The sequence below is a fragment of the Acinetobacter sp. YH01007 genome, from assembly GCF_013420425.1.
In the GTDB taxonomy this organism is placed as follows: Bacteria; Pseudomonadota; Gammaproteobacteria; order Pseudomonadales; family Moraxellaceae; genus Acinetobacter; species Acinetobacter towneri.
This window is the reverse complement of sequence record NZ_VOYC01000008.1, coordinates 1-115,343: the sequence shown is the minus strand read 5'-3', so window position 1 is coordinate 115,343 and position 115,343 is coordinate 1. Positions and strand designations below refer to the sequence as shown.

Annotated in this window: 114 protein-coding genes, 1 other RNA gene and 1 pseudogene; 82 read left to right on the top strand and 34 right to left on the bottom strand. The window is 40.5% G+C overall.

The window, feature by feature from the left end:
- Positions 1 to 108: 108 nt before the first annotated feature.
- Together FTT74_RS06380 and tehB are read right to left on the bottom strand one after the other, a co-directional pair.
- A complete protein-coding gene (locus FTT74_RS06380; RefSeq protein ID WP_131261641.1) occupies positions 109 to 1,356 on the bottom strand; it encodes an integrase family protein in 1,248 nt (415 codons plus the stop codon).
- 322 nt (positions 1,357 to 1,678) lie between these two features.
- Complete coding sequence (gene tehB, locus FTT74_RS06375; RefSeq protein ID WP_179988710.1) at positions 1,679 to 2,545, bottom strand: SAM-dependent methyltransferase TehB; 867 nt, start codon at positions 2,543 to 2,545, stop codon at positions 1,679 to 1,681.
- A 279-nt stretch (positions 2,546 to 2,824) separates the two neighbouring features.
- On the opposite strand from tehB, the gene FTT74_RS06370 reads away from it, so the two are divergent.
- The 6 genes from FTT74_RS06370 to FTT74_RS06345 all read left to right on the top strand — a co-directional run bounded on the left by FTT74_RS06370 (position 2,825) and on the right by FTT74_RS06345 (position 7,241).
- The gene (locus FTT74_RS06370) at positions 2,825 to 3,451 is read left to right on the top strand and encodes a 2'-5' RNA ligase family protein (RefSeq protein WP_096901204.1); all 627 of its coding nucleotides are present in this window, start codon (positions 2,825 to 2,827) and stop codon (positions 3,449 to 3,451) included.
- On the top strand, positions 3,448 to 3,969 hold the full coding sequence (gene cobU / locus FTT74_RS06365) for a bifunctional adenosylcobinamide kinase/adenosylcobinamide-phosphate guanylyltransferase (protein WP_096901203.1): 522 nt from the start codon (positions 3,448 to 3,450) through the stop codon (positions 3,967 to 3,969). Before FTT74_RS06370 ends, cobU begins: the two co-directional genes overlap by 4 nt.
- Positions 3,966 to 5,024 carry a nicotinate-nucleotide--dimethylbenzimidazole phosphoribosyltransferase gene (gene cobT, locus FTT74_RS06360; protein ID WP_004976913.1) on the top strand — a complete coding sequence of 353 codons (1,059 nt, stop codon included), beginning with the start codon at positions 3,966 to 3,968 and terminating at the stop codon, positions 5,022 to 5,024. The genes cobU and cobT overlap by 4 nt, the downstream gene beginning before the upstream one ends.
- Complete coding sequence (locus FTT74_RS06355) at positions 5,021 to 5,626, top strand: histidine phosphatase family protein (RefSeq protein WP_179988711.1); 606 nt, start codon at positions 5,021 to 5,023, stop codon at positions 5,624 to 5,626. The genes cobT and FTT74_RS06355 overlap by 4 nt, the downstream gene beginning before the upstream one ends.
- The gene (locus FTT74_RS06350; protein ID WP_004976907.1) at positions 5,623 to 6,366 is read left to right on the top strand and encodes an adenosylcobinamide-GDP ribazoletransferase; all 744 of its coding nucleotides are present in this window, start codon (positions 5,623 to 5,625) and stop codon (positions 6,364 to 6,366) included. The genes FTT74_RS06355 and FTT74_RS06350 overlap by 4 nt, the downstream gene beginning before the upstream one ends.
- Before the next feature lie 665 nt (positions 6,367 to 7,031).
- Positions 7,032 to 7,241, top strand: coding sequence for a hypothetical protein (locus FTT74_RS06345; protein WP_004976903.1), 210 nt, complete (start codon positions 7,032 to 7,034; stop codon positions 7,239 to 7,241).
- 85 nt (positions 7,242 to 7,326) lie between these two features.
- Here FTT74_RS06345 and bioB read toward each other — a convergent pair whose 3' ends face one another.
- Together bioB and queG are read right to left on the bottom strand one after the other, a co-directional pair.
- A complete protein-coding gene (gene bioB, locus FTT74_RS06340) occupies positions 7,327 to 8,319 on the bottom strand; it encodes a biotin synthase BioB (protein WP_104851863.1) in 993 nt (330 codons plus the stop codon).
- A gap of 289 nt (positions 8,320 to 8,608) precedes the next feature.
- Positions 8,609 to 9,709 carry a tRNA epoxyqueuosine(34) reductase QueG gene (gene queG, locus FTT74_RS06335; protein ID WP_218947072.1) on the bottom strand — a complete coding sequence of 367 codons (1,101 nt, stop codon included), beginning with the start codon at positions 9,707 to 9,709 and terminating at the stop codon, positions 8,609 to 8,611.
- A 21-nt stretch (positions 9,710 to 9,730) separates the two neighbouring features.
- On the opposite strand from queG, the gene FTT74_RS06330 reads away from it, so the two are divergent.
- The gene (locus FTT74_RS06330) at positions 9,731 to 11,251 is read left to right on the top strand and encodes an NAD(P)H-hydrate dehydratase (RefSeq protein WP_179988712.1); all 1,521 of its coding nucleotides are present in this window, start codon (positions 9,731 to 9,733) and stop codon (positions 11,249 to 11,251) included.
- Between the two features lie 24 nt (positions 11,252 to 11,275).
- Here the strand turns inward: FTT74_RS06330 and ruvC are convergent, their stop codons facing one another.
- The gene (gene ruvC, locus FTT74_RS06325; RefSeq protein WP_004976895.1) at positions 11,276 to 11,821 is read right to left on the bottom strand and encodes a crossover junction endodeoxyribonuclease RuvC; all 546 of its coding nucleotides are present in this window, start codon (positions 11,819 to 11,821) and stop codon (positions 11,276 to 11,278) included.
- Positions 11,822 to 12,021: 200 nt separating this feature from the next.
- Here ruvC and FTT74_RS06320 point away from each other — a divergent pair, with 200 nt between their 5' ends.
- The 3 genes from FTT74_RS06320 (at position 12,022) to FTT74_RS06310 (ending at position 13,944) form a co-directional block, all read left to right on the top strand.
- Entirely contained in the window at positions 12,022 to 12,405 is a 384-nt protein-coding gene (locus FTT74_RS06320) for a YkvA family protein (RefSeq protein WP_178318391.1), read from the top strand.
- Between the two features lie 168 nt (positions 12,406 to 12,573).
- A complete protein-coding gene (locus tag FTT74_RS06315; protein WP_179988713.1) occupies positions 12,574 to 13,149 on the top strand; it encodes an FxsA family protein in 576 nt (191 codons plus the stop codon).
- Positions 13,150 to 13,308: 159 nt separating this feature from the next.
- On the top strand, positions 13,309 to 13,944 hold the full coding sequence (locus tag FTT74_RS06310; RefSeq protein WP_004976890.1) for a LysE family transporter: 636 nt from the start codon (positions 13,309 to 13,311) through the stop codon (positions 13,942 to 13,944).
- Between the two features lie 20 nt (positions 13,945 to 13,964).
- Here the strand turns inward: FTT74_RS06310 and FTT74_RS06305 are convergent, their stop codons facing one another.
- A complete protein-coding gene (locus FTT74_RS06305; protein WP_179988714.1) occupies positions 13,965 to 14,174 on the bottom strand; it encodes a hypothetical protein in 210 nt (69 codons plus the stop codon).
- A 315-nt stretch (positions 14,175 to 14,489) separates the two neighbouring features.
- On the opposite strand from FTT74_RS06305, the gene FTT74_RS06300 reads away from it, so the two are divergent.
- Positions 14,490 to 14,720: a hypothetical protein gene (locus tag FTT74_RS06300; protein ID WP_372238839.1), complete on the top strand. Its 231-nt coding sequence runs from the start codon at positions 14,490 to 14,492 to the stop codon at positions 14,718 to 14,720.
- A 151-nt stretch (positions 14,721 to 14,871) separates the two neighbouring features.
- On the opposite strand, the gene FTT74_RS06295 is transcribed toward FTT74_RS06300, so the two are convergent.
- A complete protein-coding gene (locus tag FTT74_RS06295) occupies positions 14,872 to 15,183 on the bottom strand; it encodes a monooxygenase (protein WP_004976884.1) in 312 nt (103 codons plus the stop codon).
- Between the two features lie 158 nt (positions 15,184 to 15,341).
- Entirely contained in the window at positions 15,342 to 16,508 is a 1,167-nt protein-coding gene (gene metK, locus FTT74_RS06290) for a methionine adenosyltransferase (RefSeq protein ID WP_004976883.1), read from the bottom strand.
- A gap of 749 nt (positions 16,509 to 17,257) precedes the next feature.
- Here metK and tkt point away from each other — a divergent pair.
- From tkt to FTT74_RS06270, 4 genes are all read left to right on the top strand, one after another.
- The gene (gene tkt / locus FTT74_RS06285) at positions 17,258 to 19,246 is read left to right on the top strand and encodes a transketolase (protein WP_179988715.1); all 1,989 of its coding nucleotides are present in this window, start codon (positions 17,258 to 17,260) and stop codon (positions 19,244 to 19,246) included.
- 152 nt (positions 19,247 to 19,398) lie between these two features.
- Positions 19,399 to 19,614 carry a hypothetical protein gene (locus FTT74_RS06280; protein WP_004976879.1) on the top strand — a complete coding sequence of 72 codons (216 nt, stop codon included), beginning with the start codon at positions 19,399 to 19,401 and terminating at the stop codon, positions 19,612 to 19,614.
- A gap of 178 nt (positions 19,615 to 19,792) precedes the next feature.
- On the top strand, positions 19,793 to 20,278 hold the full coding sequence (locus FTT74_RS06275) for a GNAT family N-acetyltransferase (protein ID WP_218947074.1): 486 nt from the start codon (positions 19,793 to 19,795) through the stop codon (positions 20,276 to 20,278).
- Between the two features lie 136 nt (positions 20,279 to 20,414).
- Positions 20,415 to 20,999 (top strand): YceI family protein, encoded by a 585-nt coding sequence (locus FTT74_RS06270; RefSeq protein ID WP_004976875.1) that lies wholly within the window; start codon positions 20,415 to 20,417, stop codon positions 20,997 to 20,999.
- Positions 21,000 to 21,226: 227 nt separating this feature from the next.
- Here FTT74_RS06270 and FTT74_RS06265 read toward each other — a convergent pair whose 3' ends face one another.
- A complete protein-coding gene (locus FTT74_RS06265; protein ID WP_019837400.1) occupies positions 21,227 to 22,738 on the bottom strand; it encodes an aldehyde dehydrogenase family protein in 1,512 nt (503 codons plus the stop codon).
- A 244-nt stretch (positions 22,739 to 22,982) separates the two neighbouring features.
- Between FTT74_RS06265 and FTT74_RS06260 the strand changes: the two genes are divergently transcribed.
- Entirely contained in the window at positions 22,983 to 24,164 is a 1,182-nt protein-coding gene (locus FTT74_RS06260) for a hypothetical protein (protein ID WP_004976871.1), read from the top strand.
- A gap of 64 nt (positions 24,165 to 24,228) precedes the next feature.
- On the opposite strand, the gene FTT74_RS06255 is transcribed toward FTT74_RS06260, so the two are convergent.
- The gene (locus FTT74_RS06255; protein ID WP_154320810.1) at positions 24,229 to 25,224 is read right to left on the bottom strand and encodes an alpha/beta hydrolase; all 996 of its coding nucleotides are present in this window, start codon (positions 25,222 to 25,224) and stop codon (positions 24,229 to 24,231) included.
- 247 nt (positions 25,225 to 25,471) lie between these two features.
- The gene (locus FTT74_RS06250; RefSeq protein WP_179988716.1) at positions 25,472 to 26,644 is read right to left on the bottom strand and encodes an iron-containing alcohol dehydrogenase; all 1,173 of its coding nucleotides are present in this window, start codon (positions 26,642 to 26,644) and stop codon (positions 25,472 to 25,474) included.
- A gap of 456 nt (positions 26,645 to 27,100) precedes the next feature.
- Between FTT74_RS06250 and FTT74_RS06245 the strand changes: the two genes are divergently transcribed.
- The 5 genes from FTT74_RS06245 to FTT74_RS06225 all read left to right on the top strand — a co-directional run bounded on the left by FTT74_RS06245 (position 27,101) and on the right by FTT74_RS06225 (position 34,540).
- A complete protein-coding gene (locus FTT74_RS06245; protein ID WP_179988717.1) occupies positions 27,101 to 29,104 on the top strand; it encodes a hypothetical protein in 2,004 nt (667 codons plus the stop codon).
- Between the two features lie 89 nt (positions 29,105 to 29,193).
- Complete coding sequence (locus FTT74_RS06240; RefSeq protein WP_179988718.1) at positions 29,194 to 30,906, top strand: AAA family ATPase; 1,713 nt, start codon at positions 29,194 to 29,196, stop codon at positions 30,904 to 30,906.
- 140 nt (positions 30,907 to 31,046) lie between these two features.
- The gene (locus tag FTT74_RS06235) at positions 31,047 to 32,030 is read left to right on the top strand and encodes an ion transporter (protein WP_096901190.1); all 984 of its coding nucleotides are present in this window, start codon (positions 31,047 to 31,049) and stop codon (positions 32,028 to 32,030) included.
- A gap of 283 nt (positions 32,031 to 32,313) precedes the next feature.
- Entirely contained in the window at positions 32,314 to 33,234 is a 921-nt protein-coding gene (locus FTT74_RS06230; RefSeq protein ID WP_131261626.1) for a LysR family transcriptional regulator, read from the top strand.
- A gap of 130 nt (positions 33,235 to 33,364) precedes the next feature.
- A complete protein-coding gene (locus FTT74_RS06225) occupies positions 33,365 to 34,540 on the top strand; it encodes a CynX/NimT family MFS transporter (RefSeq protein WP_179988719.1) in 1,176 nt (391 codons plus the stop codon).
- Between the two features lie 85 nt (positions 34,541 to 34,625).
- Here FTT74_RS06225 and FTT74_RS06220 read toward each other — a convergent pair whose 3' ends face one another.
- Positions 34,626 to 35,081, bottom strand: a complete 456-nt coding sequence (locus tag FTT74_RS06220) for a DUF441 domain-containing protein (protein ID WP_004976854.1) — start codon at positions 35,079 to 35,081, stop codon at positions 34,626 to 34,628.
- A 159-nt stretch (positions 35,082 to 35,240) separates the two neighbouring features.
- Between FTT74_RS06220 and FTT74_RS06215 the strand changes: the two genes are divergently transcribed.
- On the top strand, positions 35,241 to 35,963 hold the full coding sequence (locus FTT74_RS06215; RefSeq protein ID WP_167845958.1) for a pseudouridine synthase: 723 nt from the start codon (positions 35,241 to 35,243) through the stop codon (positions 35,961 to 35,963).
- A 101-nt stretch (positions 35,964 to 36,064) separates the two neighbouring features.
- Here FTT74_RS06215 and FTT74_RS06210 read toward each other — a convergent pair whose 3' ends face one another.
- The 3 genes from FTT74_RS06210 to FTT74_RS06200 form a co-directional block, all read right to left on the bottom strand.
- Positions 36,065 to 36,508: a GNAT family N-acetyltransferase gene (locus FTT74_RS06210; protein ID WP_004976850.1), complete on the bottom strand. Its 444-nt coding sequence runs from the start codon at positions 36,506 to 36,508 to the stop codon at positions 36,065 to 36,067.
- A 93-nt stretch (positions 36,509 to 36,601) separates the two neighbouring features.
- Positions 36,602 to 36,958, bottom strand: a complete 357-nt coding sequence (locus FTT74_RS06205; RefSeq protein WP_004976848.1) for a type II toxin-antitoxin system RelB/DinJ family antitoxin — start codon at positions 36,956 to 36,958, stop codon at positions 36,602 to 36,604.
- A 110-nt stretch (positions 36,959 to 37,068) separates the two neighbouring features.
- The gene (locus FTT74_RS06200) at positions 37,069 to 37,983 is read right to left on the bottom strand and encodes a pseudouridine synthase (protein WP_154320807.1); all 915 of its coding nucleotides are present in this window, start codon (positions 37,981 to 37,983) and stop codon (positions 37,069 to 37,071) included.
- A gap of 216 nt (positions 37,984 to 38,199) precedes the next feature.
- Here FTT74_RS06200 and tsaE point away from each other — a divergent pair, with 216 nt between their 5' ends.
- From tsaE to hfq, 4 genes are all read left to right on the top strand, one after another.
- A complete protein-coding gene (tsaE, locus tag FTT74_RS06195) occupies positions 38,200 to 38,676 on the top strand; it encodes a tRNA (adenosine(37)-N6)-threonylcarbamoyltransferase complex ATPase subunit type 1 TsaE (protein WP_179988740.1) in 477 nt (158 codons plus the stop codon).
- Positions 38,669 to 40,651: a DNA mismatch repair endonuclease MutL gene (gene mutL, locus FTT74_RS06190; protein WP_004976842.1), complete on the top strand. Its 1,983-nt coding sequence runs from the start codon at positions 38,669 to 38,671 to the stop codon at positions 40,649 to 40,651. The genes tsaE and mutL overlap by 8 nt, the downstream gene beginning before the upstream one ends.
- Positions 40,652 to 40,657: 6 nt before the next feature.
- A complete protein-coding gene (miaA, locus tag FTT74_RS06185) occupies positions 40,658 to 41,602 on the top strand; it encodes a tRNA (adenosine(37)-N6)-dimethylallyltransferase MiaA (protein WP_179988720.1) in 945 nt (314 codons plus the stop codon).
- Between the two features lie 92 nt (positions 41,603 to 41,694).
- Positions 41,695 to 42,189 (top strand): RNA chaperone Hfq, encoded by a 495-nt coding sequence (hfq, locus tag FTT74_RS06180; RefSeq protein WP_179988721.1) that lies wholly within the window; start codon positions 41,695 to 41,697, stop codon positions 42,187 to 42,189.
- A gap of 294 nt (positions 42,190 to 42,483) precedes the next feature.
- Here the strand turns inward: hfq and FTT74_RS06175 are convergent, their stop codons facing one another.
- Together FTT74_RS06175 and FTT74_RS06170 are read right to left on the bottom strand one after the other, a co-directional pair.
- Positions 42,484 to 44,094: a PT dipeptide repeat lipoprotein gene (locus FTT74_RS06175; protein ID WP_179988722.1), complete on the bottom strand. Its 1,611-nt coding sequence runs from the start codon at positions 44,092 to 44,094 to the stop codon at positions 42,484 to 42,486.
- A gap of 88 nt (positions 44,095 to 44,182) precedes the next feature.
- Positions 44,183 to 44,578, bottom strand: coding sequence for a hypothetical protein (locus FTT74_RS06170; RefSeq protein ID WP_131261492.1), 396 nt, complete (start codon positions 44,576 to 44,578; stop codon positions 44,183 to 44,185).
- 257 nt (positions 44,579 to 44,835) lie between these two features.
- Between FTT74_RS06170 and FTT74_RS06165 the strand changes: the two genes are divergently transcribed.
- Both FTT74_RS06165 and FTT74_RS06160 read left to right on the top strand, forming a co-directional pair.
- Positions 44,836 to 45,648, top strand: a complete 813-nt coding sequence (locus FTT74_RS06165; RefSeq protein ID WP_178867737.1) for a DUF6502 family protein — start codon at positions 44,836 to 44,838, stop codon at positions 45,646 to 45,648.
- Positions 45,626 to 46,279 carry a hypothetical protein gene (locus tag FTT74_RS06160; protein ID WP_131261490.1) on the top strand — a complete coding sequence of 218 codons (654 nt, stop codon included), beginning with the start codon at positions 45,626 to 45,628 and terminating at the stop codon, positions 46,277 to 46,279. The genes FTT74_RS06165 and FTT74_RS06160 overlap by 23 nt, the downstream gene beginning before the upstream one ends.
- A 113-nt stretch (positions 46,280 to 46,392) precedes the next feature.
- Here the strand turns inward: FTT74_RS06160 and FTT74_RS06155 are convergent, their stop codons facing one another.
- Positions 46,393 to 47,694, bottom strand: coding sequence for a peptidylprolyl isomerase (locus FTT74_RS06155; RefSeq protein ID WP_179988723.1), 1,302 nt, complete (start codon positions 47,692 to 47,694; stop codon positions 46,393 to 46,395).
- Positions 47,694 to 50,141, bottom strand: a complete 2,448-nt coding sequence (locus FTT74_RS06150) for an LPS-assembly protein LptD (protein WP_167845961.1) — start codon at positions 50,139 to 50,141, stop codon at positions 47,694 to 47,696. Before FTT74_RS06150 ends, FTT74_RS06155 begins: the two co-directional genes overlap by 1 nt.
- A gap of 120 nt (positions 50,142 to 50,261) precedes the next feature.
- Here FTT74_RS06150 and FTT74_RS06145 point away from each other — a divergent pair, with 120 nt between their 5' ends.
- From FTT74_RS06145 to pyrF, 28 genes are all read left to right on the top strand, one after another.
- Complete coding sequence (locus FTT74_RS06145; protein ID WP_131261487.1) at positions 50,262 to 51,275, top strand: aminoglycoside phosphotransferase family protein; 1,014 nt, start codon at positions 50,262 to 50,264, stop codon at positions 51,273 to 51,275.
- Complete coding sequence (gene murU / locus FTT74_RS06140) at positions 51,276 to 51,965, top strand: N-acetylmuramate alpha-1-phosphate uridylyltransferase MurU (RefSeq protein ID WP_131261486.1); 690 nt, start codon at positions 51,276 to 51,278, stop codon at positions 51,963 to 51,965.
- A gap of 84 nt (positions 51,966 to 52,049) precedes the next feature.
- Positions 52,050 to 52,682, top strand: a complete 633-nt coding sequence (gene rsmG, locus FTT74_RS06135) for a 16S rRNA (guanine(527)-N(7))-methyltransferase RsmG (RefSeq protein ID WP_131261485.1) — start codon at positions 52,050 to 52,052, stop codon at positions 52,680 to 52,682.
- A 22-nt stretch (positions 52,683 to 52,704) separates the two neighbouring features.
- Positions 52,705 to 53,487 (top strand): ParA family protein, encoded by a 783-nt coding sequence (locus FTT74_RS06130; RefSeq protein WP_096901175.1) that lies wholly within the window; start codon positions 52,705 to 52,707, stop codon positions 53,485 to 53,487.
- Positions 53,484 to 54,371: a ParB/RepB/Spo0J family partition protein gene (locus tag FTT74_RS06125; RefSeq protein ID WP_179988724.1), complete on the top strand. Its 888-nt coding sequence runs from the start codon at positions 53,484 to 53,486 to the stop codon at positions 54,369 to 54,371. Before FTT74_RS06130 ends, FTT74_RS06125 begins: the two co-directional genes overlap by 4 nt.
- A 31-nt stretch (positions 54,372 to 54,402) precedes the next feature.
- Positions 54,403 to 55,050, top strand: a complete 648-nt coding sequence (locus tag FTT74_RS06120) for a MotA/TolQ/ExbB proton channel family protein (RefSeq protein ID WP_004976814.1) — start codon at positions 54,403 to 54,405, stop codon at positions 55,048 to 55,050.
- Between the two features lie 9 nt (positions 55,051 to 55,059).
- Entirely contained in the window at positions 55,060 to 55,482 is a 423-nt protein-coding gene (locus tag FTT74_RS06115; protein WP_004976812.1) for a biopolymer transporter ExbD, read from the top strand.
- On the top strand, positions 55,482 to 57,209 hold the full coding sequence (msbA, locus tag FTT74_RS06110) for a lipid A export permease/ATP-binding protein MsbA (RefSeq protein WP_179988725.1): 1,728 nt from the start codon (positions 55,482 to 55,484) through the stop codon (positions 57,207 to 57,209). The genes FTT74_RS06115 and msbA overlap by 1 nt, the downstream gene beginning before the upstream one ends.
- 3 nt (positions 57,210 to 57,212) lie before the next feature.
- On the top strand, positions 57,213 to 58,226 hold the full coding sequence (lpxK, locus tag FTT74_RS06105; RefSeq protein WP_131261483.1) for a tetraacyldisaccharide 4'-kinase: 1,014 nt from the start codon (positions 57,213 to 57,215) through the stop codon (positions 58,224 to 58,226).
- A gap of 11 nt (positions 58,227 to 58,237) precedes the next feature.
- Positions 58,238 to 58,999, top strand: coding sequence for a 3-deoxy-manno-octulosonate cytidylyltransferase (gene kdsB / locus FTT74_RS06100; RefSeq protein ID WP_004976805.1), 762 nt, complete (start codon positions 58,238 to 58,240; stop codon positions 58,997 to 58,999).
- Between the two features lie 14 nt (positions 59,000 to 59,013).
- Positions 59,014 to 60,003 carry a DNA polymerase III subunit delta' C-terminal domain-containing protein gene (locus tag FTT74_RS06095; protein ID WP_131261482.1) on the top strand — a complete coding sequence of 330 codons (990 nt, stop codon included), beginning with the start codon at positions 59,014 to 59,016 and terminating at the stop codon, positions 60,001 to 60,003.
- 10 nt (positions 60,004 to 60,013) lie between these two features.
- Positions 60,014 to 60,355: a PilZ domain-containing protein gene (locus FTT74_RS06090; RefSeq protein ID WP_026438361.1), complete on the top strand. Its 342-nt coding sequence runs from the start codon at positions 60,014 to 60,016 to the stop codon at positions 60,353 to 60,355.
- Positions 60,356 to 60,379: 24 nt separating this feature from the next.
- Entirely contained in the window at positions 60,380 to 61,153 is a 774-nt protein-coding gene (locus FTT74_RS06085) for a TatD family hydrolase (RefSeq protein WP_004976800.1), read from the top strand.
- Between the two features lie 93 nt (positions 61,154 to 61,246).
- The gene (locus tag FTT74_RS06080) at positions 61,247 to 61,861 is read left to right on the top strand and encodes a TetR/AcrR family transcriptional regulator (RefSeq protein ID WP_096901168.1); all 615 of its coding nucleotides are present in this window, start codon (positions 61,247 to 61,249) and stop codon (positions 61,859 to 61,861) included.
- Between the two features lie 6 nt (positions 61,862 to 61,867).
- Complete coding sequence (locus tag FTT74_RS06075) at positions 61,868 to 62,419, top strand: prepilin-type N-terminal cleavage/methylation domain-containing protein (protein WP_131261481.1); 552 nt, start codon at positions 61,868 to 61,870, stop codon at positions 62,417 to 62,419.
- Positions 62,409 to 62,789, top strand: a complete 381-nt coding sequence (gene gspI / locus FTT74_RS06070; RefSeq protein ID WP_179988726.1) for a type II secretion system minor pseudopilin GspI — start codon at positions 62,409 to 62,411, stop codon at positions 62,787 to 62,789. The genes FTT74_RS06075 and gspI overlap by 11 nt, the downstream gene beginning before the upstream one ends.
- Complete coding sequence (gene gspJ / locus FTT74_RS06065; protein WP_131261480.1) at positions 62,786 to 63,409, top strand: type II secretion system minor pseudopilin GspJ; 624 nt, start codon at positions 62,786 to 62,788, stop codon at positions 63,407 to 63,409. The genes gspI and gspJ overlap by 4 nt, the downstream gene beginning before the upstream one ends.
- A gap of 13 nt (positions 63,410 to 63,422) precedes the next feature.
- Complete coding sequence (gspK, locus tag FTT74_RS06060) at positions 63,423 to 64,406, top strand: type II secretion system minor pseudopilin GspK (RefSeq protein WP_171501107.1); 984 nt, start codon at positions 63,423 to 63,425, stop codon at positions 64,404 to 64,406.
- A 182-nt stretch (positions 64,407 to 64,588) separates the two neighbouring features.
- Positions 64,589 to 65,185, top strand: coding sequence for a 6-carboxytetrahydropterin synthase (locus FTT74_RS06055; RefSeq protein ID WP_104851897.1), 597 nt, complete (start codon positions 64,589 to 64,591; stop codon positions 65,183 to 65,185).
- Between the two features lie 37 nt (positions 65,186 to 65,222).
- The gene (gene ung, locus FTT74_RS06050) at positions 65,223 to 65,936 is read left to right on the top strand and encodes a uracil-DNA glycosylase (protein ID WP_004976786.1); all 714 of its coding nucleotides are present in this window, start codon (positions 65,223 to 65,225) and stop codon (positions 65,934 to 65,936) included.
- The gene (locus FTT74_RS06045; RefSeq protein WP_004976784.1) at positions 65,933 to 67,054 is read left to right on the top strand and encodes an enoyl-CoA hydratase/isomerase family protein; all 1,122 of its coding nucleotides are present in this window, start codon (positions 65,933 to 65,935) and stop codon (positions 67,052 to 67,054) included. The genes ung and FTT74_RS06045 overlap by 4 nt, the downstream gene beginning before the upstream one ends.
- 27 nt (positions 67,055 to 67,081) lie before the next feature.
- Positions 67,082 to 67,573: a tRNA adenosine(34) deaminase TadA gene (gene tadA / locus FTT74_RS06040; RefSeq protein ID WP_004976782.1), complete on the top strand. Its 492-nt coding sequence runs from the start codon at positions 67,082 to 67,084 to the stop codon at positions 67,571 to 67,573.
- 101 nt (positions 67,574 to 67,674) lie between these two features.
- Complete coding sequence (locus tag FTT74_RS06035) at positions 67,675 to 68,106, top strand: SRPBCC family protein (RefSeq protein ID WP_019836521.1); 432 nt, start codon at positions 67,675 to 67,677, stop codon at positions 68,104 to 68,106.
- A 16-nt stretch (positions 68,107 to 68,122) separates the two neighbouring features.
- The gene (gene cmk / locus FTT74_RS06030) at positions 68,123 to 68,815 is read left to right on the top strand and encodes a (d)CMP kinase (protein ID WP_154320795.1); all 693 of its coding nucleotides are present in this window, start codon (positions 68,123 to 68,125) and stop codon (positions 68,813 to 68,815) included.
- A gap of 119 nt (positions 68,816 to 68,934) precedes the next feature.
- Positions 68,935 to 70,611 (top strand): 30S ribosomal protein S1, encoded by a 1,677-nt coding sequence (rpsA, locus tag FTT74_RS06025; RefSeq protein WP_004976774.1) that lies wholly within the window; start codon positions 68,935 to 68,937, stop codon positions 70,609 to 70,611.
- A 159-nt stretch (positions 70,612 to 70,770) separates the two neighbouring features.
- Positions 70,771 to 71,076, top strand: coding sequence for an integration host factor subunit beta (locus tag FTT74_RS06020; protein WP_004976773.1), 306 nt, complete (start codon positions 70,771 to 70,773; stop codon positions 71,074 to 71,076).
- A gap of 17 nt (positions 71,077 to 71,093) precedes the next feature.
- Complete coding sequence (locus tag FTT74_RS06015; RefSeq protein WP_004976771.1) at positions 71,094 to 71,459, top strand: lipopolysaccharide assembly protein LapA domain-containing protein; 366 nt, start codon at positions 71,094 to 71,096, stop codon at positions 71,457 to 71,459.
- A gap of 182 nt (positions 71,460 to 71,641) precedes the next feature.
- The gene (gene pyrF, locus FTT74_RS06010; protein ID WP_019836519.1) at positions 71,642 to 72,322 is read left to right on the top strand and encodes an orotidine-5'-phosphate decarboxylase; all 681 of its coding nucleotides are present in this window, start codon (positions 71,642 to 71,644) and stop codon (positions 72,320 to 72,322) included.
- Between the two features lie 121 nt (positions 72,323 to 72,443).
- On the opposite strand, the gene FTT74_RS06005 is transcribed toward pyrF, so the two are convergent.
- Both FTT74_RS06005 and FTT74_RS06000 read right to left on the bottom strand, forming a co-directional pair.
- Positions 72,444 to 73,349: a lysine exporter LysO family protein gene (locus tag FTT74_RS06005; protein ID WP_004976767.1), complete on the bottom strand. Its 906-nt coding sequence runs from the start codon at positions 73,347 to 73,349 to the stop codon at positions 72,444 to 72,446.
- A 67-nt stretch (positions 73,350 to 73,416) separates the two neighbouring features.
- Positions 73,417 to 74,895: an NAD(P)/FAD-dependent oxidoreductase gene (locus FTT74_RS06000; protein ID WP_154320792.1), complete on the bottom strand. Its 1,479-nt coding sequence runs from the start codon at positions 74,893 to 74,895 to the stop codon at positions 73,417 to 73,419.
- 154 nt (positions 74,896 to 75,049) lie between these two features.
- Here FTT74_RS06000 and FTT74_RS05995 point away from each other — a divergent pair, with 154 nt between their 5' ends.
- The 5 genes from FTT74_RS05995 to FTT74_RS05975 all read left to right on the top strand — a co-directional run bounded on the left by FTT74_RS05995 (position 75,050) and on the right by FTT74_RS05975 (position 82,260).
- Positions 75,050 to 76,057: an AraC family transcriptional regulator gene (locus FTT74_RS05995; protein ID WP_171501106.1), complete on the top strand. Its 1,008-nt coding sequence runs from the start codon at positions 75,050 to 75,052 to the stop codon at positions 76,055 to 76,057.
- An 89-nt stretch (positions 76,058 to 76,146) separates the two neighbouring features.
- Positions 76,147 to 77,301 carry a cell division protein ZapE gene (gene zapE / locus FTT74_RS05990; RefSeq protein WP_179988727.1) on the top strand — a complete coding sequence of 385 codons (1,155 nt, stop codon included), beginning with the start codon at positions 76,147 to 76,149 and terminating at the stop codon, positions 77,299 to 77,301.
- Between the two features lie 358 nt (positions 77,302 to 77,659).
- On the top strand, positions 77,660 to 79,825 hold the full coding sequence (locus FTT74_RS05985) for a malate synthase G (protein WP_004976757.1): 2,166 nt from the start codon (positions 77,660 to 77,662) through the stop codon (positions 79,823 to 79,825).
- Between the two features lie 199 nt (positions 79,826 to 80,024).
- Complete coding sequence (locus FTT74_RS05980) at positions 80,025 to 81,467, top strand: aldehyde dehydrogenase family protein (RefSeq protein ID WP_179988728.1); 1,443 nt, start codon at positions 80,025 to 80,027, stop codon at positions 81,465 to 81,467.
- Positions 81,468 to 81,582: 115 nt separating this feature from the next.
- Positions 81,583 to 82,260 (top strand): SOS response-associated peptidase family protein, encoded by a 678-nt coding sequence (locus FTT74_RS05975; protein ID WP_096901413.1) that lies wholly within the window; start codon positions 81,583 to 81,585, stop codon positions 82,258 to 82,260.
- Positions 82,261 to 82,314: 54 nt separating this feature from the next.
- Here FTT74_RS05975 and FTT74_RS05970 read toward each other — a convergent pair whose 3' ends face one another.
- Positions 82,315 to 82,779, bottom strand: a complete 465-nt coding sequence (locus FTT74_RS05970; protein ID WP_004976754.1) for a MarR family winged helix-turn-helix transcriptional regulator — start codon at positions 82,777 to 82,779, stop codon at positions 82,315 to 82,317.
- Positions 82,780 to 83,556: 777 nt separating this feature from the next.
- Here FTT74_RS05970 and FTT74_RS05965 point away from each other — a divergent pair.
- Positions 83,557 to 85,080 (top strand): TerC family protein, encoded by a 1,524-nt coding sequence (locus FTT74_RS05965; protein ID WP_004976753.1) that lies wholly within the window; start codon positions 83,557 to 83,559, stop codon positions 85,078 to 85,080.
- A gap of 267 nt (positions 85,081 to 85,347) precedes the next feature.
- On the opposite strand, the gene FTT74_RS05960 is transcribed toward FTT74_RS05965, so the two are convergent.
- The gene (locus tag FTT74_RS05960; RefSeq protein ID WP_096901415.1) at positions 85,348 to 86,208 is read right to left on the bottom strand and encodes an alpha/beta fold hydrolase; all 861 of its coding nucleotides are present in this window, start codon (positions 86,206 to 86,208) and stop codon (positions 85,348 to 85,350) included.
- Positions 86,209 to 86,348: 140 nt separating this feature from the next.
- Between FTT74_RS05960 and FTT74_RS05955 the strand changes: the two genes are divergently transcribed.
- The gene (locus FTT74_RS05955) at positions 86,349 to 86,801 is read left to right on the top strand and encodes a hypothetical protein (RefSeq protein WP_004976749.1); all 453 of its coding nucleotides are present in this window, start codon (positions 86,349 to 86,351) and stop codon (positions 86,799 to 86,801) included.
- A 173-nt stretch (positions 86,802 to 86,974) separates the two neighbouring features.
- On the opposite strand, the gene FTT74_RS05950 is transcribed toward FTT74_RS05955, so the two are convergent.
- A complete protein-coding gene (locus FTT74_RS05950) occupies positions 86,975 to 87,211 on the bottom strand; it encodes a hypothetical protein (protein ID WP_004976747.1) in 237 nt (78 codons plus the stop codon).
- A gap of 572 nt (positions 87,212 to 87,783) precedes the next feature.
- Positions 87,784 to 89,076 (bottom strand): branched-chain amino acid transport system II carrier protein, encoded by a 1,293-nt coding sequence (gene brnQ / locus FTT74_RS05945; RefSeq protein WP_154320787.1) that lies wholly within the window; start codon positions 89,074 to 89,076, stop codon positions 87,784 to 87,786.
- A 366-nt stretch (positions 89,077 to 89,442) separates the two neighbouring features.
- On the opposite strand from brnQ, the gene FTT74_RS05940 reads away from it, so the two are divergent.
- The 3 genes from FTT74_RS05940 (at position 89,443) to map (ending at position 92,184) form a co-directional block, all read left to right on the top strand.
- Complete coding sequence (locus FTT74_RS05940; protein ID WP_168391406.1) at positions 89,443 to 90,057, top strand: IS607 family transposase; 615 nt, start codon at positions 89,443 to 89,445, stop codon at positions 90,055 to 90,057.
- Positions 90,054 to 91,211: an RNA-guided endonuclease TnpB family protein gene (locus FTT74_RS05935; protein WP_179988729.1), complete on the top strand. Its 1,158-nt coding sequence runs from the start codon at positions 90,054 to 90,056 to the stop codon at positions 91,209 to 91,211. Before FTT74_RS05940 ends, FTT74_RS05935 begins: the two co-directional genes overlap by 4 nt.
- A 178-nt stretch (positions 91,212 to 91,389) precedes the next feature.
- Entirely contained in the window at positions 91,390 to 92,184 is a 795-nt protein-coding gene (map, locus tag FTT74_RS05930; RefSeq protein WP_004976729.1) for a type I methionyl aminopeptidase, read from the top strand.
- 223 nt (positions 92,185 to 92,407) lie between these two features.
- Here the strand turns inward: map and FTT74_RS05925 are convergent, their stop codons facing one another.
- A complete protein-coding gene (locus FTT74_RS05925) occupies positions 92,408 to 93,307 on the bottom strand; it encodes a LysR substrate-binding domain-containing protein (RefSeq protein ID WP_004976726.1) in 900 nt (299 codons plus the stop codon).
- 74 nt (positions 93,308 to 93,381) lie between these two features.
- Complete coding sequence (locus tag FTT74_RS05920) at positions 93,382 to 93,810, bottom strand: guanosine-3',5'-bis(diphosphate) 3'-pyrophosphohydrolase (protein WP_179988730.1); 429 nt, start codon at positions 93,808 to 93,810, stop codon at positions 93,382 to 93,384.
- Positions 93,811 to 93,930: 120 nt separating this feature from the next.
- Here FTT74_RS05920 and FTT74_RS05915 point away from each other — a divergent pair, with 120 nt between their 5' ends.
- Complete coding sequence (locus tag FTT74_RS05915; protein ID WP_167845971.1) at positions 93,931 to 94,260, top strand: hypothetical protein; 330 nt, start codon at positions 93,931 to 93,933, stop codon at positions 94,258 to 94,260.
- A gap of 94 nt (positions 94,261 to 94,354) precedes the next feature.
- Here FTT74_RS05915 and glnG read toward each other — a convergent pair whose 3' ends face one another.
- Positions 94,355 to 95,833, bottom strand: a complete 1,479-nt coding sequence (glnG, locus tag FTT74_RS05910) for a nitrogen regulation protein NR(I) (RefSeq protein WP_096901419.1) — start codon at positions 95,831 to 95,833, stop codon at positions 94,355 to 94,357.
- Positions 95,820 to 96,929, bottom strand: coding sequence for a nitrogen regulation protein NR(II) (gene glnL / locus FTT74_RS05905; protein WP_179988731.1), 1,110 nt, complete (start codon positions 96,927 to 96,929; stop codon positions 95,820 to 95,822). Before glnL ends, glnG begins: the two co-directional genes overlap by 14 nt.
- Positions 96,930 to 97,279: 350 nt before the next feature.
- On the opposite strand from glnL, the gene rimO reads away from it, so the two are divergent.
- From rimO to lpxA, 12 genes are all read left to right on the top strand, one after another.
- Positions 97,280 to 98,623 (top strand): 30S ribosomal protein S12 methylthiotransferase RimO, encoded by a 1,344-nt coding sequence (gene rimO, locus FTT74_RS05900; RefSeq protein ID WP_179988732.1) that lies wholly within the window; start codon positions 97,280 to 97,282, stop codon positions 98,621 to 98,623.
- A gap of 84 nt (positions 98,624 to 98,707) precedes the next feature.
- The gene (gene pyrH / locus FTT74_RS05895; protein WP_004976712.1) at positions 98,708 to 99,436 is read left to right on the top strand and encodes a UMP kinase; all 729 of its coding nucleotides are present in this window, start codon (positions 98,708 to 98,710) and stop codon (positions 99,434 to 99,436) included.
- 88 nt (positions 99,437 to 99,524) lie between these two features.
- Positions 99,525 to 100,079 (top strand): ribosome recycling factor, encoded by a 555-nt coding sequence (gene frr / locus FTT74_RS05890; protein WP_004976711.1) that lies wholly within the window; start codon positions 99,525 to 99,527, stop codon positions 100,077 to 100,079.
- A 3-nt stretch (positions 100,080 to 100,082) separates the two neighbouring features.
- Positions 100,083 to 100,835 carry a polyprenyl diphosphate synthase gene (gene uppS, locus FTT74_RS05885; RefSeq protein ID WP_004976709.1) on the top strand — a complete coding sequence of 251 codons (753 nt, stop codon included), beginning with the start codon at positions 100,083 to 100,085 and terminating at the stop codon, positions 100,833 to 100,835.
- A gap of 3 nt (positions 100,836 to 100,838) precedes the next feature.
- A complete protein-coding gene (locus FTT74_RS05880) occupies positions 100,839 to 101,663 on the top strand; it encodes a CDP-archaeol synthase (protein WP_136143951.1) in 825 nt (274 codons plus the stop codon).
- The gene (ispC, locus tag FTT74_RS05875; RefSeq protein ID WP_179988733.1) at positions 101,664 to 102,860 is read left to right on the top strand and encodes a 1-deoxy-D-xylulose-5-phosphate reductoisomerase; all 1,197 of its coding nucleotides are present in this window, start codon (positions 101,664 to 101,666) and stop codon (positions 102,858 to 102,860) included. It begins immediately after the preceding gene.
- Positions 102,861 to 102,863: 3 nt separating this feature from the next.
- Entirely contained in the window at positions 102,864 to 104,219 is a 1,356-nt protein-coding gene (gene rseP, locus FTT74_RS05870) for an RIP metalloprotease RseP (protein ID WP_179988734.1), read from the top strand.
- Between the two features lie 42 nt (positions 104,220 to 104,261).
- Positions 104,262 to 106,802, top strand: coding sequence for an outer membrane protein assembly factor BamA (gene bamA, locus FTT74_RS05865; protein WP_179988735.1), 2,541 nt, complete (start codon positions 104,262 to 104,264; stop codon positions 106,800 to 106,802).
- Positions 106,803 to 106,843: 41 nt separating this feature from the next.
- On the top strand, positions 106,844 to 107,344 hold the full coding sequence (locus FTT74_RS05860; RefSeq protein ID WP_154320776.1) for an OmpH family outer membrane protein: 501 nt from the start codon (positions 106,844 to 106,846) through the stop codon (positions 107,342 to 107,344).
- 3 nt (positions 107,345 to 107,347) lie between these two features.
- Positions 107,348 to 108,418: a UDP-3-O-(3-hydroxymyristoyl)glucosamine N-acyltransferase gene (lpxD, locus tag FTT74_RS05855; protein ID WP_179988736.1), complete on the top strand. Its 1,071-nt coding sequence runs from the start codon at positions 107,348 to 107,350 to the stop codon at positions 108,416 to 108,418.
- A 2-nt stretch (positions 108,419 to 108,420) separates the two neighbouring features.
- Entirely contained in the window at positions 108,421 to 108,909 is a 489-nt protein-coding gene (fabZ, locus tag FTT74_RS05850; protein WP_004976697.1) for a 3-hydroxyacyl-ACP dehydratase FabZ, read from the top strand.
- Positions 108,906 to 109,694 (top strand): acyl-ACP--UDP-N-acetylglucosamine O-acyltransferase, encoded by a 789-nt coding sequence (gene lpxA / locus FTT74_RS05845; RefSeq protein WP_004976696.1) that lies wholly within the window; start codon positions 108,906 to 108,908, stop codon positions 109,692 to 109,694. The genes fabZ and lpxA overlap by 4 nt, the downstream gene beginning before the upstream one ends.
- 71 nt (positions 109,695 to 109,765) lie before the next feature.
- Here lpxA and FTT74_RS05840 read toward each other — a convergent pair whose 3' ends face one another.
- Positions 109,766 to 110,611 (bottom strand): YbgF trimerization domain-containing protein, encoded by an 846-nt coding sequence (locus FTT74_RS05840; RefSeq protein ID WP_179988741.1) that lies wholly within the window; start codon positions 110,609 to 110,611, stop codon positions 109,766 to 109,768.
- Between the two features lie 348 nt (positions 110,612 to 110,959).
- Here FTT74_RS05840 and ffs point away from each other — a divergent pair.
- Positions 110,960 to 111,056, top strand: an RNA gene (ffs, locus tag FTT74_RS05835) — signal recognition particle sRNA small type.
- Between the two features lie 66 nt (positions 111,057 to 111,122).
- Here the strand turns inward: ffs and FTT74_RS05830 are convergent.
- The 4 genes from FTT74_RS05830 to FTT74_RS05815 form a co-directional block, all read right to left on the bottom strand.
- Entirely contained in the window at positions 111,123 to 111,806 is a 684-nt protein-coding gene (locus FTT74_RS05830; RefSeq protein ID WP_179988737.1) for a regulatory protein RecX, read from the bottom strand.
- 81 nt (positions 111,807 to 111,887) lie between these two features.
- Complete coding sequence (gene recA / locus FTT74_RS05825; protein ID WP_004976691.1) at positions 111,888 to 112,934, bottom strand: recombinase RecA; 1,047 nt, start codon at positions 112,932 to 112,934, stop codon at positions 111,888 to 111,890.
- Between the two features lie 144 nt (positions 112,935 to 113,078).
- Positions 113,079 to 113,519, bottom strand: a complete 441-nt coding sequence (locus FTT74_RS05820; RefSeq protein ID WP_004976690.1) for an RNA-binding S4 domain-containing protein — start codon at positions 113,517 to 113,519, stop codon at positions 113,079 to 113,081.
- The gene (locus FTT74_RS05815; protein WP_096901429.1) at positions 113,512 to 114,186 is read right to left on the bottom strand and encodes an HAD-IA family hydrolase; all 675 of its coding nucleotides are present in this window, start codon (positions 114,184 to 114,186) and stop codon (positions 113,512 to 113,514) included. Before FTT74_RS05815 ends, FTT74_RS05820 begins: the two co-directional genes overlap by 8 nt.
- 285 nt (positions 114,187 to 114,471) lie before the next feature.
- On the opposite strand from FTT74_RS05815, the gene FTT74_RS05810 reads away from it, so the two are divergent.
- Positions 114,472 to 114,717, top strand: a complete 246-nt coding sequence (locus tag FTT74_RS05810; RefSeq protein WP_004976684.1) for a hypothetical protein — start codon at positions 114,472 to 114,474, stop codon at positions 114,715 to 114,717.
- Between the two features lie 559 nt (positions 114,718 to 115,276).
- Positions 115,277 to 115,343: pseudogene (locus FTT74_RS13995) on the top strand (helix-turn-helix domain-containing protein); the annotation flags it as partial.

The following is a 115,343-nucleotide window of genomic DNA, read 5'->3' as shown; positions in this document are numbered from 1 at the left end:
TGAAGAGCGTGTAACCAAGTATTTTTAAAACTGTATTTACACAGAATTATTTACACCCTTTACCAGTCAATTTCTTAACTGACTGGCATTAGTCCGTATCGAGGTATTTCAATTAATGCCATTTCGCACTTGTTGCAAAATCCAATCCTCATATTCTTGTAGTGTTTCTTGTAGCATATCCATAGGTCGTACGATGTAGTGCCTTTCAACTAATGCACTTGGTTTATGACCTGATATCTGTGCTAAAGATCCTTCATTGATTTTTGCCCAAATAGCTAACGTTTTATATGATCTCCTCAATCCATGGGGAGTAAGTTCAATATTTAGTTTTTTACATATTTTCTCTAAGCTATCGTAAGGATTAACAATATGGCCACATTCAGCGCCCTTACTGCTAAATATGAATTTAGAATCAGAATTTTTCTTTAGTTCTAATAATAAGCTTTCAACATATGCAGTTAGAGGAATTAGGCGACCTTCATCTTCAATTTTATCCCTGACTTTTGCTGTTTTCCAACGAAAATCGACATCTGTCCATTTTAATGAAAGCAGCTCATTCTTTCTGCAACCAGTGATTAAACTACATATCAAAAAAATCGCTATTTTTCTGCTAGTTAACTTATTTACCTCTTCAAACCATGGTTTTAGATGCTGTTTCATCAAACAATCATTCTTGGCTTTTGGGGAAGGGACTTTATCTTTAACTTTTTTTGAGTTGTATGATTTTGGAGGCACTAAGTTTTCATAATCCTCGTGTTCATCACACCAATTCAGGAAAGCTCGTGTAAGTCTGTATGCTTTAGCTGATGTTGTTGGACGGAAGTCATTGTGATCAAGCCAATCGCATAATACATCTGCAGTTAATTCAGAAAGTTTGTACTCAAACAGTTGAAAAATGGGTTGACTGGTATAAACACTATTTTTTTCAGGATCGTAACCACCTCTAGATAATTCGATGTGGTCCTGATAACTTCTTGGTCGCCAATTAGGTTGTCTTGCTTTTAAATATTCAAACCATACATCTTTAAATTTAATAGTTTTGCGTTTTTCTTGTTTTAGCAGTTCTTTATTATCAGCTAAAGCTTTCTTACGCTCGATTAATGGGTCAATCCCTTTGTGGCACATAATCGCCAATTCTTGTGCATATTTACGAGCTTCATCTAATTTCCATACATCAACGTCACCAATTTTGATACGACGGTTTTGAAGACCAATACGGCCTTGGAAAATGTAGCTTTTATTATTTTTAGGTGTAACTTTGACGCCGAATCCTGGTGTTTTCTCATCCCAAAAAAAAGTTGGTTTATTTTTGTCTGAGCAATCAATTTTATCAATAGCAGGTTTTGTTAACTTCATTCTAGTAAGCATCTGGTAAGCAAGTAGTAAGCAAAATCAATATATATTAATCAACAAAAAGAGTTAATAATAAATTATTAAAATTACATAAATATATGATAGTATTGACATTATATTTTTAATTTGTTGATTTTAAATTACTATGTTAACGGACTCATAATCCGTTGGTCGACAGTTCAAGTCTGTCTGGGCCCACCATATAAAACAACCACATAGGTGTACTAATCCTAAGTGGTTTTTTATTTTAAGCTTTATGTACGCAATTGAAATGTAGTCTGTGAGCAGCTCAAAAGCTTATTCATTTAAGATTCCACGTGCACATCTACTTTTTCCTCGCCAACAACGTCGCAAAACGCTGTTTAATGCGATTGCCATCTGCATCTGTGCGGTGCAACTCACCGACATTTTCATTGTATTTCACAATATCCCAATCAGCATAATATGCACTTAACTCACCCGCTTTAAAACTAAAAGGGAAGTCTTGTTGCACGGGGTAATCTTCAGTATCCATCGCGCAAACAATTAAGTTAAAGCCTTGTGGTTTGGTCGCTTGCTGCATGTGCTGAATAAGCGTAGGAATGGTTTCAGGCGCCAAAAACATCATCACCACTGTACAGTTAATGAAGTCATATTCCTCCGTAATTGTGGCATCCTGATTTAAATCCCGCACAGTAGTTTGAATAGATGAAATCTGTTCTGTAGCAATAATTTCATTTAATTTTTGGATACTACTCGGATTCACATCCCAAGCATCCACCTGAAAACCGTTTTGGCTCAAATACAGCGCATTTCGGCCTGTACCACAGCCAACATCCAAAGCTTTACCCACGGTTAACTGTGGAAGTGCCATTAAAATTTCAGAATGTGTTGGGCTTAATTTATATTTTTTAACAAAATAATCTTGAGGCAAACAATAAAAACTAAGCTGGCACTCAATATCATCACTGGCAGATACAATTTTATGCCACGCTTGCGGTTCAATAAATGGTGGTTGATTTTCCACGGAAAAAATATGCTCAGATTGTACTTCACCAGATTCATGCAGCATCGAAAAATGCAATTTGCCTTTTAAAATAGTCAACTTCGCCCATGTGCCGACTTGGGTATTGTGTTGTTTTTTAAACCCTTGTGGAATTGAGTCATGATTCCAAATAGGAAGTTGTTTATAACAGATCAATTCTTGTTGCATCATAAACTCCAGTTATACCGATTCTGATGGGGTAAAGCTTCACAGTAATGTAGTGTCTTGTGTAGATTAGAAAATATCATCTTCATTTCAGCATAACATTGCAGACCTGTTTCAGCCATCTTCTGAATTTTATCCATCTCATTAAAATCAAAATTATTTAAATGATGTAGATGGTTAAAATACCAAACTGAAAAATATTCACCTCAAATTGCATGATTTTCATGTCTATTCAGTTGTGAATGTTTTACCATAAGCTGTTTTAATTCATTGAATTATCCCGTGTTTATTCAAGCCAATCAGTACGTTATTCCAACACAGCAGCATGATTATCCTGAATGGCATCGTGGGCGTGAGCGTTATGTGCTTTGGTATTTAGCTGTTCAACATCCAGCTTTAGAATGTTATTTACAACAATTAAAACAGCAATTTTCAGATGTATTATTTCGCCCAAACACTCGCCAGTTTCATATCACCTTATATATTTGTGGGTTTTATGCAGCAAAAAAGCATTGGGAAGATGACTTTCTCGAGTCACAATTTCAACAACAAGTTCAAGCCTTACAGCAGTTGCAACTAGAGCCTTTTCAACTGAAAGTGGGCGGCATCAATAGTTTTGATAGTGCTTTATTTGTAGAAGTGCAAGATCAATCACAGCAACTGGCGCGTATACGTCAGGCACTTAGCGTAGGCGGGGCTGAAATCGCAGCTTTACAGTATCATCCACATATTACTTTGGGTTTATATCAAACAGCGTGTTCAACCAATTTGATTTTGCAGCGTATTCAAAATCTCCCCGTGCAATATTTCGATTTAGATATCCATCATTTAAATTTTGGTTATTATCAGGCACACACTTTACAAGGTCAGCTATTTAGCACGCATCAATTTCCTTTGGAGCACATGTGATTCAACTTATTTTGGGCGGTGCGCGTTCGGGTAAAAGCCGTATGGCTGAGCAAACCGCGCAGCAACTTGGCAAATCCGTCATTTATGTAGCAACTGCACAAGCGGGCGATGCAGAAATGCAGGCGCGGATTCAGCATCATCAACAACAGCGTCCGCAGACTTGGCAATTGTGCGAAGAGCCTTTGTATTTGGCGGAGCAGTTAAAGATGCTGGATCATCCGAATGCTGTGATTTTAGTAGATTGTCTGACCTTGTGGATGAGTAATTTGTTGATGCAATCTGCAGAAAGCTTTGCCGAACAACAAATTTCAGCATTGCTCGAAGTTTTACCTCAGTTGCAAGCCGATATTATTTTAGTGAGCAATGAAACAGGTTTGGGCGTTGTACCGATGGGCGAAATAACCCGAAAATTTGTCGATGAAACAGGGCGATTACATCAGCAATTGGGACAAATTGCAGACAAAGTGCAGTTCTGTGTCGCAGGTTTTCCAATGCTTTTAAAAGGAGAGAAGAAATGACTTGGTGGTTTGCAGCGTGTCAAAAGCCAAATGAACAGATGAAACAACAGGCAATTGCACGACAACTTCAATTGACCAAACCAACAGGTTCATTGGCAGCATTGGAAAATATTGCGATTCAACTGGCGGCTTTGCAAGGAACAACGCAGCCGAATATTGAACGTCCGTGGATATGTATTTTCGCAGGCGATCATGGCGTGATGGAAGAAAATATTTCCGCCTATCCCCAAGCCGTGACTCGGCAAATGCTACAAAATTTTGCCACAGGTGGGGCATGTATCAGCGTCATCGCCCGACAATATCAGGCGCATTTACAAGTGGTGGATTGCGGCTCGGTCGGGGAAGCGTATGAATATGCAGGAGTAGAGCGGCATTGTATTCGTGCAGGCACAGCGAATTTTGCTAAAACCCGCGCCATGACTGAACAAGCGTGTGCAGATGCGATGGCACTTGGACGTCAAAGTGTGGAAGATGCCATCGCACAGCAGGCCTCGATTTATGTCGCAGGTGAAATGGGTATTGGAAATACCTGTTCGGCATCAGCCTTGTCTTGCTTTTTATTACAAGAACCTGCTGAAGCCTTGACTGGCATAGGCACAGGAATTGACACTGCACAATTGCAACATAAAAAACAGGTGATTGATGCTGCTTTAGCTCTACATCAGAACTATGTGCAAGATGATGCTTTTAAAGCCTTATGTGCAGTTGGTGGATTGGAGGTCGCTGCAATGGTGGGCGCGTATATTCGCTGTGCGCAGTTGGGCTTGCCGATGGTGGTGGATGGTTTTATCAGCAGTGCTGCTGCATTAGTTGCAGTGCGTTTAAATCCTCAAGTCCGAGAATGGATGTTGTTTGGGCATCAATCGGCTGAATATGGACATCGTCGCTTATTAGAAGCATTAGGTGCACAAGCCTTGCTGCATCTAAATTTACGCTTAGGTGAGGGCAGCGGTGCGGGCGCGGCATTGGGCATTATCCAACTGGCCTGTGCCTTGCATAATCAAATGGCGACTTTTGCCGAAGCTGCGGTTATTGGTGAGAAAGTATCTTTATGATCATGCTAGACCTATTAAGACATGGCGAAACAGAATTGGGTCATACTTTGCGTGGCTCAACCGATGATGCTTTGACTTTAAAAGGTTGGCAAGACATGCAGCAGACTTTAAACACGGCAATAGCTACAGGACAGCGATGGGATGTTGTGGCAAGTTCACCTTTACAGCGTTGTCTGCAGGTTGCTCAGACCTTTGCGCAAGCACAGCAATTGCCACTGTATATTGATGCACAATTTCAGGAAATGCATTTTGGTGCATGGGAAGCTATTTCCACTCAAACCTTATATGAACAATACCCTGAAGATTTAGCTAAATTTTGGATGACACCGACCCAATTTAGTCCGCCACAAGCAGAATCTTTGCTAAATTTTCAGCAGCGCGTTTTGCAAGGTCTGTCCGATCTCAACCAATATTTACAACAACTCGAGCAACAACCTAAACGTGTGTTATTGGTCACGCATGGCGGGGTAATTAAATTGCTCAAAGTATTGGCGCAGAAACAACCTTTAGACGATATTTTAAAAATGTCTGCAGCGTTGGGGCAATTGAGTTCATTCCAGTTACATCCCAATGGCAACATTTGCATGCAGGGGCAAACATGACACCTTTTTGGATTGCCTTGCAATTCCTGAGCACTTTTCCTGTTTCTTTAAAACAGATGCCAACTGCAGCGCAAAATGCACAATCACTGCTGTTTTATCCGCTCGTTGGCTTACTAATTGGAGCTGCGCTGTGGGGGATGGCGCATTTATTGCAATTCTTGCCTTTGGTTCTGAGTAGCAGCTTAATTTTAGTGCTCTGGATTTGGCTGACAGGTGGTTTACATTTAGATGGACTGGCTGATACTGCCGATGCATGGGTCGGCGGTTTTGGTGATCCTGAACGTAGCTTAAACATCATGAAAGACCCAAGCAGCGGCCCGATTGGAGTATTGAGCTTACTGATCTGCTGTTTATTAAAATGGTCTGCGTTGTATGTATTGCTCGAACAACAGTATTTGGCATTTTTGCTGTTTGTACCCGTATTGGGACGATTAAGCGCTTTGGTTTTATTTTTAAGCACGCCTTATTTACGTGCCAATGGTTTAGGCACTGCTATTCAGGCACATTTGCCTAAAACAGGCACAAAAATTGTGATCGCATTGACCTTGCTTGCAGGAGTGCTTTGGGGATGGGTGGGTTTGGTGACCGTTCTGACTTTTATCCTTAGCACCTTGTATTTGCGATATAAATTTATGCAGCGTTTAGGTGGAATTACGGGCGATACCGTTGGTGCGAGTATTGAAATAACAGAAAGCATGATGTTATTGGCTATTGCGATTCTTTGGTTTTTAATAAATTAGCTTTTGAGCAGTTTTTCTTGTTTCAAGTGCGCTGAAAATTGAAATAATATAAGCGAATGAATTTACAGCTATTTATGCACTCAATTTCAGCAAGTATGCAGATGAATTTGTCATTTGTCGGAAAGTTCCTAAATTAGATTTGCTATTTTTTTTAAATATGATAATAGTAGTTTATGTCAATCAGCCTTGATGGCATTTGTATCTCAGGATGAGATCACAAACGTGATGTATAAAAATCAAAAGGAATGTCATTTATGATCAAACTGTTAAAGCAAATTTTCTGTATCCATATTTATGAATATGACGCAATGGAAGAAATCGGGGCGCATTTAGAGTGTCGTAAGTGTGGGGATTCTAAGACACAATAATGTTAAGTATTGAATCTGTATTAAAACCAAGTGAGTCTTTATGACTCACTTTTTTATTTTAGGCTAATAGCCTGAATATTTTGCTTAGTCTTGACTGCATGTATAGATTAGACTGCACTTATCCATCTTCAAAACTACATATATCATTCCCACCTCTTTTGGTGGGGAGACTTCTCATGCTGTACGAAGTTTGATTTATACAAGTGCACAATTAAATTTTCTATCCTCCGCACACTTTATCCCACAAGGTATTCCGCTTAAAATTCTGTATCTAGAAATATTGAACTGACCGTATTTATGGCTAAAAACTTTCAAGAAAAAACGTATATTGTAGATGACAATCTAGCAGATACTTTGACGTGGTTGCTGCATCATCAGGACTGTTATGATCGGTTTTATTATGATGCGATTCAGCAACAACTGACGGTAGAACATGCCAACGGGGTAGATATTATTAAAACAGGGCAGTATTTAAATGCCAGTTACGGAATTTTAATCACCTCTTAAAAGCATTGCCGCATAAACTTATTTTGCTGCATAAAAAACAAAGTCCCTTTGCGGGACTTTGTACATTTGGATGGATGCTAAAACTTTAAGCCATTGCCATCGCATCTACCGACAATTCAGAAACCGTTGGTTTAGCACGTTCAGGCACTAAGCCTAACTTTTGGAACAATTGTTTGTCTTTGCCTTCGCCTGCGTTTGGTGTAGTTAAAAGTTTTTCACCTGAGAATAACGAGTTCGCACCTGCCATAAATGCCAATGCCTGATCTGAATCAGACAACGATTCACGCCCTGCAGACAAACGAATATAGCTGTTTGGCATGATAATACGTGCAACTGCAATAGTACGAATCCATTCAATCACATCTAGCTTTTCGACTTCAGCCAGTGGTGTACCTTCAATCGGAACTAACATATTGATTGGCACAGATTCAGGGTGTAACGGTAAAGTCGCCAATTCATGTAACAAACCAATACGGTCTTGGGTATCTTCACCTAAACCGACAATACCGCCACTACACACTTTCATACCTGTTTGACGCACAATATCCAAAGTATTTAAGCGGTCATCAAAGCTACGAGTACTAATGACATTCGGATAATATTCACGCGATGTGTCTAGGTTGTGGTTGTAATAATCCAAACCTGCATCTTTTAAGCGTTCTGCCTGCGATTGGTTTAACATCCCTAAAGTCATGCAAGTTTCTAAGCCTAGAGCTTTGACTTCACGCACCATTTCCAGAACATAGGGCATATCGCGTTCATGCGGATTACGCCAAGCAGCGCCCATACAAAAACGTGAAGAGCCTGAGGCTAATGCTTCTTTGGCTTCCTGAATGACTTTATCAACTGCAATACGTTTTTCAGCTTCAAGCTGTGAATCATAATGCGCAGACTGCGAGCAATATTTGCAATCTTCAGGGCATTTGCCTGTTTTAATAGACAATAAGGTACTGACTTGTACGGTATTGGCAGCAAAATGTTGGCGATGCACACGTTGTGCTTCAAAGACTAAATCCAGAAAAGGCTGTTCATATAACTGCTGAATTTCTTCTCGAGTCCAATCATTGCGTACTGACATAAGTAAAAGTCCATCATCCCTATTATTCATAGTCTGTATCATACACAAATAGTTGGAATCAGAAAGGCATAATCTCCCAATTTCATGGCTAATATTCGACAGTATGGAAACAAAAATATGCAGTCGATTTGGTTGCAAACTTAAGCAATTTTTCTGATATTTCGCTGCAAAATTAAATTTTATGGATTATTATTTTTGCGATGAATTGGTTGCTAAAATTTAGTTATTTGCATAAATTGGCAAGAAAATTGCACTTAAAATATCGTACCATTTGGGTGGTAGTTTTTGTTTAAATTTTAGGCTGTTTAAGCAATTGTTCCTGAATGGCCCAATCCATATGGATTTGCACAATCTCATCATGCTGTGCTCGCGTTTGCTGCAAAGTTTGCAAAATCTGTGCTGAAAATGGGGCATTTCCAAGCCCGATTGCAATATTACGCATAAAACTTTGATAGCCTGTACGACGCAATGGACTACCTTCAGTTTTGGCTAAAAACGTGCTTTCATCCCATTGGCATAAATCTAGCAAGCTGACTTGATCTAAGGCATGTCGAGGGTGAAAATCCTCCACCGTAGTGACTTGTGCAAAGCTATTCCACGGGCAAATCAGTTGGCAATCATCACAACCAAACACCCGATTACCAATACCACGACGTAATTCTTCAGGAATGATACCCTGATATTCAATGGTCAAATAAGCAATACATTTACGCGCATCCAACATATAAGGTTCAACAATGGCCTGCGTTGGACAAATGTCGATGCAGGCTGTGCAAGAACCGCAATGCGAGGTTGCAGGCGGATCAAAAGGCAAATCTAGTGAAGTAAACAACTCGCCCAATACAAAAAAAGATCCAGATTTTTTATGAATCAGTAAGGTATGTTTACCTGTCCAACCCATACCAGCACTTTCTGCCAGTGACTTTTCAAAAATCGGGGCTGAGTCCGCAAAGGGGCGTGATTCAAAATTCCCCACTTTTTCACGAATACGGGTGGCAAGAGTTTTTAGGCGTCCGCGCATGACTTTGTGATAATCGCGCCCACGTGCATAACGGGCAATAATTGCAGAATTAGGTGCATCGGGAATATGTCGTGGACGTGGTGTTTCCACCAAATAATTCATGCGCACACAAATAATGCTTTTTGTATTCGGCACTAACAGGGTGGGATTGGCGCGCTTGTCTAAATTTTCTTCTAGAAACTTCATATCGCCATGATAGCCACGTTTTAAATATTCCTGAAAACGTGCTGATTCTGCTTGAGCATCTGGTTTGGCAATGACACAATCAGCAAAACCAAGCGCCAAAGCTTGAGCTTTAATCCACACTTTCAAGGCGGCTGGATCGTCTTGATGCAGAGAAATATGTGCTGAAGTAGTGGATGTTGCCATAACAAAATAGAAGGGAAGAAAATGCCGCAGCAAGTTTACCATAGCCCTGTTTATCATAGCCAAAGTATTCAAGCGTGGGAGCAGCGCTGGTTTTCCCGTCAAAATAGTTCTTACGGTTTAATGCAGCAAGTGGCGTGGACACTGCATTTACAAATTCGCAAAATTTTTGCAAAACAGCCATCTACAATACAAAAAATTGCCGTGTGTTGTGGACAAGGCAATAACGCAGGTGATGGCTATTTAACTGCAAAATATTTAAAACAAGCAGGTTTTCAAGTCGATATTTATGCCGAAACACGCGGTTCATCGGCAGATTTACATCAGGCTTTTTTAGAAGCTCAGGCAGAACAAGTCAATATAATTCAAGGTTTTGAATTTCAACAAAGTTATGACTGCTATATTGATGCATTATTTGGTATTGGTTTAGATCGTCCTTTAAATGATGAGTGGCAGTCGATTATTCACGCAATGAATCAACAAGCGGGTTTAAAAATTGCGGTTGATATTCCAAGCGGTTTAAATGCCAACACGGGGCAGCCATTGCCATGTGCAATTAAAGCCGATTACACCTTTACAGCTTTGGGTTTGAAAGCAGGCTTATTTACAGGGCAGGCACAGGAATATACTGGACTGGTCGATGTGCTGGATTTGATTCCAGCCGATGCAGAACTCAAAGTTTTGGCACAACTCACACCCCATACGATTCAATTACCCGCACGGCAGGCTTTTGGACACAAAGGCAGTTATGGGCATGTGTTGATTGTGGGCGGACATGCGCAAATGGGTGGTGCGGTGATGATGGCTGCAGAAGCCGCATCAAGCGCAGGTGCAGGGAAAGTGACTGTGGTCTGTCATGCCAAACATCATGTGGCGATATTAAGCCGTGCGCCGAATTTAATGTTGCGGGATATAGACGCACTGACAGGCGCAGAAATTCAGCACTTAATTTCACAGGTCGATGCCGTGAGTTTAGGGATGGGACTAGGACGAGATGCTTGGGCAGAACAGCATTATGCAGACTGGTTTGCCGCACTAAATCAGTCCGAGGTAGAAGTAGTTTACGATGCCGATGCCTTGTGGTTTTTGGCGAAACAAGCGCATTCATCGCATCATCCAGCCCAACTAAAACCGAACAGTTATGCCACACCACATTCAGGTGAGGCTGCGACCTTGCTCAATACTACGGTTGCAGCCATTGAAGCAGACCGTATTGCCGCGATTCAGCAATTGCAGCAACGCTATGCAGGCGATTGGGTGTTAAAAGGTTCAGGTAGTTTGACTTTGCAAGCTGCATCTACAGAACCGCAAGCTACCTCTTTGTGGATTTGTACCGCAGGCAATCCTGGTATGGGTACAGGTGGTATGGGCGATGTGTTGGCAGGCATGATTGCCAGTTTAAAAGCCCAGTTTCATCATAAAATTCAATTGCATGAAATTGTCATGTTACATGCCTTGGCGGGGGATGTATTGGCACAGCAGGGCATGCGCGGTTTACAGGCACAGCACATGAGCCAAGCGATTTATCAGGTTGTGAATCGGTAAAATATAAGCGATGGCGATGCTGATTTAGCGACGTCTGGAGCTTGAACGACTACGTCCGCGTGCCATACCACCCAAGGCATTGAGCACAGCCAATTTGGTCATACTGCCTGATGCATGAGCATGGCAAATTGCAGCAGCCAAAGCATCGGCAGCATCTTGTTGTGGTTTAATGGATAGATTTAATAGTTTCATGACCATCATTTGTACTTGTTCTTTATCGGCAGCGCCATAACCCACGACAGATTGTTTAATTTGACGGGCGGTATATTCCGCCACTTGTAAATCTAAATTCACCAAAGCGGCAATCGCTGCACCACGAGCCTGTCCCAATTTCAAGGCAGAGTCTGGGTTTTGCGCCATAAACACTTGTTCAACTGCAGCTTCAGTCGGGCCGTGAAATTTCACAATCCGTTCAATCCCTGCAAAAATCCGTTTTAAGCGTTCAGGCATTTCACTGGTTTCGGTGCGAATGGTTCCTGCATCTACAAAACGTAATTTAGCGCCATCACGTTCAATAATGCCGTAGCCCGTTAGACGAGAACCAGGGTCGATTCCAATAATAAGTGACATGCCAAGCCTTAAAAAATTACATCAAGTTGAATTATAGGAGTTTAAATCTCTTTTGTGTGGAGTAATTTCAAAACATTCGGTCAGTAAGCTGCTGTTTAAACCATTGGAATGTATCCCACGCCACATTTTCAATTTTGGACTTCATTTTATTTTAAGTTTTGAGGTGTATATTTTATATACGGTAGCAAATGAGAGTGGCAATGAAGTGGATTGATAGGCTAAAACAGTGGGCGAAGCAAATTAAACGAAATGTTTATGCGGTTTGGTTTGTCGCACGTGATCCTGAAACGCCGTTTATGGCAAAGCTTTTGGCATTGTTGGTCGCTGCTTATGCCATTTCTCCCATTGATTTAATTCCAGACTTTATACCTGTTTTGGGTTATTTAGATGACCTGATTTTAGTGCCATTGGGCATCATGTTGGTATTGCGTTTAGTACCTGCTGAAGTAATGCAGCGTTGTCGCTTACAAGCCGATGCGATCAGTCAAAAACCGAGCAGTTATATTGCAGCATCAGTTTTTATTGCGTTGTGGTTATTATTGGCTTATGCCGCATATTTTTATCTTTATCGTTTAAATATATAGACGTATTAAGTCTGTTATTGGGTGATGATGAAAATATTAATGACAGACTTAACCTTTAAAAATACAATAATGCCCATATTGAAACAACAGCGAATCAAAAAAGCTTGATCCCGATGAAGCACTTGGTTACTGCATTTTATTTATTTTGTTGAGATTAGATTAATTTTCATGAAATTATTTCTTATTGTTCTAATTGGCTTAGTTCTTGAAGTCTTCGTCTGGATTGGTGTGGGCGACCTAGTGGGGAGCATGTGGTACGTGTTCTTTTGGTTTGTCGCTGCTTTCTTCATTGGTTTGAACCTGATTCGTAAATATTCTGCAGGCGTGATGCCACAAATGCAGCAAATGCAAATGGGGCAGATGAGTGCCGATCTTGCGCTGAGCAATAATTTACCTAAAATTTTTGCGGGTTTTTTATTGATGATTCCAGGATTAATTAGCGATGTTTTGGCATTGCTGGTGATGATTCCTGCCGTACAAAATGCCTTTAAAGCGGCAATGATGAAAGCCATGATGAAACGTCAGCAAGCCATGATGGATCAAATGATGGGTGGCATGATGGGCGATATGAATGGCATGGGCGGAGCAGGTCAAAACCCGTTTGCAGATTTAATGCGCCAAATGCAAGACATGCAAAATCAGCAGGGTGGTGGTCGTGATTCCAGTATTATTGATGGTGAAGCACGTGAAATTACCCCCGATGCGAAAAAAATTGAAATGAAAGATGTCAATCCACCTAAATAATATAGGTGATGCTTGATATCAAACCGAATCGTGCTGATTCGGTTTTTTTTATGTGTGTTTTTGGGTAAATATTCAAATATTGAGAGGCCTATTTTAAAGCCTTATTTATTCTCTTGCTGCACAAGGTATAATCGGACTTTCAATTCTCCTAATGTATTTATGTCTTTGTTATTCACCATTTGTTCGCTGCATTTTGTGGCACAGCTTAGCCCAGGCCCAGATGTTTTATTAATTGCCAAAAGTGCAGCCAGCAATACCCGTCGTAATACCTTGCAGATTATTGCGGGCATTTCATCGGGGATTGTGGTGTGGGTAGTGCTGACCCTATTGGGTTTTACGGTTTTGGTGCAGCAGTTTCCTTGGATTCAGCAAGTCTTAATGCTGATTGGCGGTTTATTTCTTGCCAAAATGGGATGGGGTATGTTGTCGGGTGGTTGGCATAGTTGGCAGCAGCGTAAACAGTTTGATGATACTCAAGTGCAAATTCCAGCCGCAAAAAACTACTTTTTATTGGGTCTATTCACCAATTTATCTAATCCGAAAACCTTAATTTATTTTAGCAGCGTATTTGCTTTGGCGCTGAGTTCATCGGCAAGTGCATCTTTAAAAGCCCAATTGGCAGTGATTATTCCAATCCAAACTTTTGTGACATTTACATTATTTATGTTGCTACTTTCGACACCAAAAATGAAAAAGTTATATCAGCGTTCAGGCAGTTATATTGATATGGTCTCGGGCGGATTATTTTTATTGTTTGCTGTGTGGTTGTGGTTAGATGCACTACGTATGTTTTAAAACATAAGTTTTAATGTCAATTAATCAGACGCTTTGATGTCGTCAAAAGCCAAGTTTGACGATTTTTTATTCGGAATTTCGGTTTTAGTCGTGTTTTCAGTTTTATCTAAATTATTGGGTTGATAAGTACGGTTTGATCGCAAAGTTGCTTCGGTATTTTCCGAACCTTGATATTTACGGCTACGGTTGGCACGTTCACGCAAGCCACCTTTTTTAATGAGTTGCACCACTTTAACTTTACTCCGTGTAATAAAAAAATATGTGCTGAAAGCCAAGCTTGAGTCTAAACTTCAAGTAATCGAGCATGCAGAATTTTAGCATGGCATACCTATTTTAGATGGATAAAGTGACTGTTTATTCAAAAATACGATTTGCGCGAATAGCAGAACTTTGACATTCTAATTCACAAGCGATTGTGTCAGTTAAATCATCCAAAGGATGCAGGCTACAAAGTGTCACAGTTGCTTAAACAAAATTACACTGCATCAGGGTAGATGGTGTAACAATAAAAACAAGAATTACAGTGAAGTAGGAGAATACCTATGCTGTATCATCAGTATCGTTGCGCATGTTGCAATCGGGTGGTGGAATCATCAGAAAAAGAATGTGGTACTTGTGGTTCACACAATATTCGTAGTCCTTATGGTTTCTGGTTATTCTGTATTTTGGCATGCTTGGCAGCAGCCGTTGTGTTTAAAGTCGTGCATGTTTATTTGCAAGATCATCAAGAAGTGCCCGTGCAACAATCGGTGCTTGAGGTGATTCGTACGCAATAAGTGCTGCATCCAAGCTTAACGCTTATTTCGTCTATACAAGATTTCAAAAATCCTGAATCATTAAATGGCTCAGGATTTTATTCAACTGTTTTTTCAATATTGAAGAGACTCACCATTTTATTCTTCAATATGGATGAGCAATTTAAAAAGATTAGCGACTTAAGAAGTCAGCTTGGTTGATTGCAGACAGTGCAGCATTCACCTCAAAAATCTTGCCACGAATATTCTTCACGCCAAAACTTTCTAAACGTGCAGTGTGCATTTTTAAATAGCGTTCAGCATTGGCCGCATGATCAAACAGATAGATTCCACCGGCTTCCTGTGTTTGACTGTTCTCAGTCCAAATTTTCCAAAGCATGCCAGTTTCTAGGTTAATGCTTTCTGCAAGTTCACGGTACGCTTGGCTCATGCTTTCGCCAAATGGGCCTTCAGAAGGGAAATCGACTTGAAGAATAACCGCCATAATAAACTCCTACATCATTATCTTAGATGAGAATTTAAAAAATCTCAGGAATGATTCACTATAACATATTCGTATTTTGTATATTGTGGTTTGACAGCTAAATTTTAGGCATAAAAAAGCCCACCGAAGTGAGCTTGATAAAACTGAAAAGTTTTACATTACAGACCTGCAGAGGCTTTTAATGCTTCAACTTTGTCGGTTTTTTCCCATGTAAATGCAGTGTCAGAACCTTGACGACCAAAGTGGCCATAAGCTGCAGTCTGTTTATACATTGGTTGTAACAGGTTCAACATGTTGGTAATGCCGTATGGACGTAAATCGAAGTGTTCACGTACTAAAGCAATAATCAACTCATCTGCCACTTTTGCAGTGTTGAAGGTGTTGATTGAAATTGACGTTGGCTCTGCAACACCAATAGCATAAGACACCTGAATTTCACATTTGTCTGCCAAGCCAGCTGCCACAATATTCTTTGCAACATAACGACCTGCGTAAGCAGCAGAACGGTCAACTTTAGATGGGTCTTTACCAGAGAATGCACCGCCACCATGACGTGCCATGCCGCCGTAAGTATCGACAATGATTTTACGACCAGTTAAACCGCAGTCACCGACAGGGCCGCCAATCACAAACATACCTGTTGGGTTGATGTGGAATTTGGTGTCTGCATGGAACATTTCTGCAGGAATCACTTTTTTCACAATTTCTTCAATTACCGCTTCTTTAAGCTGAATTTGCGAAATTTCAGGATCGTGCTGAGTAGATAACACCACCGCGTCCAAACGTACAGGCACACCATTTTCATAAGCAAAAGTCACCTGACTTTTTGCATCTGGGCGTAACCACGGCAAAGCACCACTGCGACGTAATTCAGCTTGCTTTTCCATTAAGCGGTGTGCGTAAGAAATTGGGGCAGGCATTAATACATCAGTTTCACGGCTGGCGTAACCAAACATCAAACCTTGGTCACCTGCGCCTTGATCTTCAGGCTTTTGACGGTCTACACCTTGTGCAATTTCAGGTGATTGTTTACCAATCATGTTAATGACCGCACAGGTTGAACCATCAAAACCTAAGTCAGAATGATGGTAACCAATGCCATTTACGGTTTGACGAACAACGGCTTCAAAATCGACATTTGCAGTTGTTGTGATTTCACCTGCCAGTACAACCGCACCCGTTTTTACAAGCGTTTCACAAGCAACCCGCGCATAAGGGTCTTCTTTTAAGATTGCATCCAAAATGGCATCACTGATTTGGTCAGCCATTTTATCTGGATGGCCTTCGCTTACAGATTCCGAGGTAAATACAGCGTACTCGCGCATAAGTCCTATCACAGTTAAATTCAAAAGACGCAATATGTTACATCGAGTTAGACTTTAGGACTAGCGCATTACGACTAAATTGGCTGAATTTATTTCAATTCAATGACTTTTTATCGCATATCTTTAGCTAAAAAATAGATAAAGTATCGGTATGACTATATTGTGACTCAAAAATATTCATGTTGGCTAAAGTATGCTGTCATAATTTTAAACTAAGGAGCACCTTGTTTTTAAGTGGTGAATCATTTTTAAAAACAATATTGTAGATGGGTAATTTAAAGACTTTGAATTGACTTTATCTGCATCAAGCTGCATTTTCAAAAGCTGTTTTAAAATTTTGGACGATGGCTGTGATTCAATTTATTGTGTGAAAAGTGAATAAAATTCAAGATGTGTTAAAATCTGTCTATTATTTCTACAGAATACTGTTGTGTTTTAACTTGTTGCTAGGCATTTGATTGGAGTTGCTGCAAGAGCGACATCACAATTCCATCCTGCGTCTATAAATTGAAATATCTATACTTTAGAATTTTGCCAAGAATAGAGCTTAACACGGCAATTAGCTATTTTCTTGTTGTTATAAACGTGAAAACGTCTTTGAATTTGCACGAAAAATACCCTGAATGGGAATTAATGCGGAAATATTGTTGCATAGGCTTTACCCCTCAGGCGTTTTTTTGAGAGAATAGCGGCTGTTTTGAATTCTATTCATCTTCTTCTATTTAACGATTTTTTGTGGACTCTGACCTATGACGACCCCGCTTAACGAACGTCGTATTGCAAACGCAATTCGTGTATTGGCAATGGATGCTGTGCAAAAAGCAAATTCAGGACATCCAGGTGCACCGATGGGGATGGCAGATATTGCCGATGTGGTGTGGCGTGAATTTTTGAATCACAACCCAACCAATCCACAATGGGCAAACCGCGACCGTTTTGTATTGTCTAATGGTCATGGTTCAATGTTGCAATATGCGTTGTTGCATTTAACAGGTTATGATCTTTCAATCGAAGATTTAAAAGCGTTCCGTCAGTTACACTCTAAAACACCTGGCCACCCAGAATTGGGTTATGCACCAGGGATTGAAACCACCACTGGTCCACTCGGTCAGGGGATTGCAAATGCTGTTGGTTTTGCTTTAGCAGAAAAAACACTGGCTGCACAATTTAATAAAGAAGATATTCAGGTTGTAGACCATTTCACTTACTGTTTCTTGGGTGATGGTTGCTTAATGGAAGGTGTTTCACACGAAGCATGTTCATTGGCAGGTACTTTAGGTTTAGGCAAGCTGGTTGTTTATTATGATGACAACGGCATTTCTATTGATGGTGAAGTAGAAGGCTGGTTCTCTGACGATACCGAACAACGTTTCTTATCTTACGGCTGGCAAGTCTTAAAAGTTGATGGTCACGATGCCGATGCAATTCGTGCTGCAACGGTTGAAGCAAAAGCTGAAACGCAAAAACCGACTATTATTATTTGTAAAACTGTTATTGGTTTAGGTTCGCCAAACAAACAAGGTAAAGAAGACTGTCACGGTGCGCCATTAGGCCATGATGAAATCGCTTTGACGCGTCAAGCATTAGGCTGGACAGATGAAGCATTTGTTATTCCTGAAGATGTATATGCCGCTTGGGATGCTAAAGCGAAAGGTGCAGAAGCAGAAGCAGCATGGAATACAACTTTTGATGCCTATGCAGCAAAATATCCAACGGAAGCTGCAGAACTTAAACGCCGTTTAAGCGGTGAACTACCTGCAGAATTCATCGCGCAGGCAGATGCGTTTATTGCTGAAACCAATGCTAAAGCTGAAACTATTGCAACGCGTAAAGCCAGCCAAAATACTTTGCAAGCATTTGGCCCATTATTGCCTGAATTATTGGGTGGTTCTGCAGACTTGGCAGGTTCAAACTTAACCCTTTGGAAGGGTTGCCAAGGCGTTCAGGACAATGCAGCAGGGAACTACGTGCATTATGGCGTACGTGAGTTTGGTATGACTGCTATTGCAAATGGTGTAGCACTTCACGGTGGTTTCATTCCTTACGTTGCAACATTCTTAATGTTTATGGAATATGCGCGTAATGCCGTGCGTATGTCTGCATTAATGAAGCAACGTGTGATTCATGTGTATACCCACGACTCGATTGGTTTGGGTGAAGATGGTCCAACACACCAACCGATTGAACAAATTGCATCTTTACGTGGTACGCCAAACTTAAATACATGGCGTCCTGCAGATACCGTTGAAGCGGCTATTTCTTGGAAATCTGCATTAGTACGCAGCGAAGGTCCAACTGCTTTAATTTTCTCACGTCAAAACTTGCCATTCCAAACTCGTACTCAAGCGCAAATTGAGAACGTGGCAAAAGGTGGTTATGTCTTGGCTGAAGAAAAAGGTGAATTGAAAGCCATTATTATTGCAACAGGTTCAGAAGTGGGCTTGGCAATGGAAGCATACGCGCAGCTTGAAGGTGTACGTGTTGTGTCTATGCCGTGTGCAGAAGAATTTGTGAAGCAAGATGCAGCATATCGTGAAGCGGTATTGCCATCACATATTCGTGCACGTGTTGCGGTTGAAGCAGCGCATGTAGACTACTGGTGGAAGTTTGTCGGCTTAGACGGTAAAGTTATTGGTATGACAACTTATGGTGAATCTGCACCTGCAAAAGACTTGTATCAGTACTTTGGCATTACCACTGAAGCGGTTATTGCTGCAGTAAAAGAATTAACAGCTTAATTTTTTAATCCAGTGTTTTTAAAGGCGTTCCTGCAAAGGGACGTCTTTTATTTTTGCATATTTGTTTGGTATTCGATGTGATGATCCAACAAATTTTGTCAGTGTAAGTCAGGTTTGTGAATAAACCTCTGTGTAATTGAGTGAGATGAGAAATGAGTTTGTACGAGCAAATTAATGATGAAGTCACTTTAATGGATGCGGGTGAGCAAAAGTGGATTGGACAAGATTTACCACTTGAAGCTATGGTGGCGGTAGAGTTGTTGTTACAGGATTTGGCTGAAGATCAGCAAATCAAAATTCGCCGTAAGAACCATGAAAAGCAATCAGGCTTAAAGCAGGTTGATCGTATTTTGATTGAGAAGCTTTAATCTATTGCGATGAATACGGTGCATTAAAAGGTGTATCGTCAAAAACAGCTTTATTCTATGCGTAGGGTAAAGCTTTTTTATTGCTGAAAAATAGTGTATAAAATAGCCTAAGCATAATATGAATTGTGCATAATTAGTAAAATGATTCGATGCAAAAATAATCAGGCAACATCAAAGCTTGCAGACAACTATATTAGATCGTCAATTTAAGCACATCGACATTGTAGCGTTAAGTGAAATCCAATTTGAGCAATGGCAACCACTTTGGCAGGGTTATCAGCAATTTTATCAGGTGCAATTAAGTGATGAGGTTACGCAAAATACGTGGTCAAAACTAATTAATCCACACAGTACGCATATTTATGGTTTTGCTGCCGTATATCAAACTCAAGTTGTGGCAATTGTGCATGTAATTGAACATGACAGTTGTTGGACGCTTAAACCTTATGCCTATTTGCAAGATTTATATACCTTGCCTGAGTACAGAGGGATGGGAATTGCTCAGCAGCTTATTCAGCAGGTGAATCAAACAGCGCAACAGCGTGAATGTGATCGGGTATATTGGCTGACTCATGAAGATAATTTACAGGCACGGCAGTTGTATGATCGTGTCGCAAAAAGAACAGGTTTTATTCAATATCGCAGCCCTGCAACAGCGATGTAAAACGCGCATGCATATTTTTACAAATTTATCGTTTCAGTCATGCAACATACTGTTTTATCTTTAATCCTGTATTTGCAGCAAAAATCTATAAACTAAACCTCATTGAAACGTATCAACACTTTTAGAGATGAACAATATGAACATGAAATCAATTGCTTTAGGTTTGGCTATCGCGTCTGCAGCAACAATGACAATGGCTAAACCAGTGGCTTATCAAATTGACCCAACGCATACTGCTACTGTATTTACTTGGGATCACTTCGGTTTTTCTACGCCATCAGGTAACTTCTCAGACATTCAAGGTACTATCAACATTGATGAGAAAAAACCTGCTAACTCATCTGTGAATGTGACGATTCCATTAAGTAGCATCAACACCAACGTAAAAGCTTTAGATGAGCACTTAATGGCAGCAGATTGGTTTGATGCAGCAAAATATCCAACCATTACTTTTAAAAGTACCAAAGTTGAAACTCAAGACAAGAAAAACTTTAAAATCACAGGTGATTTAACAGTTAAAGGTGTAACTAAGCCAGTGGTACTTGACGCAGTATTGAACAAACAAGGTCCACACCCAATGACTCAGGCAGCGACTGTTGGTTTTAATGCAACAACATCATTCAACCGTTCTGCATTTGGTATCGCAAGCTATGTACCAAACGTAGGTGATAAAATTACTGTCAACATCACTACAGAAGCGTCTGTAGCTGCTAAAAAATAAGTAGTAATGATTTGATCAAAAAGCATCATTTTAAAAATGGTGCTTTTTTATGTCTGTGATTTTTATCCATGATTTTAATGTCAGCAACTTGAGGTCTATGGCTTTAAAATCTGTTTGGATGAATGGCTTTTTTATTTTACTTTTTGTCCATTCGTATATCCAAAACATAAAAAATGCGAACCGAAGTTCGCATTTTCATTCATCATGTTAAGGTTGAATTAACCAACTTAGAAGAAGCCCGCAGGTTTAGTTGAATAGCTCACCAACAAGTTTTTGGTTTGTTGATAATGCTCTAACATCATCTTGTGGTTTTCACGGCCAATACCTGATTTTTTATAACCACCGAAAGCTGCATGCGCAGGGTAAATGTGATAACAGTTCGTCCAAACGCGACCCGACTGAATAGCACGACCTGCACGGTAAGAAGTGTGTGCAGAACGTGACCAAACACCTGCCCCTAAACCGTAAATGGTGTCATTGGCAATTTTAATGGCTTCATCGAAGTCTTTAAATGTGGTCACAGAAAGCACTGGGCCGAAAATCTCTTCTTGGAAAATTTTCATGTCGTTGGTGCCTTTGAAAATTGTCGGCTCAATATAGAAACCGCTGCCAACTTCATGACGCTCACCACCACCTGTTAACACTTGTGCACCTTCGGCACGACCTGTCGCAATACAACCCAAGATTTTGTCCTGTTGTTCTTGCGATGCTTGCGCACCAATCATCGTTTCAGTATCAAGCGGGTGACCTGTTTTAATACGTTTAACACGTTCAATGGCTTTTTCAAGGAAACGGTCAGCAATACTTTCCTGCACGAGCGCACGCGATGGACAAGTACAAATTTCACCCTGATTCAGCGCGAACATAGCAAAGCCTTCGAGTGCTTTGTCTAGGTAGTCGTCTTCTTGCGCCATAACATCTTCAAAGAAAAGATTTGGAGATTTACCACCAAGCTCCAAAGTCACTGGAATGATGTTTTCAGTGGCGTATTGCATGATCAATTGACCGACCTGAGTCGAACCTGTGAATGCAATTTTGGCAATACGTGGATTGGTTGCCAATGGGCGACCAACTTCTACGCCGTAACCATTGACTACGTTTAGTACGCCTGCAGGCAATAGATCTTGAATGAGTTCGACTAAAACTAAAATGCTGGCAGGGGTTTGTTCTGCAGGTTTAAGTACAATACAGTTACCCGCAGCCAAAGCAGGTGCAAGTTTCCATGTTGCCATTAAAATAGGGAAGTTCCATGGAATAATTTGCCCTACAACGCCCAATGGCTCATGGAAATGATAGGCAATGGTATCTTCATCAATTTCAGAAATTCCGCCTTCTTGGGCACGAATACAGCCCGCAAAATAACGGAAATGGTCAATCGCCAAAGGAATGTCGGCAGCCAATGTTTCACGAACAGGCTTACCATTATCCCAAGTTTCGGCAACCGCCAGTAATTCTAGATTTTGTTCTAAACGATCTGCAATTTTTAACAGAATATTAGAACGAGTAGTTGGAGATGAACTGTTCCATTGAGCTTTGGCTTTGTGTGCAGCATCTAAAGCCAGTTCAATATCTTCTGCAGATGAGCGTGGGACTTTGGTAAATACTTTGCCATCTACAGGAGAGATATTTTCAAAGTATTCGCCTTTGACTGGTGCTACCCACTCGCCACCAATAAAGTTTTCGTATTGTGCTTTAAATTGAACTTTTGAACCGGGTTGATTGGGATCTACGTAACGCATAATTCACTTCCTTTGATGGTTTTTTATAATCTGCCGTCTCTTTACCGTTTAGAATAATCCTATGTCTAAAATCAGTTTAAATTTACGGCTAAGGTATAAGGTACTTTGGTACGCTATTTGTTTAGCATACCAATATAAGGTTGGAAAAAGGTTGGAAAGTTGCAGGTTTACAAGCAACAAACAAATCCTTACAAAAACAAGCAGTACAATGGATGTAATGCCCACAGGATTGTGAGAATCAGTCATGATGAAAAAACAAGATCTATTGGAAAAAAAACTGCATATTGAACGGTTTAGACAAAGCAGTAGTTTATCGCCGCTGCATGCGCAGCAAATTCAGCAGAGTATTTTAAATTCTTGGCAACGCTCTGAAATTGCAGAAATTCCTGTAGATCGGCAGGCTGCTCCGTTAAATTCCAGTTTATCGCATCCGCAAGGCGGTTCGGCTTTACAGAGAGCTGTGCAAAATTGCGCAGAAGATTTAAAACATATCGCGCAGCAGTCCGACATGGTGGCAGCCGTGGGCGATGTGGGCAGTACGATTATTTGGACGGCAGCGAGCGCTCAAATGCGTAATGTGGCGGAACGAGTACATTTTGTAGAGGGTGGACAGTGGCGTGAAGAGTTGGTGGGTACCAATGCTTTGGCTTTGTCACTCAAAACTCAGCAAGCCAGTTGTGTGTTTTCCAGTGAACATTATATGTCATCGTTACATGACTGGGTTTGTTATGCCGCACCAATTTTAGACCCACATTCCAAACAAGTGTTGGGCGTGATTGATTTATCGACCACTTGGAAAAATCATAACAGTTTGGGTTTGTTGGCAGCAGAGCGCTGTGCTTCTTTAATTCAAAATGCGTTGCTGGAACAGCAAAAACAGCAGCTTTATATTCGCGCGTTTCGTGTGCCACAGGTGTTATTTAATGGCAAAGTGGTGGTGATGACACCGCGTCAAATTGAAATATTGGTGATTTTGGCACTTTGCCCACAAGGCATGAGTTTAGACACTTTACACCAAGCACTATATGGTGAGCGTAAAGTCAGCATGGGAACGCTAAAAGCTGAAATGTCGCAATTACGCGATATTTTAGGGGGGATGCTCGGCTCGCGTCCTTACCGAGTTTTGGCGCATATTGAAGCCGATTTTTTACAAGCTGAGCAGGCTTTAGATGCAGGTTATGTGCAGTCTGCCTTGCAAACGTGTGCAGGGGTATTTTTGGCGAAAACTGAAAGTCCATTTTTATGCGCATGGCGAGATTGTTTAGAATCACGCCTGAGTGATGCCATTTTTAATGCACAAGATACCGATGTATTGCTGAAACATTTGGCGCATAGCCCTGAAGCGATTGATGCGGTAGAGCGTTTAATTGAACTGATGCCAAAGCATCATCCTGCACATCAAATTTTATTAAAATACAAAGCCTAAATGACGAATCAAGTCTTTAGGCTTTCATTTCACTGTCCTTTAGTCTTACTGTTTTTTTTAGTTTTTACAGCCCCTTGCGGTTTAACCAGTCAAACAAGGACTGATACACTTCCGCACGGACTTCTGGCGCAGAAAGCACCAAATCATGCACGCCATCTTCAATTTGGCAAAGCTGAATATCACCATGCATGTGATGCCCATATTTTTGCATATCCGCAACATCTAAAATTACGTCAGTACGTTGCGCAATCTCATTCCATTGGCGTGGATAACTACTTTGACTCGCATGCATAATTAAGGTTGGTACACCCAAATGCACACTGGCATGAATTTCTTTTTGTGCTTCATGAATTGCACGTACAAAACTTAATCGCACTTTAGGATAGCGCGGTTTTTTCCATTCCAAGTTAAATAGCCATTCACCATGATATTGCTTGTGTAGACTTGGCACATAAAATGGATTGAGGCGACTTGGAAATTTCATTTCTGGCAGTAATTTGCCTAATTGGCTTAGACGAGGAATGCCGACTTTTTTCTCAATTTCGCTCATATTGAAATCATAAAAAGGGCTGTTACACCATAAACCACGAATCAGTGGATGATTGGGATGATGTGCCACATATAACGTGGTGATTAATCCACCTGTTGAATGTCCTGCCAAAATCACTGAGTCATGTTCTTCTGCGGCAATTTGCTCAAGTGCAGCGGAAATTTCTGCATCATATTCAGACAAGCTGCGCACGTTGTACCAATGCTGATGTGACAAATGCGAACGCCCGTATTTGCGCAAATCTAAGGCATAAAAGTCGTAGCCGTACTGATTAAACTGGTCTGCCATTTCAGTTTGAAAGAAATAGTCAATAAAACCATGAATATAAAGTACGGCTTTACGGGTTTCCTGTTCAGCTTTTTTGCGTACCAAGGTAGCAATCACTTTGCCTTCATAATCAGATGGAAAATCCAGCGTCATTTGTTGGTAATCGGCACCCAAAATATCGGGTTGATAGCTTGGTGTTGTTTTTTGTTTTTTACTTAACAGCATAAGGTGTTCGTCATCCATTTTATTTTGACTATATCCTTGATGAGCTGTGCGCATTTGTCAAATTGAATTATGCAAACCCTCTGCATCTAAATCGCTTTAGTTTTATGCTGCGAGTTCATTTTGTTTTGAACAGCAAAAAAAGCAGAACGCATCTGAGATGGTTCTGCCAAAGGGAAGGATAAAAATAAAACAGCAAAAGAGGAAAATTGAAAAAAAGGATGGGAGATGCTGAGCAAATCTTGATTCACTCAGCAGGAGATTCAAATTACATCGCGGCTTTAAAAATTTCGACCACTTGTGCATGATTGGCTTTACGTGGGTTGGTGAGCATGCAGGCATCTTTTTGTGCATTTTCAGCCATAATCGCCAAGTCATCTTCTTTCACGCCTAACTCTGCTAAACCTGTTGGAATACCAATTGAGCTAGATAATTCACGAATTGCATCAATTGCGGCATAGGCGGCTTCTGTGGTGGTTAATCCGTCAGTATTGACTCCCATCAATTCTGCAATATCTGCATAACGCTCAGGGCAGGCAATCAGGTTAAATTCGCAAACATGCGGCAGTAAAATTGCATTACAGACGCCGTGCGGCAAGTTGTAGAAACCACCGAGTTGATGCGCCATGGCATGAACATAACCCAATGAGGCATTATTAAATGCCATACCAGCCAAATATTGCGCATAGCTCATGGCATCACGTGCTTCAATATTTTCACCATTTGCCACGGCAGGGCTAAGCCACTGGCTAATCATACGAATAGCTTTTTCAGCGCAGGCATCGGTAATAGGATTGGCTGCAGTTGAAACGTAGGCTTCTACAGCATGGGTTAAGGCATCCATGCCTGTTGCTGCGGTTAAACCTGCAGGTTTGGCAATCATGAGTTTTGGATCATCAATGGCGATGAGTGGTGTGCAGCGCCAATCGACAATTGCCATTTTAACGTGCGTGTCAGTGTTGGTAATGATACAGAAACGGGTCATTTCCGATGCTGTACCTGCTGTGGTGTTAATGGCAATTAGCGGGGTCATTGGCACGGTACTTTTATCAATGCCTTCATAATCACGAATATGCCCACCACCTGCGGTAACTAAGCCAATGCCTTTGGCGCAGTCATGTGAAGAACCACCACCTAAAGACACAATAAAGTCGCATTGATTGGCATTGTAGGCATCGACACCTTTATGTACGTTAATGTCGGTTGGGTTTGGCTCAGCACCTGCAAAGATATGGCTAGCAACGCCTGCTTCGGTGAGATAGCCTGCAATGGTTTCGGCTACGCCAAATTTAAACAGTCCTTCATCTGTCACAATCAGGGCTTTTTTAGCACCTAAATTTTGCGCTCTTACGCCAATTTCTTTGGCACAACCAGGGCCGAAGAGAGACACACAAGGAATATAAAAACCGTTGGTTTGATCTGCAATATTTTTAAAAGCCATGCTCAGATTCCTTCTTGCATTGGGTATTGGAATAATGTGTTGTTATCGCGGTGTTGAACCGTGATTTGAGTATTCAATGCTTTGTGGTGAAATCCTACCTACCAAACACCAACCCTATTTTCTGAGTAAATAATGCAAACTAATCAATTGAAATTTATTTGTTTTTTAATGGGTTTTTATTTTTTCTGAAGTTGTGCGCAGGCTATAGGCAAGGGCTTAAATCTTGTTTATAGTGTTTTTGTATCTCTAATTTTAAGGTGTAGATACCGTTCACATAAATTTCAGGTGTAATTCAATTAATAAGTGGCTTAAGCTCGATTGAAGAATTGTCCACTTTTTGCAGATGGAAATAAAAAACAAAAAATAGGGATGTATCACGTGATGGGTCTAGTCGGTGCAATCAAATAAAAATAAGATGACACTTAGATAGACCGCACTTAAGCATGAGGAGCGTATATGCAGCCAATTTGCCAGCATAGCCAGTTGCATGCCGTTGCACAGCAATTGGTTCGTATTTCCAGTGTGGCCGCAGAAATCTATCAAGATCAAATGGATTTGGTTGGACATTTTACAGCACAAAATTTGTTTCGGATCGATCCTTTGCAGCATCGGGTCGAATTGCTGAATGGTCTGTTTAGTCTTGAATTTTATCCGCCAAAATCGCATACAAATTTAATAGAAACTCACTTTGAATTTGCGGGGAAACAGCAAGAAGCATTTGAAGATTTTTTCTTACATGATCTGCATTTTTTGACTGGGGATTTAAAACCGCAGCATTCTTTATTTTTGCGTAATCAGGCGCAGCAATTGCGACAATTGATTCTGCAGCAAGTTTACCTGTGGGTAGATGGTGCAGCACGGGTTAAGCAATTGTTATTGCATTTAGATGCAATGCAGGCACAAATTTTAGATCAGGCATTAATGCAGGCAGACGATCAGTATCAACCAGTATTGACCAAATTTGTGCAGCAAGGGCAGCACATTCCTGAAGATGTTTTAACTAACTTAACGATGCTGTGTGCTTTGGAATTTATAGAGGGTGAAACCTTTTTGCCAGTGCAAGCACTGATGCAAAGTTATGATGATTTTTGTTTTAGTGCGGCAGAATTTTTACCTAAAGCCATGCATCGTATTTTAAGTATTTCATTTCCTGAACGATTTAATTTGCAGGATTTAATCGATCATCAGGATGATATTCGGTTGTTGTATCGACATGCCGAAGAACATGGGCATTTATTGGGTTTTGCGCGTTTAATGCACCGTGAGGTGTGGCAGCGTTCCGATGCTTTGGCGAAACCGCATTTTTTAAAATCTTGCCCTTTAATTTGGCAAAAGAAAGTCGCCAAACTGCCGTTATTTGATTATCCACGTGCGGTGAATTGGCTGTTTAAACAGTCTGCACAAGTGTTGGATTGGCTTAGTTTAAATATTCATCATACCAGTGTGCGGGTGGCAGTGACTGCGCTCAGTTTTGTCGATTGTAGTCAGGCACATCCACGGATTATTTTGGCAACTTTGCAATATTTTCAATATTCAGCCGCACGTATGTTCATTCAAAGCTGTAATGTATATGCGACACAGCAAGCGTGGTTCGCACATGCGCATAATGTCAGTTTAATGCCGCATGGCGAAAAACAATCGTTGGATGATCCGCGGGTTGCCATTAGTCCTTCTATTTTGTATTTGGATGAATGGATGACTTTGCTGAAAACCGTGGCGCAACACGATGAGCATTTGGTCAAGCATGTATTTCGGCGTTTAAGTCGTGTCATGCAAAGTTATATGTTGTATTTACAGCAGATCACCCAAGATTTACCGACAGCTTTGTTGGACTATATTCAGTCTGATAGTCAGCAGCAACGTGACTTTTATACGGTATTGCAGCGTTATCAGATTCAGCCTGATGATTTTCGGCAGCGTTTTTATTTACGTGCACACAATACACGTGTTTCGGTATTTGACAGTTATGTGCGCGACTATTTACTGGAATATTTCGTAGCGCATACACATATTCCAAAAAGTTTGAGTTGGTTGGGGTTGTTTCATCAAGCGGTACATTGGCATCAACAAGTGTATAAAGCAGAGCTATTTGCCAAACTGAAAAAAGAAATTCCGTGTAGCACATGGCAGGCGAAAAGCCCGCAGCAAATATTGTACTTTTCAGGTTGGTGTTTTGAAGAACTGACCGATTTAGACCGTATTATTGAAGAATCGAAAAACTTTAAACACTGTTTGGCACTGAGCTATGCCAAAGCCGTGAGTGAAGGACAATATGTGGCGTTTCACATGGCATCACCACATTATGTGCAGCAATTGACCTTGGGCTGTCACTTTAGGAATGGGCAACTTGTGTTTGATCAATTGGAATATCCGAATAATCAAAAAGCGGAACAGTTACTGGTGACCATTGCAGAGCAGTTTATTGCATGGCTGAATCCACAATTGCCAGCTAAAGCATAAGACAACAGTTGTCGTATTCGCAGACTTGAGCCTTAACTTTTAGGCAAAAACTCGTTAGGCTATAGCCGTTCAGCAATGGTATAGGTCTTATGAAACAGGAAACTGCACTTAAACTTTTAAAAGCAGGCGAAAATGTCTTTTTAACAGGCTCTGCTGGTGCGGGTAAAACCTATACCCTGAATCAATACATCAATTATTTAAAAGCACGAAAAGTACCTGTAGCCATTACAGCATCTACAGGTATTGCTGCAACGCATATGAATGGCATGACCATTCACACGTGGGCAGGTATTGGTATTAAAGACTTTTTGTCCGATGCCGACCTAAAAAATATGAAAGAGCGCAAATATCTCAAAGAACATTTAGAAAATGCGCAAGTGTTGATTATTGATGAAATTTCGATGTTGCATGCCAAGCAACTGAATTTAGTCAATCAGGTTTTAAAATATTTTAAAGACAGTGATGAAGCCTTTGGCGGCATTCAGGTGATTGTTGCAGGAGATTTTTTCCAGTTACCGTCTGTAGGAAAAAACGATGAGCGCAATCGTGACAAGTTCTGTTTTATGTCAGAGGCGTGGGTCGAAGCTAAATTTCGAGTCTGTTATTTAACTGAGCAGCACCGTCAGGGCGACGATTATTTAAATGACATTCTCAATGCAATTCGTGCACAAAGTATTGATCATCAACATATTCAGGCTTTGGAGCACACCCGCCATCAAGATATTGGCGACACTTTCACACGTTTATATACGCACAATATGGACGTGGACAATATCAACTTTAAGCATCTGAATGAAATTGAAACTGAGAGCAAGCAGTTTGATGCCGTGTGTGATGGCAATGAAAAGTTGATTGAAACGCTGAAATCATCCGTACGTGCGCCTGAAATTTTAAATCTAAAAAAACATGCCAAAGTGATGTTTGTTAAAAACAACTTCGATATGGGCTATATCAACGGCAGTTTGGGCGAAGTGATTGGCTTTGAAGAAGATGACGATCACGGTATTTTGCCTAAAGTAAAATTGACCGATGGCACAGTATTACTGGTCGAGCCTGAAACTTGGTCGGTGGATAATGATGCAGGCAAAACCATTGCCAGTTTCCAGCAAATTCCGCTGCGTTTGGCATGGGCAATTACCATCCACAAATCACAAGGTATGACCTTAGAAGCGGCAGAAATCAATCTTAGCCATACTTTTGAAAAAGGGCAGGGTTATGTGGCGTTGTCACGATTAAAATCGTTAAGCGGTTTGCGTTTATTGGGATTTAATAGCCAAGCTTTGGAACTCGACAGTTTAGCGATTAAGGCTGACCGCCGTTTTCAGGAATTGTCTGAAGAAGCTGAAACGCACTATGAGCTGTTGGATTTAACACCACAACATAATGCATTTATTCGTCACTGTGGTGGCACGTTGAACGAAACCGAAATTTTGCGCAATGAAAAGAAAATTGCCAAAGGTGGAAAAACCAATTATGCGACTGCCACGTTAGATGAAACCCGCGCTTTATTTGAAGAAGGTTATGATATTCAGGATATTGCAGTAGAGCGAGGTTTAACTCCTGCAACTATTATCAACCATTTGGCACGTTTGCAAAAAGAACAAAATCTGGATATTTCAGTGGCACATCCAGGTGAAGAAGTGGTGGAAGAGGTCCGTAAAATTTATAAGCGATTAATGAAGCGTCAAAATGCAGAGCACTTCAGCGATGATGGCGCAATTAAACTGCGCCCGATTGTTGAAGCGACTAGTCCACGCATGGGCTATGATCAGGTGCGTTTAGCATTGCTGTTTATTCAGTAGTTTAGTCATTTGGATAATGATGACTTATACTGCAATTCTGCATTAAAAATGCCCGCTTAACGTCACATAAAATACTATCGTTTTGAGAAAAACTTCGGTTAAACTGCCATCACTGTAAGCCTTAAAATATAATATTCGGTATGGCATTTACACCGTGGTACACATTTCGAAAATTTGTCTATAACAACTTACACGACGATGACTATGAAACATGGTTTAGTCGTTGCATTAACTATTTTTTAATTTTACTGATTTTAGGCAATGCCAGTGCGGTTATTTTAGAGTCGGTGAATGATGTCTATCTTGCCTATCAGGTATTTTTTGACCATTTTGAAAACTTTTCCATCGCAGTGTTTACGCTTGAATATTTGCTGCGGATTTGGAGTATTGCCGAAAAAGACCCGTTTATTTCGCCGTGGAAACAGCGTGTAAAATGGCTTACCAGCGGTGGGGCAATTATAGATTTGTTGGCGATTCTACCTGCTTATATTAACTTCTTTGTGCATCTAGATTTACGGTTCCTAAGAATTTTACGTTTGCTGCGTTTGTTAAAACTGACACGTTACTTTGTATCATTGCAAATTTTATTAAGAGTGATCGAACGGGAAAAAGGATCATTTCAGGCAGTCATTTTTATTCTCTCTATTATGATTGTGATGTCTGCCGCAGGTGTGTATGTGGTGGAAAGCAAGGCACAGCCTGAAGCCTTTAGCTCAATTCCCGCTTCGATGTGGTGGGCAGTGGTGACTTTAACCACAGTCGGTTATGGCGATGTCACACCAATTACCCCTTGGGGCAGAATTTTAGGTGCGTTAATTACGGTATTGGGTGTCGGCTTGGCAGCATTGCCTGCAGGTATTTTAGCCACAGGTTTAGCCAACGAACTTGAACAACGTAAGCAGCATTTAGGGTTGAAATTTAGAGAGCTATTGCAAAATAGTGAGATTGATCTGTTAAATGATCAAGAAAAAATTGAAGATTTACGCAAACAAGTCGGTTTAACCACTGAGCAAACCCAAGATATTTTATTGCAGTTAATTCGTGAGCGTCGTGAAGAAGAGCTGCGTTTAGAACAGGAGCCTTATAAATACTGCCCACATTGTGGAGAGAAGTTGTCGGAGTAAGCGAGGCTTGGGTTAAGAATTTCAATTCTAGTTTGGCTCTGCACGTTGGAAGCCTAAAACATGCTTGCTGAAAGCCATATTATTTTTATGGAATTGTATTGATTTCGTAGTAAATATCATCGAATAAAAACTAAGATGAAGAAAACTCATTATTTACATGCTAAGATTAAATTAATTCATTATTAAATTGAATCATGTTTGGCTTTGTTTCTTATTTTGCAAAATAAAAATGCGACCTAGGTCTAAACATGCAGTCAATAACTTGAAAAACTAGGAACAAGCAATGCTTGAAATTCGCCACTTAAAAACGCTATCAGCCCTGCGTGAACATGGTTCTTTGGTTGCTGCCGCCAATGATTTATGTCTGACGCCATCTGCCATTTCTCATCAACTCAAAGAACTAGATCATTGGTATGGCGTAGAAGTGGTGAACCGTCGTAGTCGCCCTGTGACATTTTCCAATGTCGGACAGCGTTTATTGAAACTGGCGGATGATGTCCTGCCACAAATTCAAATCACCCAAACTGATATTACCCGCATTGTGCATGGTCAAACGGGGCGAATTATTTTTTCTTCGGAATGTCATAGTTGCTTTGACTGGTTGATGCCGCTGCTGAATCAATATCGTCAGCAATACCCTGATGTAGATTTAGATTTTGCTTCAGGTTTTGAAGCCAATCCGCATGAATTATTGCAAAACGCAGAATTTGATTTATTGATTACCGCAGACCCGATTGCCTTAAAAGGTATCGAATATTTTCCAATTTTTGAATATGAATCGCGTTTGGTGTTGTCAAATACTCATCCTTTAGTACGTGCCGAGCGCATTACCGTACAGGAGTTGGCAGAAGAAACCCTGATTACCTATCCTGTCGATAAACACCGTTTAGATATTATGTCTAAGCTATTCATTCCAGCCAATATTCAGCCAAAAGCTATTCGTACTACAGATTTAACCCAAATGTTGATTCAACTGGTGGCGAGTGGGCGAGGGATTGGCGCATTGCCAGATTGGGTGGTGAATGAATATGAGCAAAAAGGCTGGGTAACTTCACGTCGTTTAGACTGCGTTGCTGCGGGAGGATTACGCCGTACCTTGTATGCGGGTTATCGTAGCGAAGAAAAAGAAAAGTGCTATTTTGAAGGCTTTTTGAAGCAATTAGAGAAATTTTCCCAAAAACGCACGCAGTATTATTCAAGTTAAAAATCGTACGATCAGCATCGTAAAGAGAATGCTAATTTATCGCTAAAAACACTAAGCTCATCTAAATCTCCACTAAAAACAGTGAGATGTTCTTGCTAAGCTTGCCTTGCGAAAATTAAGGGAGAGCGCAGTGAGTTCGGTACGTTGGCTGACAAAGGATTTGTGGATTGTTGCTGCGGGTTTTATGGCAGCAATGCATATTGGCAAGTTGCCACCGACTGTACCCATCCTACAAGCTGAACTCGGAATTAGTTTGGTTCAGGCAGGTTTTTTGCTGTCTTTGGTACAAGCTGCGGGCATGTCTTTGGCGTTGTTGCTAGGCAGTTATACCGCAAAAATTGGCTTAAAACGCTGTGTACTTTTGGGTTTGTCTTTATTGGCAGGTGCAAGTTTTGTTGGTGGTTTTGTACATAGCTTTTCCGCACTATTAAGTCTGCGTGTAATTGAAGGTTTTGGCTTTTTACTGATTACACTCAGCGGCCCTGCATTTATTCGTCAACTGGTTGCAGTGGAGCAGTTGCCTGCCAAAATGGGGCTGTGGAGTGCCTATATGGGCGGTGGGATGGGTATTGGTTTACTAAGTACGCCGTTTTTACTGACCATCTTGGATTGGCAAGGCGTGTGGATGTGTTTGGGATTGTTATCCTTTGCGCTCGCAATCATCATTTATAAAGCCGTACCGAGTGTGCAGATCAGCACGCAAGCCATTGCCATCTTTGAACTGATTAAAAGCACTTTGAGCCATCCACCCGCATGGATATTGGCTTTGGTTTTTGGTGTTTATGCAGGGCAGTGGTTCAGTTTGGTGGGTTTTTTGCCGACCATTTATCAGCAATATCAAATATCTTTACAAACCGCAGGTGTGCTCACAGCTATGGTTGCAATGGCAAATGCGGTGGGTACATTTGTATGTGGGTTGTTATTACAGCGTGGGCTGAGAGCGCAAGTGTTGATGCAAATGGGTTTTGCGGTATTGATGCTATGCGCACTGAGTTTTTATATTTTGCGTGATGTTTTACCATTCATTGTGCAGTTTTTATTGGTCATCCATTTCTCTTTATTTGGTGGTTTAGTCGCAGCTGTGGTATTTGCGCAAGTACTTAATTTTGCACCACAACCGATTGCGATTAGTACCACCGTAGGTTTGGTGTTGCAGTGCTCGGCAATTTCACAATTTTTATTGCCGCCTGTGGTCGCAGCTATCGTATCTGCCACAGGAACATGGCTTTGGGTTGGTATTTTAATGGCCGTTTTATCTGCAATGGGAATGATATTAACATCTATCTTGTTTCGCAAAGTGGCTTAGATTTGGATGGTTTTTATTGAAATTGGTTGATACAAGACGATGAATTCAAGCAAAACCATCTAAACCAAGCGTCCCTAAATCTATGTTAAGAATAGCCAATAAACAAGGTGAGAATTCCTGCTGCAATCAGTGGTCCCACAGGCACGCCACGTAGCACAGCAACACCTGCGACTGTACCAATCAATAAGCCTGCGACCACATCAGGCTGATTGGTCATGAGCTTGACACCACGCCCGCCTAACCATGCCACAAAAACACCAATTGCAATCGCAAGTAAAGATTTCCAACTCAGGAAAGATTTTAGAATTGCTTCGCCTGGAAGTTTGCCACTGGCAATGGGTGTCAGTACGCCAATGGTGAGAATGATAATGCCCAGATTTAAGCCATGCTGCTGCAATAGTGGGAAAAATTCACTTAGCGGCGTAATTCTAAAAACAATCAGTACTGCTGCGGCAATGGTCACAGCCGTATTTTGGCTAAAAATACCGCATGCGAGTAGAACGATCAGCACCATCAGGTTAAGGTCTAATTGAGAGAGCATGGTGATCCATAAAAGGGGAAATAAATTGGAAAAGTGCAGTTATTGTAACTGTTTTGAACTACAAGCGGGCAAGGTACGCAATGTGTTCAGAATTTACGGTGTATTTGGTTTAGAATAGCAGCAAATATATTTATACTTTTTATCATTAGGTCGCTCATCATGTTGTTGGAAAAAATGTTGCAATCACAAGGCTTTGGATCACGTAAACATTGCCAACAACTCATTAAAAATGGTGCAGTCACCATTATGGGCGAAACCCAGACCAATCCTAAATTCGCGATAAAAATTGCGCCTGAAACGGTTTTGCAATTTTCGGTGTATGGGCAAAATTATCAATATCGTGAAAAGGTCTATATCGCCTTACATAAACCACAAGGCTATGAGTGTTCGCATCAGGCGACCCATCATTTTAGTGTGTTTGACTTGTTTGATGATGTATTGCTGAATCGTGGTTTGCAGTGTGTTGGACGCTTAGATCAGGACACCACAGGGCTGTTATTGCTGACGGATGATGGACAGTTTTTACAAGCATTGACCCATCCTAAAAAGCATGTGGCAAAAGTGTATGCTATGCACACCGCAGACCCGATTAATGCAACACAAATCCAGCAACTTGAGCAGGGTGTCGCATTGCGCAATGAATCAGGGACATTTGCTGCAACAGAGGTACAACAGCTTGCTGAACATGAATTGCAGATGACCATTCATCAAGGTGTTTATCACCAAGTTAAACGTATGCTGGCAGCAGTGGGCAATAAAGTAGAACAATTACATCGTCAGCAAGTTGGTGCATTAAACTTGACTGATTTGGCTTTAGATGTGGGTGAATGGATGTATTTAAGCCCTGAACAAGTCGAATTGGCAAAAAACCGTATGGAATAAATGAGGTTCTGCTGAACTTTCATCAATAGCTTATGATCAATGGCTTACGTCAGATTAAATTTAAACCCTTTGCCTAAAGCCGTAATCGTCAGATCAGGTGACTATTTTAAAAAGCAGTGATAAGTCTGGAATTCATCATCTTTGACAAAGCCCATCTTTTCATACAATTGGTGGGATTGGTAATTACTTTTTTGTGTTTCAAGGCTAATCCGTAGCGCATTTTCATGTCGTGCAAATAAAATTGCAGTATCAATGAGCTGTTTGGCCGAACCTTGTCGTCTAAAAACAGGGGTGACATAAACGTCATCTAAAATATAGTAGGTCGAGCAGGCAACCGAAGAAAAGCCTAAATAAAGTAATACAAATCCAGTGATTTTTTGATCTTTGATATGAATGAAAATCACACTTTCCTGATTTTCAAAACGCTGTTTTAAGAATGCTGCTGAAAGGCTTAAATTCGAGGATGCACCATAAAACTGACGATACTCATCGAACAATACAGCAAGCTGGTCTAAGTCTTCTAAAGTGGCACGTCTTACAATCATTACGATACTCCATGCTTTTTTATTGTCCTTGCATGAAGCATAGCTAAGTTTTTAAAGTAAATTTTTAAAGAATTGTTTAAAAATGCAACACTGTTAATTTTTGTCAGTTTCACCCAAAATTGCATTGAGTTCATCAAACAAGTCTAGATGTTCATCATCCAGTTCAAAATCTTCAACACTATTATTGCCAGTTACAGATGCTTCATTGCTTGGGGTTGCATCCACTAGCGTTGCTTTTTGCTCTTGTTTTAATTTGCGTAACTTAATCAATTGTTCCAGATTAATATTCTGATTTTCAATTGAAAAGGGAATTGATTTAGTCAGCACGACTTGCTTAAAAAACAAACGTACCGCTTGCGCAGGCGTAATCCCCAACTGTTTAAACACAGCAAAGGCTTGTTTTTTCTCTTGAGAGTCCAAGCGTACTTGATAGACTTCAGTTTTTCTCATAATTTTTAATAGAAGGAAATAGATTTAAATTTTAGCAATATTGTAAACAATTCATTTGTAATTTCAATATGACTACAACGAAAATCCACTATTTTGTAATGACAAACATATTACAATGTCAATTCTTGCTGTGCGCTAAAGTGGAATTGTTGCTGGCTAATCGGGTCAAAAAAACTTAAATGCTTGGCAAGCAATTGTAGCGGTGCAGAAAAATCATCTGCTTGTTTGTGCTGTAAAATGGGATAAAACGGGTCGTTCTTAATCGCAATACCTAAGCTATTTAAATGCACACGCAGTTGGTGCTGCTTGCCTGTTGTAGGCTTTAATTCATATTTTGCCCATGTTTGATTATGTTCAAGCAAACGAATTTCTGTTTCGCTGTTAGGTGTGCCTGCCACGACGTGCATCAAATAAAAAGGTTCACCTTTTTCCATGCGTAATTGCACAGTACATGGTAGTGACAAATTAGCTTGATAAGGCGCAATGGCATGGTAGGTTTTTTGCACCTGACGTTCTGCAAATAATTGCTGATACACCGCCCGAGTTTCTGGTTGTTTGGAAAACAGCACCACACCCGCAGTTTCGCGGTCTAAACGATGAATAGGTGTGAGCTGCTCATTCTGTGTTTGTTTTTTTAAGCGTACTAATAAGGTTTCTTGTACATATTGCCCTGTAGGGCTCATGGTCAAAAAATGTGGTTTATCTACAACCAATAAGTGTTCATTTTCAAATAAAACTTGATGCTGAAAAGGCACGGCAACTTCATGCGCTAAAAAACGATAATAAAAAATATCCTGATGTGCGCTATAAGGTGTATCTAAATCTAAACGCTTGCCTTCGGCATCATAAACCAGACCATCCTCAAAGCGTTGCAGCCATTCCTGTGCAGAAATATGGGCAAACTGGGCACATAAATAACGAAAAATTGATTCAGGCTGTGTGCTTAATTTGGGTAAATGCAATTTGCTGGCGCTCACACCATCTAGCATGGGTGGAACAAAGGTGTTGGGATGAGTCGACTTCATCTGCAAATTGCTCATATTCAGGTGTGAGAGTTTCTTTTTCATCATATTGAAAATAGCCTAAGCAGTTTGGGTGCTAAGCTTAACAATCTTGATTCATTGCCTTGTCTAAAATTGTTATAAATTGTCCACATTTACACAGTTTTATCCATCAGTACATAGGCTTTAAAGCAGTGCGATGCTATCATAATTGGTCTTTTGAATCATGTCGTGAGCGTTATGCAGTATTCATTTAATTTGGCTTTAAATAATGAGCAAGATACCCAAAATCTGGCGCAGGTTTTGGCAACGCATTTTCGGTCGGGTGTGATTTATTTAATTGGTGATTTAGGCGCAGGAAAAACCACTTTATCGCGTTATTTTCTACAGCATTTGGGGCATCAGGGCGCGGTTAAAAGCCCGACTTACACCTTGGTGGAACCTTATCAAATACAAGGACAAGATATTTTTCATTTTGATTTATATCGTTTAAATGATCCTTATGAATTAGAGCTGATGGGCATTCGTGATTATTTAGAAACCCCAAATGCCTTGTTTTTATTTGAATGGCCATCAAAAGGTGGCGATGAAATTCCGCCCGCAGACTTGATCATTGAAATTAAAAAATCGGAAGATGAATTAAGCCGTACAGCAATGCTAAGTTCGTCTTCGGTTGCATTACAACAAGCTTTGGAGCAACAATTTAATCATGCCTAATGATGTGTTAAATCTACGTCGGATCCACACGCTTGAACCTGCCTTAGCCAACCAAATTGCTGCGGGTGAGGTAATTGAGCGTCCTGCCTCTGTGGTCAAAGAGTTACTAGAAAACTCCATTGATGCAGGTGCAACCGAGCTGATTATTCGTGTGGCACAAGGCGGCAGTACACTCATTGAAATTATTGATAATGGTCGTGGCATTCATGCTGAAGATTTGCCTTTGGCGGTGACTCGTCACGCGACCAGTAAAATTCAAACGGCTGATGATTTACATGCTATTGTCAGTTTAGGCTTTCGTGGTGAAGCACTGGCATCAATTGCAGCAGTATCGCGTTTGACTTTGGTCAGTAGCCAAACTGAAGATGGTGTCGGTTATCAGGTCGAAGTCAATGGCACTGCCTTTGACCATCAAGATATTCAGGCCGTTGCTGCACAAAAAGGCACACATATTCGGGTACAGGATTTATTTTTTAATGTGCCTGCACGACGTAAATTCCTGAAAAAAGCGGGTACAGAATTCGGACATATTGAAGAAATTGTGCGTCGTTTGGCACTCACACATTTCGATATTCGTTTTGTTTTGGAACACAACGACAGCATCAAACTGAATTTACCCATTGCAGACAGTGGCGAATTGCGTTTTCAGCGCGTGCAGCAACTTTTAGGACGAAACTTTGTCGAAAATGCCTATTGGATAGATGCTGACAGTGTCACCATGCACTTATCGGGTTGGTTGGGGCATCCTTCCGATGCACGTTCGCAAGCCGACTTGCAGTATGTGTATGTGAATGGGCGCATTGTAAAAGACAAGACCATCTCCCATGCTTTGCGTATGGCATACGAAGGTATTTTGCATGGACATCAGCATGCTGCGTATTTACTGTTTTTAGAGGTTGAGCCTGAAAATATTGATGTCAATGTGCATCCGACCAAGCATGAAATTCGCTTTTTAAATCAGCGGGAAGTGCATGAGTTTGTACGACATTATGCCAAAGAAACCTTGGCGCAATTTCAAACTGCAACAGCAGATTTAGCCACTGCTATGAAAGCTGATCCTGTCGAACAAGCTGCGCCTTATGTGGTGCAACCGCGTTATCAGGAACAATTTTTACTGCACAAACATGCCGAGGCAAATCCTTACAATTCCGCTGACGATGCAGTAGATGCGTACACGATGCAGCCCGCTTCACAAGCGGGAAGTGAGTTACTTACCGATTTTAATCAGAGTCAGCCGCAGACAGTTCAATATAACCGACCTGTGCAGAGTAATTATCAAGGTTCGCAACAGCTCAACAATGCTTTAAAAAGCTATCTCGCGCCTTTACGTGATCTAGATCAAGACTCAGCCAATCTTACGCAAACAAACACAACACCTGCGGTGGATGAGCATCCGCTCGGCATTGCAATTGCGCAATTGCATGGTATTTACATTCTGGCGCAAAATAGTGAAGGCTTGATTATTGTAGATATGCATGCCGCCCATGAACGAATTGTGTTGCAACAGATGAAAGCCGCTTGGGATAAACCTGAGTTTTGGACTTCGCAGCAATTGCTGATCCCCAAAGTTATCAGCATTAGCCGCATGCAAGCCATGCGGGTGGATGATTTAAAAGAACAATTGGCACGACTGGGCTTGGAAATAGACCAATATGGCGATGAACAGGTCATTGTGCGCGGTGTGCCCGCGATTTTGCATAAGGCAGATTTTGCCGAATTAATTCCTGAATTACTTGATGATTTAGACCCAAATGATGAAGCGCAGGCGTTACTGCAAAAGCGTGATCATATTTTGGCGGGAATGGCATGTCATAGTGCAGTACGTGCACATCGGATGTTAAGTCTTTCTGAAATGAATGCCTTATTGCGTCAAATGGAACAAACCGAATTTGCTAGCCAATGTAATCATGGTCGCCCGACTTGGCGTGCCTTTCCATTGGCACAACTAGATAAACTTTTTGCTCGAGGAGAGTAGCGTTACATGTCAAATCAATTGCCGGTCATCAATTTAATGGGACCAACTGCAAGCGGTAAAACTGCTTTGGCATGTGAGCTGTATGAAATGGGGCATTTTGAGCTGATTTCAGTCGATTCTGCGCTAGTTTATCGAGATATGGATATTGGTACAGCCAAACCAACTAAAGCGGAACAGGCGCGTTATCCGCATCATTTGATTGATATTATCAGCCCGCTTGAAGTTTATTCTGCTGCACAGTTTGTCGAAGATGCCTGCGCCTTGATTGACGATATGCACGCGATAGGAAAAACCCCAATTTTAGTGGGCGGAACCATGCTGTATTTTAAGGCATTGCTTGAAGGTTTATCTTCAAATTTACCCAGTGCCAATTACCAAGTACGTGCTGAAATTGAAGATAAAGCCGCGCGTGAAGGTTGGGAGGCTGTATATGCAGAATTATGTGCGGTAGATGCATTGGCGGGACAAAAGTTTAAAGTGTCCGATAAGCAACGTATTATTCGTGCTTTGGAAGTTTATAAATTAACAGGCACACCAATTACCCAACTGCAAGCAGAACAACCTAAAAATGTACCATATCGTTACACTTTTCATAACCACGCCTTAGTGCCTGATCGGGTAGAATTACATCAGCGTATTGAAAAACGCTTAGAGATCATGTGGGAAATGGGTTTTTTAAATGAGGTGCGTCATCTTATTGAAAAATACGATTTAGATGCAAATTTACCTTCCATGCGCTCTGTCGGTTATCGTCAAGCTTTAGAGTTTTTACAAAAAGGTGATGAAAGTCGCAGAAAAATGCAGGAAATGGAGGGTAAGGCGCTATTCGCAACACGACAACTTGCGAAACGTCAATATACTTGGCTCAGATCGTTGCAGGAATCGCATAAATTTCACACATATTTTACGATAAAGCAGGCTCAAGAAGACTTGCGAAACTGGTACGGATAAAGCAAAATTTACACACTGTCTTTTTTATAATTTTTAATTGAAAAATAAAGATAGTTTTTGCGCTGATTTTTAATTATTTTTGGAGTTATAACATGTCTAAAGGTCAAACTTTACAAGATCCGTTCTTAAATTCTCTCCGTAAAGAACGTATTCCTGTTTCTATCTTCCTTGTGAACGGTATCAAGCTACAAGGTCATATTGAATCTTTTGACCAATATGTTGTTTTATTGAAAAACACTGTAAGCCAAATGGTTTACAAACATGCAATTTCTACAGTTGTTCCTGCGCGTAATCCACGTCCAGCGGGTGCACCAGCAGGCGGTCAAGGTGGCTTCGGCGGTCAAGGTGGCTTCGGTGGTCAAGGTGGCGGCTTCGGCGGTCAAGGTGGCGGCTTCGGTGGTCAAGGTGGCGGCTTCGGTGGTCAAGGTGGCTTCGGTGGTCAAGGTGGCGGCTTCGGCGGTCAAGGTGGCTTCGGTGGTCAAGGTGGCGGCTTTGGCGGTCAAGGTGGCTTCGGTGGTCAGTCTGCAAGCGGTTTTGACAACGATTCTAAATTTGAAGAATCTCAAGAAGACGACAACAATCGTTAATTGATATTCTGAAAAAAAGCCTCTCATTTTGAGAGGCTTTTTTTATGTCTTACTCTTTTTCTGGTCAATTTACATACTCTGATTTATAAGCTTAAGTGTAAGCGTGTGCTGAACCTCATACCTATTTTTTGATTTTGGTCGGGTTGCCACTGATTTGGCAGGGTAATCCTCCCATAAATAAGTGCCCACTAAAATTTAAGTGGACACTATTGGGGCATTGCATTTTAGCGAAAGTGGGGGTTCACTGGATGCTTACTGCTTATAGTCTCTTTATGCAATCGTGCCCATCTAAAATTATTCAATTATTTGAAAATCATTGAGATCTGCCTGAATAGATTTTGGATTATTTGCGTATACAAATTCTGCATTTGTATACAACCAGCCTATTTGACCTTGCTGATTAAAGCGTTTATTCAAATATTTAAGGATAGGAGTATTTGAGAAAATCTCTTCTGAAAATACTTTAAATTCTCCTACATCTAGCTCTTCACTATCTTTCATAAATAATAAGCCATTTTTTTTAGTGGCAGATATATCTAAAGAGCGACTAACTAAACGATACCCATCCTTAGCCTGAGCATTTATCATACTTTGCAATGCTAAAGCACGTTCAAGTCTTGTACTCTCTGTTGGATAATCTTTGTATCGATATGTGTAGGTACCATTATGTTTACTACTATTTATACAAGTTACTATCTTAGGTTGATTTTCTTTATTATCTAAAATTTCTACATGATTTCCTGTAAAGTATTGTTTAAATTGAATAATGCGACAACCTTCTTGACCTAATTTATTAAGTACATTTATTAATTGATTAGTGTCAACAAGTGGGGAAAGATAACCACTATCATAAGTGTATGATGCATTATCATTTTCATTTTTTAAAAAATAGTCTTTAAAATTTAAGTCAGTAGAAGGCCTTACAGAATGAAGAAATTGGTATCCAGATTTTCCATTCTCATTAAGATTACTTAACCATGAAAAATAGATATTGCTAATAGAGCTTGCAGTTCGATCAGACACAATAGCAGAGTAGCGAGTATTCTGATTAGCTAACTTCATATAGCTATTTACAGTTTGATTTCCATACACCTTATTATTGTATGCGACAATTTTATATCCATTTTTCCCCATTTCATTAAGCTGAGATAGGAATGCAGTACTACTGGTTGAATTAACCGCATCTACATTTAAAAAATTTGCTGTTGTAATAAGGGTCTTAGGTTTTTCTGCAGTAAATAATCCGACATTACTTTTTACATAACAGCGATTATCCTTGTAGGGGTTAGATATAGAATTCCTTTCTAACTTAATGTAAGCAGGATTATTACTAGTTGAATTAATAATACAAAATGAGTCATCATTTAAAAAAGTTAAGACTCTATTTTCTTCTGAAGTTGTGCTATATTTTTGATATTTAACAGGATAGTAAAAGAAATTATCATATTTAATACCAGTTTTAATATCTTTTAGTATTAGATCTCCAAGTAATTGATAACGCTTGCTAACCAATTCACCTCCACACATTTTTAATGAAGGATTATATAGAGAATATTGAACACCTTCATTACTGGCTTCTACTGAATTATTCCCAGTTTTAGTAATTTCAATCTGAGCTAAATTACAATCAGAAATACCTAAGTTAGATGAGCCTTGAATCCACTCTCCAGCCAATTTATCCGCTACTGTTGTTGGTGTTGGTGTTGGTGTTGGTGTTGGTGTTGGTGTTGGTGTTGGTGTTGGTGTTGGTGTTGGTGTTGGTGTTGGTGTTGGTGTTGGTGTTGGTGTTGGTGTTGGTGTTGGTGTTGGTGTTGGTGTATTGGAATTATCTGAGCTGTCACTGTTACAACCAACCAAAGCAGTAATTATTACAGTCACAAAGCCACTTTTAATTATCTTGTTCATAATAAGCTACTCACTAGAAATATTTTTCACAGAGATAGCCATCAAAATTCTGATAGCTATGTTATCACTATCGCCCCCATTTTAAGAATTAATGAATTAAATGAGACTCTACCCATCCATTTCCATATTCTGTTGTTACTTCGATTAATCCATTTGAGCTGACATTACCTGCATAAATAATGTCAGAATTTTTAGAAAGCTTAGTTTTTACTTTGCTTGATTTATTAGACGTTTCATAAAGCGGTAAGTTGTTTAGTTTTGGGGTTAATTTTTGTCCTATAGTACGTTCAATATCTTTAGATGTTTCATCATTACCACGAAACTTAGTCATTTCTTTGGCTGTACCTGCTACTTCTTTGGTCGTTTCGTTAATTTGACTTAAGGTTCCTCTTAGATCTCTTAAACTGTCTGCAAAGCCAGCATAAGAAGACGTTGAACTAGCATAAATGGTAAACAGAAGAATCAGGGGTGAAATTTTCATCATACTTACTCCTTAACGATGATTATTTAAATTGAATACTTTGTTTAGGAATGCGAAAAATTCGCATTTTTATGATAGAATATTTAATTAACAGTTGTAAATAGATGAACGTTAAATAGTAAAAAATTAAAAAGTGATATAGTGAGAGCCAGGTTGTGAGTATTTTTATTTCACAAGATATGAAAATTCATCTGATATAATTTGTAAGAGACTAAAAATAGTGAGAAAATTTCAATTGTAATTCTATTGCTGTTGGTGTAATGACTAAACTTCCTACTAATGATGCTGAGTTTAATTTAAAGCAAGTGCTTGCACTCATGGATTATCTTAGCCAATGGTTAATTCGTTCTGGTGTTGGATATACAGAATTTTCAGCTGCTTTAAAACCAATTTTTTATCAACAGGCTCTTCAAGAATTAGAAAGGATTGATCAAAAGCCTACTATTTCTGCTATTAGTTTATTATCTGGTCTACACCGTAAGGATGTCAGTGCATATAAAGAGACAAAGCTGGCGGGTAAGCCTTTGACTGAAGCAAATATCTCTGAACCAATTAGTGTTCCTTCTCGGGTTATAGGTTTGTGGTTAGCAGAAGGCTGGGGAGAATGTTTACCATTCAGTAGTGATGAAGAAAATAATTTCGAAATTCTGGTAAAAAAAGTATCTACTGAACGCCATCCTAGGTCTGTGTTAAATGAGTTGATCCGATTAGGCATAGTACTTGAAAAAGAGGGTAATATTTTCTTGCAAAAAGGACAGTTTATTCCTGATCCTTCTTTACAAGAAGCTCGTAAAATTTTGATTAAAAATTTACAATCCCATCTGGCTGCAGGTTTACATAATTTATTTGAAAATAATCAGACAAACTTTTTAGAACAAGCTGTGTGTGCGGATGGCTTAACAGAAGCATCTGTTCAGTTTTTACGTGATCAAAGTCTAAAATTGTGGCACGAATATTCACTACAACTACTCAAGCTAGCTTCTGAAAAATGTACAGAGGATGAAGGCAAGCTAGATGCTTCTAAAACTTTTATATTTGGGGTTTATCAACATGACCGTGAAGAAAATGGTTAAGCTATTTTGCTTTAATGTTTTATTTTTAACAATGATTGGTTGCGGACAGGATTTTAGTGTAGGGGGAGCTAGTTTAGAAGGTACAGGTAATGGGCTTCCACCTCCACCTGGTCTTGGGAATGCTAACGACAGCAATAGTGATGATGTCTTTAAACAGGATCAATATACGTTAAGACTATCTGGGGCTGCAACTGATTTGTGTGGTCTAGTCGTTCGTGAAATTCAATTTTTGGATTTATATCAAAAAACAGATTTACGTAAAGATGCTTCGTATGATCTAAAAGTTGATAAAGATAAAGGTACTCCTATAGAGATTAAATTATCTTTTCTTAATAATTATTCGGATAAAGTGATATTAGAATATCCTGATTGCAATGTGCCTTTAGATTTTTATAATACTGAAACAAAAGATCAATTATTTCCTGAGATGCAGTGTTCCATTATTAAAAAAGTTGAATTAATGCCAGATGAAGAGCGTATTTTTCAGCTTAAATACAAGTTATTTGAACCTGTAAAAGGAGTATGGCAGTTAAATAATCAAGTCAAAATTACTATCCCATCTGAGCCAGAAGAAGAGTGTGGAGAATTGCAGCTACCATTGGAACTAATAGAAAATAAAAACTTTTCTTGATGAAAGTCGAACGGATGAGGACATAAGTTTGAGCAGATACCCTTGCAAATAAAAAAACCAGTGCGGTGGCACTGGTTTTGATTGTGATCTAAAGCTCTAAAAGCTATATGCGCTTAGGAGTTCTTTTTACGATCTAGGCTTGGGTCTTTGATTTCTACAAAAGCATTGTTGCGTGTTTCACGTAACCAGCTATCCAATTCAGTATCAAACTGGCGTTCACCTAGTATTTGACGTGCCATACGTTCTTGGTATTCACGAGTCATATCTTGCTGGCGTGTATCGGTCACTTGCAGTACATGCCAACCAAACTGGGTTTGGAATGGTGCGCTAATTTCACCTTTTGCAGTATTTTTCATTTGATTTTCAAATTCTGGCACCATCACGCCAGGATTCACCCAGCCTAGACTGCCGCCATCACGTGCAGAGCCAGCGTCATTAGAGAACGTCGCTGCTAAGGTTGCAAAGTCTTCACCCGCTTTTAAACGGTTGTGAATACTGTCAATCATGTGTTTCGCATTTTCAGGGCTTACGACTTCACTTGGCTGAATCAAGATATGTCGAGTTTGATATTGTGGAACTAGTGCACGTTGCTCAGTACTTTTGCGCTCCAGTAATTTTACGACATGAATACCATCACGGACTTCAATCAGTTCACTGGTTTGCCCCACATCTAATGGCGTAATACGTGCAGCAAGTTCCGCGGGAATATCGGTCAAGTTACGTAAACCCATGTCTGCAGACTGAACGGTTACACCATTGCCTGTATATTTTTTACTAATGGCTTGAATGTCATTGTTCTGCGCCAATTCAGCTTTGACTTGTTGCGCAACTTGTGCGGCATTTTCTGCTCCAGAAACACGCACATGCAAAATATGTACTTGATTGCCTAAGGCAGCCTGACCTTGTGGTGTTTTCAGGAAATTATCAACATCTTGGTCGCTAATTTGAATACGTGACATTACGACTTGCTGACGTAAGCGATTCATTGCCAAATCTTCAGCAATACGGTTACGTAAAAACGCATAACTGCCTGGTGCAGATTTATCTAATTTTTGCTGAAAAGTTTCTAGGCTGTTTGCGCCATTTTGCTGTGCAACTTTTAAAACTGCTTCATTTAAAGATTTTTCATCAGCTTTAATGTTGTAGCGTTTGACTTGCTCTAATTGCGCTTGGCGTACAATCAGTTGTTCTAAAGCTTGTTGTTCTAAAATGTGTTGTGGTGGAACAGGGCGCTTTTGCATCTCAAGTTGTTGTTTGAGTTCAACCACGCTTTGCGCTAAATCACTTTTTAAAATGACACTATTGTCAACTACAGCCACAATTTGATCATTCGCAGCAAATGCAGGCAGCGCTGCTGTCATGCAAAGTGCTAAGGTTGATGCTTTTAAAAATCGTTTTAACTGTTCTGTTTTCATTAACGTTGTGTCCAAGATTGATTAATTTTATTAAAACCTAAAATACGGTTTTCAAGTAAAGATGCAAGTTTATTATTGAAACTGCCTAAACCTTTTAAATTTAACTCTGCCATAATGGCACGTTTGGGTTTAACGCCCGCATCCGTCACATCATCCAAGTCGTTATAGTAAGAGCGTCCATAGACTGAAATGCCCCAACAGCAAGATTCATAATTCACCCCTAGCAAATATTCACGGGCGACGCTATGGTCTAGGTCGTATTGCGCATGACCTAAAATACGCCAGTTGTTGTGAATCGGCTGAATAAACGATGCCACAACTTGATCATAATGATCTTGACGGTTTGGAATAACACGACGGTTAATATAACCAAAGCTATATAAGTTGCCTTGATCACCCGTGTAAAGCATATTGACACTGCGCTGTGCATTGTCGCCATTTGACATCCATGCAGCATTGGCACCCACACTGAGGTTTTGACTTAGCTGACTGGTTAAGCTCACAATTGGCCCAGTACGGTTTTCCGTATTAAATTCGTCTTCGGTATTATCCAGCGTGACACGACGATCTTCAAAGTAAAAACTTTGACCAATTCCTGCTCTAAGGCGTTCCAAACCAATTTCATCAAATAGGCTATAGTTTAAACCCAAAGACAAAAAGTTGTTGTCTTCTAAACGGTCATGACCATAGAAACGGTTTGGACTGAACAACTGGTCATAATTAATCGAAGCTGTTGCAGAGTCAAAGTTTGGGTGGTCGTTTTGATTGCGGTACGGTGCATAGGCATAGAACGCGCGCGGGGTAATGGTTTGCAAGAAGCGACCATCTTTTTCAAAGGTAATCCCTGTGTCTAAAGTGAATTGCGGAACAGTAACCGACTCACTTTTACTTGAAGATTTATACGTGTCTGTACTTAGAGTTTCTTTATCATAGAAGGTGTTGATGTTGCGTAACGATACTTCTGGAATCACAAATGACCACGGGTTACGGTAGTTGTAACGCACTGCAAAGTCATTATAAATACGCGTACCACTTGGTTCCCCATCTTGCGCAGCTAGATCTTTTTGGAAGTAAGCCGTGTCGTTATTAAATTCGACTTGGAAGCCTTGAGGATTACCTGTTTTATAGTTCAATAAAAATTGTGGTAGGCGTGCATAAGGGCGATCTACAGATGGAATCGTCTTATCCAGGGTTTGGAAATCCTCAACTTTGAGCTGTGCTTTTAAACCCGGTATACCGTTACGATAATTCAACTCCCAAGCACGACGTAAATTCAGGTCGGTTTTAGAGTTCGGGTTGTTATTTAAATCGGCAAAGTAGTCTTTGTCCGATGCATAGTTATATTCTAGGTTGGTTGAAAATTGCTCGTTAATTTGCCAGCCGTGTAAAAAATGTAGATCTTTACGGTCTTGATCAACATATTTGGCATCCGATGCTAAATAACCGCCCCAAATTTTACCTGAACCAAAATTTTCAGTTAAATAACGGAATTCACCTTCTAGCATCGCGCCACGATCGGCAATATAACGCGGGCTAACGGTTGCATCAAAATTCGGTGCAAGGTTTAAATACACAGGCACAGACAGCTCGACACCACCATCATTGGTAAAGCCAAAACTAGGCGTCAAAATACCTGTGGTACGGCGGTCATCAATTGGGAAATTGAAGTAGGGTACAGCTAAAACTGGTACATTTTTCACATACAATTTGGTGCCGCGTGTTTCACCGCGTCCCGTTTCCTGATTCAGCTTAATTTCATTGGCTTGAATTTTCCAGGTTGGCGCTTGCTCGGGTGGGCAGGTGCTGTAGGTGGCGTTATTGAGTACCATGGTATTGGTTGAGGTACGTGCAATTTTTTCTGCCATGCCATGCGCATGCTGTTTTTCAGCAATATAAAAACTGTTATTTAAATCGCCTTGCTGAGTTTTAAGGTTGTAGTTAATTTCATCACTTTGCGCAAGTAAACCAGCTTGTGCCATTTGTACACGACCTTCGGCTTTGGCAAAGGTTTGGGTTTGATCAATGGTAATTTTATCGGCGCGAATTTGACGGCCTTGCTGGTCAATCAGGACATTGCCTTCCAAGACGGAATCGCCATTTGGGTCATAGTGACCATAATCGGCAGTAACGGTAGAGGTCGCTTCTGCAGCATCTACGGCAACGGTGCTTGAGCTGATTGGCGTTAGCCATGCACCTTCACAATAGGCAGAACTTTGAGTGTGCCCAAATTGTTGTTGTGCTTCAGGTGCAGCTTTATCAACATAATATTGCTCAAAGAACTGCTGCCCAGGATAAGCTTCCTGAATGGTGTGTTTAAGCTGCTGGTTATTGAGATTTGTGACAGATGAAGTCTGATCTGTGGTCTGCGCATAGCTGGAAACAGAGTGACCACATAACAGAGTTAAGACCGCAGTCGCTAAAGGATTAAATTTAAACTGATGCTTCATTTATCTCATCAACCAAGAATGCTTAATCGCAATTAATTATTGTCGCATCATAGAGAAAAAGCGCAGAAGTAGCTACACTTAGCACTTTAAAAACTCAGCCTGTATTAGAATTTATTGCAAATGAATACACAACGCGAACAATTGATACAAACATGGATAACATCTGTACTTGGTTCAGATCAATTTGAAACTCATTTTTTAGCAGGCGATGCAAGTTTTCGTCGTTACGCACGAATCAAGTTGAATAATAAAACATTTATGCTCATGGATGCACCACCAGAAAAAGAAGATTGTGGTCCTTTTGTGACGATTGATGAATTTTTTGCTGCCCATGGCGTGCGCGTGCCAAAAATTGTAGCCAAAGACCTGACACAAGGCTTTTTGTTGCTTGAAGATTTTGGTGATGTCTTATTATCTACCTTGCTGAATGATCAGACTGTAGATGACTACTATGCGCAGTGTTTTAAGCAGTTAATTCAATTACAAGATATTGATGGTACGGCACATTTCCCTGAATATTCCTATGACAAACTCATCAGTGAAATGGAGTTACTCACCGATTGGTTATTGCCTGCCTTACAGATTCAGCCAACGGCTGAAGAAAGTGCATTAATTAAACGTACATTTGCAATTTTGGCCAATGCCGCTTTGGCTCAGCCACAAGTGATTGTGCATCGCGATTTTCATAGTCGTAACTTAATGAAAATTAATGATGATACCGAGCTAGGTGTAATCGATTTTCAGGATGCAGTGATTGGTGCAGACACCTATGACCTGATTTCAATTACGCGTGATGCTTATGTACAGTGGAATGCTGAGCGTGTGTATCGCTGGTTTAAAATGTTTTATGACTTGTTGCCGGCAGCATCTAAGCAAGACCGTGATTTTGAACAATTTAAAAAAGATGCCGATATGATGGCGATTCAGCGTCATATCAAAATTTTAGGTATTTTTGTGCGTTTATTTGAGCGTGATGGTAAATCGGGTTATCTCAAGGATTTACCGCGCGTAATGTGGTATTTACTTGAAGAAAGTAAACCTTATCCAGAATTACAACCATTTATGCACTTTATTCACACGACAGTAATGCCAAAATTTACAGCCAAATATGGTCAGTATGAGGTGGTTGCCTAAATGAAAGCCATGATTCTTGCTGCAGGCATGGGTAATCGTATGCGTCCTTTAACGTTGCATACACCTAAGCCATTATTGGAAGTCGGTGGTAAGCCTTTAATTGTGTGGCACATCGAAAAATTACAAAAGATGGGTGTGCAGGAAATTGTCATCAATACGGCATGGTTGGGTGAAAAACTTGCAGATGCTTTGGGTGATGGTTCGCAATTTGGTGTGAAAATTTTGTGGTCGCATGAAGGCGAAGGCTTAGAAACTGCAGGTGGCATCATCAATGCGTTGCCATTATTGGGCAATGAACCTTTTATATTGGTGAATGGCGATGTTTGGACCACCATGGATTTTGCGCCACTATTAAATGTGCAGCTTCAAGACGACTTGGCACATTTGGTTTTGGTGGAAAACCCTGTGCAGCATCCGCAAGGTGATTTCACTTTGGCTGCAAACAAAGCCTATACTTTTGAGCAAGCACGCTCAGGTGAAAATCTGACTTATAGTGGCGTGGCGGTGATGCATCCGCAAATGTTTAACGGTTTGGAATCGGGCAAACGTCCGCTTGCGCCATTGCTCAAACAAGCCATGCAGCAAGAAAAAATTTCTGCACAGAAATTGCAGGGTGTTTGGGTGGATGTTGGCACTCCTGAACGATTAAATACGCTAGATCAACAAATTCAGCAGGGTGTGTACGCTTAAGTGCATATTCACTAAGCATTCGCCCCTATGACTGCAACTATAAATCGGTATACTTCCATTAACTTTTTCGAGATGTGAATTGTGATGCATTCGTTTTTTCAGGAACTCAAGCAAGGTAGTCAGGCTTTAGGTTTAGAGCTCAGTGATGAGGCTTTAAATTTATTACTCAAATACCAAGATGCTTTGGTGCTATGGAACAAAGCGTACAACCTCACTGCAATTCGTGACCCGAAAGAAATGCTAGTGAAGCATTTGCTAGATAGTCTGAGCATCCTCAAAGATTTGCCTGCAGGTCGTTTACTGGATATTGGTACTGGCGGTGGTATGCCGGGCATGATTATTGCCTTGTGTCAGCCTGAGCGCGATTGCGTGTTATTGGACTCGAATGGTAAAAAGATTCGTTTCTTAAAACAGTTTATTGCCGATTTAAAACTGAAAAACGTCGTGGCAGTTCAGACCCGTGTTGAAAATGAAGACAGCATCCGCGAGTTAGGTCAGTTTGATGTAATTACCAGTCGTGCTTTTGCATCTTTAACTGACTTTGTAGCCGCGTCAAAACCATTTATGCATGAGCAAAGTATTATTGCATCTATGAAAGGTTTGATTCCTGCCGATGAAGTAGAGGCATTGAAAGATGAATTCAGCTGTGAAATTATCGAGCTTAAAGTTCCGCGCTTAGACGAACAACGTCATTTACTTTTATTAAAACGTATCTAATTTTCAAAGGACTGGGGTGATCATGGCACAAATTATTGCGATTGCGAACCAAAAAGGTGGTGTCGGAAAAACCACAACCGCAGTAAATTTGGCAGCATCTTTGGCTGTTTTGAAAAAGCGCATTTTATTGGTCGATATGGACTCACAAGGCAATGCCACCATGGGTTCAGGCATTCAAAAAAATGATTTGCTGTATTCAGTGACCGATGTATTGTTGGGCGAAGTGCCGATTGAAACTGCAATTAGCAAGGCAGAAGTTGGTTATAAAGTTTTGGGTGCCAATCGTGATTTGGCTGGGGTTGAATTGGTGATTGCTGAGCAAGAGGGGCGTGAGTTTATTTTGCGCAATGCCTTGCAAGAAGTTGCCAAAGACTTTGATTATATTATTGTCGACTGTGCACCAAGTTTAAGCTTAATTACAGTAAACGCTTTAGCAGCAGTGCAAAGTGTAATCATTCCAATGCAGTGCGAATATTATGCACTTGAAGGTTTGGCTGACCTGACGCAAACCATTGACCGTATTCAACAAGCACTCAATCCTGATTTAGAAATTATTGGTGTATTACGCACCATGTATGATGCGCGCAATGCCTTAACCCGTGACGTGTCTGAAGAATTATCGCACTATTTTGGTAAAAAATTATACGATACCGTGATTCCGCGTAATGTACGCTTGGCAGAAGCACCTGCACACGGTTTACCCGTCATTTATTTTGAAAAAAGCTCGAAGGGTGCAGTTGCCTACCTGAATTTAGCAGCTGAAATGTTGAAAAAAAGCAAAGTGAAAAAAGGAAGTAAAGCATGACCACAAAAAAACGCGGATTAGCCAAAGGTCGTGGTTTGGATGCCTTATTGGGGTCAATCCAGAAAGAAAAATTACAACTTGAAGTGCAATCTTTAGATCATGGTCAGCTCAAACAAATTGATGTCAATTTATTAAAACGTGGTGAATATCAACCGCGTCGTTTTATTCAAGAACAAGATTTGCAGGAACTGGCGGCATCTATTGAAAAACATGGTGTAATGCAGCCAATTGTGATTCGTCCTATTGATGACGAACTACATCCTTATGAAATTATTGCAGGTGAACGTCGCTGGCGTGCTGCACAGTTGGCTGGTTTAACTGAAATTCCAGCAATTGTGCGTGATTTGACCGATCAGGTCGCGATTGCTTTGGCATTAATTGAAAACATTCAGCGCCAAGATCTTAATCCGATTGATCAGGCAATGGCGCTGCAACGCTTTCACGATGAGTTTGGCTTGAGTCATCAAGAAATTGCCGAAACAGTAGGTAAAGCACGTACCACGGTCAGTAATTTATTGCGTTTACTCACTTTGGCTGAGCCTGTTAAAGAGTTGATGCAGCAAGGCTTGCTAGATATGGGTCATGCACGTGCTATTTTAACTTTGAAAGCTAAAGATCAGCTCAAAGTCGCGCAGCATGTAATTGAAAAGAGTTTATCGGTACGTCAAACCGAACAGTTGGTACGTGACTTTAATGCGCCAAAACAAGAAAAGCCGAAAACGGCTATAGCGCCTGATATTCAACAACTCACGCAACGTCTTTCTGAGCGTTTTAGTGCAGATGTTAAAATTGATTATAACAAGCAAGGTAAGGGCAAATTGACCATCAGTTATCACTCTCTGGAAGAGCTGGATGGTATTTTAAATATTTGCCTGTCCGATTAATTTTAATTCGTATTTTATTGGGGAAAAGCGAATGTGGGAATTGGTAAAAGCAGGTGGCTGGCTGATGCTGCCGTTGGTATTGTGCTCGGTATTTACCGTTGCAATTACCATTGAGCGTTTTATGCGTTTAAAGAGAGCAGGTATTTTGCCCAATGCGTTGTTGCTCAACCGCGGGCAAAGTTTAGCGACTGTGTTGCAACAACTGAATCAAAGTGCCAACTTAAAAAACAGTACATTAGGCCGTATTTTTGAGGCGGGTGCGCGTAACAAACAACAATCAGAACACTATGCGCGTGCACAAATGGAAGCGACAGCTTCACAAGAAATTGGTTATTTAGAAAAAAATATCAACTTCTTGGGTACGCTCAGTGCAGTTGCGCCATTATTGGGTTTATTGGGTACAGTGCTTGGGATTATTGAATCATTTTTAGTGATTGATGTGGGTGCAAGTAATCCAACCTTAATGATTCCAGGGATTTCTAAAGCCTTAATTACCACTGCTGCAGGTATGTTAATTGCAATTCCAGCCTTATTTGCCTATCGTTATTTTCAGCGTTTGGTGCAAGAATATACTGCTGAGTTAGAGCAGCAAGCGACTTTGTTTCACGCAGGATTATTTCATCAGAGTCAACCTCATCAGCTTGATGCGGATGTGCAAGATGTGAAAAAAGTAAGCTAAGGTGAGTTTATGAAATTCAAACGCTCGCAAGTTGAAGATATTCATATTAACCTGACTCCAATGATTGACTGTTTACTGTTCATCTTGGTGTTTTTGTTGCTTTCGACCACATTTAACCAATTTAGCCGTATGAATTTAACTTTGCCAGATGCGCAAGGCGTACCACCAAAATCTTATGAACATAAAATTGAAGTCGTGGTAGATTCTTCAGGGCATTATTCTGTCAATGGTCAGGCACTTTCGACTAAGGAAGTGGCAGATTTAAGCACAGCAATTAAACAAATTTCTCAAGATCGACGTGATTTAATGTTTATCATTGCTGCAGATGCCAAAGCCACTCATCAAGATGTGATTCGAGTGATGGATGTCGCAGGACAACTTGGTTTCGTCAACATCAATATCAGTACGAAAGTCCCAACTCGAGGTTATTAGTGAAGAAGGATTTACAGGTCTATCGCCGTCTTCTGAGATATTTGCTCCCATTTTGGGGCTTGGCAATCTTGGTGATTATCGGTTTCGCCATTAATGCAGCCACAGAAGTATCTGTGGCAAAACTCTTGGAAAAAATTATTAATGCCATTCAGGAGCGTGACCAATCTTTCACCACACTATTTCCGCTATTAGTCATTGCACTGATGTTTTTCCGTGGTTTGGGAACTTTTATTGGCGGTTACTATACCGCAGTGATTTCACGTAATTTGGTATTCAATATCCGTCAGGAAGTCTTTGCTAAATTGCTGCGTTTACCTGCACAGTATTACTTAGATAATACCAGTGGGCACATTACTGCCAAAATTATGTATAACGTAGAGCAGTTGACCGCTGCATCTACAGAATCGCTGCGTACATTGGTACAACAGGGTTTGATTACACTCGGCTTGCTCGGCTATTTGCTGTATACCAACTGGCGTTTGACCCTCTGTATTTTGGTATTTGGCCCATTAATTGGCTTGCTGATTCGTAAAGCTGCAAAACGCATGCGTCGTTTATCTATTCAAGTACAAGACACCATGGGGGATGTAAACCACGTGGTGCAAGAAACGGTGAATGGTAATTTGGTCGTCAAAGGTTTTGGTGGTCAGACCTATGAACAAAGCCGATTTAAAGAAAACTCTTTAGAAAACCTGCGTCGTGGTTTAAAGATGGTGGCAGTGCAGCAATTGAACAGCCCTGTGGTGCAGTTCATTATGTCCATTGCTTTGGCAATTATTATCTGGATTGCCTTACGCCCAGAAATTCTACGTGATATTTCAGCAGGCGAGTTTGTAGCCTACATTACTGCCGCAGGTATGTTGAGCAAACCAATTAAAGCCCTTACCGATATTAATGAAAAATTACAACGCGGTTTGGCAGCAGCGCATTCGGTTTTTGAATTGCTCGATATGCCTGAAGAAGATAATCACGGGACGCTTACACCAGACTTAAAAGGTAATTTGCAATTTAAGAATGTGAATTTGGTGTATTCCGATGGGCATCATGCCATTCATGATTTTAATCTGGATGTCAAAGCAGGTGAAACTGTGGCTTTAGTTGGGCGTTCAGGTGCGGGTAAAACCTCATTGGCCAATCTGTTGGTACGTTTTCAGGAAGTATCTTCAGGGCAAATTTTGTTTGATCAGCAGGATATTCGTGACATTGAGCTGAATAGCCTGCGTTCACAAATTGCTATGGTCAATCAGCAAGTGGTATTGTTTAACCGTACGGTGCGTGAAAATATTGCCTATGGTCAGCTTGAAGGTGCGAGTGATGAAGCAGTGATTGCTGCAGCCAAAGCGGCTTATGCACATGACTTTATTATGGCTTTACCGCAAGGCTACGACACAGCATTAGGTGCGCAAGGCTTGAATTTGTCTGGTGGTCAGCGACAACGTATTGCCATTGCACGTGCAATCTTAAAAAATGCACCAATTTTAATTTTAGATGAAGCCACCAGTGCTTTAGACAATGAATCTGAATACTTTATTCAACGTGCATTTGATGCGGCTATGCAAGACCGTACCACCATTGTCATTGCACACCGTTTATCTACCATCGAAAATGCTGACCGTATTGTAGTGATGGATCAGGGACGTATTTTAGAACAAGGTACTCATCAGGAACTCATGGCGCAAAAAGGCGCGTACTTTCAGTTGCATCAGCGTAACTTCGAGGAACATTAATTCATGTCTTTGGCACAATTTATTCAGGACGCTTGGCAGCAACAGGCCAAATGGCTAGTTGTGCTTAGGCCCTTGTCTTTATTGTACCGTGGCGTGAGTTTGCTCAATCAAAACTTATATCGTTCAGGTATTAAAACCGCTTATACCGCGCCCGTACCTGTGATGGTGATTGGCAATATTACTGTGGGTGGCAGCGGCAAAACCCCTTTGCTGATTCACTTGGTCAAATATCTACAAAGTTTAGATGTTCGTGTTGGCGTGATTAGCCGTGGTTATGGCGGAAAAGGCCCATTTCCAGCCTATGTCAGCATTGACGCTAATGTTGACGTAGTGGGCGATGAACCGACTTTGATTGTGCAATCTACAGGCGTACCGATGGCTGTGGGGCCAAATCGTCAAAAAAGTATTGAATTGTTACTTGCACAGCATGAATTGGATTTAATTATTAGTGATGATGGTTTGCAGCATTTGGCTTTAAACCGTCAATTGGAATGGATTGTTTTAGATAATAATCGTGGTTTGGGTAACGAGAAAATATTGCCCGAAGGTTATTTGCGTGAACCAAAATCTCGATTAGAGCATGCCACGGTGATTGAACATGCAGCGCAACCGAGTTCTGAATTAAATATGCATTTGGCCGTTGCAGCGCCATACTTATTGCATCCCGCACAAGAATTAATTTTTGATCCGACCCAAAATTTTTATGCTGTCGTGGGCATTGGCTTTCCTGAGCGGTTTTATAAAACTTTAGAGTCGATGGGTGTGACCCAATTTCAATGCCATGAGTTTCCAGACCACCATGACTATGAAATTACCGATTTGCAGTTTGAAGATTCGCAACCGATTATTACCACAGAAAAAGATGCAGTAAAGTTATTGCCTCTGTTAAAACAATATCCAGATTTTCAGCGTGAAATTTGGGTTGTACCTGTAGATGCAGTATTGTCATCGGCCTGCTATGTCACCTTACATCAACAATTGAAACAATTGGGTTTAAACCTGCCTGAAAGACCATGATAAGGAAAATTATGAAGCACATTGTTATCCCTGCACGTTATGCTAGTTCACGCCTGCCAGGCAAACCTTTACTGGAAATTCATGGTCGTGCCATGATTTTACGTGTGGTTGATCAGGCAAAAAAAGTGGCAGGTTTTGATGACTTGTGTGTGGCGACCGATGATGCTCGTATTGCAGAATTATGCCGTGCCGAAGGTGTAGATGTAGTGCTGACTTCGGCAGACCATCCATCAGGTACAGATCGTTTAAGTGAAGTGGCGCGCATTAAAGGTTGGGATAAAAACGATATTATCGTCAATGTGCAGGGCGATGAGCCACTTTTGCCTGCGCAATTGGTGCAACAAGTGGCGCAGTTGTTAGAAGCTCAACCTGAATGCTCGATGTCTACGCTATGTGAGCCGATTCAGCAACTAGATGAATTTACTCGCGACAGCATTGTTAAAGTGGTCATGTCTAAACACAATCAGGCTTTGTATTTTAGCCGTGCCACGATTCCTTATGACCGCGATGGTGCAAAAGCAGCGACACCACAATTGCATGCACATGCTTATCGTCATTTAGGCTTGTATGCGTACCGTGTGGAATTGCTACAAGAATATGTGACTTGGGAAATGGGAACATTGGAAAAGCTGGAAAGCCTAGAGCAATTGCGTGTATTGGAAAATGGACATCGTATTGCCATTGCAGTTGCAGAAGCCAATTTACCACCGGGTGTAGATACCCAAGCAGACTTAGACCGTTTGAATGCAATGGATATTGCCCATTTTGAGTAAGTGAATCACCGACCATGCAACGTGATGTAATTGGACAAGTATATCCTTGGCAGCAACAAGTTTGGGAAAACCTGACAGGGCGATTTCCCAAAATGGGGCATGGTTTATTGTTTTTTGGCAAACAGGGTTGTGGTAAAGAAGCCTTTGCACAGCAATTTGTGGCTTGGATTTTATGCCAACAGCGTGATGTGCAGTCACAGCCTTGTGGTGAATGTAGCAGTTGTCAGTGGTTAAAATCAGATACACATCCGAATTATGTCTATATCAGCACCGATGAAGAGAATAAAAAGCAAAACGCGAAAATTAAGATCGAGAAGATCCGTGATTTATTACCTTTTGTCCAGCAAACGGTAGATGGCTGGCGGGTGATTGTGATTGAACCTGCTGAAGCCTTAAATATTGCATCTTCCAATGCGTTGTTGAAAACCCTCGAAGAACCGGGTGATCGCATCGTGATTATTTTGCTGGCAGATCATTATCTTAAATTACCTGCAACCATTCGTAGCCGTTTGCAGCACTTTGCTTTAGACCGGATTGATGCTGCACAGGCTACGGCATATTTGCAGCAACATTTACCTGATGTAGATGCGGAAAAGCAGCAATTATTGATGAATTTATCTAATCAAATGCCGTTGCAGGCTTTACAGTTGGCTCAGGTGGAATGGCTAGAACAGCGTACAGATTTTCTCAAAGACTGGTATAAACTGGTGACGCAAAAAAATATGCCGCTGGCAATCGCAACCAAGTGGAACAAGGCGCTGAGCTTTACTGATTTTAGTCAGATGTTTGAATACTTGTTGTGTGATTTAATTTGTGTCAAGCTAAATCAAAGCATTAAAAATTTGGATTTAAGCACCGCTTTGCAGCATTTGGCTGAACAATATGACTTGGAAAGTCTGTTTGGTTTATATGCAGAATTACAGCAAGCCAAGCCAATGCTTGAGCAAAACGTGCAAAGTAATCTGGTGCTTGATCAGCTATGTATTAAGTTAATGAATATTTAAGGGGAACATGATGCAACCACGTATGGGCGGTATTATTCAGGCCAATATTCCTGATGTCGAAACGCTATATTTAAGTTATATGCCATACGTTGTGGGTGGTGGCTTATTTGTACCCTCAAAACAACCTGTAAAAATGGGTGAAGAAATCTTCGTACTTGCAACTTTGCCTGAACAATCACAAAAAATTCCACTTACAGGAAAAGTCATCTGGATTTCGCAAAAGCAAAATGGCATTAAATTGCAGGGCTTTGGCATTCAACTGAGCGGTGAAAAAGGCGTTTATTACAAATCTGAAGCCGAAAGAATCCTTGCGGGGCTTAAGTCTGACAACCGTAACAGTTACACTATGTAGGTTGTTTGCTTTTAGGAAAAAATCGTGTTTGTAGATACACATTGTCATTTAACGATGCTGGATTTAAGCCCTTATGATGGTGACTTAGACGCAGCAATTGCTCAGGCACGCCTAGCGGGGGTGTCTAAAATTATGGGTATCTCTGTCGATTTAGACGATCATATTGCATTGTCAAAAATTGCAGCACGTCATGCCGATGTCGGTTATAGCGTGGGTGTGCATCCTTGTGAAAACGCTGAAAATATGGCACGCGCCACCACCGAGCAACTGATTGCTTTGGCACAAGCAGACAAAGTCTGGGCTTTGGGCGAAACAGGTCTAGATTATTTTCACAGTACCGATTTTGTCGCAGAGCAAAAAGCCTGTTTTGCACGGCATATTCATGCGTCACAAGCTGTAAAAAAACCTGTGGTGGTACATACCCGTGCTGCTAAGCAAGATACGGTAGATATTATCCGTGCAGAAAAATCGACACATGGTGTATTACATTGCTTTACTGAAGACTGGGCAACCGCCAAAGCGGTGTTAGATTGCGGTTATTATGTGTCGTTTTCAGGCATTGTTTCCTTTAAAAATGCACAAGATTTACGTGATGTGGCTAAGCAAGTACCTTTAGACCGTGTCTTAATTGAAACTGATAGTCCATATTTGGCACCTGTGCCATATCGCGGTAAGACAAATGAGCCAAAATACGTTCCGTATGTAGCCAAAGCCCTAAGTGATGTATATGATAAGTCCTTAGAGGAAATGGCTTTCATAACAACACAAAACTTTGAAAACCTGCTCAAAGGACATTAATTTGCATAGTGGAATGATGCAAAAATTTAATGTTCTGGTGATATTAAAAATTTCCATTGATTGAATAGTGAAAAGAGAGTTTATCGGGTGAAGATGGATCGTCAGGCTCAGTTTCGAGCAAGAGAAACGTTAATTTTCCAAGTGGCAGAGCAGTTGCTTTTGGAAAATGGTGAAGCAGGAATGACCCTTGATGCTTTGGCAGCAGAACTGGATTTGGCCAAAGGTACTCTATATAAACACTTTCAAAGTAAAGATGAACTATATATGTTGCTTATTATTCGTAATGAGCGCATGTTGCTAGAAATGATTAAAGATGCGGAAAAACAGTTTCCTGAACATCTAGCATTTTTTATGCTGCATCACTTACATCATCCTGAACGTACTGTGCTTTTTCATCAAATTGAAGAACGCCTTTCTACAACGGGTGTTGGCATTGGCTTGTTGTTTAGTGAACTATATCAGGTTCGTAAAAGCCGATTACGCATCATTATCCGTATGACTGAACAATATTTGGAATCTATTAATAGTCAGATGGAAGTGCGTGATTATCTGGCTTCAATTTGGGCACTTACGCATGGTGCGGCAGCCATTTTAAACTCAAGTTTCTATCAGCGTTATTTAGGTTCCCGGGATACTTTACGTGTGGCCTATATCGATCAAGCGTTGGCGATGCCCAAACAAGCACAATCTTTCGAGCAATTGAATTAATACGCTATGAACACACCACTATCTTCGGTTCGCGGTTTTACGCTCATTGAATTGATGGTGGTGATAGTCATTATGGCGATTATGGCATCGCTGGTTTTAATGAATATCGGTGGTGTTGATCAGCGTAAAGCCATGCAGGCGCGGGAAGTGTTTTTATTGGATTTGCGTAAACTGAATCGTGAAGCCAATGATCAAGCGCGTATTTTTGCACTCAATTTGCATCAAGCAACCGATGTTTCACCTGCGCGATATGATGTACTGGAATATCAGCCTTATGCTTCAGAACAACAATTAACCCTGCAAAATAATCAAAAATGGCAAAACTATGGCGAATTTAAAAGCAGAACGTTGCCTGAACAAGTTTCTATCCAAATTTTATCTTTAGAACAAAGCTATCCGAATGCTAACAATAGTGAGTTGCTGCAAGGTAATGCACCCGCACTGATTTGGCTGGGCAATGGTGAAGCCAAACCTGTGCGTATTCAGTTCTATTTAGAACAGCGTCCTGTAGGTGCGGAAATAGAGGTCGATCATTTAGGAAAAATCCATGAAAGCTAAAGGATTTACACTACTTGAAGTTATGGTGGCTTTGGCAATTTTTGCAACAGCAGCTATGGCAATGACCAAAGTGGCGATGCAATATACCCAATCCACCGCCAATGCAATTTTAAGAACCAAAGCACAATTTGTGGCTTTGAATGAAGTGGCATTGATGGAAATGAATCGGCAATGGTTAAGTGGAACAGAGTCAAAGCAAGTGACACAACAGGGCGAAACATGGCAAATTGACAAGTCCACACAGCCAACCATTAGTCCGAATGTGCAACGTGTCGATCTTCAAATCAGTTTATATAATCAAGACACAGGACAAGTTGAAGCAGGAGTGACTTCTTTGGAGTTTTTTAATGCCCGTGAGCAGCAATCATGAGTACAAAGAAAGGCTTCACTTTAGTTGAGTTGCTAGTCGCTATTGCAATTTTTGCAGTGCTGTCTGCTTTGGGTTGGAAAGTATTTGATTATCTCGCCAAAGTCAAAGATCGCAATGCGATGCATGAAGCCAATCTAGAACAGTTGCAAGAAAGCTATCAACAAATATTACGTGACACGATGCAGGCTGTTCCATTAACGGCCAATGTCAAAGGGCAGCAACAACCTGCTTTGGTTTTACAAAATGGACGTTTTAATTTCAGTAAAACAGGGGTGACCGATCCTTTGCAGCAGAGTATTTCACCCCATGAGCGTGTTGAATATCAATATCGTGCCGATGAAAAAAAATTGTATCGTTTAAAATATCGTAATTTGCATCAAACGGGCAATGATCAGCCTGAGTCGAGCGTGATGTTGGATGAAGTCGAAGCCTTTGAGATTATGGTTTTGAATCCAAATGAATTGAGCAGTTGGCCTGAAAGCAGTGTCGATTCGCAGCAAACTGAACAATTAAGGCTACTCCCGAAAGGAATAAAAATAAATTTAACCGTGCGTGACGTGCAATACGAATGGATATTTAGCTTATTGCAGACTGATTTTTTAAAGAAGAAAGACAATTAAAGGCACAGTGGCAATGTATTCAAAATCGACTCAGCGCTTAGGTAGCATCATCAAATCACAACAAGGCATCGCCTTGATTACGATTTTGATGTTGGTTGCCTTAGCTACGATTTTGGCAGCGACCATTGCCAAGCGGCAAATGTACACCAGTGAAAATACCGCCTATTTGATGCGTCAAAATCAGGCATTGTTATATGCCAAAAGTGCTGAAGTATTTTTTGCAGAATTACTGCAAGATGATGCTGAAAATGCAGGCCAAGTTGATCACTTACAAGAGAACTGGGCAAAACCGATGCCGCCATTTCCAGTCGAAGATGGTTATGTATCGGGCGTGCTGCAAGATGAGTCAGGGAAATTTAATTTAAATAGTTTGCTGACAACCGAAGATCAAGTAAACGAAAAAGCAAAAAAATATTTTGAAAAATTATTGCAGCGTGTTGGGCTACCTGCGCAATTAAGTGAAGCTGTGATTGATTGGCAAGATGCAGATGATGAACCGAGTGGTGCTATGGGTGCAGAGTCGAGTTATTACCAAGGTTTGCCAATTCCTTATTTACCGCCCAATAGCTTGTTTCATAGTGCGGAAGAATTAAAACAAGTCCGTGGTTTTGAAGGTGCGAAGTATCAGCAAATTGCACCTTATGTGAGTGCCTTGCCAAAACGAGATACCACTATCAATATTAATACCGCACCTGCTTTAGTTTTGGCGAGCTTTGATGAAAAATTGGATGTGGTTGCTGTGCAAAATCTACTTGATCGTCGTAATGCCAATTTAGAGCACTTTAGCAATGTAAATGCTTTGTGGGAGTTAGATGGCTTTCAAGCTGTCGATAGCGCGATACGCAATGAATTTACAAGTTTATTGGGTGTGCAATCCCATTATTTTAAAGCCAAAATTGAAGTGGTATTGGGCGAGCGCAAACGTCAATTTAGCAGTGATTTGGTGCGTAGCGAAAAATCTGTCAATGTCAGTGGGCGAAGTCTGGCGCCATTTTAAGTATTAGCATTAACCTTGACTTAGTTGCTGTTATTCGGATGCAAATGCATTGCATATCTGTACTGAAACTGATCATTACGATTTTTGTCTGGCAATCTGCGGGCTAAAATTGGCTTATTGTTCACGTTTTGCATTATAATTAAAAAGAATATCCCCCAAATATTTTGATGACGTTAAGACCCATGTTAATTCGAAAGTTATTTAAGTTTGAAAATGCGCATATTGTGCGTAATTGCACTTCAGACCGCTGTAAGCGCTCGATTCATGGTCATAGCTATAAAGTAGAATTATTACTGAAAGCTTCAAAACTTGATCATGGACAAATGGTGTATGACTTTGGTTTGCTTAAAGGTGTAATCAAAGAATTATTTGATGCCTTCGATCATGCCATTTGTTTTTGGGAGCAGGATGACCCTGCATATATTCAAGCCTGCAAAACGTTCAGCGCACGTTGGGTATCTTTACCAGTATCGCCATCAGCAGAGCAGTTTTCACGTATTTTCTTTTATTTGGCACAACAAGTTTTGGCATCAACCATCACACAAAATGGGGAAGGTGATGTAGAAGTCTATTCTGTGATTGTACATGAAACTGATACAGGCTATGCACAAAGCTTTTTGGAAGATATTGAAAATGCGCAGATGGGATTGCTAAGTCTGGATCAAATTCATTTCTCTGAGCAAGTACAGACAGAATGGTCAGACCCACAAATGTATGAAAAATTAAAACAGGGGATGACATTCCAAAACCCGAATGTCGAGTTACAAGTTAAACTTTAAATCACATCATTAGACATCAACAAGGATTGATAGCGGTATGTCTTTTACTGAGCAGCAATATGCGAGCTTAAATAAAGTTCAGTTAGATGAGAGTTGGAAATACAATCTAGCTGAATTTTTATTGAGTCCACAAATGGATGCGCTACGCGATTTTTTGTTGCAGGAAAAACAACAGAATAAGGTGATTTATCCACCAAGTTCACTGATATTTAATGCTCTAAATACCACGCCTTTAAATCAGGTGAAAGTCGTGATTATTGGGCAAGACCCTTATCATGGACCTAATCAGGCACATGGACTTAGTTTTTCTGTACAAAGAGGGGTTGCATTGCCACCATCTTTGCGTAATATTTTCCATGAGTTACATACAGATTTAGGTGTGCCTATTCCAAGACACGGTGATTTAACGCATTGGGCAGAGCAAGGGGTATTGCTGCTCAACAGCGTGTTAACGGTAGAAGCAGGACAACCAACCTCGCACCAAAAGCAGGGTTGGGAAGATTTTACAGATCATGTGATTGATGTGTTAAATCAACAACGTGAGCATATTGTGTTTATTTTGTGGGGCGCGTATGCACAACGTAAAGGACAACGTATAGATCCAAATAAACATCTGATTTTGAAGGCAGCGCATCCATCCCCATTGGCAGCAAACCGCGGTGGTTTTTTTGGATGTAAAGTATTTTCAAAATCAAATAATTATCTTAAACAAAATGGCATTGAGCCTATAGACTGGCAGCTGGACGCATGACACATTCTCCCATTTCTAAAGAATATCATCCGGATTTAATTGTCGAAGAAGCAAATAACGGTTGGCGCATTGTACGTTTGAATCGCCCAAAATCTTTGCATGCTTTAGATGAATCTATTGTTTCTGCATTATTGGCAGTATTTGAAGACTTTCATACCGATGATAGCGTAAAAGCAATTTGGCTAGATTCGACCACACCAAAAGCATTTTGTGCAGGCGGTGATGTGCGTAAATTACGTCAGCTTGTCATTAATGATGAGGTTGCAACTGCCAATAAATTCTTTGAGCAAGAATATGCGTTGGACTTGTTGCTACATAACTATGCCAAGCCTGTTTTAGTGTGGGGTGAAGGTTATGTCATGGGTGGTGGCTTAGGTCTATTTATGGCTGCACCATTCCGTTTGGTGACACCGTATTCACGTTTAGCTATGCCAGAAATTAACATTGGTTTATACCCAGATGTAGGGGCAACTCGTTTCTTGGCTGACCGTGGTGCGATTGGCTTGTTCACAGGTTTAACGGGTTCAATTATGACTGCTGCAGGTGCGTATGGTATTGGTTGGGCAACCCATATTTGTGATGCACAACGCGCTTCTGTATTAGAAAAAGTCATTAATATTGACTGGAATCATTACCCTGCAGGTGACTTCCGTGCCATTGATGATACCTTGAACAGCATGCACCGTCCTGTAGGGCCTGGGCCGCTACAGAATTCTTTGGATGTGATTCAAAGCGTGTGCCGTGGTGTGAGTTTTGAAAGTGATTATGAATCCATCATTGGTCTAAGCGATGCACGTAGCGATTGGTTACGTCAAGCCAGTGAAAACTTGCAAAAAGGTTCACCAACCACAGCAGCTTTAACGTGGTTACTATGGCAATGGGGTAAGAAGGTTCACGCTTGGAATGAAGTGTTTGAACTGGAAACGCAAATTTCAGACTGGAAAATTCGCCACGCAGATTTTGTCGAAGGTGTGCGCGCACGTTTGGTCGATAAAGACCTTGCACCAGCTTGGCAGCAAAATGGGCCAGTGCAGCTCAAAACCATTTTTGCAGACAATCCACCTGTGACGAGCATTGAAAGCTGGAATGAGTTATTGAAACAATACGAGATTATTTAATTCGTATTGATTTTTACTCATATTTAAATGTCAGAACAGAACTATAGTGATGAAGACTGGATGCAGCTTGCCTATGCGCAGGCTGCTTTGGCTGCAGCACAGGGGGAAATTCCTGTGGGGGCTGTCATCGTTAGTCAAAATCAAGTGATTGGCGCGGGTTATAACGCGCCTATTTCCTTACACGACGCAACCGCACATGCCGAAATTGTGGCAATCCGTGCAGCATGTGATCATATTCAAAATTATCGTTTGCCTGAAGATGCCACGCTTTATGTCACACTGGAGCCTTGTACCATGTGTGTGGGTGCGCTCATTCATGCGCGAATCAAACGTGTGGTATTTGGAGCAACTGAACCCAAAGCCGGCTCATTGATCAGTGCTAGAAAGCTTTTAGAGTCAGGCTATTACAATCATATTTTTGAGTATCAATCAGGTTGTTTAGAGCAGCAATGTTCAGCCCAGTTGAGTGATTTTTTTAAGATGCGCCGTGCGCAAAAGAAACAACAAAAGCAGCAATAGTTGATAAATGACCTCCATGATCAAAACCAGTTCTGAGTTTTAGGCTTGATTTGCGTTAAACTAAATCAAACACAACATAGCATTCATCATCAGGGCAAACCATGCACGCTATTCAAATTAAAAAAGAATTTAATGCGCCAGTTGCGCAAGTATTTGAATTACTTTCTAAACATGCAACTTATAATATTGCGTTTGCACCAATGCAAGTGGTGCGCATTAAAGACTCTGCTGACCCTGAACGTCCAGATGGTGTAGGTTCGGTGCGTCGTATGGGGATTGGGCCAATTAAACCTTTGCAAGAGCAAATTACCGTGCTTGAACCGAATCAGCGGATTGAATATAAAATCATTAAAAATCCATTGATCAAACATCATTTGGGTACCATTGAATTTCAGCAAGTGGCAGATCACAAAACCTTGGTCACGTATAGCATTGAGCTACAAGCGCGAGTTCCGTTTGTGAGCAAAGCTATTCTTGCGCAGTTGAAAACTGCAATTAAAATTGGTTTATCCAAACTCGCAAAATCTCTCTAATCATTTCGGAAACAGCATGACGGTTCAAATTATTACCATTGATGGCCCTAGCGGTTCAGGTAAAGGCACACTCGCGGCAAAATTGGCAGCATATTATCAGTTTCATTTACTCGACTCTGGTGCGTTGTATCGTTTGTTGGGTTTGGCGTTACATAAGCAGAATTTGCTAGATCAACTTGATACTGAACTGAGTCAATGCGTTGCCATTGCAACACAGCTCAATATTCAATTTGTGACCCAGCCAGATGGCACACAAGTGTTGCTTGATGGTGAAGATGTCACGCAAACCATACGTACCGAACGTGTGGGGGAATATGCCTCAAAAGTTGCGGCAGTACCTGAATTGCGCACAGCATTACTTGCACGTCAGCATGCCTTTGCCCAAGCACCAGGCTTGGTTGCAGATGGACGCGATATGGCGACCAGTATTTTCCCAAATGCGCAGGCTAAAATTTATTTAACTGCTTCGGCAGAGTCACGTGCACAAAGACGAGTAAAACAGTTGCAGGGTATGGGGCTGGATGCTAAAATAAGCGACATTTTAGCGAATATACAGGCTCGCGACAAACGAGACATGGAGCGCACAGTTGCTCCGCTCAAGCCCGCAGAAGATGCTTACATCATTGATAGTTCTGAGTTGAACATTGATGAAGTGTTTGCATTAATGACGGCTTATGTCGATCAGAAGCTTGCTATTTGCCGCGCTTAACCGCGTGAAATAAACCTATTCAGCGAACGCATAGCTTGATCAGTTCTATACGGACTATGTAGACGCTTAACTAAACCGGCCTTGTCTGATCCAAGACCGCTGACTTTATCAGGTATATCATGACCGAATCTTTTGCAGCCCTCTTTGAAGAAAGCGAATTAAACCTCAACGTTGAAAAGGGTGCTGTCATCCAAGGCGTTGTAGTAAGCATCGACTCTGACTGGGTAACAGTTGATACTGGCCTTAAATCAGAAGGCGTTGTTGACCGCGCTGAATTCTTAAACGAACAACGCGAACTTGAAGTTCAAGTTGGTGACACCGTTGATGTTGTTGTTGAAGCACTTGACAACGGTATGGGCCAAACTGTTTTATCACGTGAAAAAGCGAAACGTGCTGAAACTTGGACTAAACTTGAAAAAATCTTTGAAGACGGCGAAATCGTTACTGGTGTTATCTCTGGTAAAGTTAAAGGCGGTTTCACTGTAGACATCGGTCCAGTTCGTGCGTTCTTACCAGGTTCTTTGGTAGACACTCGTCCTATCCGTGACACAACTCACCTTGAAGGTAAAGAGTTAGAGTTCAAAGTTATCAAACTTGATGCTAAACGTAACAACGTTGTTGTATCTCGTCGTGCAGTTATGGAAGCTGAATCTTCAGCTGACCGTGAAGCGCTTCTTGCTCAGCTTGAAGAAGGTCAAACTGTTACTGGTACGATTAAGAACCTTACTGACTACGGTGCATTCGTTGACCTTGGCGGTATTGACGGTCTTCTTCACATCACTGACATGGCTTGGAAACGTATCAAGCATCCATCAGAAGTGGTTGAAGTGGGTCAAGAAGTTACTGTTAAAGTACTTAAATTTGACAAAGAGCGTAACCGCGTATCTTTAGGTCTTAAGCAATTAGGCGAAGATCCATGGTTAGCGATCATGAGCCGTTATCCTAAAGGTTCTATCGTTAAAGCTCGCGTAACAAACTTAACTGACTACGGCTGTTTCGCAGAAATCGCTGAAGGCGTTGAAGGTTTAGTACACGTTTCAGAAATGGACCACACTAACAAAAACATCCACCCATCTAAAGTTGTTCAGATTGGTGACGAAGTTGACGTTATGGTTCTTGAAGTGGACGAAGAGCGTCGTCGTATTTCTCTTGGTATCAAACAAACTCGTGCTAACCCATGGGAAGAGTTTGCTAAGAACCACGACAAAGGTGAAAAAGTTTCAGGTACAATCAAGTCAATCACTGACTTCGGTATCTTCATCGGTTTACCAGGCGGTATCGATGGCCTAGTTCACTTGTCTGACATTTCTTGGAACGAGCAAGGCGAAGAAGCTATTCGTCGTTACAAGAAAGGTGACACTGTTGAAGCGGTTATCCTTTCTGTAGACGCTGAAGGCAACCGTATCAGCCTTGGTATCAAGCAATTGAACAGCGATCCATTCAACGATTTCTTAGCTGCTAACGAACGTGGTGCTTTGGTTAAAGGTACTGTAACTGCTGTTGATGCTCGTGGCGCAACTGTTAAGTTAGCTGACGAAGTTGAAGCAACACTTAAAGCATCTGAAATCAACCGTGATCGCGTTGAAGATGCAACTAAGTTCTTGGAAGTTGGTCAAGAAGTTGAAGCGAAAATCATCAACGTAGACCGTAAATCTCGCTCTATCAACTTGTCTATCAAAGCGAAAGACGAAGCTGAAGAGAAAGAAGCTGTTGCTAACTTGAAAACTGCAACTAGCGGTCAAGACAATGGTCCTAAGACAATTGGTGACTTGATCAAAGCTCAAATGGGCAACTAAGTTGCGGGTAAACTGTATGGTTAATGTAAATTAGCACATACTTTTTACACAAATACTGTAAACGGTAGCGTAGTATTCAATTATTACGCTACCGTTTTGTATTTAAACAGGTTATTATCAGTTTAGGTAAAAGTAGCTTGATAATTAAAGAGGTCGCAGATGACTACTGAAGCACTTAATAAGTCTGATTTGATAGAACGAATTGCTTTGAAAAATCCACATTTGGCTGAGCCATTGGTGGAAGAAGCTGTGAAGATCATGATTGATCAAATGATTGCATCACTATCGGCAGATAACCGAATTGAAATTCGTGGATTCGGTAGTTTTGCATTGCATCACCGTGAACCACGTGTAGGTCGTAACCCAAAAACAGGTAAGTCTGTAGAAGTTGCGGCTAAAGCTGTACCGCACTTTAAACCGGGTAAAGCACTACGTGATGCAGTAAACGAGTCTGTAAATAAATAAAATTCCTAGGGGTGTTTATGCGTTACGTTCTAGTCGCTATTTTAGTTATTCTATTTGGATATTCTCTGGCATTGGTTTTGCAAAACGGCACTGAACTTTCAGTTGACCTGTTATTTACTCAAGTGCCTGCAATGCGTTTGGGTCTATTGCTACTGATTACATTGGCACTTGGTTTGGTGCTAGGGTTATTGTTGGGCGTGCAGGTTTTCCGTGTATTCCAAAATAGTTGGGAAATTAAGCGACTACGTAAAGATATTGAATACCTACGCAAAGAGCAAATTCATGCAGCTCAACTGGCTGCTGCTGAAGCTGCTGCGCATACTCGTCATGAAAAAACGGTATTAGATGTGCATACTGAAGATCGTTCTTCTAATGCACTTTAATTTGCTCTGTTGAGCGAATTGATCATCAACACCTCAAGGTTATCTTGGGGTGTTTTTTTATGTGTGCCTTTGACGAATGGCTGATTATCGCTGCGATGGGGGATAAGCTGTCTTTTTGACTATCTGCTTGGCACGAATCACTTTATAATAGCGACTCTTTGTCAAATCCATAGGTAATTCTCTTGAGTATCATTGTTGCCCTCGATGCTAAAAGCCAATATGACGCCTTAACCATTGCAGAACAATTAGACCCTGCATTATGTCGAGTAAAAGTTGGTAAAGAGTTATTTACCCATGAAGGTCCTGCAGTCGTGAAAGCCTTGCATGACAAAGGTTTTGAGGTTTTTCTAGATTTGAAATTTCACGATATTCCAAATACAACGGCTCAGGCTGTATGTGCTGCAGCAGATTTAGGCGTATGGATGGTCAACGTGCATGCCTCAGGTGGTCGTAAAATGATGGAAACCTGTGTGGAGCGTTTAAAAGCAGGGAATTATCAGACTCAACTGATTGCAGTGACTGTACTAACCTCTATGGGGCGTGAAGATTTAAAAGATTTAGGTTTAGATATTGAGCCTTTTGAGCAAGTTCAGCGTTTAGCTAAACTCACTCAAGAAAGTGGTTTAGATGGTGTGGTGTGTTCTGCGCAAGAAGCCAAAATGTTGCGTGAAATCTTAGGGCAGGATTTTGCCTTAGTAACTCCAGGGATTCGTCCTGAAGGCTCAAATGCCGATGATCAAAAACGTATTGTGACTCCCAAACAAGCTATGCTGGATGGTTCTACGCATTTGGTGATTGGTCGTCCAATTACAAAATCTGAAAATCCACGTCAGACTTTGAAAGATATTTTAGCGACGCTTTAATTTTACTATCGCTGACTCTCTAAAAGGGAGATAAGCCCTCTCTCTAACTCTCGCCTAAATAGAGCGCAAACCCTCTCTCCAACTCTCTCCCAGAGGGAGAGAGGACAATTGTTGATTCTTTTTAAATAGCAGCCAATACACTTACAGCAATGGGTGCAAGGATTGACAATACAAATCCACTGACCATGGCATGTGGAATAAAATCGTTGCCACAGGCTTGTTTTACCATGGGCAAAGTGACGTCCATGGCAGTTGCGCCTGCGGCAGAAATTGCAGCACGTGGATAACGCCATCCCAAAATATACATCAGCAATATCGCAAAAATCTCTCTGAATAAATCATTCATTAACGCAATACTACCCAATTCGGCATTGCGAAGTTCCGACACCACAATCCCGCTCATGGAATAAAATCCATAACCTTGTGAGAGCATAAGCAAATCTTGTAGAGCGATGGGGAGCCAAAGTGCGCAAAGTAGTACCCCTGCAACTGAACCGAAAATACAGCCTACGGGCACCATTAAAATTTTCCAATTCAGCCAAGAACGATCTAAAGGCGAATAAGCGAGATCGAGTCCAATCATCCACATAAACAGCAACAGTAAATACCAAGTGTTGATCTGAACTTGGAAATCCATAGCACTAAAAAGTAGATGCAGCACGTAGCCTGCCAAAAGTGCAAAAAAGGCATAACTGATGTTGATGCAGGATTGAATCAACAACTGTAATGAAACTTTGCCTTGCGTTGCTTGCAGCCCCAAACCTTTGTAAAGCAAATAACAACACAGAAAAGCACCAATTGATGTAGCAAATGCAATCTGTAAAGCTGTAGATAGAATATGCGATGGCTGCTGTAGTGAACCGAGCGTTTGTGAAAATTCCATCGCAATTGCAATTAGCAGGATATAGCTAAAATATGGAAGCAGTTGAAACGCAATTTTTTCGATTATTCGAGGGAGGCGTTTTGCCAGTACAAAGCCTAGACATAAACAGCAGAGTAATTGGAAAATCAGCCAAAGAGATTGCATGAGATCAACAGGTGGGAGATAGATAAAAACCTGTTGATTATGCCAGTTTGCTTTTAAAAGCGGAAATTTATGCCGCTTTACTGATTAATCTGAAATCACTCGGATGCAGCGACTTGGTTTTTAGCCAATATTTCCAAGTATAGGTTGGCCAAAGTGCAAAGTTTTTTCCACCATCTTGTTGATACCAACTTACACAGCCAGATTGCCAAACCGTGTTATTTAGCATGTCTTGCACATCGTGGTTAAATTGATCTTGTACTTGATCTTTTACTACAATTGCATTGCTCTGTGATTGTGCCACCAAATCCATCATTTGCAGAATGTAATCGACTTGCGATTCGATCATAAAAATAACCGAGTTATGCGCCAAAACTGTATTTGGCCCAAGCAACTGAAACAGGTTCGGAAAACCTTTGTGGCTAATGCCGTAATAGCTTTCTGCGCCATCTTTCCATGCCTGTTTTAATTCAACGCCATGTTCACCAATGCAGCTAAATGGCTGTAGATAGATACGCGGATCGGTAATAAAGCCTGTGCCATAAATCAGACAATCAATTTTTCGCATTTTACCATCTTTGGTGATGATGCTGTCTGCAGTCAATTCCTGTATTGCATCAGTCACTAATTCGACGTTGTCACGGTTAAAAGTTGGGAAGTATTTATTGGACACTAAAATACGTTTACATCCCATAATGTAGTCAGGCGTGAGTTTTTGTGCCAATTGTTTGTCTTTGACCTGAAAACGAATAAAGGCTTCTGCCAGTTTTTGGGTATATTTCATCACGCTAGGTTGCATGATTGGAATTGCACGTGATTCATTCGACCAATACAAACGCGCACGATGCAATTTTCTAAACCAGTCTGCTTGTTTAAACAGTTTTTTCTCAATATTCAGATATTTGCGTTCATCTCGTGGAATGACCCATGCAGCTGTACGTTGCATGACATATAACTGTTTAACTTGAGGTGCAATTTCAGGAATGTATTGAATCGCGCTGCCGCCTGTGCCAATAGATGCCACAACTTTGCTATTTAAGTTGTATTGATGATCCCATTGAGACGAGTGAAAAACCTTGCCCTGAAACTTTTCAATGCCTTTAATGTGCGGGATTTGTGGCACATGCAGTGGGCCAGAAGCAAAGACTAAATATTGGCAACTCAATTGTCTGCCATCTTTTAACGCAACATGCCATACACAGTCTTTTTCATGGTATTCGGTATGCACCACTTCGCTGTTAAATTGGCAATATTCACGCAGATTAAATTGTTGCACCACATCTTGAATATATTGAAAAATTTCTGGTGCTTCGGCATAGCGTTTTGACCAGTCAGTTTTGGGTGCAAATGACAATGAATACAGATGCGACTGCACATCACAAGCCGCACCAGGGTATTGATTTTCACGCCAAGTACCACCCACTTCATCAGACTTTTCTAAAATCACAAAGTTATGAATATTGCGTTGTAGTAAACGAATCGCCATGGCTAATCCGCCAAAGCCTGCACCAATAATTGCGACTTGATAATACGCTGCTGCATCCTGCATGAAGATATCCTTATATTTATTTTGTTTGAGTCAGGATAGAATAAGCCAGCATGCGGTAACATGATCGTGCTGACATAAAAATTGATATTTTCGGCAATTTCTATCTGTGGACGAATCGGGTAAAAAGGATATTCCGTTTCGCACTGTTCATTTTATGAAAAGATCCATACTTGGCTTAATGTATTTAATACAAGGCATGCGTAAAGCAGGCGTTGATGTCGATGCAAAATTGCAAAGTATCGGCTTGCGTGCAGATGCGCTAGATACCAGTTCAATCATTCATCCGAGTTTGGAATGGGATATTCTAAAAGTGATTGGTGAAGATGTAGAACCTGAAATGGGGCTGTTTATTGGACAGCATTATGCTTTGGCAGGTTATGGTCCTTTATTGATGTTATTGGTGACCAGTCCAGATATTGCCACTGCATTAGAAAAAGGGATTCAATATCAGGGATTGACGCATTTAAGCGGGAAACTAAGTTTACAACATAGCACGCGACATATTGCATTGTGTTATCAACCCAATGATTTACATAGTAGTTTAGGTGTATTACGTGCGCAGTGTGAAATTTCAGGCACATTCAAATTTATTCAAGACCTATATAAAATGATGGGGATGAGTGCGCCACGTATTCGCATAGAATTGCCATTTGTACAGCCGCAGCAAAGTGAAGTTTTGCAAACTTTTTATGATTATTACGGTCAAGATATTGTTTTTAATCAATCACAAGCAGCATTTTGGTTTGATGATGCAGTTCTCACAGCACGTATTCCCTCTGCCGATGCAGTCACTTTTAGCAGTTATGAAGCCAAGTGTGTGATTGAGTTAGAGCGACTTAAACTTGAAGATGATGCGCCTTCGGTAGTGCAGCGCGTAAAAGATTATTTGGAGTTACAACAGGGCAGTATGCCGAGCATGGCAGAAACAGCACATGCTTTGCAAATTCCTGAACGGACATTGCGCCATCAACTGCAACAACTGAACACCAGTTATAAACAAATTCGTGAAGATCTCATCAAAGATAAAGCATTGCGATTAATTGAATATCAGGAATATTCAATTGAAATGATTGCAGAGTTACTTGGTTATTCAGAACCCGCAGCATTTAATCATGCCTTTAAGCGGTGGTTTGGACAAAGTCCACGCCAATATACAAAATAGCCTAAGTATTTTGCAAACTATGCCAAAGTGCTATATCTCGTGATTCGATCTTCGTTATAATCTATTTGCCCAAATAAGTACTGATGAATATGTCTGATTTTAATTCGCCACAAACCACAGCCTTTACTCCATTATCGCCTGCGGAGCGTTATGCACAAGCGTTAGCCTCTGGACAATTTATGCCAGATGATGCGCAGGCGCAGGCTATACACGAACTTGAGCGTGTGTGGCAGGAATTAATTCAACGCTATAAAGCATCAAAAAAAGCGTTCCGCCGTTTCCGCCGCCAAACAGCACCACAGGGTGTTTATATGTGGGGTGGTGTAGGTCGTGGTAAAACATGGCTCATGGATCAGTTTTACGACTCGATTCCATTTAGACGTAAAACACGTATGCACTTTCACCACTTTATGCAGCATGTGCATCGTGAACTGAACAAACTTTCAGGGCAGCGTAACCCGCTCGATTCTGTTGCAGACCAAATTTATAAAGATGCAGTGGTGATTTGTTTCGATGAATTTTTCGTATCTAACGTGACTGATGCGATGATTCTGAGTGACTTGTTCCAAAAATTATTCCATCGTGGCATTACTTTGGTGGCAACATCTAACATCGCCCCAGACGGTTTATATAAAAATGGTATCCATCGAGATCGTTTTATTCCAACCATTGAAATGGTCAAAAAACATTGCCAAGTGCTAAATGTCGATGCTGGTGTAGATTATCGCTTACGTGTTTTGAAACAGGCGCAATTATTTAAATCGCCTTTAACGCATGATAATCAAAACTGGATGGCACAGCGTTTCAGTGCTTTGAGTAATACACAACATTATTCTTCTGAGCCAATTATTATCAACCAACGTATTGTTGAAACAATTGCGCATACTGAAGATGTGTTGTGGTGTGAATTTTCAGAACTGTGCTTTAAACCGCGTAGTCCTGCAGACTTTATTGAAATTGCCAACATCTACAACACGGTTTTGGTGAGCAATGTACCGCATTTAACAGACTTCTTGTCTGAAGGAACACGTCGTTTTATTTATTTGGTCGATGAATTTTATGATCGTGGTGTCAAGTTATTACTGACTTCTGAAGATTCGATTATTGAAATTTATCAGGGCGAAAAACTGGCATTTGAAATTGAACGCACACGTTCACGTTTATTGGAAATGCAGTCTGATGATTACTTAAATGAAGAACATCGACAGATACAGGCCACCGAAGCCAAACATCAAATCAGTTGATCTTTTAAGCGCCTAGAACTAGGCGCTTTTTTATGATAGAAAAGATGTGACTGTTGGTTTTATCGACATTTTGTCATAAACATGGCTTAATCTTGAAGGGTTGCAATAAGACTGACGTCGATTTTTACAACAAAATCTGAACTTAAGTCTAATTTCGACATTTCAAAAACTTTATACACTGTAAAAGTGTATTTAGATGAGTAATAGTGTCGTGTTTCTGATCAGGATTTATGATGATTGTTGTCATTCATCTTGTAATAAATGATCGTTATTTTGAAATGTGATAATACTATTCAGCTAAATATAAATCAGTATACTAGAATCTCTTGTATAAAAAGTAGCAATATCAGGAAAGACAATGACTGCACGTATTCAAAAAGGCAAGTTAGCGATTGCTAAAGAACTTTACGATTTCATCGAAAATGAAGCATTACCAGGTTCTGGTTTGGACAGTGATACATACTGGAAAAACTTTGAGCAAGTCGTTGTCGATCTTAGCCCTAAGAACAAAACATTACTCGCAAAGCGTGATGAGCTTCAGGCTAAAATTGATGAATGGCACCGCAATAATACATTTGAATTAGAAGCTTACAAAGCTTTCTTGACTGAAATTGGCTACTTATTACCAGAAGTAGAAGATTTTCAAATTACCACCGAAAATGTTGATGAAGAAATCGCATTATTGGCTGGTCCACAGCTCGTAGTACCTGTACGTAACGCACGTTATTGCTTGAACGCAGCAAACGCACGTTGGGGTTCGTTATATGACGCACTTTACGGTTTTGACGTTATTTCTGAAGAAAATGGCGCAGAAAAAGGTAAAGGCTACAACCCAGTTCGTGGTGAAAAAGTAATTGCATTCGCGAAAAACTTCTTAAATGAAACTTTCCCATTGGCGCAAGGTTCACATGCCGACGCGACTCAATATGCTGTAGAAGCAAACAAACTTGTTGTTCGCCTAAAAGATGGTTCTACAACAACTGTTGCGGATAGCTCTAAATTCGTTGGTTACAATGGCGAAGCTTCTGCACCAACTGAAATCGTACTGAAAAATAACGGCCTGCACGCAGTCATCCAGATTGATGCAAACAGCCCAATTGGACAGACAGATGCAGCTGGCGTGAAAGATGTTGTGCTTGAAGCGGCTGTAACGACGATTCAAGACTTGGAAGACTCTGTTGCAGCAGTTGATGCTGAAGAAAAAGTTGAAGGCTACCGTAACTGGTTAGGCTTGATGAAAGGTACGCTTGAAGAGTCTATCGAGAAAAATGGCAAGACCATTACCCGTAAACTAAATGCTGACCGCACCTTCAAAAATGTTGAAGGCGGTGAGACCAAGGTTCATGGCCGTTCATTGATGCTGCTTCGTAACGTGGGTCACTTGATGACAAACCCGGCGATCCTTGTAGATGGCGAAGAAATTTATGAAGGCATCATGGATGCATTGGTCACTCCATTGCTTTCTGTGGCTGATATCCGTGGTGAGAACACGATCAAGAACTCACGTACCGGTTCTATGTATATCGTTAAGCCAAAAATGCACGGTCCAGAAGAAGTAGCATTTGCGGTTGAGCTGTTTGAACGTGCTGAACAAGCGCTTGGCTTACCTGCTAAAACCCTGAAAATCGGTATCATGGATGAAGAGCGTCGTACCTCTGTTAACCTGAAAAACTGTATTGCTCAGGCGAAAGACCGTACCATCTTTATTAACACCGGTTTCATGGATCGTACAGGTGATGAAATCCATACCTTCATGGAAGCAGGTCCATTTGTTCGTAAAGGCGAAATCAAAGGCCAAAAATGGTTCCCAGCTTACGAAAACCGTAACGTCATGGTAGGTCTACAAACAGGTCTACGTGGTAAAGCACAGATTGGTAAAGGCATGTGGCCAAAACCAGACATGCTGTTAGACATGTACAAAACCAAGACTGAACATCCTGAAGCAGGCGCAAGCTGTGCATGGGTTCCGTCTCCAACAGGTGCAGTGATTCACGCGATTCACTACCATCAAATTAATGTAGCAAACCGTCAGCAAGAATTGCTTGCAACTGAAGCATTGCCTTTAGATGATTTGTTAACTCCACCTCTTGCAACTGATACCAACTGGTCTGAAGAAGAGAAACTAAAAGAACTGGAAAATAACTGCCAAGGTATCTTGGGTTATGTCGTTCGTTGGGTTGATCTGGGTGTAGGTTGTTCTAAAGTTCCAGACATCAATGATGTGGGCCTGATGGAAGACCGTGCAACTTTACGTATTTCTTCTCAGCACGTTGCCAACTGGTTACGTCACGGAATTGTAACGCGTGAACAGGTTGAAGAAGTAATGCAGCGCATGGCGAAAATTGTAGATCAACAAAATGCTGATGATCCACTATACACGCCTATGTCTAACGACTTTGCTAATAACATTGCATTCCAAGCTGCATCTGACTTGATCTTCAAAGGTGGCGAGCAACCTTCTGGTTACACAGAGCCACTTTTACACGCAGCGCGTTTAAAGTTAAAAGGTTATACAGGTGATTAATCCTTTAGGATTTGATTTACTGATTGTGTAATACAAACAAATGAGCCTCTTCGGAGGCTTTTTTGTTGCCTGTATTTTGCTTATGGTTTTTTGAAAATTTTGCAGCTGAATAGTTACAGGATGTACTTGCTGCTAGAAAAACATCAAGCTGCGGAGTAGAGTGAAAGTCATATATAAAAAGTAGCGCAAGGACAAATACATGCCAGCATATCAAGATTTGAATCAACAATTTATTGGCGGCAAGTGGTCGGTTGGGACATCTACTAAAACCATTCCAAACTTGAATCCATATCATCAAACTACAATTTTTGAGATGCAGGGCGCCAGCGTGGTAGATGTTGATAGTGCCTATAGTACAGCGCAAAAAGCTTTTGATGAACAATTGATTCAATCCACAAGTCTGCGTCAATACATCATTAAGAACTTAGAGCAAGTCATTCAGCAACGACGCGAAGAAATTATCCAGTGGCTGATTGATGAGTCGGGCAGTACCCGTTTAAAAGCCAATATCGAAGTCGATGCTGCTTTAGGGATTATTCAAGAAGCTGCACAATTTCCCGAGCAAATGACCACGACGCAACTGGAAAGCAAAGATCCGAAAGTCCGTAGTGTTGTTTTGCGTAAACCTTTGGGTGTTATTGCTGTGATCAGTCCGTGGAATTTCCCTTTCCATTTGTCTATGCGTTCAGTGGTTACAGCGATTGCTTGTGGTAATAGTGTAGTGCTCAAACCTGCCAGTGATACGCCAGTCACAGGTGGAACTATACTCGGTAAACTGTTCGAAGAAGCAGACTTGCCTGCAGGCGTACTCAATGTGGTGGCGGGTGCGAGTCGTGAAATTGGTGATTACTTTGTTGAGCATGTAACTCCTAAAATGATTTCATTTACAGGCTCTACAGAAGTTGGACAGCATGTAGGGCAACTGGCCGTTGCGGGTGAGCATTTAAAACGTGTCGCCTTAGAACTCGGTGGCAATGCACCTTTAGTCATTTTGGATGATGCAGATATAGATTTGGCCGTAGAACTAACTGTGATGGGGCGCTTTTTGCATCAAGGTCAAATTTGCATGAGTACCAATCGGGTCATTGTCGATCAGTCTATTTATGCAGCCTATCTTGAAAAATTGTTAGCAAGTGTGTCGCAATTAGTAGTAGGTGATCCGAATAAAAATGACACCTTGATTGGGCCAATTATTAATGCAGAACAGGTGAAAAAGCATCAGCATATTATTCAAAAAGCACAGGCGCAGGGTGCAGAATTGGTTTATGCGGGCGGGGTTACGGGGAACTTAGTTGCACCAAATGTTTTTGTGAATGTCGCTGCCGATTCAGAAATTGTACAAAATGAAAGTTTTGGACCTATTTTACCGATTCTCAAAGCAGCAGATACCGCACATGCCTTACAGTTAGCGAACGATACACGCTATGGTTTATCTGCTGCTGTATGCACTACAAATGTAGAACGCGGTGCAGAATTTGCAGCACAGTTTGATGTTGGAATGACACATATTAATGGTATTACCGTTGCCGATCATGCCAATGCACCGTTTGGTGGTGAGAAAAACTCAGGCTTAGGTCGTTTTAATGGGCGCTGGATATTTGAAGAATTTACCCGCACGCATTGGCTGACATTGCCAGCTTAACGGTAATTATTTGTCCTGCGTTTTGTTTGAGTAAGAAGGAATGCGTGGGTGCGCACTTACTGTTCATGATCAAAACGCATAATATAGTGCGTGTGTCTAATCATCCAATTTGTATATGTGTGCCAATTTTAAACCAATAAGCATAGCGCAATTATCTGCATTAGGTCTGCCTGAAATTCCGTTTGAATATGCTGAAGAAGCGTATCCAAATTCGAGTGTGCCACTATTGTTTAAGTCTGAACAAGGTTTAGAGTGGCGCTCGGTGAATTTTGGCTTGATTCCCAAATGGGCGGAAGACAGAAGTATTGCGCAAAAAACCTATAATTGCCGTAACGAAACTTTATTAGAAAAACCAAGTTTTAGTGAAGCTGCTTATAAGTGTAAATTTGGCGCGATTGTTGTGTCAGAATTTTATGAATCCAAATATATAGACAGTAAACCGCAGCGTTGGGGTGTACGTCGTAAAGATGGACAGGCCTTTTTTATTGCAGCACTGTATGAAATTTGCCGTTTAAAGGATGGGCAAGGCACGGAAGAAATTGTCCGTTCTGCGAGTATGATTACCATGGACGCAATTGATCACGCGATGATGAAGGAATTTCATGAGCCTGGGCCAGTCAAACGTTCTGTTATTGTTATTCCACATGCACGTTTAGATGAATGGCTAAGTTTGAAAACACCGAACATACACAGCTTTGTGCAGGGCTTTCCTTTAGACGAGTTTGAGTGTTCACATGTACCAAAAGCAAAGATCGAAAAAGTAAGCCCCCAGCTCAATTTTTTCGATCTTTAAGTACATCTTGTGCTTATATAGGATAAGAACAGATGTGGAACAATAACGTGATGTTTAGCGTGCTAAATTATTAAAAATATGACGTAAACTTTCCATCATTTTTTCAATTTGTAGTGGAGTTAAACCATCAAATGACTGCTCTAAAACAACGCTAGTCAGATCATTAATTTTGTTGGTCATCTCATTACCTTTTTCAGTAAGCACGACACGAGTGATACGCGCATCATCATCACAAGAATAAGTTTCAACCAAACCTTCATCTTTTAAACGATAAACAATTTTAGTTGTAGTTGACATTTTTGACACCACCATGTCTGACAAATCAGACACACTCGCATGTGCTTTTGACCTTAATGCCAATAAAATACGACGGCGAGAATTATCTAAACCATACTTTTTAAGTGCCTGATCGACATTCTGTACATATTGAGCATGTACTTGTGTGACCCAATAATACGGAAATTGTTCAATATCATATTGGTCGGCGGATGGTAGAAATTTTGAATATTTCTTGGACATTGCATATTCCCTGCATTGTTTTAATTGTATTTTTGATATTTCACATTTTATGTGAAAACTCATGTGCTTAGCAAGATGCTTTCAGTGGCTAAAATTTGGTTGAAATCTGACGAAATATGATGAATCTCGATTTAGAAGCTGGCTTTGAAATGGCTATTTTTCCAAGCGCGTAGGCATTTGTTTAAGTTCAATCCATATTCATGTGTCATATCAATTAATCCTATAGAATTGTTTTAGTTTGGATTAGTAGTGAGTTATCTGGTTTTATAAGTTGAATTATCAATTTAACCATCAACTTAGGCTGCATTTTAGTTAAAAAAATACATTTGTACACTTGGCTTTTAGGTAAAAGTGCGGGTTATTGCGTTGAATTTTGCAAAAAAATTATAAGCTTTGGTCTAATCTTTTAACAATAGTTGTTTTTTATCAATATTTTAAGTTTAGATTAAAGTGTGGGTTGGCTTACAGTTGTAATCTATGACTAATGCGTCTAAAAATACATTACAATTCATTTGACATTTTTAATCCATTCTCATGGCTTTTGTTTGGCTGTCATCGCTCTAAAAAAATTAAGAATGTGAAAAATAAAGTAAAAACCATCTTATAGATCGTACTGTTTAGTTTTATTCAAAAAAATTAAAAATTTAATTACAAATGTTCAAGATTGTGCATAATTAAGCTATCTATTGCTAAAAAGGTTACTTTTATGGATCCGTCGCCGTGCGCAGGTCTACTTTATATTTCGATTTCTGCTAACTATCTCGGAGCTATGAACTAATGGAGTTTTTATTAGATCCGGGAATATGGGTTGGTTTAATTACACTTATTATTCTAGAAATCGTATTAGGTATTGATAACCTAGTCTTTATTGCAATTCTTGCAGAAAAATTACCCCCAGAACAGCGTGATAAAGCCCGTGTGATTGGCTTATCTTTAGCGTTGTTTATGCGTTTAGGATTGTTATTTGCAATCTCTTGGTTGGTTACTTTAACCGAACCGTTAATTACCTTATTTGAAAAAACCTTTTCAGGGCGTGACCTCATTCTCTTGGGTGGCGGTTTGTTCCTCGTCTATAAGGCGGTAGGAGAGTTGCATGAGAAGATGGAAGGCAAACCCGAAGTCAAAGTCACGACCAATGTGGTTTATGCAAGTTTTGCCGCAGTTGTAGCACAAATTGTTGTTCTAGATGCAGTTTTCTCTTTAGACTCAGTCATTACCGCAATTGGCATGGTCGACAACATCTATGTGATGATGGTTGCCATGGTGGTTGCAATGTTGGTGATGTTACTTGCATCTAAGCCATTAACTGCTTTTGTGAACCGTCATCCAACAGTGGTGATTTTGTGTTTAAGCTTCTTACTATTAATTGGTATCAGCTTGATTGCAGAAGGTTTTGGCTTCCATATCCCTAAAGGTTATATCTATTCGGGTATTGGTGTTGCGATTGCTATTGAAGCGTTTAACCAATTTGGTCAGCGCAATGTTGCAAAACATGAAGCAAAAATTCCGTTACGTCACCGTACTGCAGATTCAATTTTAAAATTGATGGGGGGGCGAGTTGAAACCAGTAGCCCTGATTTGCATAACGAAGCGCAAGAAGCGTTTGCAGATGAAGAACGCTACATGATTGGTGGTGTCTTGACCTTGGCAGAGCGTTCAGTCGCATCAATTATGACGCCACGTAGCCAAATTTCATGGGTCGATATTGAAGATTCACCTGAACAAATCCGCGAACAGATTCTATCTGTACCACACAGCTTATTCCCAGTGTGTCGTGGTAGTTTAGATAAAGTCATTAGTATTGTACGTGCCAAAGAGTTGTTGGATGTATTGGACGAAGAAGAAGAGCTTAAAGCTTTAATTAAACGTCAGCGTCCAATTTACATTTTTGAAAAAATGAAAGTGATTGATGCGATCAATACGTTACGTACCTCTAAAGGTTCTTTGGTTTTAGTCAGCGATGAGTTTGGTAATGTTCAAGGTTTGATTTCACCGCTTGATGTGTTTGAAGCGATTGCAGGTGAATTCCCTGATGCAGACGAACAGTTAGATTTGGTTAAAACCAATGAAAACGAATGGAAAGCAACAGGTATGCTGGATTTATACCAGCTTGAACTTGAACTGGGTATGATGGATCTGATTGAAGAAGATGCAGGCTACATTAGCGTTGCAGGTTTGATTTTAGATAAAACCCAAGGTGAAGTTCAGGTCGGCACGCAGTTGGATTATCAAGGTGTGCACTTTGAAGTGACAGAACTTGATGGTAACCGTATTAAAACTGTGATGATTCGCTTACGCTAATTACTAAGCTTTGAATTAAATCACTCAAAAAGCTCTACCGAAATGGTGGAGCTTTTTTATGGTGTAATAAAAAGATTGTGATGTTTCATCCTGAAAATGTGTATCAGCGATAAGTCTGGATTTTAAAAGCTGAACATGAAATGTGGCATGGAATAGAAAAAAAGAAACAACCAAACAGGATTACAAATTTGGTTGCTTAAACAGGGAAAAGAAAAAGCGAGAAACTAAAACAAATGTTTAATTTGTATGTGACTTCGCCACTAAAAATTAAACTGCCAATTGATTTTCAATCACATTCCATAAATTTCGATGTGACTTTTTAAACATCGCCATATGCCCAATGGCTTTATGCTGATAACGCTTTGGTTTAAGTTCAATCATATTAGTCGATGCATGGGGATAGAGACGGAGTAAATCTTTCACATTGGCTTCGGTGGCAATCTCATCATCCGAACTCCAAATAGCAGTAATCGGGCAACGAATTTCATCGTGATAATGCTGTGAAACTGTTTTGCCTATAGCATTGATGACATAGCCGGGTTTGCTACAAAATTGTGCCCATTGTTGGGCCACATTTTTAGGTAGGTTTTCGCCCATGCCAATTGCATTGGTTGGGCCATAACCATGTGTGATTCTGGCAAGTGGAAAAATAACTTTAAACATCACAGGGGCAAGTAGGCGAGTACGACCTTTTAAACCTTTTGTGTGGCCTGTAGAGCCTGAAACAGCTACGACTTTTGCCACTTTATGATATTCAGGATTAATCCCCAGTAATTGTCCGCCTGCGCTGTGTCCCAATAAAACCACTTGTTCAGCTTGCGTTTTTTGCAGCAAAGTATTTACTGCTGCAGGAATATCTAACTGCCCCCAATCAACAATACTGGCTTCACATTGTTTCAATGGTTCGTGTAACGAATCACCAATACCACGAAAATCAAAACACAGCACAGCATAGCCTTGTTCATTTAGCCATGTGGCAAAAGCGTGATAAAAATTCTTGGTAATGCCTGTCGCGGGACAAATCAAGACGGGTAGACGCTGTGCTTGTGTATATTGATTTGGATAATAACGGGCAGCGAGGGCATAACCATCTGCACATATAATATTTAAGCTTTCAAATGTGCTCATAATGTTTTAAGGATGATGAGAATAAAGTTACTTTACACGAGTTCCAAAAAGAAACTTGTATTTATTCTGACTCTAAAGTCAAGCTTAGTAGTCTGCGAGTGTAGTTAAATAGCCACACGAAAAATAAAAGAGTGTTAAACATGGAAAGTTTATCTTTGGCAGTGCGCCTTGCGATTATTTTCAGTGGAATATTTTTGTGGGTGGGGATGCTTACAGGCGTGTGGAAATATTGGCAAATTCGTGCTTCTGCCCAAGCGCGTGCTCATTATTATGTGGATATCGCACATCGCAGTAGTTTGTTATATGCACCTGCAAGTTTAATTTTAGCGGTCTTGGCTTATTTTTGTATTTGGGATGCCACTGTAATTTTAATTTGTGTGATTCTAAATTTAGTATTTTTTAGCTTTTCTATTCTGAGTTATATCTTGCATGGATTGCTTAAAGATACCACTAATCAATTTAAACAACCGCATCAAATTGCAGCATGGACATTGCCAAGTTGGTGCATGAGTTTGGCGATGCTGTTATTGATTGTGGCTGAATTGGGTGGGACTAGTGTGTTATTGCTTGGCGCAATCTATGGATTGTTGTAATTCTAATTGCTCAGTTTAATTTTTTCTTGGTAGCCCGTAGAAGATTTTGAGATTTTTGCTGTAGATCAGGAATGATGATTAGAATCTACTTTTTGAGTTTGGCGGCAGAGGAGTGATCCATCTGCCGCAAAGTGAAAGCGAAAAAGCTAAAATGAGTGGGTGCTAGGGTATGATTAATGAACTTCTACGTTTTTATGTTCACGAAACTTTTGGTCAATGGATGTCCAAATCGCAAAGGCTATACATACCAATAAGGCATATAAAAAATAGGTTGGTTTCAAGTTGCCTTGAATTGAGCCTTGGAGCAATAGGGTCAGCATCAGTGCAAAAGTGGTGCTTAAAAAAGTAACTAGATTTTGGTTAGCCTTCAGAGCGTTAATGAAGACTTGCGTATTGAAATGTGAAAACATCTCCATCCCTCCTTGTTATAAATCACTAAAATCAGAGCATTTTAGTCAGATTGGTTTTATTGTTCTACCTTGTTTAGCAAACTATTTCAAGCCCTTATAGTCATATTTTGATAAAAAACATCATTTTCATATGAAATACTACTATTTGTTATCATTTATTTACAAAATAATAAAAAGTAGTGTGTTTTTTAAGCCATTTAAATACGATTTCAATCGTACTTGCATATTTTATGCCAGCTAATTTTGAGGGCGACTATACGACTTTAGCGTTAATTTGAGCTCTGCTTAAAATGGGTGAATGATTTATTTTGTTTTAGTTTTTTATTGAAAATATTTTAATTTCATTTGTTTATTTATACCAAATAATTATTTGGGTTGCTATTATCATGACTGATAAATTGCCTTAAAAAGAGGCAGTTTTAGCACAAGAAACAATAAGTGCGGGTTTGGGTAAAACCTGACAATTATTGTCTAACTTAAATTCGTATTTGGATAAAACACGACTTTAATACAATACAGCTCGAAAATAGAGCATGACTTGAAAAAATAGCCGAGCTCGAAGTCCGTACTGGCTATTTTTTCATTCGATCATGAATTGTAGCGAATACAAAAATCAGTAATGCAGGAATCAACCAAGCGAGGTTTTGTTCACTCAGGGGAAAATTGGTCAGTGTGGTTGGCAAGAATCTAGCTAAGTCTGCGGCCTTCATTGCATCAATGATGCCAAAGAGCAATGCAACTGCGGCAGTAGGTGCAATCACGCGGGTTGGAATACGGAATAATCCCCAGAAAAAGCTGAGTAGAATGACCACAATTGCAGGTGGATAAATCGCGCTTAAAATAGGCACTGAAACTGCAATGAGTTTGGTGAGTCCAAGATTGGAAATAACAAAGGCAAAGCCCACTAAAATAAATACCCAACGGCGATAATGAATTTTAGTAATTTGCTCAAAATATCCAGCACATGCGCATGTCAGTCCAATTGCCGTAACCATGCAGGCAATAAAAATCATTGCAGCTAAAAATACCGAGCCAAATCCGCCAAAAGCATGTTGCACATAGGCATGTAAAATGACTGCACCATTACTGGCATTGGCGGCAACATCGTGACTGCCCATCCCCAGTTTAAATAGGCTTAGATAAACTAAAGTTAAACCGATCCCTGAAATTAAACTTGCCCATACCGCATAGCGGGTGATGAGTTTTTTATCAGTTACGCCACGTGAACGAATCGCATTAATAATCACAATCCCGAATACCAATGCACCTAAGGTATCCATAGTGAGATAACCGTTAATAAAGCCTTCAGATACAGGACTGTTCACATAATTGTGAATGGCAGGTGAAATTGTACCTGTCGGAATAATAAATGCAGTGATGCCTAAAATTAGTAATGACAGAATTTTAAGCGGGGAAAGTACATAGCCCACTGTATCTAAAATTTTGTGTGGATACAGTGAAACTAACATCACCAAGGCAAAATAGATGGCGCTATAAATGAATAAGGTGCTCGCGGAATCGCCAAAATAGGCAGAGAAACCAATTTCATAAGATACGGTAGCGGTACGTGGTGTGGCGAAAAGCGGGCCAACCGCTAAATAACAGACGACTGTTAAAATTAAGCTCGCGATTTTGCCTAAAGGCGAACTTAAAATTTGTATAGAACCTTCGACACGTGACAACGCCATAATGGTAATCACGGGTAAGCCAACTGCGGTAATGAGAAAACCGAGCGCAGCAAGCCAGACGTGTTCGCCCGCTTGCTGTGCCACGATAGGTGGGAAAATAATATTACCTGCACCAATAAACAGCGCAAAGGTCATAAAACCCAAGGCAATAATATCCCGTGTGCGTAAATTCGTCATGGGAGAGAAATAAGATGTAAACAAAAGAAAGCGATTTTAGTAGATCGAGCTATGATTTTCTAATTTATTTTATAGGTCATATGAATATTTTTTATGATATGTGTTTGTAGGCTATTTTAATCTTCACTATAAAAATTAAATAACTTACTGTTTATCTGATGTATTTTTGAAAAATGCTGATCCCACATAGTATAGATGGCTTATCTAGTATAAGTTTTGGTTGCTATTTTAAATGCGCAGTTCTTAAACAAAACTGTTGGTCGCATGACGATGGATACTTGTTTGGCAGCTTGAGCTGATTTTACAAGCCGAAAGGGTTAATAACTGCTAGTTGAAATCTACCTATTTCTATATTATTATATACAAATGAGTAGATATGTTAGTATTGGCGTTGCAGCTAAAACACTGGGTGTTTCCATCCAAACCCTAAGAAGATGGGATGAGGAAGGCACTTTAGTCGCAGATAGAACCCCAAAAAATCACAGACGTTACGATCTAAGCAAGATCACACCTGAACTTATCCATGATCTATCAATTCAGAACAGCCGAAAAACTATTGCTTATGCAAGAGTATCTAGTCACGATCAAAAGGCTGATCTTGAGCGACAAAAACAAGTTTTGGAAATGTACTGTGCCAAGCAGGGATGGACATTTGAGATTATTAGTGATTTAGGCTCAGGGATGAATTATCACAAAAAAGGGCTTAAGGCTCTTTTGGATGGAATTATTAATAATGAAATTGGTCGATTGGTTTTAACCCACAAAGATCGATTATTACGTTTTGGTGCTGAATTGGTTTTTGCTTTATGTGAAGCTCGGAATGTTGAAATTGTAATTATTAATCAGGGTGAAAATTTGAGTTTTGAGGAGGAACTGTCTCAAGATGTCCTGGAAATTATCACTGTATTTTCAGCACGATTATATGGAAGCCGAAGTAAAAAGAACCAAAAGCTAATACAGGCGGTCAAAGAAGCACTATGAGTCGATTTATACGAGGGCATATCATTGAATTGATGCCCAATAATAAACAAGCAAGCCATTTTGCTCAGGCAAGTGGTGTTGCTCGTTTGTCGTATAATTGGGCTTTAAGAGAGTGGCAGCGACAATACAAGGCTGATAAGGAATATCTAGATCAGTGTGAGTATTATGATGTTGCGGTGAATGAAATGCTTCTTAATAGACCTAAAGAGAGTAAATTAAGAAAGCACCTAAACACTTTTAAATTTGAAAAATATCCTTTCATGAAGAAAGTGACTAAGTGCGCACCACAGTTGGCGATTAAGCAGTTGGGTAGTGCTTTTGATAGATTTTTTAACGGCAAATCAGGATACCCCAAGCCAAGAAAAAAAGGCAAGGATGACCGTTTTTCATTATCAAATGATCAATTTAGCGTAAAGGGTCGGTCTATTAAAATCCCTAATTTGGGTTGGGTGAAAATGACTGAGAATCTGCGCTATAAGGGTAAAATTCTCTCGGCCAAAATATTTAAACAAGGTGGTAAGTGGTTTGTATCAATCGCTGTCGAACTCACCCAGATCGAAAAGCTTAAACCGAAAACAGGTTTAAGTATCGGTGTTGATTTGGGTGTCTCTAATCTTGCCACCCTTTCAAATGGTGAGGTTATTCCTTCTAATGCACCACTTAAAAGACAGCTTGCAAAACTAAGGCGACTCAACAAGTCTTTTAGTCGTAAGAAAAAAGGTAGTCAGAATCGAGAAAAAGCAAAAGCCAAGCTATCTCGCCTGCACTATAAAATTGCCTGTCTACGCAAGAATAATCTTCATCAAGTCACAACGGATTTGGTAACACGTTTTGATGTGATTGCGATTGAAGATTTGAATGTTAAAGGCATGTTGAGGAATCGTAAACTCGCAAGAGCTATATCCGATATGGGTTTTTATGAGTTTAAAAGGCAGTTGATTTATAAAGCCAAACAGCATGGAAAATCGGTACTTTCGGTTGGTCGATTCTTCCCAAGTAGTAAAATGTGTTCGTGCTGTGGTGCATTAAATCAATCTCTCACACTTTCTGCGCGAGAGTGGATGTGCTTAGTTTGCCAAACCATCCAAAATCGTGATGTTAATGCATCAATTAATATCCTGCGATATGCGGATAAAGATTTAATCACTGCATAAGTGGTGATTAAGGCGGTGAGTTACACCGTGACAGCCTATGGAATTGAGGTAATCCCTAAAGCAAATGTTTTAGGTTCTTGATGGTGAAGTAGGAATTAAACATCAAACCCACATTGAGTAGGTTTGAGTAGGTTTTAAATAACGGCTATAATCTCAGGCTTCAGGTCAGGAGTTCATCATGCGTGCCCTTAAAGTCAGCATTAAATCAGAGCAAGATATTGAGAAATTACGCATTTCGGGGCGTTTGGCTGCTCAGGTGTTGCAGATGATTGGTGAGCATGTCAAACCCGGAGTCACGACAGAATACTTAGATGATTTGTGTCACGATTATATTGTAAATACCTTAAAAGTCATTCCTGCCAATGTGGGCTATCACGGTTATACCAAAACCACCTGTATTTCACCCAATGAAGTGGTCTGTCATGGTATTCCATCATCCAAAACCATTTTAAAAGATGGCGACATTATTAATATTGATGTGGCAGTGATTAAAGATGGTTTTTATGGTGATACCAGTCGTATGTACTATGTGGGTCAGGTGAAACCAGAAGCGAAAAAACTGGTCGATACCACTTATGAGGCGATGCGCGCAGGGATTCATGCGGTGAAACCGGGCGCGACTTTGGGCGATATTGGCTATGCCATTCAAAGTGTGGCGCATCGTGAAGGGTTTAGCATTGTGCGTGAATATTGCGGACATGGTATTGGGCAGGTGTATCACGAACAACCAAGTGTGCTGCATTATGGTCAGCCTGGACAAGGCTTGGTGCTTAAAAAAGGCATGGTATTTACCATTGAGCCGATGGTGAATGCGGGCAAAGCGCGTGTGAAAGAACTGAAAGATGGCTGGACGGTGGTGACGACAGATAAATCACTTTCTGCACAATGGGAACACATGGTTGCTGTGACTGATACAGGCTTTGAAGTGTTATCGCCGTGGCCAGAAGGTACGGGGAGTTATCCTGAAATTTAATGCACGAATGCTTTCAGGTTAAGACTGATAGATAAAACATCTTAGACTTTAGTTTTAAACTATTTGTTAAAAAATGAACAATCGCTATAATTGAAGTCAAAGATACTTGCTGTAGTTTCTTTGTTTTAGCTTTCTTATTTTAGATTGTAGTTTTCAAAGCTTATCTGTCTTAGATAAGCTTTTTTTTTGCTGTTTCGTATCTGAAATCAAAAGATCCTATGTGCTAACGAATGGTTAGCTTTTCGACCAAATAGTCGATAAATACACGTACAGCAGGTAATAAACCACGGCGTGATGGATAGACGGCATGGAAAATACCATGCGGTGCGTGCCAGTCGGGTAAAACACGAACCAATTCACCCGATGCAACATAATCTTCAACAATCGTGTCAGGCAACAACACAATGCCACAATTTTGTCGTGCCAATTGCGCTAGCATCATTAAATCTGAACCCATGACTGTAGGGTTGACCTTAATTTTTTTCGGTTGCTGTTGTTGATCATGCACAACCATGTATTGATCTAAATGCTCATCCGACATGCTTAAAATTTTATGATGACTTAAATCTTCAGGTTTTTTCAAATCGCCAAATTCATTCAAATAAGCCTGACTGGCAAATAGATGTTGTTCGATGTTGCTGAATTTGCGAATCACCAAACTTGGATCATCATCTAAATTTGAGCGGACACGCAGGGCAATGTCGATCCCTTCGTTGACGATATCGACACGACGGTTGCTGACAATTAGCTGTACTTTAATTTCAGGGTAGGCTTTCAAAAACTCAGGCAAGATTTTGGCAATTTCATTTTGTGCAATTGAAACAGGTAAGCTGACTTTAATTACACCACGCGGTTGAATACTTAGGTGATCGACCAAGTCGTGCGCGGCTTGGGCAGCATTCATCATTACTTGCGCATGCCGATACACATTCATACCAATTTCTGTGACCGCAAAATGACGTGAGCTGCGCTGAATTAAACGCACACCTAAGCGTTCTTCTAGGTTGTGTACGCGTCGGCTAAGTTTGGATTTTGGAATATCGGTGGCGCGTTCTGCTGCACTAAATCCACCATGTTCGACCACTTGGGCAAAACAATAAAAATCATCCAAATCTGTAAGCATGACTAAATTCCATTTATGCAACAATACTTAAATTAAAGTGGCATCGTTGCATGTTGTCAATCTTTAATTGTGCTTTATTGCTGTGCTTTTTGCAGAATCTCTGAAACTTGTCGGTATTCTTCTAAACGGGCTAAATCACGTGCTGTAGGATTGGGAATCCGCGTTAAATTCATGTTGTCTTGCACATCTGCAATTTTTACAGCACAGGCAAGCGGGTTTTGTGCAGTACGCATAGCCGCTTGAACACGAGTTTCATGCGGCAGTTTGGTGAGCGCCTGAATTGCTTGAATAATATGCGTTTGAAATCCTAAATTTTGCAGGTCTTGTGCTGTGGTGTGGGTATCTTCAAGAATGTCGTGCAGTACAGCGACAATTTGCTGATCGGGCTGTTGTAATTGCAACATTACACGTAAGGGATGCAAAATATAAGGCTGACCGCCTTTATCTAGCTGCCCTGTATGTTGTTGTACTGCAAGTGTAATTGCATTTTCTAGAGTTGCCATAAGTATAATTAAAAAAATTTCTATAATTATAAGCCGTGCTTAGCGCAAAATATAGAAATTGCTTGTTATGATGCAAACAGATTTTATGTTTATCTATTTTACTATTGGTGATGCTGCTCTATGCCATATCAACTCATTGAACTGAATACGCCTGCGACTGAAAATTTGCTTTGCCCACATTGCCAACATGCTGTTATTGATTGGGCAGAAGAACAATATATTCAGCCTTGCGAGCATACTTTGTTTGTCGCAATGGATTTGGGTTTTGAATATGCCTCAGATGTATTTGAACAAACCATGCCACGCAGTGTCGATGAAATTCATGCACATGATGATCAGTTGGATATGTGGCAAGAACTGACTTCAAGTCGTTATCCGCAATATTTGATTTATAAAACGGATTTAGGCGTGCAAGGTTTATCTCGCTATGTTGGATTTACCGCGGCTTAATTGCACTTAACTTAGAGAGTCTAAGATATAAAAATAGGGAAATTCAAAAGCTGAATTTCCCTATATTTTGATGGATTAGATATTTTTTCTGCGTTTAGCTCTCCATATCTTCTTCTATTTCATCATCGGCACTGTCCATTCCTAATTCTTTGAGTTTTCGCGTCAAAGTATTACGTCCCCAACCCAATAATTCAGCGGCATGACGTTTACGTCCACGGGTTTGTTGCAGTGCAGCATTAATTAAGGTGCGTTCAAACATTGGAATGGCGATATCCAGAAGTTTCATCTCGCCATTTTTTAACTTTTGTACTGCCCATTGCCCAAGTAATTCATCCCAATGCTGCATAGATACCCGATCTGCCACATGAAGCGCAGAATGTTCGGCTAATTTTTCAATTGGAATTTGCTTGAGTTCGGTTGGTAAATCTTCAGGATAGACCTCACGTCCTGTAATCATCACGGTAAGCCAGCGACAAGTGTTTTCCAATTGGCGCACGTTACCTTGCCACGGCAATTGCTGCATATATTCGACTGTTTCAGGACGCAATATTTTTGGACTCACGCCTAATTCTTTGCCTGCACGTGCCAAAAAGTGCTGTGCCAACATTGGAATATCTTCACTGCGATGCGCCAGTTTAGGAATATGAATCCGAATGACGTTCAGGCGATGATATAAGTCTTCACGGAAGCGTCCATCTTGTACCAGTTTTTCCAAATCCTGATGTGTTGCTGCGACAATCCGTACATCCACTTTGACAGGAATATGTCCACCAACCCGATAAAATTCACCATCTGCCAAGACGCGCAATAAGCGGGTTTGGGTTTCAAAAGGCATATCACCAATTTCATCTAAAAACAAGGTGCCGCCGTTGGCTTGTTCAAAGCGTCCCTGACGTTGTGTATTGGCACCTGTAAATGCACCTTTTTCATGTCCAAAAAGTTCGGTTTCAATCAAATCTTTCGGAATGGCTGCCATATTCAGCGCAATAAATGGTTTGCTGCTACGCGGTGAGTGTCGATGCAGTGCATGCGCCACCAACTCTTTGCCTGTACCTGATTCACCATTAATGAGCACAGTAATGTGTGATTGCGATAAACGACCAATCGCACGAAACACTTCCTGCATGGCAGGCGATTCACCAATAATTTCTGTCGATTGAATTGGCTGCACTGTCGATTTTGCAGATTCTTGCTGTTGTAGTTTGGTGATATGCAAAATTGCACGATTGACTAAAGCAAGTGCTTCATCAATATCAAAAGGCTTGGGTAGGTATTCAAATGCACCTGTTTGATAGCTAGATACTGCCGATTCTAAATCGGAGTGCGCAGTCATAATAATCACAGGCAAGTCGGGATAACTGACTTTGACTTTGCCAAGAAAAGTTAAACCATCAATTCCAGGCATGCGAATATCGGTCAAAATTACATCGGGTGCATCTTGGTTTAACTCATCTAGTGCAGACTGTGCTTCTTCAAAACTGGTGACTTCAAAACCTTCTTCTCTAAAAGTTTTTTCCAGTACCCAGCGCATTGCACGGTCATCATCAATCACCCAAATTTTATTTCGCGACATGACTCGCCTCCCAAGGTAAATATAAGCTAAATATTGTTTTTCCTGGAATGGATTGGCATTCAATCATTCCGTTATGTTGATGCATAATATTTTGTGCGATGCTCAAACCAAGTCCTGTACCGTTTGCGCGTCCAGTCACCAATGGATAAAACACGGATTCTAAAATGTCTTCAGGTACGCCTGGACCGTTATCTTCAATATCAACACGTACGGTAGAACGATTCAGCACACCATTAATGGTAACCAAGCGTTGAATACGAGTTCTTAAAATCAATTCAGGTCGATGCTCGGTAAAGAAATCGGGATGTTCGGTCATGGCTTGTACTGCATTGGCGCAAATATTCAGCATGACTTGAATCAATTGATCGCGGTCTGCCATGACTTCAGGTAAAGAAAGGTCATAATCACGGATAATATTTATTTTGTTTTTAGTTTGATTGACGATCAGGCTGCGCACCCGTTCTAAAGGTTCGTGAATATTGACCAGTTCATAGCTTGGTAGTTGGCGTGAGCCGAGCATGGTATCGGCCAAGTTTCTTAAACGATCTACCTCGCTAATAATAATGTCGGTAAATTCATCATATTTCGGGTCATTTAAACTTCGTGCTAACAGTTGTGTCGCACCACGAATTCCTGCAAGCGGGTTTTTAATTTCATGTGCCACACCACGAATCAGCTGACGTGCGACTTGATGCTGTTGAATAAAGTTTTCTTCTTTGGAAATTTTGAGCATCCGATCAATCGGATTCAATTCAATCAGCAATAAGGGATGATAAGGCTTGCCTGCATTTAACTGTGATGCAGTGTAATCGACATGAATATCTTTAAAATTGACATTAATGGTCGCTTCACGGCGGGTGTAGGGTTGACCAGTTTTGATGGTATTCAGGAAAGCCTCTTGCGTATTGAACTCATCATCAGGCATGTGCAGCAAATTTAAAACGGGTTGCCTCGAAGCGCGAATTAAACTGATATCAAACAATGCTTCACAAGACGAGTTTAAATAAAAAATATTCAGGTCACGATCAACCAGTAAAATTGCGGTGCTGAGGTTATCCACCAAAAGACGATAGTCAATGCTCTGGGTCTGATCCATTCGTGAATGCTTCCTGTATGAAATATTGTGCAAGGGCATTGTCATGTGTCAGCCATGTTCCAAATTTGGATCGAATTGAGGCGAATTAAGCAAAATGCACGCCAACTTTTCGTTTTTAGTGCATTTATCACTGAAGAATCGGAAAAATGCGCAGGAACTGGACTGAATTTTCAAGATATAACGGATAACAGAAACACTGTAAATAAAAAATGCATTAAAATGGTGCAATATTTAAATCATTCAGCCTGAATGGTTGTATTTTGGTGCATTATGCAAAGAGTCGGCTATTTCTCTATTTTTATGCAAAGAAAAGTCATACAATACGCGCATTCTAGTGGAGTGCAGATTCTATGAAATCCCCCAAAGTCGGTTTTGTTTCTTTAGGTTGTCCTAAGGCATTGGTAGATTCCGAACGAATTTTAACTCAGTTAAAAACTGAAGGTTACGATGTTGCATCTGATTATGATGGTGCAGACTTAGTTGTTGTCAATACATGTGGTTTTATTGAATCTGCAGTACAAGAGTCCTTAGACGCGATTGGCGAAGCCATGAATGCCAATGGTCGTGTCATTGTGACAGGTTGCTTGGGTAAAGATGAAGATAAAATTCGTCAAATGCATCCCAACGTATTAAAAGTGACTGGCGCAGCTGCTTATCAGGACGTGATGGAAGCGGTGCATCAATATGTTCCTGAGCCACCAAAACATAATCCATTTATTGATTTGGTACCTGAACAAGGCATTCGTTTGACGCCTAAACATTATGCCTATCTTAAAATTTCAGAAGGCTGTAACCATCGCTGTACTTTCTGCATCATTCCAAGCATGCGTGGCGATTTAGTTTCGCGTCCTGTGGGTTCGGTATTAGAAGAAGCTGCGGCACTGAAACGTGCAGGCGTAAAAGAAGTATTGGTAATTTCTCAAGATACTTCTGCCTACGGCGTAGATACCAAATACAAATTGGACTTTTGGAACGGTCAGCCTCTTAAAACCAAATTCTATGATATGTGTGAAGCCTTAGGGCAATTGGGTATTTGGGTGCGTTTGCACTATGTCTATCCATATCCGCATGTGGATGCTGTAATTGATTTAATGGCACAAGGCAAAATTTTGCCTTATTTGGATATTCCATTCCAACATGCCAGCCCGAAAGTATTAAAGTTGATGAAGCGACCTGCGCACAGCGAAAACACGTTGGAGCGTTTAAAACTTTGGCGTGAAAAATGCCCTGAGCTGGTGATTCGTTCAACCTTTGTGGTGGGTTTTCCAGGCGAAACAGAAGAAGATTTCCAAATTTTGCTCGAGTGGCTAAAAGAAGCGCAATTAGACCGTGTTGGTTGCTTTACTTATTCACCTGTTGAAGGTGCGGCAGCAAACGACTTGCCAGATCATGTGCCAGAAGAAATCAAGCAAGAACGCTATGAGCGTTTTATGCAGGTTCAGCAAGAAATTTCAGCAGCTAAACTGCAAAAACGTATTGGTCAAACCATGACCGTGTTGGTAGATGATTTGGAAGAAGAATTTCCAGTCGCAGTGGCACGTTCTTATGCAGATGCGCCAGAAATTGATGGCAACGTCTTTGTAGAAGATATTGACAAGAGCGTGATTAAAGCAGGTGATTTACTTGAAGTTGAAATTACCGATGCCGATGAATACGACTTATTTGCCAAGCTGATTCAGGTCAAATCTGCATAATGCTTTGCAGATTTGGATTGCTAGCTGTAAGCCATACAAATTGTAAAAAATTAAAGTTTAGAATTTAGAATTGGAGTAATGACAATGTTAGATTCAAAAAAGCCACGTTATGCACGTATCTTGTTGAAACTATCGGGTGAGGCACTTGCGGGTAATAAAGACATGGGGATTGATGCGCAAGTGCTCGATCAAATGTCTTTGGCAATTGCACACTTGGTCGGTTTAGGTGTGCAAGTGGGTATTGTTGTCGGTGGTGGTAACTTATACCGTGGCAGCCAATTACAAAAAGATGGCTTAGTTGGCCGTGTAACAGGCGACCAAATGGGTATGTTGGCAACGGTGATGAACGGTTTAGCCATGCGTGATGCCTTGGTGCGCCGTAACATCAAAACCCGTTTAATGTCTGCATTGCCTATTGGTACAGTGGTTGAGTCTTACTCAAGCCGTGATGCGATTCGTCACCTGACTCAAGGTGAAGTGTGTGTGTTCGTTGCGGGTACAGGCAATCCATTCTTTACCACAGATACAGCAGCATGTTTACGTGGTATCGAAATCGAAGCTAACTTGATCTTAAAAGCGACCAAAGTAGATGGCGTATATAACAAAGATCCAAGCAAATACGAAGATGCGGTGAAATATGACACACTTACATTTGACCAGGTGTTGGATGAAAAATTAGGTGTTATGGATTTAACTGCAATCTGCTTATGCCGCGATCACAATGTGCCGTTGCAAGTTTTTGATATGAATAAAGCAGGTGCATTGCTTTCTGTAGTGATGGGCGAAAAAGAAGGTACTCACGTTACGAACTAATGTACGTGAGCCACAAAGCTCTTTATACTACGGTCTAATTTAACCCTATATTTTGACTCAAATTTTAGAATACAGTAAGGAAGATCTTATGATTAACGATCTTAAAAAAGACAGCGAAGAACGTATGAGCAAGACTTTAGAGTCTTTAGAACATGGTTTTGCCAAAGTACGTACAGGTCGTGCACATCCATCAATTTTAAATGGTGTGATGGTTTCTTACTACGGTTCCGATGTGCCACTTAACCAAGTAGCCAACATTGGTGTAGAAGATTCACGTACCTTATTGGTTCAGCCATTTGAGCGTTCAATGGTGTCTGCAATTGATAAAGCAATTCGTGAGTCAGATTTGGGTCTAAACCCAATCACAGCCGATGCAATTCGTGTACCGCTTGCAGCATTGACTGAAGAAACTCGTCGTGACATGCAAAAAGTTGCGCGTTCTGAAGCAGAAAATGCCAAAGTTGCTATTCGTAACATCCGCCGTGATGTATTGGGCGACATCAAAGCATTATTGAAAGAAAAAGAAATTTCTGAAGATGATGAGCGCCGTGCAGCAGATGACATCCAAAAAATCACAGACAAATACGTTGCAGAAGTAGACAAGCGTCTTGCTGCAAAAGAAGCTGAGTTGATGAAGGTCTAATCAATGACCACATCGGAAGACAGCGCGTCTTTGCCAAAACATGTTGCCATCATTATGGATGGCAACAATCGTTTTGCAAAAAAAAATCAAATGCAAAAAGGGGAAGGACATCGCTCTGGTAAAGATGTACTTGACCCGATTGTTGAACATTGTAGAAAAAAACACATTCAAGCTTTAACCGTTTTTGCTTTTTCGAGTGAAAACTGGAATCGTCCGCAGTTTGAAGTGGATTTACTCATGCAATTGCTGGAAACCACAATTCATGAGCAATTACCACGCATGGAAAAATTCAATATTGCCTTACGTTTTATTGGTGACCGTTCACGTTTGTCGCCGCATTTGCGTGAGTTAATGTTGCATGCCGAACAAAGGACTGCTAATTTCAACAGCATGACACTCACAATTGCCATTAGTTATGGTGGTATGTGGGATATGGCACAAGCTGCAAAACAAATTGCAGCAGATGTTGTGGCGCATAAAATTGATATTGAACAAATAGATACACAACTTTTTGGTCAATATGTCAGTCTTGCAGACCTACCACCTGTCGATCTGTTGATTCGTACAGGTGGCGATTTTAGATTGTCCAACTTTTTACTTTGGCAAGCTGCGTATGCTGAATTGTATTTTACCCAAACCTTGTGGCCTGAATTTAGCATAGAAGAATTTGACGATGCACTGGCAGTATTTGGTGGTCGCGAACGTCGTTTTGGTAAAACTTCTGAGCAAATTCAACAAGAGAAAATTGAGAATTAATACATGTTAGAGCGGATTATTACCGCATTGGTATTGGTTGCTGTGGTGTTGAGTTGTATGTTTGCAACTCAGTCGCACTATCCAATGTTTATGCTGATGATTGTTGCAGCAGGGGTTGCGGGCTATGAGTGGTTCAAACTCATGCCAAGAAAAACTAAATATGTCCTCAAACCTGTGGCTTGGGGCTTTGGTGTATTGACTGCCGCTTTGGCAGCAATGGCACTTTATTTTAGTGATATTGCCTTGTTACTTTGGGCAGCTTCTATTTTGACATGGTTACTCAGTATTTATTGGGTCAAGTCTTATCCAGAATACGATGCATGGTATAACCCAAGCTTAAGTTTTATTGGTTTTATTCTAATTTCTGCTGCGGTCACTGCAATTTTTTCCGTATGGAATAGTTCGCCGTGGTGGTTAATGTACTTGTTCTTGTTGGTTTGGGGTGCAGACTCAGGTGCTTATTTTGTTGGGCGTAAACTGGGCAAGAAAAAACTTGCACCGAATGTCAGTCCAAACAAATCAGTAGAAGGCTTATATGGCGGTGTTTTTACTGCCATGCTAATCGTGATTGTTGTTGAAGTGGTGTATTTAGACCTGACTTTGGCACAACATATTTTATTCCTGATTCTTTCGGTGATTACGGTATTTAGCTCGGTATTGGGCGATTTATTTGAATCCATGATCAAACGCCGTGCAGGTATTAAAGACTCTGGGCGCGTCTTGCCAGGTCATGGTGGTGTGCTAGATCGGATTGATTCTTTGCTTGCAGCAGCTCCAATTTTTGCTGCGGGTATGTATGTTTTAAAACTTATTGGCGTAGATTTATAAATGTCACAAGCTGTTTGTATCTTGGGTGTGACAGGTTCAATTGGACAAAGCACCCTAAAAGTACTGCAACAACATCCAGAGCAGTATTCAGTTTTTGCCGTGACGGCGCACAGCCGAATTCAAGAACTGGTTCAAATATGCAAACAGTACCATCCTAAAATTGTGGTTGTACCTGCGTCAAAAGTTGATGAGTTACAGCAATCACTTGCACAGCAACATATTTCTGAAATTGAAATTCTAAGCGATGAAGCGGGTCTAATCGCAGTTGCCGAACATCCTGAAGTGGATGTGGTAATGGCAGCCATTGTTGGTGCGGCAGGTTTGTTACCTACACTGGCTGCGGTTAAAGCGGGTAAACGCGTATTATTGGCCAATAAAGAAGCTTTGGTGATGTCGGGTGACATCATGATGCAGGCGGCACGTGAACATGGAGCTTTGTTATTGCCTGTAGATTCTGAACATAACGCGATTTTCCAATGTTTGCCTGAACATTATTTACAGGCTGAGCGGAATGGACAACCTAAGTTAGGTGTATCACAAATTTTACTGACTGCTTCGGGCGGCCCATTTTTAAACCACAGCCTAGAAGAACTGCAACACGTTACTCCTGCACAAGCTTGCAAACATCCAAATTGGTCTATGGGACAAAAAATTTCGGTAGATTCTGCAACCTTAATGAACAAAGGTTTGGAATTAATCGAAGCGTGTCATCTTTTTGCAATTTCAGAACACTTTGTTACAGTGGTGGTGCATCCACAGAGTATTATTCATTCCATGGTTCAATATGTGGATGGTTCAACTTTGGCGCAAATGGGTAATCCTGATATGTGTACGCCAATTGCGCATGCTTTGGCGTGGCCGCAGCGTATCCAAACGCATGTTCCGCCTTTAGATTTGTTTGTCAATCATCAGCTTGATTTTCAAGCACCCGATACCACCCGTTTTCCTGCTTTAAGTCTGGCACGTCAAGCCATGCAAGAAGGTGGTTTAGCACCTGCTATTTTAAACGCAGCAAACGAAATTGCAGTTGCAGCATTCTTGCAGCAAAAAATTCGTTTTACCGAAATCGCGACAGTGGTTGAGCATACCCTGAACCAAATACAAAATTCAGCCGCAGAAAGCATTGAACTGATTTTGCAGGCAGACCAAAATGCCCGTGCTGTTGCACAGCATTTTGTGTTGAATAAAGGAAGCTAAAGCATGAGTGCCTTATTTATTGTGGTTGCAGCGATTCTTTTGCTAGGACCTTTAATTGCAATTCATGAGTTTGGGCACTACTTTGTTGCACGTAAATTAGGTGTCAAAGTTTTGGTGTATTCCATCGGCTTTGGACCGACCATTTTAAAATGGACTTCTAAAAAATCGGGGATTCAATATCAGCTTTCGGCATTGCCTTTGGGTGGCTATGTCAAAATGCTAGATGAACGCGAAGAAAGCGTTGCAGAAGAAGACCTACCTTATGCCTTTAACCGTCAGCATCCGTGGAAACGTATTGCGATTGTGGCAGCAGGTCCGTTAATCAACCTGATTTTTGCCATATTATTGTTCTGGCTATTATTTTTACCCTCTCAAGAACAGTTGAATACCCGTGTGGGTAAGGTACTGGCAGATACACCTGCGGCGGCAGCGCAAATGCAAGTAGGTGATAAGATTACCGCCATTGATGGTACGCCTGTGACGACATGGGAAAAGCTGAACTTTGCCTTGGTAGATCGTGTAGGTGAAACAGGCAAGATTCAGGTACAGGCCGAACGTGCAGGTGAAATCAAAACATTTAGCTTACCCATTCAAAATTTCTTAAATGATCAATCCCAATCACCTTTAGATATCTTGGGTTTTACACCGTATCGCCCACAAATTCCTGCAATTGTCAGTAAGTTAAGTGAAGATGGTGCGGCCATTCGTCAAGGTATGCAAGTCGGCGATCAAATTATTGCGATTGATGGCGTCAAAATGAATGACTGGTACGATGTGGTACAAGTTGTTCAAGTATCGCCAGAAAAATTACTGAAAGTAGATGTGCTGCGTAACAATCAAGTACAGCAACTGGAAGTGATGCCGCAAGGCAAACGTGACAATATGGGCAATGTTTCGGGTGTATTGGGTGTGCAAAGTGATCCTGGAAAAATTGTCATTCCAGAAGATTTTAAGCAAACCATTCAATACAGCCCGAGTGAAGCTTTATTTATGGCGGTAGATAAAACAGGTCAGCTGTCTAGCATGATTCTGAATTCTATTGTCAAAATGGTACGTGGTTTAATTGGTTTAGATAACTTATCAGGCCCAATTACTATTGCCAAAGTCGCAGGGCAAAGTGCGGAAATGGGGTGGCAAACTTTTATTTCCTTTATGGCACTTATGAGCGTAAGCTTAGGAATTCTAAATTTATTGCCAATTCCAATGTTGGATGGCGGGCATTTAGTTTATTATTTTATCGAGCTGATTCGTGGAAAACCTGTTTCTGAACAAATACAATTAGTTGGTTTAAAAATTGGTATGGTACTGCTTGGAAGTATGATGCTCCTTGCATTATTTAATGACATTATGCGTTTATAACAACGTAGATACGAAATAAATTTAACACTGGAAAAGACTGGCATGCAGCACACACATTTATTTATGCCCTTGGCACTGGTTAGTGCAATGGCGGCAACACAACAAGTATATGCAGCAGATGAATTTATTGCGCGAGATATAAAAATAGATGGTCTTGTTCGTTTAACGCCAGCCAATGTCTATGGAATGATTCCAGTGAATAGTGGTGATCGTGTCAATGAAGCAGTGTTGGCCAATGCGATTCGTTCACTCTATGCCACAGGTTTGTTTGATGACATTCAGGCCAGTCGTGAAGCCGACACTTTAGTGTTTAAAGTGGTTGAGCGCCCAATCATTTCTAAGGTTGAATTTAAAGGCAATAAACTGATTCCAAAAGAAGCGTTGGAAGATGGTTTAAAGAAAATGGGTGTGGCTGAAGGTGAAGTACTGAAAAAGTCAGCACTACAAACTTTAGAATCTGAACTTGAACAGCAGTATATGCAGCAAGGTCGTTATGATGCGGATGTACGTGTCATTACCACAGCACGTCCAAATAACCGTGTAGATTTAACTGTAGAGTTTGTTGAAGGCAAAGCTGCCAAAGTGGTAGATATCAACATCATTGGTAATACGGTATTTAAAGAAAGCGACATTAAGCAGGCGTTTGCAGTTAAAGAAAGTAGCTGGAGTTCGATTGTTACCCGTAATGACCGCTATGCACGCGAAAAAATGGCAGCAAGCTTGGAAGCATTACGTGCGTTATATCTTAATAAAGGTTATATCAACTTCAATATCACTAACTCTAGCTTGAATTTGAGCGAAGACAAAAAGCATATTTTTGTTGAAGTTTCGGTGGATGAAGGTGAGCAATTCAAGTTTGGCGAAAGCAAGTTCTTGGGCGATGCTTTATACAAACCAGAAGAACTTACGGCACTGAAAATTTATAAAGATGGTGAAACCTATTCACAAGAAAAAGTGAATGCGGTGAAACAATTGTTGCTGCGTAAATATGGTAATGCAGGCTATTACTATGCCGAAGTGAATATTGTTCCGCAAATTGACAAAGAAACTAAACTGGTAGATTTAAACTACTACATCAACCCAGGTCAGCAAGTTACAGTGCGTCGTATTAACTTCGCTGGTAACAGTAAAACCGCCGATGAAGTACTGCGTCGTGAAATGCGTCAAATGGAAGGCGCATTGGCAAGCAATGAAAAAATTGATTTGTCTAAAGTCCGTTTAGAGCGTACAGGTTTCTTTAAAACCGTTGATGTCAAGCCTGTGCGTATTCCAAATGTGCCAGACCAAATTGACTTAAATGTAAATGTAGAAGAACAGCACTCAGGTACCAGTACTTTAGCGGTAGGTTTCTCGCAAAGCGGTGGTGTGACGTTCCAAGCTGGTTTAAGCCAAACTAACTTCTTAGGTACGGGTAATTCGGTTTCGATTGATTTATCACGTTCTGAAACACAAGATTACTATAACCTGAGTGTGACTGATCCATACTTCACGATTGATGGTGTGCGTCGTGGTTACAACATGTACTACCGTAAAACCAAGTTAGATGATAACTATAACGTTAACAACTATGTGACTGACAGTTTAGGTGGTGGAATTAACTTCGGTTACCCAATTGATGAAAACCAAAGCATTAGTGCAGGTTTAAACATTGATCAGACCGAAGTAACCACAGGTCCTTATGTTTCGACTTATGTTCGAGACTATTTGTTGGCTAATGGAGGATCTCATACCAGCATAAGTCAATACTGTACTAATGGTACATGGAAATTCAATGAAGCTACTAAATCAAATGATTGTGTGGATGAAAATGATAATGTTTTACCAACTACTCCGTACCAAGATAAGTTTAAAGGCGATTTTTTAACCTATAATTTAAATTTAGGCTGGTCATATAATACCTTAAACCGTCCAATTTTCCCAACCAATGGTATGTCACACCGTGTGAATGCTGAAATTGCCTTACCAGGCAGTGATGTCGAGTTCCAAAAAGTGACCTATGATGCACAGGCATATTTCCCATTAGGTCAAGACTTTGTTTTACGTGGCTACGGTAAGTTAGGTTTTGGTAATGATTTACCGTTCTATAAAAACTTCTATGCAGGTGGTTATGGCTCGGTACGTGGTTATGATAATAGTACTTTGGGACCTAAATATCCTGGAGTTGAGTTCCAAGAGCGCATGAACATCGATCCTTTGCGCAATAAGCAAGACCCTTCTTTTGAGGAAGTGGGTGGTAATGCTTTAGTACAGTTTGGTACGGAACTGGCTTTACCTGTACCATTTAAAGGGGATTGGACACGTCAAGTTCGCCCAGTGATTTTTGCAGAAGGTGCACAAGTTTTTGATACGCAGTGTGATGTTCCACATGGTAATTTAACTATTAATGGTGTGGATATCGATGCTAAAAAGTACTGTAAAGACAACTACGGCTTTGACTTCGGTGAAGTGCGTTATAGCGTGGGTGTAGGCTTTACTTGGATCACCATGATTGGTCCATTATCACTCAGTTATGCATATCCGTTAAATGATAAACAAGGCGATGACACTAAAAATATCCAATTCGAAATTGGTCGTACTTTCTAAGTATGACCACTTTTTGGGTAGCATAAATACAGGATAGAAATATGAAAAAAACAATATTGAGTTTGGCATTGTTGGGTTTATCTACAATGGCTGCAGTAGCACATGCTGCAGGCTATGGTGTAGTAAGTTTAGAGCGTGTTGTAGAAAATAGCAGTTATTTAAAACAGCAAAATTTGGCGTTACAGCAGTCGATCAAACCACAAACCAGCAAACTTGAGCAATTGGCAAAAGAATTAGAAGCTATGCAGCAGCGTGCGCAGCAATCTAATAATTTATCTGATGCTGAAAAGCAAAAAATGAATACTCAGTTTCAAGCGAAATTGAAAGAATTTAATGGTTTGCAACAAGTAGTGCAAACTCGTGTTCAGTCAGAATTGCACAAAATTAACGATGGTTTTGAAACTCGTTTAAAGCAAGTTGCTGAACAATTGCGTAAAGAAAATGGTTTAGATGTGGTTTTGAATAAAAACTCAGCACTTGCCTATGACCCGAAGTATGATTTAACTGATAAAATGATCCAAAAGGTCAACGTACTTAAATAATCAATGAGTTCCCAATATTATCGCTTAGAAGAAATTGCTAGTTTAGTTCAAGGTCAATACATTGGACAAGCCGACTTACGTTTGCAAGGTTTGGCAAGCCTTGAGTCTGCTCAGGCGCATCAACTTGCATTCGTGAATGGCGATAAATATTTAGCGCAAGCACGTAGCTCCCAAGCGGGAGCTTTCATTGTGACAGCTTCACTACAAGCCGAGTTAGACAATCATCACAACTTTATTGTGGTCGATAATCCATATCTGGCTTTTGCGATTCTGACCCATGTATTTGAGCGTAAGCATACGCAACGTGGTATAGAAAGCACAGCCCAAATTCATCCATCAGCCATCATCGCCGATAGTGCCTATATTGGTCATTACGTCGTGATTGGTGAAAATTGCGTGGTGGGTGACAATACGATTGTACAATCGCACTGTAAAATTGATGACTTTGTCGAAATTGGTCAACAGTGTTTTATTGATTCACATGTGACGCTAACAGGCGAAGCCAAGCTTGGGCATCGCGTGCGTATACACGCCAATACCGTAATTGGTAGTGAAGGCTTTGGCTTTGCACCTTATCAAGGCAAATGGCACCGTATTGCACAGCTGGGTTCGGTGATTATTGGTAATGACGTTCGTATTGGCTCGAATTGCAGCGTAGATCGCGGTGCACTAAATGATACAATTTTGGAAGATGGTGTCATTATTGATAACCTTGTGCAAATCGCACATAACGTCAAATTAGGTGCTCATACGGCTATTGCAGCAAAAACAGCCGTGGCTGGAAGTGTGACAATTGGCAAAAACTGTATCATTGGTGGTGGAAGTGCAATTTCAGGGCACTTAAATATTACCGATAATGTGACTTTGACAGGAATGTCAATGGTCACAAATAATATTTCTGAATCAGGAAAATATTCGTCAGGTATTGGCTTATTTGAAAATCAAAAGTGGAAACGTACTGTTGTGCGCCTCAGACAATTAGCAGATGTGCCATTGACCCAATTGGTAAAAAGACTTGATGATATGCAATCTCAAATTGAGTTCCTTGAATCAACTTTTAAATTGCGTAAATAATTATGATGACTGAGTCGAATTCTAGCACCTTCACTAAACCTGAATTGCCAATGCACATTCAAACCATTCGTGAATATTTACCCCATCGCTATCCGTTTTTATTAGTAGACCGTATTGTAGAAGTCACTGATAACGGTATCGTGGGTTATAAAAACGTATCTATCAATGAAGAATTCTTGCAAGGACACTTCCCGAATTATCCGATCATGCCGGGTGTTTTAATCGTTGAAGCGATGGCACAAGTGTCGGGTATTTTAGGTTTTATCATGAATAATGAGAAACCGAGCGCAGGTTCTTTGTTCCTTTTTGCAGGCGCAGAAAAAGTTCGATTTAAAAAACAAGTCGTTGCAGGCGATCAACTTGTATTAAAATCTGAATTAGTTATGCAAAAACGAGGCATTTACAAATATAATTGTATCGCCACCGTTGATGGCGTCGTCGCAGCAACCGCGGAAATTATGGTTTCGCATCAGAAAACAGAGCAAGCATGAGCAATAACCCACTCATTCACCCAACCGCTATTATTGACTCATCTGCAGTAATCGCTTCAGATGTCACGATTGGTCCATACTGTATTATTGGCCCAAATGTAACGATTGGTGAGGGTACAAAACTTCATTCGCATGTGGTGATTGGTGGTTACACCCGTATTGGTCAGCACAATGAAATTTTCCAGTTCGCCAGCGTAGGTGAGGTCTGTCAGGACTTAAAATATGCAGGTGAGGAAACTTGGCTAGAAATTGGTGATCACAACAAAATTCGTGAACACTGCAGTTTGCATCGTGGTACGGTGCAAGACAATAGCCTGACCAAAATTGGTAGTCACAACTTACTTATGGTCAATACGCATATCGCACATGACTGTATGGTGGGTGATCACAATATTTTTGCCAATAACGTGGGTGTGGCAGGTCATGTGCATGTTGGGGATTATGTGGTTGTCGGTGGAAACTCTGGTATTCACCAATTCTGTAAAATTGACTCTTATAGCATGATTGGTGGTGCATCGCTCATTCTTAAAGATGTGCCTGCGTATGTCATGGTTTCTGGTAATCCTGCACATGCATTTGCAATGAATGTGGAAGGAATGCGTCGTAAAGGCTGGTCGAAGGATGTGATTCAAGGTCTTCGTGAAGCCTTTAAACTCATTTACAAATCTGGATTAACCACTGAGCAAGCCATTCAGCAAATTCGCATTGATATTTTGCCAAATGTGGCAGAAGCGCAGCGTTTAATTGATTCTTTAGAGCAATCTGAACGTGGTATTGTGCGTTAAGGTTTGAGTTTACCGAATGCGGCAAGCTTCAGAATATTAAAAGACATCCTCGGATGTCTTTTTTTATTGGCTTATTTAAAGAATCTTGCTTCTTCAGACTTTGGATATTGGCTCAGAATTTTACTTTTGTATTGCGCTGCTAAAGTAGGTTTGTGATCTACATCTTGCGCAATACTATATAAACGATATAGGGCACTTGATGCTTTTGCAGATTGAGGGTACTTTGTTGCTACAATTTCAAAATTCTTTTTGGCTTCGGTGTAATTGGTCGGTTCAATCGCTAAATTAAACTCAGCTAACCAAAAATACGCATTGCTGATATACACACTGTTTGGGTGGTTTTTAATAAAGTTTTGCATAGGTGCAATCGCTTTTTTGGCACCACCTTGTTTATAGGCATCCAATGCAACAGTATAGGCTGCTTTTTCCAGCTCAATATTGGTATTTAAACCTTGAGCTGTTGGACTCACATGCGTTGTATTTTGCACAGATTGCGTGGCATTGTTGTTTAACTGGTTGTTGCTGGCGCTGGGTGCAGTATCTTTTTGGTTATCCTCCTCAGCGGCAGGAGCAGATTCAGGGTCTATTTTTTGTTGGAGCAGTTCTAGACGTTGATCTAAATCGGTATAGCGATTTTGCAATTCATGTTTGAGCTGCGCAATTTCATTGTCTTGTTCTTCAATTTTGCCACGTAACTGGCGGATGTCATTTTCAAGTTGCTGATTTTTTTGCATCAACTGCCAATTGATATTGGTGGGTACATTGGCAGTTGCCATATTACTCGTTGCAATCGCAGGGCTATTGGCATAGCCAGCACTGCTTTGGCTGAGGTTGTGGCTTTCAATTGGAATATTGGCAAATACAGACGTTGAGCACAGTAGGGCAAGAGCACAAAGTGCATGCTTTTTTAGCATAATTGAATATCCATCTTAATCTTGTATAAGTGAGTCCTTGTAAGCGTATTGGACTCAACCTGTTGATTTGGTCATTTTCCACATTTAAAACGTCCGCGCGTGGAATTGCAATAAGCTTTTACAAACTTATCATCAATCTCAGCGCAATATGGGTAAATCTAGGATTTAAATCTCAAAATAATTTTATGATGGTTTAGTTAGACTAAGTTTTGAATTTTAAGTGAGGTTATTCTATAAATGTCTTCAATTGTTTTTAAAATAATCAATTGGATAGCATTATAAAAGGAAATACAGAACAACGCTTGCAAGTTTGTTAAAAATCTCTATACTCTGTTTTTGCAATGGTAGCCCTGCTGGTTACTTCGCAATTGTACTCTACGAACCCCGTCAGGACCGGAAGGTAGCAGCGGTAGTGGAACTATGATGTGCCGAAGGCTTGCTGGTAGGGTTGCCACCAGTTTTGAAATAATAATTCTATTTATCTTCTACTTATTTTGATCTTATATCCACTATTTTAAAAATCCTGCTCTTTCCTACGAATTGCTTTCATAATCGCATCCATATCAAAGCCCCGATACTGTAAAAAACGAATTTGTTTGGCTTTAAGTTTTGGCTCGTTTGCGACTTCTGTGCCGAATTTTTTCACTTTCAGTTGATAGGCTTGTTCTGCCCAATCAGTTTCTTTAAGTTCTTCTGAAATTAAACTGCTATCCACTTTTTTGTTTTTAAGTGCCATTTTAATGCGATTTGGCCCTTTACCTTGGCGCTTTTGGCTAGCCAGTAACATTTCTGCAAGACGCTGATCACTCTGATAATTTTCGCGTGCCAGTTCATTGACTAATTCAATCACTTCATCACGGTTTTCTGCATATAAAGCCAATTTTTCAATTAAGTCATTTTTAGAATATTCTTTACGAGTTAAGACAGCGAAGGCATAGCTACGTAGACGAGAACCTGTCAGTCCTGGGCGTTTGCTTTGCTGTTCGTCAGGGTCTTCAATGTATTCTTGATCATCAATGGCATCTGTATAAGCAGGGTATTGTTTATTAATGTTAGGCGCAGAATTTGAGACAAAATGCAGGGCAGATGTTGTTTCTGAATATGCCTGCTTAGTTTGGCTGCATGATTGCTCATCTTCGCCAAATTGTTGTTTTAGCGCAGCATAATCAATCAGTTTGGGGAATTTATTTTCAGACATGGTAATGCTTCCATATACAATAAAACGCTCCGTAGAGCGTTCTATTTAATTCAGTTTGTTGTGTTCATCTTAGCGCATGCTTTAAACATCAAGTAAGTCGAATTCTTCTTCGTCTTTATCTTCTACAGGTGCAGCTTGACCTGTCGTGAGTAGTTGTTCACGAATAATCGCTTCGATGCCTTTAGCAAGCTCTGGATGTTCTTCAAGATGGCGAATGGTGTTGTTTTTACCTTGACCAATTTTATCGCCTTGATAAGAATACCAAGCACCAGCTTTTTGCACGATATTTTGTTGAACAGCTAAATCGACCAGCTCGCCCAAATGGTTAACACCTTTACCGTAAAGAATTTGGAACAATGCTTCTTTAAATGGAGGTGCCATTTTGTTTTTCACAACTTTGACTTTGGTTTCAGAACCAATAATCTCGTCACCTTCTTTCACTTGACCTACACGGCGAATATCTAAACGAACAGAAGCATAAAACTTCAATGCGTTACCACCAGTTGTGGTTTCTGGGCTACCAAACATTACACCAATTTTCATACGAATTTGGTTAATGAAGATCACCATACAGTTCGAGCGTTTGGCATTACCTGTGATTTTACGCAAGGCTTGGCTCATTAAGCGTGCTTGTAAGCCCATGTGTGAGTCACCCATTTCGCCTTCAATTTCGGCACGTGGGGTTAAGGCAGCTACGGAGTCGACCACAATCATGTCGATTGCGCCAGAGCGTACCAACATATCGGCAATTTCAAGGGCTTGTTCACCGTTGTCTGGTTGCGATACTAAAAGATTGTCAATATCTACACCAAGTTTACGTGCATATTGAGGATCAAGCGCGTGTTCGGCATCAATAAAGGCACAAGTTCCACCAGCTTTTTGACATTCTGCAATGGCTTGCAAGGTCATAGTCGTTTTACCTGATGATTCAGGGCCGTAAATTTCAATGATACGACCTTTAGGTAAGCCACCAATACCCAATGCAATATCTAGGGTCAATGAGCCTGTAGATACGGCTTCTACCGCTTGCACAGTGTTGTCACCAAGACGCATGACTGTGTTCTTACCAAATTGTTTTTCAATCTGGCTTAACGCAGCGTTTAACGCCTTGCTTTTATTCTCATCCATCTTACAACCTCAATACGATGTCACGAAACAATATACTCAAGTGGATGCATTTACTTAAATCTTTTCCACATGCAATATAGTGACAGAATTTGTCCTGTAGTTCTATTTATATCACGGGCTGTGCGACAGCCTGTGACGCTCTATTTAATCATCATTATATGACCAAAATTGGTCAAATTGCTGATCATTCTCTTGTTTAAATTTGCTGATGTCACGACGGTCTTTTTTACTTGGTCGATGATCAGGTCGTGCTAGATTATGCAACTTTCTTTGGGTCGCAATCAATTCCCTGCGTGCAATACTCACTTCAGTTTCTTCATAAAGTTGCTGAGCGACAGGGGCAGGGCCGCGTACGCCGGATAATGCCTTGACCAATACGGTTTTCTTATCAAAACCTTGTTGAATGGTCAGCTCAGTTCCCACACGAATTTCTTTGGAAACTTTAACGCGCTCGCCATTGTGATGTACTTTGCCGCCTTCAATGGCAGCTTTTGCAATAGAGCGGGTCTTGAAAAAACGTGCAGCCCATAGCCATTTATCAATTCGGATCGTTTCAATGGCTTCGTGGGACGAAGTTTTAGGCATATTTTTGAGTGTCCTCAAATTGTTCTAAGACAGGAATTAAATCTGTTAATTGGTGCAACATAGGGTAATTACAAGTCTGACGCGTAGGTTTTGCTGAGGATGGCTGGGCAATACTATATAAGTGTCCAATCCCAAAGGCTTTAGCACCATTAAGCACCTTTTCGGTGTCATCTATAAAATAGCAATCTTCAGGATTAAATGCATGTTGTTGTTGCAATGTTTGCCAAAATTCAACGCGCTCTTTGGCATAACCAATACTTTCAGAACTAACAATCACTTCAAAATACTTTGCTAAACCTGTATGTGCTAATTTAAAGTCTAAACCTGCACAATCGGCATTGGTGGTGAGCCAAATGTGATAGCCATTATTTTTTAAATATTCCAGTAATTCGATAGCTTGTGGACGCAACGTGACTTGATCTTTATATTCAAGTTGCATCGCAAGCATATCTACACCCACTTTAGCCGTCCAAAAACGTGAGGAATACCACTCTAAGGTGTGGCTATGCGCTTGATAAAAATCGTATAAAATTTCTTTGCTGCGCTCTAAAGAACAGGCGTGTAATTCTGCATAGCGAATAGGCAGTTGTTCATTCCAAATAAAATCATCATAAGCGAGATCTAACAGCGTTCCGTCCATGTCAAACATGATGATATTTTTGTGCATTTAGACATCCTAAACCATTAAGCAATTGCCAAAAGGCAAATAAAACTGGCTCATTTAAACATGCTTGAGGCATAACTCAAAATACTGTCTGATTATTCGCCAAATTGTGCTAGGCTAAATAAATAAGCACTGTACATGCGTTGCATATAAATTAGGTGAGATGGGGCAGTTGTAAAAAGTAACTGTAGCGTTCACAAAAACAATTTTTTTGACATATTTCTGTATTTGTTTGTCTGTACAAGCATAGAAATTGAATAGTAAATTTTTTAAATTAGGGAGCTAGTAATGGCTGAACAACAGTATTTAGATTTAAAACACTTAGATAAACAACTCGATGAGTTTGAGAAAAAGAAGAAAAAAATTAAGAAAATGCGTATCGGCTATAAATTATTTGCGCATTTAATGGGCGATGAAAAATTCGCCCATCATGTTTCAGAGTCGGCATTAAACCCAGATAAACGTAGTTATCGTAAAGTCAAAATTAAAATCACCTCAGATGAGGGAGAGTTAACTTTTCTAGAAAAGGATTGATTAATTTTTTGATTTAAAATTCTAGTGATTTTGATTATGTATACAAATTTGTGTACCTTTAAATCTGGCCCGATTGATGCAGATCGGGCTTTTTTATACCTTAATTCTATGAATGGTTCAACCTGAATTAGAATCCTTTTATAAGTCGAAATTTGATCATAAATGATCAGTAAAATTAGTATTGAAAGTCCCTTCTTTTACGCCATGTATTGCTCAGGATGAGGAGTATATTCCGCAAGTGGATGAGGGGGTTCTTATAAAAAACCTCTCCCTGAGGAGCATGCTCCGCAAGTCTCCTAAAAGGAAAGGGAATTTCCTTTGCAGTGATTCAAAAATGATTTAAGAAAGAATCTTTTTAAATAAAATGCATCAAGTTGTCATAATCTGCACTTAAGCTATTCAGCAAACTCAGTAAAATGTAATAGGTCGTGTTTAGTCTATTTCAGTATAAGTTCTGTGTATAAATGTGGCAAGGTGCGCTCAAATGTTACGCTTTAACTAAGTTGACAAAAATAACTAATCATGCGAAAAAGTTTTTTTAGTTAACAGATGTTCACACATGCCTCGAATTGTTTCTGTACCACTTAGTTTAGAACAGCGAGAACGACTCATTTTTCTGGCCAAGC

Excerpts from the sequence above, each read along its gene's own strand:
- FTT74_RS06055 (WP_104851897.1), top strand. The coding sequence starts at position 64,589 with ATGTTAATTCGAAAGTTATTTAAGTTTGAAAATGCGCATATTGTGCGT.
- FTT74_RS06015 (WP_004976771.1), top strand. The coding sequence starts at position 71,094 with ATGCGTTACGTTCTAGTCGCTATTTTAGTTATTCTATTTGGATATTCT.
- FTT74_RS06005 (WP_004976767.1), bottom strand. The coding sequence starts at position 73,349 with ATGCAATCTCTTTGGCTGATTTTCCAATTACTCTGCTGTTTATGTCTA.
- FTT74_RS06330 (WP_179988712.1), top strand. The coding sequence starts at position 9,731 with ATGCCGCAGCAAGTTTACCATAGCCCTGTTTATCATAGCCAAAGTATT.
- gspJ (WP_131261480.1), top strand. The coding sequence starts at position 62,786 with ATGAGTACAAAGAAAGGCTTCACTTTAGTTGAGTTGCTAGTCGCTATT.
- FTT74_RS06315 (WP_179988713.1), top strand. The coding sequence starts at position 12,574 with ATGAAATTATTTCTTATTGTTCTAATTGGCTTAGTTCTTGAAGTCTTC.
- FTT74_RS06045 (WP_004976784.1), top strand. The coding sequence starts at position 65,933 with ATGACACATTCTCCCATTTCTAAAGAATATCATCCGGATTTAATTGTC.
- FTT74_RS06095 (WP_131261482.1), top strand. The coding sequence starts at position 59,014 with ATGCAACGTGATGTAATTGGACAAGTATATCCTTGGCAGCAACAAGTT.
- FTT74_RS06350 (WP_004976907.1), top strand. The coding sequence starts at position 5,623 with ATGACACCTTTTTGGATTGCCTTGCAATTCCTGAGCACTTTTCCTGTT.
- bamA (WP_179988735.1), top strand. The coding sequence starts at position 104,262 with ATGCAGCACACACATTTATTTATGCCCTTGGCACTGGTTAGTGCAATG.
- FTT74_RS06175 (WP_179988722.1), bottom strand. The coding sequence starts at position 44,094 with ATGAACAAGATAATTAAAAGTGGCTTTGTGACTGTAATAATTACTGCT.
- FTT74_RS05960 (WP_096901415.1), bottom strand. The coding sequence starts at position 86,208 with ATGAGCACATTTGAAAGCTTAAATATTATATGTGCAGATGGTTATGCC.
- fabZ (WP_004976697.1), top strand. The coding sequence starts at position 108,421 with ATGATGACTGAGTCGAATTCTAGCACCTTCACTAAACCTGAATTGCCA.
- FTT74_RS05970 (WP_004976754.1), bottom strand. The coding sequence starts at position 82,779 with ATGTCCAAGAAATATTCAAAATTTCTACCATCCGCCGACCAATATGAT.
- FTT74_RS05810 (WP_004976684.1), top strand. The coding sequence starts at position 114,472 with ATGGCTGAACAACAGTATTTAGATTTAAAACACTTAGATAAACAACTC.
- FTT74_RS06150 (WP_167845961.1), bottom strand. The coding sequence starts at position 50,141 with ATGAAGCATCAGTTTAAATTTAATCCTTTAGCGACTGCGGTCTTAACT.
- FTT74_RS06260 (WP_004976871.1), top strand. The coding sequence starts at position 22,983 with ATGATGAAAAAACAAGATCTATTGGAAAAAAAACTGCATATTGAACGG.
- FTT74_RS05860 (WP_154320776.1), top strand. The coding sequence starts at position 106,844 with ATGAAAAAAACAATATTGAGTTTGGCATTGTTGGGTTTATCTACAATG.
- miaA (WP_179988720.1), top strand. The coding sequence starts at position 40,658 with ATGTCAAATCAATTGCCGGTCATCAATTTAATGGGACCAACTGCAAGC.
- FTT74_RS05955 (WP_004976749.1), top strand. The coding sequence starts at position 86,349 with ATGGAAAGTTTATCTTTGGCAGTGCGCCTTGCGATTATTTTCAGTGGA.
- murU (WP_131261486.1), top strand. The coding sequence starts at position 51,276 with ATGAAAGCCATGATTCTTGCTGCAGGCATGGGTAATCGTATGCGTCCT.
- FTT74_RS06310 (WP_004976890.1), top strand. The coding sequence starts at position 13,309 with ATGTCTTTGTTATTCACCATTTGTTCGCTGCATTTTGTGGCACAGCTT.
- glnG (WP_096901419.1), bottom strand. The coding sequence starts at position 95,833 with ATGTCGCGAAATAAAATTTGGGTGATTGATGATGACCGTGCAATGCGC.
- lpxA (WP_004976696.1), top strand. The coding sequence starts at position 108,906 with ATGAGCAATAACCCACTCATTCACCCAACCGCTATTATTGACTCATCT.
- FTT74_RS06020 (WP_004976773.1), top strand. The coding sequence starts at position 70,771 with ATGACTACTGAAGCACTTAATAAGTCTGATTTGATAGAACGAATTGCT.
- FTT74_RS06080 (WP_096901168.1), top strand. The coding sequence starts at position 61,247 with ATGGATCGTCAGGCTCAGTTTCGAGCAAGAGAAACGTTAATTTTCCAA.
- FTT74_RS06215 (WP_167845958.1), top strand. The coding sequence starts at position 35,241 with ATGTTGTTGGAAAAAATGTTGCAATCACAAGGCTTTGGATCACGTAAA.
- FTT74_RS05815 (WP_096901429.1), bottom strand. The coding sequence starts at position 114,186 with ATGCACAAAAATATCATCATGTTTGACATGGACGGAACGCTGTTAGAT.
- FTT74_RS05920 (WP_179988730.1), bottom strand. The coding sequence starts at position 93,810 with ATGGCAACTCTAGAAAATGCAATTACACTTGCAGTACAACAACATACA.
- gspK (WP_171501107.1), top strand. The coding sequence starts at position 63,423 with ATGTATTCAAAATCGACTCAGCGCTTAGGTAGCATCATCAAATCACAA.
- rpsA (WP_004976774.1), top strand. The coding sequence starts at position 68,935 with ATGACCGAATCTTTTGCAGCCCTCTTTGAAGAAAGCGAATTAAACCTC.
- FTT74_RS06205 (WP_004976848.1), bottom strand. The coding sequence starts at position 36,958 with ATGAGAAAAACTGAAGTCTATCAAGTACGCTTGGACTCTCAAGAGAAA.
- tkt (WP_179988715.1), top strand. The coding sequence starts at position 17,258 with ATGACGACCCCGCTTAACGAACGTCGTATTGCAAACGCAATTCGTGTA.
- rseP (WP_179988734.1), top strand. The coding sequence starts at position 102,864 with ATGAGTGCCTTATTTATTGTGGTTGCAGCGATTCTTTTGCTAGGACCT.
- queG (WP_218947072.1), bottom strand. The coding sequence starts at position 9,709 with ATGGCAACATCCACTACTTCAGCACATATTTCTCTGCATCAAGACGAT.
- pyrH (WP_004976712.1), top strand. The coding sequence starts at position 98,708 with ATGTTAGATTCAAAAAAGCCACGTTATGCACGTATCTTGTTGAAACTA.
- zapE (WP_179988727.1), top strand. The coding sequence starts at position 76,147 with ATGTCTGATTTTAATTCGCCACAAACCACAGCCTTTACTCCATTATCG.
- mutL (WP_004976842.1), top strand. The coding sequence starts at position 38,669 with ATGCCTAATGATGTGTTAAATCTACGTCGGATCCACACGCTTGAACCT.
- recA (WP_004976691.1), bottom strand. The coding sequence starts at position 112,934 with ATGGATGAGAATAAAAGCAAGGCGTTAAACGCTGCGTTAAGCCAGATT.
- FTT74_RS06145 (WP_131261487.1), top strand. The coding sequence starts at position 50,262 with ATGAATACACAACGCGAACAATTGATACAAACATGGATAACATCTGTA.
- FTT74_RS06380 (WP_131261641.1), bottom strand. The coding sequence starts at position 1,356 with ATGAAGTTAACAAAACCTGCTATTGATAAAATTGATTGCTCAGACAAA.
- FTT74_RS06120 (WP_004976814.1), top strand. The coding sequence starts at position 54,403 with ATGTGGGAATTGGTAAAAGCAGGTGGCTGGCTGATGCTGCCGTTGGTA.
- FTT74_RS06355 (WP_179988711.1), top strand. The coding sequence starts at position 5,021 with ATGATCATGCTAGACCTATTAAGACATGGCGAAACAGAATTGGGTCAT.
- glnL (WP_179988731.1), bottom strand. The coding sequence starts at position 96,929 with ATGGATCAGACCCAGAGCATTGACTATCGTCTTTTGGTGGATAACCTC.
- uppS (WP_004976709.1), top strand. The coding sequence starts at position 100,083 with ATGACCACATCGGAAGACAGCGCGTCTTTGCCAAAACATGTTGCCATC.
- FTT74_RS05935 (WP_179988729.1), top strand. The coding sequence starts at position 90,054 with ATGAGTCGATTTATACGAGGGCATATCATTGAATTGATGCCCAATAAT.
- FTT74_RS05820 (WP_004976690.1), bottom strand. The coding sequence starts at position 113,519 with ATGCCTAAAACTTCGTCCCACGAAGCCATTGAAACGATCCGAATTGAT.
- FTT74_RS06265 (WP_019837400.1), bottom strand. The coding sequence starts at position 22,738 with ATGCGTTACGTAGATCCCAATCAACCCGGTTCAAAAGTTCAATTTAAA.
- FTT74_RS06170 (WP_131261492.1), bottom strand. The coding sequence starts at position 44,578 with ATGATGAAAATTTCACCCCTGATTCTTCTGTTTACCATTTATGCTAGT.
- FTT74_RS05980 (WP_179988728.1), top strand. The coding sequence starts at position 80,025 with ATGCCAGCATATCAAGATTTGAATCAACAATTTATTGGCGGCAAGTGG.
- tehB (WP_179988710.1), bottom strand. The coding sequence starts at position 2,545 with ATGCAACAAGAATTGATCTGTTATAAACAACTTCCTATTTGGAATCAT.
- metK (WP_004976883.1), bottom strand. The coding sequence starts at position 16,508 with ATGCGCGAGTACGCTGTATTTACCTCGGAATCTGTAAGCGAAGGCCAT.
- FTT74_RS06075 (WP_131261481.1), top strand. The coding sequence starts at position 61,868 with ATGAACACACCACTATCTTCGGTTCGCGGTTTTACGCTCATTGAATTG.
- ung (WP_004976786.1), top strand. The coding sequence starts at position 65,223 with ATGTCTTTTACTGAGCAGCAATATGCGAGCTTAAATAAAGTTCAGTTA.
- FTT74_RS06035 (WP_019836521.1), top strand. The coding sequence starts at position 67,675 with ATGCACGCTATTCAAATTAAAAAAGAATTTAATGCGCCAGTTGCGCAA.
- map (WP_004976729.1), top strand. The coding sequence starts at position 91,390 with ATGCGTGCCCTTAAAGTCAGCATTAAATCAGAGCAAGATATTGAGAAA.
- FTT74_RS05925 (WP_004976726.1), bottom strand. The coding sequence starts at position 93,307 with ATGCTTACAGATTTGGATGATTTTTATTGTTTTGCCCAAGTGGTCGAA.
- FTT74_RS06000 (WP_154320792.1), bottom strand. The coding sequence starts at position 74,895 with ATGCAGGATGCAGCAGCGTATTATCAAGTCGCAATTATTGGTGCAGGC.
- FTT74_RS06115 (WP_004976812.1), top strand. The coding sequence starts at position 55,060 with ATGAAATTCAAACGCTCGCAAGTTGAAGATATTCATATTAACCTGACT.
- FTT74_RS06210 (WP_004976850.1), bottom strand. The coding sequence starts at position 36,508 with ATGATTGTAAGACGTGCCACTTTAGAAGACTTAGACCAGCTTGCTGTA.
- cobT (WP_004976913.1), top strand. The coding sequence starts at position 3,966 with ATGACTTGGTGGTTTGCAGCGTGTCAAAAGCCAAATGAACAGATGAAA.
- FTT74_RS06320 (WP_178318391.1), top strand. The coding sequence starts at position 12,022 with ATGAAGTGGATTGATAGGCTAAAACAGTGGGCGAAGCAAATTAAACGA.
- FTT74_RS06295 (WP_004976884.1), bottom strand. The coding sequence starts at position 15,183 with ATGGCGGTTATTCTTCAAGTCGATTTCCCTTCTGAAGGCCCATTTGGC.
- FTT74_RS05950 (WP_004976747.1), bottom strand. The coding sequence starts at position 87,211 with ATGTTTTCACATTTCAATACGCAAGTCTTCATTAACGCTCTGAAGGCT.
- FTT74_RS06235 (WP_096901190.1), top strand. The coding sequence starts at position 31,047 with ATGGCATTTACACCGTGGTACACATTTCGAAAATTTGTCTATAACAAC.
- FTT74_RS06155 (WP_179988723.1), bottom strand. The coding sequence starts at position 47,694 with ATGAAAACAGAACAGTTAAAACGATTTTTAAAAGCATCAACCTTAGCA.
- FTT74_RS06245 (WP_179988717.1), top strand. The coding sequence starts at position 27,101 with ATGCAGCCAATTTGCCAGCATAGCCAGTTGCATGCCGTTGCACAGCAA.
- tsaE (WP_179988740.1), top strand. The coding sequence starts at position 38,200 with ATGCAGTATTCATTTAATTTGGCTTTAAATAATGAGCAAGATACCCAA.
- tadA (WP_004976782.1), top strand. The coding sequence starts at position 67,082 with ATGTCAGAACAGAACTATAGTGATGAAGACTGGATGCAGCTTGCCTAT.
- FTT74_RS06255 (WP_154320810.1), bottom strand. The coding sequence starts at position 25,224 with ATGGATGACGAACACCTTATGCTGTTAAGTAAAAAACAAAAAACAACA.
- rimO (WP_179988732.1), top strand. The coding sequence starts at position 97,280 with ATGAAATCCCCCAAAGTCGGTTTTGTTTCTTTAGGTTGTCCTAAGGCA.
- FTT74_RS06280 (WP_004976879.1), top strand. The coding sequence starts at position 19,399 with ATGAGTTTGTACGAGCAAATTAATGATGAAGTCACTTTAATGGATGCG.
- FTT74_RS06240 (WP_179988718.1), top strand. The coding sequence starts at position 29,194 with ATGAAACAGGAAACTGCACTTAAACTTTTAAAAGCAGGCGAAAATGTC.
- ruvC (WP_004976895.1), bottom strand. The coding sequence starts at position 11,821 with ATGTCACTTATTATTGGAATCGACCCTGGTTCTCGTCTAACGGGCTAC.
- FTT74_RS06160 (WP_131261490.1), top strand. The coding sequence starts at position 45,626 with ATGACCGTGAAGAAAATGGTTAAGCTATTTTGCTTTAATGTTTTATTT.
- FTT74_RS05985 (WP_004976757.1), top strand. The coding sequence starts at position 77,660 with ATGACTGCACGTATTCAAAAAGGCAAGTTAGCGATTGCTAAAGAACTT.
- FTT74_RS05830 (WP_179988737.1), bottom strand. The coding sequence starts at position 111,806 with ATGTCTGAAAATAAATTCCCCAAACTGATTGATTATGCTGCGCTAAAA.
- bioB (WP_104851863.1), bottom strand. The coding sequence starts at position 8,319 with ATGTCAGTACGCAATGATTGGACTCGAGAAGAAATTCAGCAGTTATAT.
- frr (WP_004976711.1), top strand. The coding sequence starts at position 99,525 with ATGATTAACGATCTTAAAAAAGACAGCGAAGAACGTATGAGCAAGACT.
- FTT74_RS06230 (WP_131261626.1), top strand. The coding sequence starts at position 32,314 with ATGCTTGAAATTCGCCACTTAAAAACGCTATCAGCCCTGCGTGAACAT.
- gspI (WP_179988726.1), top strand. The coding sequence starts at position 62,409 with ATGAAAGCTAAAGGATTTACACTACTTGAAGTTATGGTGGCTTTGGCA.
- FTT74_RS05915 (WP_167845971.1), top strand. The coding sequence starts at position 93,931 with ATGCCATATCAACTCATTGAACTGAATACGCCTGCGACTGAAAATTTG.
- FTT74_RS06270 (WP_004976875.1), top strand. The coding sequence starts at position 20,415 with ATGAACATGAAATCAATTGCTTTAGGTTTGGCTATCGCGTCTGCAGCA.
- FTT74_RS06165 (WP_178867737.1), top strand. The coding sequence starts at position 44,836 with ATGACTAAACTTCCTACTAATGATGCTGAGTTTAATTTAAAGCAAGTG.
- cmk (WP_154320795.1), top strand. The coding sequence starts at position 68,123 with ATGACGGTTCAAATTATTACCATTGATGGCCCTAGCGGTTCAGGTAAA.
- FTT74_RS06250 (WP_179988716.1), bottom strand. The coding sequence starts at position 26,644 with ATGGCTTTTAAAAATATTGCAGATCAAACCAACGGTTTTTATATTCCT.
- rsmG (WP_131261485.1), top strand. The coding sequence starts at position 52,050 with ATGCATTCGTTTTTTCAGGAACTCAAGCAAGGTAGTCAGGCTTTAGGT.
- FTT74_RS05995 (WP_171501106.1), top strand. The coding sequence starts at position 75,050 with ATGAAAAGATCCATACTTGGCTTAATGTATTTAATACAAGGCATGCGT.
- FTT74_RS06220 (WP_004976854.1), bottom strand. The coding sequence starts at position 35,081 with ATGCTCTCTCAATTAGACCTTAACCTGATGGTGCTGATCGTTCTACTC.
- brnQ (WP_154320787.1), bottom strand. The coding sequence starts at position 89,076 with ATGACGAATTTACGCACACGGGATATTATTGCCTTGGGTTTTATGACC.
- FTT74_RS06200 (WP_154320807.1), bottom strand. The coding sequence starts at position 37,983 with ATGAAGTCGACTCATCCCAACACCTTTGTTCCACCCATGCTAGATGGT.
- hfq (WP_179988721.1), top strand. The coding sequence starts at position 41,695 with ATGTCTAAAGGTCAAACTTTACAAGATCCGTTCTTAAATTCTCTCCGT.
- FTT74_RS05880 (WP_136143951.1), top strand. The coding sequence starts at position 100,839 with ATGTTAGAGCGGATTATTACCGCATTGGTATTGGTTGCTGTGGTGTTG.
- FTT74_RS05940 (WP_168391406.1), top strand. The coding sequence starts at position 89,443 with ATGAGTAGATATGTTAGTATTGGCGTTGCAGCTAAAACACTGGGTGTT.
- FTT74_RS06090 (WP_026438361.1), top strand. The coding sequence starts at position 60,014 with ATGCAACCACGTATGGGCGGTATTATTCAGGCCAATATTCCTGATGTC.
- FTT74_RS06125 (WP_179988724.1), top strand. The coding sequence starts at position 53,484 with ATGACCACAAAAAAACGCGGATTAGCCAAAGGTCGTGGTTTGGATGCC.
- FTT74_RS06130 (WP_096901175.1), top strand. The coding sequence starts at position 52,705 with ATGGCACAAATTATTGCGATTGCGAACCAAAAAGGTGGTGTCGGAAAA.
- kdsB (WP_004976805.1), top strand. The coding sequence starts at position 58,238 with ATGAAGCACATTGTTATCCCTGCACGTTATGCTAGTTCACGCCTGCCA.
- FTT74_RS05965 (WP_004976753.1), top strand. The coding sequence starts at position 83,557 with ATGGAGTTTTTATTAGATCCGGGAATATGGGTTGGTTTAATTACACTT.
- FTT74_RS06345 (WP_004976903.1), top strand. The coding sequence starts at position 7,032 with ATGGCTAAAAACTTTCAAGAAAAAACGTATATTGTAGATGACAATCTA.
- FTT74_RS05975 (WP_096901413.1), top strand. The coding sequence starts at position 81,583 with ATGTGTGCCAATTTTAAACCAATAAGCATAGCGCAATTATCTGCATTA.
- ispC (WP_179988733.1), top strand. The coding sequence starts at position 101,664 with ATGTCACAAGCTGTTTGTATCTTGGGTGTGACAGGTTCAATTGGACAA.
- lpxD (WP_179988736.1), top strand. The coding sequence starts at position 107,348 with ATGAGTTCCCAATATTATCGCTTAGAAGAAATTGCTAGTTTAGTTCAA.
- lpxK (WP_131261483.1), top strand. The coding sequence starts at position 57,213 with ATGTCTTTGGCACAATTTATTCAGGACGCTTGGCAGCAACAGGCCAAA.